We start from the raw sequence: 107,747 nt of genomic DNA on the forward strand, positions 1-107,747 counted from the left end.
GCCGCTCTGATCAGCGTGGGGGCGGACAACGGCTACGGCCACCCCGCCCCGTCGACCCTGACCGCGCTGCACCGGCTCGGCATGCGCGCCTACCGGACGGACCTGTCGGGAGACCTCGCGGTGGTGGTCCGCGAGGGGGCTCTGGCGGTCGTCGCCAGGGGGCGCGCGGCCCCGTTGGCGGGCGGCTTGTGGCGCCCGGCCGGGATGGGCGGGGCCGGTGCGGGTCGAGTCCCGGTCCTGGCCGGGCGGTGCGGGTCAGGCCTCGGTTCCGGCGGGACGGTGCGGGCCGGACGGTGCGGGCCGGGTCCTGCTTCCGGCCGGACGGTTCCGGCCGGAGGGTGCGGGCCGGATCCTGGTTCTGGCCGGGGCGTGGGCCGGATCCCGGTTCCGCCCGGGGAGCGCGGGTCAGCTCCCGGTTCTGGCCGGGCGGCGGAACTCGGTGTCCACGTCGGCGGCGTAGACCGACCGGCTGCAGCGCGCGCAACGGTACATGATCGGACCCTCGTCGAGGGACGTTCCGCAGCGGGGGCAGGCGTGGCGGCGAATAGTGGAGTTTGTCATGGTTCTCACCTCCTGTGTTGTTCCCAGGGTGCCTCGCGGCACCTGCATTCCGATTGCGAACGACTTGCCGGCGGCTCACCCGGCACCGGGACATGGCATGCTGCTCGTCATGGCGGCAACCGATCCGGCACCCGTGATCCTGATACTCGGCGACGAGGAACTCCTGGCCGACCGCGCGGTGAGCGAGGTGACCTCGGCGGTCAAGGCCGCCGATCCGACCGCCGAGGTGCACGATCTGCCCGGCTCGAAGATGGAGCTCGGAGAGCTCACCCGCATGACGTCGCCCTCACTGTTCGGCGACAGGTCCGTGGTGGTCGTCCGCTCGGCCCAGGACCTCGGCAAGGACGTCATCGCCGAGGTCGTCTCCTACGCGGCCCACCCGGTGGACGAGACCGTGCTGGTCCTCGTCCATCCGGGAGGCGTCAAGGGGAAGGCCCTGGTCGACGGGGTCAAGAAGGCCGGAGCCCAGGTGGTCTCCGTCACCAAGGTGACCAAACCGGCCGAGCGCCTGGCGTTCGTCAAGGCGGAGCTGAAGCGGGCCGGACGCACCATCGGGGCCGACGCCGCCGCCGCGCTCCTCGACGCCGTGGGCAACGACCTGCGCGAGCTGGCCGCCGCGTGCAACCAGCTCGCCTTCGACACCCCCGGCAAGACGATCGACGAGGCCGCCGTCGCGCGCTACCACCGGGGCAGGGCCGAGGTCAGCGGGTTCACCGTGGCCGACTCGGCCGTCGAGGGACGGCTGGGCGACGCCCTGGAGCAGCTGCGCTGGGCGCTCTCGACCGGTACGGCGCCGGTCCTGCTGGTGAGCGCGCTCGCCGGAGGCCTGCGCTCGCTGGCCAAGGTGGGAGGCGCGCCCCGCAACCTCCGGGGCGGCCAGCTCGCCAGCCATCTCGGCATGCCGCCCTGGAAGATCGACCGGGTCCAGCGGCAGCTGAACGGCTGGGGCCCCGAGGGTCTCGCCCGCGCGATCCAGGCCGCCGCCACCGCCGACGCGCAGGTGAAGGGCGGCGGAGCCGACCCCGCGTACGCGCTGGAGCACATGGTCCAGACCGTGGTCGCCAGCCGCACGGGGCGTTAGGTGTTTCGGGGAGAGACGGCCTGAGCCACAGGGCGGGACATGGGGGGCACCGGGAAGAGGCGCCTGAAACGCAAGAACGCCGCATCCCCGAAGGGTGCGGCGTTCGCGAAACGTGGAGCTACTTGGCGACCGACAGGGCGGCGGCGCGCTGGGCGATCGCCGACTTGCGGTTGGCGGCCTGGTTCTTGTGAATCACGCCCTTGCTGGCAGCCTTGTCCAGCTGGCGGGAGGCGGCGCGCTGCAGCGCGGCGGCCTCTTCGACGTTACCCTGGTCGGCGGCCTCGCGGAACTTGCGGATGGCCGTCTTCAGGGAAGACTTGACAGCCTTGTTACGCAGCCGGGCCTTCTCGTTCTGCCGGTTGCGCTTGATCTGGGACTTGATGTTCGCCACGAAGAAGCCTCGGTGAATGTCGTTGGATGGGGCGCGCGGGCAGAGAGGGCGCGCCACACGCAGTTGACTAGGCTACCAACTGCCATGGTCGACACTCAAATCGACAGGCCAGGCAGAAGGATGCCTGATCAGTTTAGCGTGTGGTCGTGGTGGCTCGGACCGTAATCCTCACGGCTTGAACCAGAACTTCTCGTACTCCGCCCAGTCCTCCTTGGTGGCGGCGAAGTCGACGTAGAGCGCCAGGCCGAACCGTTCACGCGGTTTGCCGTACGAGGTCAACGCCAGCCGGGCGCCCCTGGCCGCCTTCTCGACGCTCTCGGCCGCGTCGGCCCAGGAGACGTCGTGGTCGTGATAGGCCGGGGCGCCGATCAGCACCGTCTTCTCCTCGGGGACGAGCTCCAGCGCCAGCGAGCTCTGCCGTACGACGTAGCCGCCGTAGACGGAGGGGAAGGGGAGGTAGGAGTCGTAGGTCATGATCGCCACCTGGTCGGTGAGCTTCGCCACCTGGCGGAAGTAGTCGGGTGACCAGTACTTGTCGTGGCCGATGGCGGCGCGCGCGGCCGGGCGGACGAGCGGGAACGGCTCGATCTGCGGGGTCGAGGTGGACAGCAGGCCGTCGCCCACGATCGCGCGGGTCCGGGTCAGCAGGTCGAGGAAGTCGGTGTCGCCGTCGCCGATCGGCTCGAAGTTGTAGTGGACGCCGTCGAAGCCGAGCGCCGTGATCGCGCGGGCGCCGTCCAGCACGCGCTGCCTGGAGGCCGCGTCGTCGAGGTCCAGGACGCCGTCGACCTTCTGGCCGAGCCAGGCCGACACCCTGACCTTGGGGAGTTCCTCGCGCCACCACTTCAGGAAGTCGGCCGCCTTCGGATATTTGGCGACAGGTAGTGTCCCGTCCGGGTCGAACGGGCCAGAATGGACGTACACGTCCTTGATCCCGGTCTTTCGCAGCCGGGCGGCGAGGGTGCGCACGTCGTCGGCCGTCTTGCGGCCATCGACCCACGCGTGGCCCAGCCACAGGGCGTCGTGGCCGGTCGTCTTCGCCCATGGGGCGGGTGTCCCGGTAAACTGCAGGGTGAGGGTGGCCACGGCCACCCCTGGAAGCGCGAGGAGCAGGGCCGCCACCATAGCGAGGAACCGCAGGCCGCGCCGTGCTCTGGTCCGGGCAATCACCCGGACATGTCACCATGGAAGACGGCTGGCATGCCAGCCGTATGATCGTCATCAATCTGTTGAAACGGACCCCGGTGCGCATTCAGCCTGGCCAGACCGACCCCGCTGTGCTCCGCAACTTCTGCATCATCGCGCATATCGACCATGGCAAGTCGACGCTCGCCGACCGCATGCTGCAGATCACCGGAGTGGTCGACGACCGTTCCATGCGCGCCCAGTATCTCGACCGGATGGACATCGAGCGCGAGCGCGGCATCACGATCAAGTCGCAGGCGGTCAGGCTGCCGTGGCAGGTCGGCGACACCGACTACGTCCTCAACATGATCGACACCCCCGGGCACGTCGACTTCACCTACGAGGTCTCCCGGTCGCTCCAGGCGTGTGAGGGCGCGATCCTGCTGGTCGACGCCGCGCAGGGCATCGAGGCGCAGACCCTGGCCAACCTCTACCTGGCCATGAACAACGACATGACGATCATCCCGGTGCTCAACAAGATCGACCTGCCGGCCGCCCAGCCGGAGAAGTACGCCGCGGAGATCGCCCACCTCATCGGCTGCGAGCCCGAGGACGTGCTGAGGGTCTCCGGCAAGACCGGCATCGGCGTCCGCGAGCTGCTGGACCACGTGGTGGCGAACGTCCCGGCCCCGGTCGGCGACGCCGACGCGCCCGCCCGCGCGCTGATCTTCGACTCGGTGTACGACACCTACCGCGGCGTGATCACGTACGTCCGGGTGATGGACGGTCACCTGGGCAAGCGCGAGCGCATCCTGATGATGTCCACCACCGCGGCCCACGAGACGCTGGAGATCGGCGTCATCTCGCCCGAGCCGAAGATCGCCGACAAGGGGCTCGGCGTCGGCGAGGTGGGCTACCTGATCACCGGCGTGAAGGACGTCCGCCAGTCGCGGGTCGGCGACACGGTGACCTCCGTGACGCGTCCGGCACTCAAGGCGCTCAGCGGCTACGAGCACCCCAAGCCCATGGTCTTCTCCGGCCTGTATCCGATCGACGGTGACGACTACCCCGACCTTCGCGAGGCCCTGGACAAGCTCCAGCTCAACGACGCGGCCCTGGACTACGAGCCGGAGACCTCCGCGGCCCTGGGCTTCGGATTCCGCTGCGGCTTCCTCGGCCTGCTCCACATGGAGATCGTCCGCGAGCGGCTGGAGCGTGAGTTCAACCTCTCGCTCATCTCCACCGCGCCCAACGTGGTCTACCGGGTGATCATGGAGGACGGCAAGGAGGTCGTCGTCACCAACCCCTCGGAGTTCCCCACCGGCAAGGTGGAGAAGGTCTTCGAGCCGATGGTCAAGACGACCGTGCTCGTCCCCTCGGAGTTCATCGGCGCCATCATGGAGCTCTGCCAGAACCGCCGGGGCAACCTGCAGGGCATGGACTACCTGTCCGAGGACCGCGTCGAGATCCGCTACACCATGCCGCTCGGCGAGATCATCTTCGACTTCTTCGACCAGCTCAAGTCCCGTACGCGCGGCTACGCCTCGCTGGACTACGAGCCCTCGGGCGAGCAGGAGTCGGACCTGGTGAAGGTCGACATCCTGCTCCAGGGCGAGGCCGTGGACGCCTTCAGCGCCATCGTCCACCGGGAGAAGTCGTACGCCTACGGGGTCGAGATGGCCAAGAAGCTGCGCGAGCTCATTCCCAGGCAGCAGTTCGAGGTGCCGATCCAGGCGGCCATCGGTGCCCGGGTCATCGCCCGGGAGAACATCCGCGCCATCCGCAAGGACGTCCTCGCCAAGTGCTACGGCGGCGACATCTCCCGCAAGCGCAAGCTGCTGGAGAAGCAGAAGGAGGGCAAGAAGCGGATGAAGATGGTCGGCCGCGTCGAGGTTCCCCAGGAGGCGTTCGTCGCCGCGCTGTCCACCGAGTCCTCCACGGACAAGGCCAAGAAGTAGGCACTCCCCCAGGCGCGCCCGGGTCCGCCCCGCGACCGGCCCGGCCCACCCCGCGCCGTCCCCGCACCGGCTCGGCCAGGGGTGAAGGGCGCCGGGGGAAGAACGTGCGGGCGAGGCCGCTGGTGACCCGGATCCTGCGGCCTCGCCCGGTATGAGGGGGTCGCTCAGCGCAGGACGCTGTAGAGCGCCGAGGTGAGCGACGCCTTGGTGTCGTCCTGGTCGATGGACCACATCATCGAGCCGCCGAGGTCCTTCAGACGGATGTAGGCCGCCTTCTGGAGCAGCGAGGCCGGGTCGTCGTAGGACCAGAACTCGTTGCCGTCGTAGAGCCACACGGACCCGGTCAGCAGGTCGCGGTAGCGCTTGCCCGGCTTGTTCACGAGGATCTTGTAGTCCTCGCTTCCCGCGGCGAAGGTGCCGGGAGCGGGGCCGGTGGCGGTGCCGTACAGGCCGTTCCTCCCGCCGGTGACGCCGGTCCAGCCCTGGCCGTACGCCGGTACGCCCACCACGATCTTCTTGGCGGGTGCGCCGCGCGTCAGGTAGTCGCGGACGGTCTGGTCCACGCTGTACTTCACCGGGTGGGGGTCGCGCCGGTCGTTGAACAGGTTGCCGTTGTGGCCGGTGACGGTCTCCCACGAGCCGTGCAGGTCATAGCCCTGAACGGTGGCGAAGGTGAGCTGCCTGAAGACGTCGCGGACCTCGAAGCCCGCGTCGATCTTCGCGGCGGCGGCGGGCAGGAAGGCGGTCAGCTCGGTGCGCCGGTCGAACTCGTTCATCTGGCGGCGGAGCTCGGTGACGAACAGGGTGAAGTTCCGCTTGTCCTCGGGACGGATGATGTTGCCGTCGGCCCCGGAGGAACCGGGCCACTCCCAGTCGAGGTCGATGCCGTCGAACACGCCCGCCCCGGTACCGGCGGCGGTGCCGGGCAGGTTGCCCTTGAGCCACAGGTCGATGCAGGAGGAGGCGAGCTTGGCACGGCCCTCGGGGGTCAGCACCGCGTCGGAGAAGTACTTCGAACCGGTCCAGCCGCCGAGGGAGATCAGCGCCTTGAGGCCGGGGTGCTTGGCCTTGAGCTTCTTCAGCTGGTTCAGGTTGCCGTTCAGCGCCTGGCCCTCGGTGTCGGCGACGCCGTCCACGCTCTGTTCGGCGGGCACCGGGCGCTGCCAGTCGGCCCACGGGTCGGGGGAGTAGCAGTCGCCCCCGGCGTTGACGAAGCCGAAGGCGTAGTTGATGTGGGTCAGCTTGGCGGCGGCGCCGCTGGTCTCCATGTCCTTGACGTGGTAGTTGCGACCGTAGACGCCCCACTGGATGAAGTAGGCGACCCGCTTGTAGCGGTCACCGTGCTCCCGGGGGGTCTGGGCCTGGGCCGCGGCCGGCACGGCCACGGCCGCGAGACCCGCGGCGAGGGCTGCCGCGAGCATTTTACGGAGGAGTCTCTGCACGGGCTTCTCCACTGCTTGAAATAAGTAACTTATAGGAAACTTTCCTTTAAGTTTTCCCGGATCGTAGACCTGCGGGATCTGGCCGTCAACGGCCAACGGCGTTTTGACCGGTGGACGGCGGGATGCTTCGGCTAACTTGGTAAGGCATGGAGCAGCAGGCGTTCTGCAACCGATGTGGCACCCCTGTGCGCGGGCTGTCGCGATGCCCCGGGTGCGGGGCGTCGACGGGGGGCCGGCCTCCGCTGGATCAGTCCTCGCCGGCCCGGTTTCCACCGGCTCAGCCCTCGCGGGACGTTCCCGCGGGCGGGGCCCGGGTCCCGCCGGAGGAGTGGCGGCAGGACCCCGCCGACTGGCAGCAGCATCTCCCCCCGGACCAGCGGCCCCGGCAACCCCCGGCGGGGGACCGGGCTCCGGCACCGCCGCCGGGCCGAGGCCGGGACCGGCCGCCCCGCGAGGATCGCAAGGTCTGGCCACTGGTCGCGACGGCCACGGTCCTCGCGATGTCGCTGGCCACCGCGGGGTCCTTCTGGCTCACCCCGCGAGGCGGCGAAACGTCCGTGGCGGGCGGCATCCGGACGGCGACGACCGGCGACCGGGCGGAGGCCGAGGCCGAGACACCCCCGGCGGGGCGCGCCCCCCAGGGGCCCCAGGACGCCGAGACCCAGGCCAGGGTCCTCGACGCCCTGCTCGCCGACAGCGGCGGCTCCAGATCGGGCCTCGGCTCGGCCCTCGACCAGCTGCGCTCCTGCGAGGGCACCGCCACCGGGCTCGCCACGCTCCAGCGGATCACCGCGGCCCGCCGCGAGCAGGTGATCCAGGTCGACGCGCTGGGCACCGGCGAGCTCGACGGCGGCGACGCGGTCAAGGCGCGCCTCACCAGGGCCCTGACCGCCTCGTTCAACGCCGACGAGGCGTTCCTCGCCTGGGCGACCCGCCAGGAGGCCGGGTGCAGCCGCGCCTGGAGCCGCGACGACGACTACCGGCGCGGTCTCGCCTTCTCCGGCGAGGCGACCACCGCCAAACGGGGCTTTCTGAAGCTGTGGAACCCCCTCGCCCGGCGGTACGGCCTGCCGGTGCGGGACGAGCACGAGATCTGACGCCCGGGAGTGCCGCTTCGGCGTCCCCGAGCACCGGATCCTCGGCGTACCGGGCATCGCGGAGGAGGCGGCAGACTTGGGGCGTGCCATCCACACTTCCCGACGGGGACCCCGCGCCCGCCTCGGGCGAGCTCCCGGAGAGCGCGCTCGCCGGGCTCGGCGAGCGCCCCTTCGGCTTCTACGTCCACGTCCCCTTCTGCGTGACCCGGTGTGGTTACTGCGACTTCAACACCTACACGGCGTCCGAGCTCGGTCCCGGCGCGTCGCAGAAGGACTACGCGGACACCGCCGTCGACGAGGTGCGACGGGCGCGGGCCAACCTCGGCGCCGCGCACCTCCCCGTCGAGACCGTGTTCTTCGGCGGGGGAACCCCCACCCTGCTCCCCGCCGGCGACCTTGTACGGATCCTGCGGGCGATCGAGGAGGAGTTCGGGCTCGCCCCCGGCGCCGAGGTGAGCACCGAGGCCAACCCCGAGTCGGTGGATCCCGCCTACCTGGCGGAGTTGCGCGCGGGCGGGTTCAACCGGATGAGCTTCGGGATGCAGAGCGCCCGCGAGCACGTGCTCCAGGTGCTGGACCGCCGCCACACCCCCGGCCGCCCCGCGCGGGCCGTACGGGAGGCGAGGGAGGCGGGGTTCGACCACGTCAACCTCGACCTGATCTACAGCACGCCCGGGGAGAGCGACGACGACTGGCGCGCGTCGCTGGCCGCGGCGATCGAGGCGGGCCCCGACCACGTCTCCGCGTACTCGCTGATCGTCGAGGACGGGACGAGGCTGGCCGCCAGGATCAGGCGCGGCGAGCTCCCGATGCCCGACGACGACGTGGCCGCCGACCGTTACCTGATCGCCGACGCCATGCTGGCCGAGGCGGGGTTCGAGTGGTACGAGGTGTCCAACTGGGCGACCTCGGAGGCCGGGCGCTGCCGGCACAACCTGCTGTACTGGACCGGCGGCGACTGGTGGGGCGTCGGCCCCGGGGCGCACAGCCACGTCGGCGGCACCCGCTGGTGGAACGTCAAGCACCCCGCCGCCTACGCCCAGCGCCTGGCCGCGGGCACCTCGCCCGCGCACGCGCGCGAGGTGCTGGGCCCTCAGGACCGGGCGGTGGAACGGCTGATGCTGGAGCTGCGGCTCGCCCGGGGCTTCCCGCTCCGGGAGCTGGAACGCCCCCCGGTGGTCGCCCGCGCGCTGGCCGACGGCCTGCTGGAGGTGGAGCCGTTCAAGGCGGGCCGCGCGGTGCTCACCCTGCGCGGCCGCCTGCTGGCCGACGCCCTGGTCCGCGACCTCACCTGAGGCTCCACCCCGGGCCCGGACAGGTCAGCTGACGAAGCGGATGTTCATCGGATAGCGGTACCTCTCTCCCCGGTTGGCCGCCACCGCGGCGACGATCGCCATGACGATCGACGCGACCCACAGGAAGAACATCAGCACGAAACCGATGAGCACGAACGCCAGGATCCAGGAGACGAAGTAGACGATCAGCACTGTGAGCTGGAAGTTGAGCGCCTCGGCGGCCTGGTCGCGCACGTAGGGCGACTCGTCCTTCTTCGCCAGATAGAGCACCAGCGGCCCGACGAAGGAGGTCAGCAGGCCCAGCAGGTGGGCGAGCATCGACATGGTGGCGTCGTCGCTGCCGGGCCGCGGTCCGTACGTGCCCGGCGGAGCCTGGTAGCCGTATCCCTGTGCCGCGCCGTACGCGCCGTACTGGGAGTATCCGGGCTGGTGGCCGCCCGTGGGGCCGCTCTGGTAACCGCCCGCGTCGTACGGTGAGGCGGGCGGCGGGTAGCCCCCGTACCTCGGGTCCGGCTGCCCGTATTCCTGACTCGGCTGCCCGTAGCCCTGGCCGGGTTGCCCGTACCCCTGACCGGGTTGCCCGTACCCCTGGTCAGGCACTCCGTAGCCCTGGCCGGGAGGCGGGGCACCCTGGCCCGGCCACGTGTGGCCGGGCGGGGGATCGCCGATGCGCCGCGTCCGGTCGTCGCCCGGCGGGTCCTCGGGGTTCTCGCTCATGTCCCCTCCTGATGGGTTGACGGCCCTGACGGGTCAGACGGGCTGGCCGTCCTCGCCGGGAACCGTCACGAAGTCGATCAGCTCCTCGACGGGGCCGAGGAGCTCGGGCTCTAGATCGGCATATGTCGTGACCGATCCGAGAATGTGGCGCCATGCGGCGCCGGGCTCCACGTTCCAGCCCAGCGCGGCGATGACGCCCTCCTTCCAGGGCACGCCGCGCGGCACCGAGGGCCAGGAGGGGATCTTGAGCACGTGCGGCCTGACCGCCTGCCAGACGTCCACGAACGGATGCCCGACGATCAGCACGTGCGGTGAGGAGACCTGCGCGGCGATCCGGCTCTCCTTGGAACCGGGGACCAGGTGGTCGACGAGCACGCCCAGCCGCCGCCCCGGCCCCGGGCCGAACTCCTCGACGATCGAGGGCAGGTGGTCGACCCCCTCCAGGTACTCCACGACCACGCCCTCGACCCGCAGGTCGTGCCCCCAGACCTTCTCCACGAGCGCGGCGTCGTGCACGCCCTCCACGTAGATCCGGCTCTCCTTGGCGACCTGGGCCCGCAGGCCCTCCACCGCGATGGAACCCGACGCGCTCCGCCGGGGACCGCGCGGTGCCGCGGCGGGCCGTACGAGCGTCACCACCTTGCCCTCCAGAAGGAACGCGGCCGGCTCCAGCGGGAACACCCGCCGGCGCCCGAAGCGGTCCTCCAGGGTGACGGCCTCCTTGTCGCAGGCCACCACGGCGCCGCAGAAGCCGCCGTCGGCGTCCTCGACGACCAGGTCGAGCTCCGCGGGCACCTGGGGGATCGTCCCCCTGCGCGGGCGCCGCCAGTCTCCCGCCAGAACGTCACGCTCGTACATCACCGACCGCCCACCCTCTCTCGCCGGGGATCAGGTGGGACGCTAGCAAACACCACCGTCACCTGCCGTAGGGTCCCGGCTGTCCCCACTGCCCCACCGGCACCGCGGCGGCCCGGCGCTTGCGGGCGTTGCCGCGCTTCACCAGTACGACGATCGTCACGACGATGGCGAGCAGGATCCCGACGCCGGGGATCACGAACAGGGCGACCACCCCGCCCACCAGCGATTCGGCGGCGAGCTCCTTGCCCACGCCGAACCTGGTGCCCTCGGCGGGATCGGCGGAGCACTGGACCTGGTAGTCACCCGCCTGGTCCACGCCGACCCGCAGGCCCATCTCCCAGGTGACCCCGTCGGACCCCGCGACGGTCTGCTGGAGGTCCGGCTTCTGCAGCCTGGGGGTGCCCGTGCCGCCCTTCAGCGTGCACTCGAACCGGGTGGGCCCGCCCGTGGCGACGTAGATCGCAGGCTTGTCCGCCGGGTCGATCGTGACCGTCTTGGCCTCGCCGGGAGCGAAGGTCTGCGTCGGGGCCGCGTCGGTGACCGCGCCGACGAGGCCGCCGGCGAAGCCGCCGATGCCGACGATGACGCTGACCAGGGCGAGCAGCCAGACCCCGACGATCCACCCGATGCCGGGCTTGATCTTCCCGGCGGGGGGCGGCGGTCCCTGCGGGGCGCCGTAACCGGGAGGCGCGTAACCGTACGAGGGAGGCTGCTGGCCGTACTGCTGCTGGCCATACGGCTGCTGGGGGCCGCCGTGACCGGGGCCGCGGGAGGCGTCACCCGGATAAGAACCGAAATCGTTGGACATGACCGAATTCTGATGGGTGCCGCTTGGATCGCGATAGCAGTTGACTTGACAACGGCTTGCCGTCATCATCCGCAGCTCTTGCTTATCGCGCCTTCCGCACCGGGGCCGTACACTTGGCACTCGGGAACACAGAGTGCCAAACCTCGTGTTTCCCTCTGAACGCAGGCAGGGAGGTGACCACGTTGGTCGACGACCGCAAGCTCGCCGTGCTCCGCGCCATCGTCGAGGACTACGTGTCCACCAACGAGCCGGTGGGTTCGAAAGCCCTCGCGGACCGGCACAACCTGGGGGTGTCCCCGGCGACGATCCGCAACGACATGGCGGTGCTGGAGGAGCAGGGCTACATCGCCCAGCCCCACACCAGCGCCGGCCGGGTGCCCACCGACAAGGGCTACCGGCTCTTCGTCGACCGCCTCTCGCAGGTGAAACCCCTGTCGAGCGCGGAACGCAAGGCCATCGAGAGCTTCCTCGCGGGCGCGGTGGACATCGACGACGTCGTCATGAGGACGGTGCGGCTGCTGGCCCAGCTCACCCGGCAGGTCGCCGTGGTGCAGTACCCGACGCTGACCCACTCGACGGTCAGGCACGTCGAGCTGGTGCCGCTGAGCGAGCGCCGGCTGATGTTCGTGCTCATCACCAACACCGGCAGGGTCGAGCAGCGCGTGATCGAGCTGCCCCACGTCGTCGACGAGCAGCGCGTGGCCCATCTGCGCGCGATGCTCAACGCCTCCCTCGACGGGTGCGGGCTCACCAGCGTCCCCGACAAGGTCGCCGACCTGCCGGAGCGGCTGCCCGCGGAAGACCGGCCGCTCGCTGCCACTATCCTGTCAGTGCTGCTGGAGTCCCTGGTGGACCGGCACGATGAGAAGATCGTTTTTGCCGGAGCCGCCAACCTCGCGGGAGCCGACTTCACCGTCGGGCTCCGCGACGTGCTGGAGGCTCTGGAAGAGCAGGTCGTGCTCATGCGACTGCTCGGTGAGACCTCCGACCTTTCGGCGCTGACCGTGCGGATCGGCTCGGAGAACCCCTACACCGGACTCCAGGGCACGTCCATCGTCGCCGCCGGATACGGTTCTGGGGACAAGCAACTGGCCCGGCTCGGTGTGCTGGGCCCGACGCGAATGGACTACCCGGTCACGATGGGCGCGGTGCGCGCGGTGGCACGCTACGTCAGCCAGATCCTGGCTGCATCATAAGAGGTCAACGAAAAGTGGCTAAGAGCGACTACTACGGCACCCTCGGGGTGCGCCGCGACGCCAGTGCGGAAGAGATCAAGAAGGCGTACCGACGCCTGGCGCGCGAGCTGCATCCCGACGTCAACCCCGACCCCGAGACCCAGGAACGCTTCAAGGAGATCACGCAGGCCTACGAGGTCCTGTCCGACTCCAGCAAGCGGCAGATGTACGACATGGGCGGCGACCCGTTCGCCTCGGGCGGCGGCGCGGGGGCCGGGGGCTTCGGCGCAGGCTTCCCGTTCAGCGACATCATGGACGCCTTCTTCGGCGCGGCCGGTGGCGGCGGCCGGGGTCCCCGCTCCCGTGCCCGACGCGGGCGCAACGCCACCATCCGGGTCGAGCTCGACCTGCGCGAGTCGGGCTTCGGCACGACCCGCGAGCTGGTCGTCGACACCGCCGTGGTCTGCGAGGTCTGCACGGGCTCCGGCGCGGCCGCCGGCACCCACCCCGACACCTGTGACATGTGTCACGGCCGGGGTGAGGTCTCCCAGGTCACCCGGTCCTTCCTCGGCCAGGTCATGACCTCCCGCCCCTGCCCCCAGTGCGGCGGCTTCGGGTCGATCATCCGCAACCCCTGCCAGGAGTGCTCCGGCGACGGCCGGGTCCGCACCCGGCGGACCATCAAGGTCCGCATCCCGGCCGGGGTCGAGGACGGCACCCACATCCAGCTCGCCGGCGAGGGCGAGATCGGCCCGGGGGGAGGCCCGCCCGGCGACCTGTTCCTGGAGATCGTCGAGCGTCCCCACGAGATCTTCGAGAGGCGCGGCGACGACCTGCACTGCACCGTGCAGATCCCGATGACCGCGGCCGCGCTCGGCACCATCCTGACCATGGAGACGCTCGACGGCGCCGAGGACCTCGACATCCGTCCCGGCACGCAGTCGGGGCAGACGATCCCGCTCTACGGGCGGGGCGTGCAGCGCCTGAACGAGACGGGCCGCGGCGACCTGCTGATCCACGTGAACGTGGAGACCCCCTCCCGCCTCGACGCCGAGCAGGAGGAGCTGCTGAAGGAGCTCGCCAGGCTCCGCGGCGAGGAGCGCCCGCCGGGCAAGTTCGCCCCCGGGCAGCAGAGCTTCTTCTCCCGCCTGCGGGACGCCTTCAATGGCCGCTGACCCGGCCCGAGCCCGGTCACCTCGCGGCCTGGCCCGACCGCGGCCGGGGCGTCCCGCCCAGGCCGTCCCGGGGGTGTGTCACCCGGGCCGGGCCGGCTCCGACGGCCCATGACCGTCCCGGTCTTCCTGGCCGACCCCGCCGACCTGGCCAGGCCGGCGTTCGTCTTCGGCGGTCCCGAGGGGCGCCACGCGGCGGCCGTACGGCGGCTGCGGGCGGGGGAGCGGCTCGACCTGACCGACGGGGCGGGTTCCGTCGCCGAGTGCGTGGTGACCGAGGCGGGCAGGGACTCGCTCCGGGTCGAGGTGCTGCGCCGCCACGACGTGCCCGTGCCGTCACCGCGCCTGGTCGTGGTCCAGGGCCTGCCCAAGGGCGACCGGGGCGAGCTGGCCGTGGAGATGATGACCGAGGCGGGGGTCGACGTGATCGTCCCCTGGGCCGCGGCCAGGTGCGTCACCCAGTGGAAGGGCGAGCGGGCGGCCAAGGCGCTGGCCCGCTGGCGGTCCACGGCACGCGAGGCGGGCAAGCAGTCGCGCCGTTTCCACCTGCCGGAGGTGACGGAGCTCGCGTCCACCGCGAAGGTCGCCGGCCTGCTGTCGGCGGCGGCGCTGGGCGTGGTGCTGCACGAGGAGGCCGCCGCCCCGCTGTCCGGCCTGCCCCTTCCCGCCGGTGGTGACATCGTCGTGGTGGTCGGCCCCGAGGGCGGGGTCTCGGGCGAGGAGATCGCCGCGTTCCTTGAGGCCAAGGCGGTGCCGGCGCTGCTCGGGCCGACGGTGCTGCGTACCTCGACCGCCGGGGTCGTCGCGGCGGCGGTGCTCCAGACGCGCAGCGGCCGCTGGTGACATCCCGCCGGTGCGCGGCGGGTCACCCCTCGGCGGTCGCCGGTCCCGGCGAATCCGTGTCGTGAGGCCCCGGGAAGCGTGAGGCCACCGGGGAGTGTCCGTGAGGCCCCCGGAGACCCGCCCCCGCGAGTGGGTGACGAGGAGAGGACCGGTCAGGGCTCGCCGTGACCGGTCACCGCGCTAACTCTGGGTGGGGACGGGAGCCGGGGTGCTCGCCTCCGTCGGCATGGGGGGCGAGGCGTCGCCCGACGGCGCGCACTCGTCGGGCGAGCACGGGCTCTCCGAGGGAGCCGGCCTCGTCTTCGTCGGCGTCGGTGTCGCCTCGATCTCCTCGCACCTCCTGAAGACCCCGCTGGGCTCGACGGTGGGGCTGTCGAGGGGGATGGGGCAGGTGGGGGTCGGCGTCGGCGTCGGCCGGGGAGCCGTCGTCGCCGGGTCGGGCCTGGAGGTCGGCCGCGTGCTGGGCGCCGCGCTCCTGGACGGTGCGGGCCTCGGCGAGAGCATGGTGGCGCCGGGATCCGACCTGCTGGCGGCCGGAAGCGGGGCGTGGACGGACGGCGGCTGCGAGGAGGGCGCCGGGGGACGCGAGGTGGCGGACCCGTCGACGGGAGGGGTCGACGCGGTGAAGTTGACCCATTCGGTTCTCACCTGGCGGCCCACCTCTTCGCGGAACTGGGGAACCACCATGACGACGGCCGCCGCGACGAGGATCGCGCTGGCGACGGAGGCTCCGGCGCGCCACCACACCAGCCGGCGGATCCCGCGCCGCTCGATGCGGCCGCGGATCACCTCCAGCCCGTCCGGGGAGGGAACGACCGAGTTCGCCTCCGCGCTGAGCGCGCGGCGAAGCAGCTCGCCGTACTCATCCGGGGAGTCGGTCATGACAGTTGCTCCAGTGAGGTTCGTAGGGCGGCCATGCCGCGAGCCGTATGGCTCTTGACCGCGCCTTTGCTGATGCCCATCGCATGGGCGATCTGCGCCTCGGACAGGTCTCCGTAGTAGCGCAGCACCAGGGCCTCCCGCTGGCGTGCGGGCAGCCCGCGGAGCGCCTCGATGACGGCGGAACGCTCGAACTCGCCGATCGCCCCGTTCTCGGCGCTCGGCGCGTCGGGCATGCCCTTGGGCGCGTACTTCTCGACGACCGCCCGATGCCGAAGCACCGAACGTGATCGGTTGACGACCGACTGTCGCAGGTAGGCCAGTGCCTTGTCGGTGTCGCGCAGTCGGCGCCAGGCGCCATGGATGGCGACGAACGCGTCCTGCACGACCTCCTCCGCGGTTGCCATGTCGCGGACGAGTAAGACGGCGAGACGGACAAGAGACCGATAGTGCGCGCTGTAGAGCGCGGTAACGGCCATGTCGGCATCCCATCCGACGGGCACCGCCCCGAGCGACCTGTCGGCCACGAGGGTCTCGGTGGTCACATCAGTGGGACGCTTGGCCTTCCCAGAGGGTTTACGCTCTTCCGGTTCATTAGGGGGCATGACCCAGTCGTGTCCTCGCCAGGCGGCCATATATTGCTGCGCGCAAAGGGCTGTCGTGGTTGAAGTTTTGCACACCCACCATATCTGGGCGGATCTTTGTTTGCGGACGGGAACCATCACCGATTCGCAACGTCCTCGACGGTATGGTGCCTGTCATGGTGAGCGAAGCCGACTGCCTGTTCTGCAGGATCGTGGCCAAGGAGATTCCCGCGGAGATCGTCTACGAGACCGATCGCACGCTGGCCTTCCGCGACGTCGATCCCCAGGCGCCGACCCACGTGCTGGTGATCCCCAAGGGCCACTACCGGGACGCGGCCGCCCTGGCCGCCGCCGACCACGGCCTGGCCGACGAGGTGATCAAGGCCGCGCACGAGGTCGCCCTGCGCGAGGGGGTCGCAGAGTCGGGCTACCGGCTGGTGTTCAACACCGGGCCCGGGGCCGGCCAGACCGTCTTCCACGTGCACGGACACGTGCTCGGCGGGCGCGGCCTGCGGTGGCCGCCCGGCTGAAAACCGGTAGGCGCGATCCTGGCGATCGCGGCTAGCATGGCGGTGAAGTTCCGCGCCTATATCTGGAGGCGAACAGGCCGTCAGGCCCGCTCATGTCCGAGACAAACGATTCCAGCAGAACGCCGCCGCGGTCCCGGGGTGCCAGCCGGACCCAGGCGAAGGTGGTTATTCCGGACGATCAGTCGATGGTCAGCCTGCTGGGCTCGCGCGACGAGCTGTTGCGCGTCATCGAGGGCGCCTTCCGCGCCGACATCCACGTCCGGGGCAACGAGATCACCGTCACCGGCAGCCCCGAGGAGAGCAGCACCGTGGTGCGGCTCTTCGAGGAGATGTCCGAACTCGTCCGCGGGGGCGCGCAGCTCACGGCCGACGCGGTCGAGCGCAGCATCGCCATGCTGCGGATGACCTCCGACCGGCCCGCCGAGGTCCTCTCCCTGGACATCATCTCCTCGCGGGGCCGGACCATCCGCCCGAAGACCGTGAACCAGAAGCGTTACGTCGACGCGATCGACAAGTTCACCGTCGTCTTCGGCATCGGACCGGCCGGCACGGGCAAGACCTATCTCGCCATGGCGAAGGCGGTGAAGGCCCTCCAGGAGAAGAAGGTCAACAGGATCATCCTCACCCGCCCCGCGGTCGAGGCGGGCGAGCGGCTGGGATTCCTGCCCGGCACGCTCTACGAGAAGATCGACCCCTACCTGCGTCCGCTCTACGACGCGCTGCACGACATGCTCGACCCCGACTCGATCCCCAGGCTGATGGCCGCGGGCACGATCGAGGTCGCCCCCCTGGCCTACATGCGCGGCCGTACGCTCAACGACGCCTACATCATCCTGGACGAGGCGCAGAACACCTCGCCGGAGCAGATGAAGATGTTCCTGACGCGGCTGGGCTTCAATTCGAAGATCGTTGTCACCGGTGACGTCACCCAGGTCGACCTGCCGAACGGCACCCAGAGCGGCCTCAGGGTCGTCCAGGACATCCTCGACGGCATCTCCGACATCCACTTCAGTCGCCTGACCAGTGCCGACGTGGTGCGGCATAAGCTGGTGGGAGACATCGTGGACGCATACGGGCGCTACGACGAGACGCAGCGCCAGAGCAGCGCGGTGGAGCAGATCAAGGGCGTGGTCAAGCAGCGCCCCCGGGGGAGATCATGAGAGTGGACGGGCCGGCGGCCGGTCGAGAAGCGGTGGGCGAGCGATGAGCACGGAGCGGCTCCGGCGCGGGAAGCGGATCGGGTCGCGTGGCACGAACCGGTCGCGCGGCGGGCGGGGAGCGGGGAACGGCCGATGAGCGTCGAGGTCAACAACGAGTCCGGCGTCGAGATCGACGAGGGGCTCATCGTCTCCCTGGCGGGGCACGTGCTGGAGCGGATGGGCATCAACCCGCTCGCCGAGCTGTCGATCCTGGTCGTCGACGAAGAGGCCATGTCGGTGCTGCACGAGCAGTGGATGGGTGAGCCGGGCCCCACGGACGTGCTCGCCTTCCCGATGGACGAGCTGCGTCCCGGTCCCGGCGCGGGTGCCAGGCAGGAGGGCGACGCGCCCACCGACCCGGCGCTCCTCGGCGACGTGGTGCTCTGCCCGCAGGTGGCCGCCAAGCAGGGGGCCGAGGCCGGGCACGGCACCGAGGCCGAGCTGGAGCTGCTGTGCACGCACGGCATCCTCCACCTGCTCGGCTACGACCACGCCGAGCCCGAGGAGCACAAGGAGATGTTCGGCCTGCAGGGCGAGCTTCTGGAATCGTGGCGGGAGGTGCGCCCCCAGCGGTGAACTTCGCCAACGGGTGGTTGTTCTCGGCCGTCGTCCTCGTCGTGGTCGGCGGGTTGATCGCCAGCGCGGAGACGGCCCTGACCCGCATCTCAAGGGTTCGCGCGGAGGAGTTCGTCCGCGACGGCCGCCGGGGCGCGGAGCGCCTGCAGGCCATCGTCGCCGACCCGCCGCGTTACCTGAACCTGCTGCTCCTGCTCCGGTTGAGCTGCGAGCTGGTCGCCACGGTGATCGCCACGCTGCTGTTCATCGACTGGCTCGGTGACCAGGGCTGGGCCTACACCGCCGCGGCGGCCGTCATGATCGTCGTCAGCTACGTGATCGTCGGGGTCTCTCCGCGCACGCTGGGCCGCCAGCACGCGGAGCCGATCGCGCTCGCCAGCGCGCCCCTGGTCTACGGCCTGACCCGGATCTTCGGGCCCCTGCCCAAGCTGCTCATCCTGCTCGGCAACGCGGTGACGCCCGGCAAGGGCTTCCGCGAGGGGCCCTTCACCTCCGAGGCCGAGCTGCGCGACCTGGTCGACCTGGCCGAGGAGCGCAGGGTCATCGAGCCCGACGAGCGGGAGATGATCCACTCGGTCTTCGAGCTCGGCGACACCCTGGTCCGCGAGGTCATGGTGCCCCGCACCGACATGGTGTTCATCGAGCGCGGCAAGACGCTGAACCAGGCCCTGTCGCTCGCCCTGCGCAGCGGTTTCTCGCGGATCCCCGTGGTCGGCGAGAACGAGGACGACGTCATCGGCATCGCCTATCTCAAGGACATCGCGCGCCGGGTGCAGGACACCGGCGACGAGGGACGCGCCGAGCCGGTGGAGTCCCTCATGCGCCCGGCCACCTACGTGCCGGAGAGCAAGCCGATCGACCAGCTGCTCCGCGAGATGCAGGCCCGCCAGATCCACCAGGCCATCGTCATCGACGAGTACGGCGGCACGGCCGGCCTGGTCACCATCGAGGACATCCTGGAGGAGATCGTCGGTGAGATCGCCGACGAGTACGACCAGGAGGCGCCCAGGGTGGAGCCGCTGGAGGGCGGCGCGGTCCGGGTGACCGCCAGGCTCCCGGTCGGCGACCTGGAGGACCTGTTCGGCATCGAGCTGGAGGTCGACGACGTCGAGACCGTCGGCGGGCTGCTGGCGCACGCGCTGGGCCGGGTGCCGATCGCCGGTTCCCAGGCGGTGGTCGAGGGGCTCAGCCTGACGGCCGAGAGCCTCGCCGGTCGCCGCAACCGGATCGGTACGGTCCTCGTCACCAGGGCCGTTCCCGCCGAGCCCGACTCGGTCTCGGCCTCCGCCGACCAGTGAGGGCTCCCGGGCCGCCGCGGTGGCCCGGGGAGCGCCCGGGACGGGCGGATCCGGGTCGGCCGACCCGGTGGGTGGATCCGGTGGGCCGATCCGTTCCCAAGCCGTCCGCAAGCCTCCTGCAAGCGGGGCGCGCGATGCTTCTCTCACGGCACCCGGTCGCGCGGGGGCCGGTGGAGAAGGTCCCGGCGCCCGGAGGGGTTCGCGGTGCGGGGGATCGGCTTCAGGGGGAGACAGAGTCACGCAGGGCTCCGAGGCTGTTCTGCGTCACTCGCTCAAGGGTGTTCTCGACCGTGAAATGCGGTTGAGGGCACCCTTGGGCGTTTATTGAATGATTGCCGCTTTTGCCGACGGGGAAGAAAGCGAGTCGGTGGGGACGGGACGCCTCGCCCATGACGTCGGGGGAATGCTCATGGCACGGGGAACGAATTTTGTCGTTTTTGCGGTGCTATGTGGGCTTTTATCGGGCATTTCGGCCGGGTGTGGCGGTGAGGCGGGGCCCCACGACGCCACGGACCGCGCCGCGGAGCTGAACCGGCTGCGGGGGGTGCTCAGCGAGGCGCGGGACCTGCCGGACGGGTTCTCGGCCCGCCCGCGCAACGGCTGGCGCGCCCCCTTCCGGGCCGTCGACGAGGACTGCAGGCTCGTCCTCGACGCCGCCGGAGGCAGGCCGCCGCAGCGGGCGCTGGGAGCGCGGGCCGCCGTGACCTATCAGGGTGACGGGGTCGGGGAACTGGCCGGGTTCGGTCTCGCCTCCTACGGCGGTGACGACGCGGCGCTCCACTTCGGCGAGCTCGCCGAGGCGCTGGGCGGCTGCCCGGTCGCGCGGGCCCCCGCCGCCGGGCGCGGCACCGCCTTCAGGGTCTCCGATCTGGACCTGGGCCCGGTCGGTGAGGGGGTGCAGGCCAGGCGGCTGAACGGCAGGCTGAACGGATACCCGTACGAGATCCACCTGGTGTTCGCCCTCAGCGGCCACACCCTGATCTCGCTGGTGCACGCCGGGGTCAGGGACGTCGACGCCGCGCGTACCGGGCAGCTCGCCCGCCTGCTGGTCGGCGAGGTCGGCGCGTGAGAGGTCACCGTCCGGGCTGTGGGAGGCCACCGTCCGGCGAAGGGGTCACCCTCTGGGAGGTCACCGTCCGGGTGAGCCCCGTCCGGGTGAGCACCGCCTGGGGGAGGTCGCCGGGGTGCCGCTGTTCCAAGGGGATCTCCGCCTGGGCGAGGCCGGGTCGCCGTGGGGGCCGGGAGCTGAATACCCTTGTGCCGTGAGTGACGCGACCCTCGATCCCGAGGACAAGAAGATCATCGTGCTGGCCCGTTCCGCCCGTGCCCGCAACGGTGCCGCCGAAGGGGCCGCCGTGCGGGACGAGACCGGCCGGACCTACTCGGCGACCAATGTGGCACTGCCGTCTCTGACCTTGTCGGCGCTCCAGGTCGCCGTGGCGATGGCCGTGTCCAGCGGAGCGGAGTCGCTGGAGGCCGCCGCGCTGGTCACGGCGGGTGATGGTCCCTCCGACGCCGACACTTCGGCGGTCCGCGATCTGGGCGGCGAGACCGTGCTCGTGGCCGGTCCCGACGGGACACCGCGTCAGAGCTGAGCCCGGCATCGGCGACAATGGTTGACGTGAGTTCCTCAGCTGCTGATTTCCATGCCGGTTTCGCCTGCTTCGTCGGCCGGCCCAACGTCGGCAAGTCCACGCTGATGAACGCGTTGGTCGGCACGAAGGTGGCGATCACCTCTTCCAAGCCCCAGACGACCCGCCGGGCCATCCGTGGCATCGTGCACCGCCCCGACTCCCAGCTCGTCATCGTCGACACGCCGGGTCTGCACCGGCCGCGCACGCTCCTGGGCGAGCGGCTGGACAGCCTGGTGCTCTCCACCCTCACCGAGGTCGACGTGATCGGCTTCTGCGTGCCCGCCAACGAGCCCATCGGCAAGGGTGACCGGTTCATCGCGGAGAAGCTCGCGGGCATCAAGAAGACCCCGGTGGTCGCCGTGGTGACCAAGTGCGACCTGGCGACCCGCGAGCAGATCGCCGCGCAGCTGCTCGCGATCTCCCAGCTCGCCGACTTCGACGACATCGTCCCGGTCTCCGCGCAGTCGGGCGAGCAGCTCGACGTGCTGGCCGACGTGCTGGTCCAGCGACTCCCGGAGAGCCCGCCGCTGTACGAGGGGGGACAGCTCACCGACGAGCCCGAGCAGGTGCTGGTGGGCGAGCTGATCCGCGAGGCGGCCCTGGAGGGCGTGCGCGACGAGCTGCCGCACTCGATCGCGGTCGTCGTCGACGAGATGATGCCGAGAGAGGGCCGCGACGACCTCCTCGACATCTACGCGCACATGTTCGTCGAGCGCCCGTCCCAGAAGGCCATCGTGATCGGGCACAAGGGTTCCCGGCTCAAGGACGTCGGCAGCCGCGCCCGCCAGCAGATCGAGGCGCTCCTCGGCACCCGCGTCTACCTCGACCTGCGCATCAGCGTCGCCAAGGACTGGCAGCGCGACCCCAAGCAGCTCCGCCGCCTGGGCTTCTACGACTGACGGCCCGGCCGCTCCCTCAAGGACGGTTCCGCGACCGAGAGTCCGGCTCCACCCCTTCAAGGGCGGTTCCGTCACCAGGAGTCCGGCCCCGCGCCGTCAAGGGTGGTCGCCTCCTCGCCGTGCCGGAGCCGCCGCCGCAGTTCGACGGCGTCCCGGCCGAGTGCGGAGACCAGGGTGCCGGGGCCGGCCAGGGGGAGGACGGCCCAGCCGTCCCCGACCACCGTCTCCGGTGCCCGTCCGGTGACCAGGGTGCTGCCCACGCAGCGGGCGTCGCCGTAGACGGCGGAGCTGCCGTCGATCTCCGGGTCGCCCACCACGAACTCCTGGCGGAGCAGCGGCATCCCGCCGAGGACGGCGTCGAAGCGCGAGTGGCAGCGTCCCGGCCGCTCGCCGTACCGGCCGAAGACGATCTCCTCGCGCCAGAACACCCGCGCGTCCTCCGCCAGGTCCAGCCGGACGACCGCGCGGTGCAGGCAGCCCGCCGCGAGCACCGTCGGCTCCGGCGCGAACCGCAGCGAGGCGCCCGCGCCGACCCTGGCCGTGATCGTCATCACCGACTCGGCCCCCGTGGAGCCGGGCAGCACCAGCGTGCTCGCGACCGACCGCACCTCCAGCGAGGTTCCCGGCGCCACCTCGATGTCGAGGGCCAGGTCGTCGCCGCCCAGCGGACCCGCCGCGGTGGACACCAGGTGCACCCGGCCCGGCGCGGTCGCCCGCACCGTGAGCGGCGGGCCCGAACGCATCGTGGCGAGGACGGTCCGGCCGCCGGGGTCCCGGCGGGTGCCGATCGCCGCCCGCGCCCTCATCGACCGCCGCCCGGCCGGCCCCGGCTCCGGCCGTACGGACCGTGCGGGTGTGGGGACGTCGTCGTGGACGGGTGCGGGCGCGCGGGCGGGGGCGGGAACCGGGGCGGAGTCGGTGACGGGCATGGGGTCAGGCGTTGGAGTGCTCGTGGGCCCAGGACTCGACCAGTCCGGTGACCCATTCGGAGACCGCGTGCGCGCTCGGATCCTCCCTGATCGAGGTGAACAGCACGGGCCTGCCCTCCCGCACGGCCGCCGCGTCGCGCGACATGACCGTGAGGTCCGCGCCGACCATCGGGGCCAGGTCGGTCTTGTTGACCACGAGCAGGTCGGCAGTCGTCACGCCCGGGCCGCCCTTGCGCGGGACCTTGTCGCCGCCCGACACGTCCAGCACGAAGATCTGCCGGTCGGCCAGGCCCCTGCTGAAGGTCGCGGTGAGATTGTCCCCGCCGCTCTCCACGATCACCAGGTCGAGCGGGCCGAACCGCTCCTCCAGGGTCTCCACCGCGTCGAGGTTGGCCGCGATGTCGTCGCGGATGGCGGTGTGCGGGCAGCACCCGGTCTGCACGGCGACGATCCGCTCCGGGTCGAGCACGCCCGCCCTGCGCAGGAAGTCGGCGTCCTCGGTGGTGTAGATGTCGTTGGTCACCACGCCCAGGCGCATCGAGGGGCCGAGTGTCCGGCACAGGGCCGCGGTCAGCGCGGTCTTGCCGCTGCCGACGGGCCCTCCGATGCCCAGGCGCAGTGCTCGTCCGTGAGGGTCGGCGGCGTGATGGTGGTCGTCGTGGTTGGCGCCCATGGGGGTCACCGTCCTTCCAGGTGGTCGTCAGGAGACGAAAAGCCTCAGATCTGCGCGGATGTGCTGTTCGGCGAGCAGGTCGAGCGCGGGGGCGGCGTGCGCGGGAAGTGACTCCCAGGAATCCCAGGACTCCTGTGAATTCCAGGACTCCTGGGAGTCCCGCGACCGCGGGGCCTCCCCGGCGGGGACGGTGGCCGCGACCCGTTCCAGGGCCGGGGCGAGATCGGCGAGCAGGCGGTGGACGGCGACCGGGTCGAGGCCCAGCAGCCGCACCGCCGCCGTGGCGGGTCCGGTGACGGAGGTGTAGGCCGCCGCGAGGGCGGCCTCGGCGGGCGAGCACCCCGCCACGGCCGCCACCGCGCCGAGCGCCAGCGGGTGGTGGACGCCCTGGGACACGGCCCCGGCCAGGGCGTCGAGCACGGGGGAGGGCCAGATCCTCCGCGAGGTACGCAGCAGCAGCCTGCCCTGCGTGCGGCTCGCCTCCCGCTGGGCGGGAGAGGAGATCCTGGCATCGGCCTCCGCGTCCAGCCGTACCCACCCGGAACGGCCCGTCTCCGGATGGGGGAACGAGCCGTTCGAGGGAGCGGAACCGTGCGCGGGAGCGGGAGCGGGGGCGACGCCGTTCGTCCGCGCGGGGACCTCCGCCGGCGGGCCGTCCGCCGGGGGCGGAGGGCTCGCGGAGAGGTGGGCCGCGCCGAGCTCGCAGGCCGCGGCGGCGAGGGCGGCCGTCACCAGGCCCGCGGTGGCCAGGCGGCCCCGCAGGAAGGCGGCGAGGCCGGGAAGGTCGTGGATCGCGCCGATCCTGACCGCCTCCTCGGCGCCCCCGGAGTGGCCGTGACCCCCGGCGGGCAGCCGGGAGTCGGCCAGGAGCAGCAACGCGGCGTTCATGCGCTACGGGGTCTCCTTTCGGCTGGACGAGACCGGCTCGACGGGGCCGGCCGGACGAGACGGCGTGGCGGTCGATCAGGAGCCGGTCAGAACAGGAAGTAGCGCTGGGTCATGGGCAGGGTCTCGGCGGGGGCGGGTTCGATCACCTCGCCGTCGACGCTGACGGCGAAGGTGTCGGGGTGGACCTCGATCCTGGGCATGGCGTCGTTGAGCGGCATGCTCTCCTTGCCCCTGCGCCGGACGTCGGCCACCGGCAGCAGGCGCCTGCGCACGGCCAGGCGGTCGGCGAGGCCGTCCTCGAGCGCGAGGGGGGCGACGAAGTGGGCCGACGTGGCGGCGGCGGTGACCGGGGCGGCGCCGAACATCGGGCGCGGCATGACCGGCTGCGGGGTCGGGATGGACGCGTTGGCGTCGCCCATCTGGGCGTACGCGATGACACCGCCCTTGACCACCAGGTCCGGCTTGACGCCGAAGAAGGCCGGGTCCCACAGGACCAGGTCGGCCAGCTTGCCGGTCTCCACCGAGCCGACCTCGCCGTCCAGGCCGTGGGCCGTCGCCGGGCAGATCGTGTACTTGGCGACGTAGCGCCGGGCGCGGAGGTTGTCGGCCGGGCCGTCGCCGGGCAGCGCGCCGCGGCGGCGCTTCATCACGTGCGCGGTCTGCCAGGTACGGATGATCGTCTCGCCCACCCGGCCCATCGCCTGGGAGTCCGATCCGATCATCGAGATCGCGCCCATGTCGTGCAGGATGTCCTCGGCCGCCATCGTGGACGGCCGGATCCGTGACTCGGCGAACGCCAGGTCCTCGGGGATGGACGGGTTGAGGTGGTGGCAGACCATCAGCATGTCGAGGTGCTCGTCGAGCGTGTTGACGGTGTGCGGGCGGGTCGGGTTGGTCGAGGACGGCAGGATGTTGCCGTAGGAGGCGACCCGGATGATGTCCGGCGCGTGGCCGCCGCCCGCTCCCTCGGTGTGGTACGCGTGGATCATCCGGTCGCCGATCGCCGCCAGCGTCGACTCCACGAACCCGGCCTCGTTGAGGGTGTCGGTGTGGATGGTGACCTGGGTACCGGTGGCGTCGGCGACCGACAGGCAGGCGTCGATGGCGGCCGGGGTGGTGCCCCAGTCCTCGTGCAGCTTGAAACCCGAGGCCCCGGCGCGGAGCTGTTCGAGCAGACCCTCGTGGCTGACCGTGTTGCCCTTGCCGAGCAGCGCGACGTTGATCGGGTAGGAGTCGAGCGACTCCAGCATCCGGGCGAGATACCAGGTGCCGGTGACGGTGGTGGCCTTGGTGCCCTCGGCGGGCCCGGTGCCGCCGCCCACGACGGTGGTCACCCCGGCGGCGAGGGCCTCGTCGAGGATCTGCGGGCAGATCAGGTGGACGTGGGAGTCGATCGCGCCGGCGGTCAGGATCTTCCCGTTGCCCGCGAGGATCTCGGTCGAGGGGCCGATGACCAGGTCCGGGTGGACGCCGTCCATGGTGTCGGGGTTTCCCGCCTTGCCGATCGCGACGATGCGGCCTTCCCTGATCCCGATGTCGGCCTTGACCACGCCCCAGTGGTCGAGGATCACCGCGCCGGTGATCACCAGGTCGGGCGAGCCCTCGGCCCTGGTGGTCCTGGCCTGGCCCATCGACTCCCTGATGACCTTGCCGCCGCCGAAGACGGCCTCGTCGCCCGCCCCCGACGGGCCCATCGAGAGGTCCTCGGTGACCTCGATGAGCAGGTCGGTGTCGGCCAGCCTGATCCGGTCGCCGGTGGTGGGGCCGTAGAGCGCGGCGTAGCGGGACCGTTCAATGAACACTGGGGCTCCCGTCGAGAGGTCCGGCCCACTCCGGGCGGAGACCGGGGACGATCCGCAGCCCGCCGATCGGTACGAGGGTCACGTCGCGCTCCACGCCGGGCTCGAAGCGCACCGCCGTGCCGGCCGGGACGTCGAGCCGGGTGCCCCAGGCCGCCTGGCGGTCGAACTCCAGACCCGGGTTGCACGCGGCGAAGTGGTAGTGCGAGCCGACCTGGATCGGCCGGTCGGCGGTGTTGACGACGCGGACGGTGACGCGCTCGCGGCCCGGGTTGAGCGGGATGGGCGCGTCGCCGTACTGGATCTCACCGGGTGTCATCGGCGTTCACCGTTCCTGGGTGCGGCAGGGCGTGTCGCGGATCGCCCGCGTGCGCGGGGCGGCTGGTTCTCACGGGATCGGCCGGGGCTCACGGGATGGGCTGGTGGACGGTGACGAGCTTGGTGCCGTCGGGAAAGGTGGCCTCGATCTGGACCGACGACAACATCTCCGGCACCCCGTCCATGACGTCGTCGCGGGACAGCACCTTGCGGCCCGCGTCCATCAGCTCGGCGACGGTGCGCCCGTCCCTGGCGCCCTCCATGAGGAAGGACGCGATGATCGCGGTGGCCTCGGGGTGGTTGAGCCGGAGGCCCCGTGACCTGCGGTCGCGGGCGACACCGGCGGCGACGTGGATGAGCAGGCGTTCCTGCTCGTGTGGTGTGAGCCGCATTCCCGGACCATAGGAACCGACGGTTTCCATGATGTTGCGCGTCGATGTCGTGCCGGTTTCCAGGTGCCGCGAGTGGTGCGAACGGGGAAGAAGCGCTCCTCGACGCGTTCTTTCCTGCGGGTATGCCGCCGCATTTTGAAGCAGATATCACGAAATTTGGTGATATGTCGGGATAAAAAATGGCGTGGTGTCCGCGCTGCCGCGTCCTGTCACGGCGGTGAAATCCCGGTAAAGCGCAATTACGCGAGTCGTGACAGTGAAGAAAGTCCAGAGTACCCAGGTCAAGGGTGGTTCGGTCGGACAGTGCCGCAAAAAATTAACACAGCAAAATCAGTCGTCCGCAGGCTCCGGCCCGACGAATGATCCGTAGTTCGGCCGCGTGTAGATCAGCCCATCCGCGCGCAGACCCGCGGTGACCTTCCGCGCCGTGGTGTACGCGATCCCGAACTCTTCGACGATGCCGCGCTCGGAGATGAGATGCCCGGCCTTGTACTCGCCGCCTTCGATGCGCGCCCGGATGACCCGCGCGACCTGCTCCCACCTGGCGAGGTCAGCCCGCCATTCGTTGATCATGGTCGGCAGCGTAAAGCCGTGCGCGGCCGGACCTCTCTCCGCGTAGGCATGCACCGCAGTGCACTGCTGTATAGAGCGGGGTATAGCGGCTGTGGTTCAATCAGGGCACGGGGCGGGCCGGTCGCAGATCCACCTGCTCACCTACCGGTCCGCCCCCACAGACCTTGACACCCCCCATAAATGCAGAAGGCCCGGCCAGCGCGCCAACGCCGACCGGGGTCCTTCCTTGCAGCTCAGACATCCAAATTCGACTTGGAGCTGAACCATGCTGAACCCTACGGGCGTAGCCCTGCCCGCGCCACTCCTGGCCCGGAAGCCCGCACGCCGCTCGAAAGCCGTGAAACTCGCCGCCGCCGCCCAGGCCGCCGCCGACGTCCGCGCCTACGACACCAACCCCGACGTCATCGCCTACCGCATCGAACGCCTCCGCGCCCGCGTCGACCGCCTCATCTGGACCGGGCTCATCCTCGGCCTGCTCTTCACCATGGCCACCGTCCAGGCGTTCGCCGCCCAGGGCAAGGCGATGTTCTCCATCGAGTGGTGGATCGCCTGGATGCTCGACCCCATGGTGTCGCTCGTCCTCGTCGGCGTGCTCCTCGGCGAGCAGGTCATTGCCCGCCACGGCATCGTGGCCGGCGTCTGGGTGCGCCGGACGAAGTGGATGGCGCTCGCTCTCACGTACGCGATGAACACGTGGCAGGCGTGGGCCGCCCTCGAACCGGCCGCCATCCTGCTGCACTCCGTGCCGCCCATGATGGTGTTCGGAGCAGCCGAGGCCGTCACCACGCTGCGCCTGCAGATCACCGAAGCCGTACGGAAGGCGTACGGCGAGGCCGTCCGTACGGAGCCCGCACCCGTACGGGCCGAGGTCGCTCCGGCGCCCGTACGGAGGGCGTACGTGTTCCGTACAAGCCCGGCCGCCCCCGCTGTACGGACGTTCCGCCGCGCTTTCGCCTTCACCGCGGCTCCCCGTACGGAGCAGCCGCGTACGGTCCAGCTGCGCCGCGCCTTCACCTTCCGTACGGGCCCGTACGTCGCCCCCGTACGGACGATCCGCCGCGCCTTCACCTTCCAGCCCGAAGCCCGCCCAGAGCCCGCACCGGCCCGTACAGAGACGCCGCTGCCCGCGCTCGCCGACAAGGACACCTTCGTCCGTACGATCACCCGAGAGATCCTCGCCGCCGCCGACCGCGGAGACTCCTGGGGCCCGGACTACGCGGCCCTCATGGACCGTACGGGCCGCTCCAAGAGCTGGTGCGAGAAGGCCGTACGGGCAGCCCGTACGAGCATCTTCCGTACGGAGGCGACCGTATGAGCCGCCCCGAACCCAGCGTCTGGGCCGGGATCCGAGCCGTCGCCCACCTCCTCCTCACCGCCGTCGACGACTTCCTCGCCGCCGCCGTTGGCGCCCGGCCCATCCGCTACGACGCCCACGACTTCGCCCAGGTGATCGGCGACGCCTACCGCACCGGCCGCAACCACATCCACGAAGGCGACGTCATCGAGGGAGACGAGCTGTGACCGCCGACCGTCCGGGCCGCGCCCGCATCCCCGAGCTGTCCAACATCCCCTGGGGCGGACCGAAAGCGATCACCGCGTACGCGCAAGTCGGGCGGGCGCTGTGCCGCGACCTCGGCGAGGAGTTCACCCTGGGGTCCGACGAGCTGTACGCGGTTCTCATCCGCAGCTTCAAGGGCAACCCGGTGCTCGCCCTTCTCGGTGCCCCCGACGTTCGGCTGCGCGCCCGCCGCGTGGTGCGCAGGTTGAAGCGGGCCGCCGAGCTGGAGCGTGCGGCCGGGGTAGAGCTGGTGAAGTTCCACGCCCAGTTCCGCAAAGAGTTCGTCGACGTGTTGCCGCAGGCGAAGCCGGAGAAGCGCTCGGAATTCCGCTGGGATGACGTCTGATGGCCGGCCGAGCGAGCACGAAGGAGCTCGCCACCGTTGAGCACGAGTCGAGCATGGCGAAGGTCGCGGCGAAGGAGGTGTCGAAGCTCGTCGTCCTGGGCGGCCCCTGGGTCGCCGGGGGGCTCACCTTCGGCGTCGGCTGCGCGTTCCACGTCATCCTCGACAGCGACCAGCCCGACATCATCGCCTGGACCGTGTTCCTCCTCGCCGTCGCCGTCCTCGTGCTCACCGCGGTCACCTACGGGCAGTCGCACGCCCGCGGCGTGTGGGGCCGCACCCACACCACGCTGACGATGCTGCTGTCCGGGCTATGGGTGACAGCCGCCACCATCAACGGGCCGACCACCGTGGTGACTGGCCGGCTGATGCTCATCGGCGGCTTCACCCTCGCGTTGAGCTGGAACATCCGCTCCGTCATCAGGTTGAAGGGCGTGGACGTCGCCGCGGTGGCCGCCGACCCGCTCAGCGCGCTGTTCGGCCAGGGCGCGGAGCGGGCGGGGATGGCGATCGAGGCCAGGACCACGAAGGCGAGCGACCACAAGGTGGAGGGCGCGGTTCAGCTGGAGCAGGGCAAGCAGACGGCGGAAGACCTGCAGCGGAAGGTGCCCTACATCGAGTCGGGGATCGGCTTGCCCCCGGGGTCGATCACCGCGTCGATCGACCCGGACGACGCGTCGAAGGCGCACATCACCATCAGCGACCCGCGGGTGATGAAGCACCCGATCCCGTGGCCGGGGCCGTCCCGGCCGGGCAAGTCGGTCGCGGACCCGTTCCGGCTGGGACGCTGGCAGGACCTCGACGAGGTCGGCTACGTCATCGTCGGCCATCACCTGCAGATGATGGGGCAGACCGGCTCAGGCAAGGGCTTCGGCGGGGCGTGGAACTTCCTGGCCGAGTTCGTCTCCCGGGTCGACGGCGCCGTATTCGCTGGCGACATCACCAAGGGCGACCAGACGCTCGGCCCGTTGCGGGAATCCCTGCACCGCTTCGAGACCACCATCGGCGGCGTCAAGGCGATGCTGGCCGAGCTACAGAAGCAGGTGAAGCCCCGCACCGAGTACCTCGCGAGCAAGAACCTGGCGAAGTGGAAGCCCGGATGCGGCCTCACCTACTGGCTGGTCTGGTTGGAAGAGTTCCCCGACATCTTCGACGCCCTGACCGACAAGGAGCAGGAAGCCTTCCTCAGCATGTTGAAGGCGATCCGGTCGGCAGGCGGCACGATCGTCATGAGCCTCCAGCGCTCGGACTACACGCAGATGCCGACGTTGGCGCGCGGTCAGCTGGCCAAGATGTGCTTCGGCGTCGACTCGGCCGCCGACGCAGCGTTCGGGTTGTCGGAGCGGCAGCAGGACGCGGGCGCCCGCCCAGAGCTGTGGACGAACACCCAGCCCGGAATGGCCTACCTCGACGCGCCCAGCATCCCGGAGGGGCGGATCGCGATGCCGATGCGCACCTACGCGTGGGGCATCGACGCGGCCGGCCAGTTCGACGACGAGCGTGCCAACGCAGCGATGCGCGCACACGCTGCTGCCTTCCCGGCCGCGGCGAAGCAGGTGGACGAGGTCACCGCCTCCCTGTCCCGACTCGTCCACTCGCCCACATCCGCGCAGGTGGCAGCGACAGCGGTGGTGGACCATTCGCAGGTCGATCGAGAGGTGCTCGTCCAGGACGGCGAAGACGATGATGATGAGGTGAAGAGCGTGGTGAGCGAGTACCAGACCATCGACGACCCCGACCCCGAGGTGCAGGCCGGGCTCGACGACCCGATCCGCGACGACCCGGACGACCCGGAGTGGGAGTTCGCTCCGCCCCCGGTGGAGATGACGGCTGCGGAGCGCGGAGCGGCCCTCCTGGCGCATCTGCAGGGGCTGTGGGATGGCGGGGCCCGGGACTTCGCCACCCGCGACTTGAGGCCGTTGTGGGAATCGACGGACATGACCCGGCAATGGGCTCAGAAGCAGCTGAAGAAGCTCATTGAGGCGGACGTGCTCGGCTACGACGACGGCGAGCAGCGCTACCTGATGGAGGCCCGGCCGGACGTCGGATAGGAGGCGTGGCACCCTCGCGGAGGGGAGGGGGTGCCACGTGTGAGGGGGTTACAGGTCAGAAGGGGTGCCACAGTCCGTGGCACCCCTTCGTGGCACCCGGGGTGGCACTGGTCGTAGCACCCCGTGGCGGCAAGATCAACTTTTTCTGAGCGCTCCCCCCGCGCGCAGCCGTACGAGGGCCCGGACATGAAGCGGCGGCCCCTGACCTACCCCCTCCAGAGGAATCAGGAGCCGCCGCCGTTCCGTCCCGACCTCCCGGACAGAGGCCTACCGCCCGGAAAGTCTGCGCCAGGACGGAAGATCAGTGACGTCTGCGGAACTCGCCGCGGATGTCCCGGAAGTAGTGGTCAAGCCGACTGTGGAAGTCAGCCCAGTACGCCATCTTGTCCTCGTCCCAGCCGAACTCGTCGAGCGCCTCCTGCCGCTGCCGCGCCAGCTCCTCGGGATCCGCGCCGTTTCTCAGCGCGGCAGCGTGCATGCGCTCCAGATCCTCGGGGGTCACAGCGCCGCCCCCCGCCGCGCCCGCCCGGACTCTTCGATGGCGACGAGCTGCTCGCACAAGCCGGACGGCGTCGCCGAGTGCAGCGTGCGCGGGCAGTCGCACCCGGGCAGGCGGCACGGGCTGGTCGCATACCAGGTGCCGGCGTCGGACTGCCAGATACGCCACGGCGGGAACGCGCGGGCGATGCTCAAGCCGAGTGCGGCGATCTGGTCATCGGTCAGCTGGAGCGCTGACGGGGTGGTGCCGCTGGTCGTAGCATCTGTCATGGGTCGGACCTCCGCGTCCGATCAAGAGCCCGCCCGACGTTCACAGCGTCGTGGCGGGCTCGTCACGTTGAGCCACCGTCATGCACCACAGTACGCTGCCCTCCACAGCTGTGTATAGCAGTGTGCAGCAGCAGACAGCACCCCACATATATCTGCAGCTCAGAGCACGTTTACGCTGGACTCCATGACAGAGATCCCGCCGTTCGAGGTGCGATCCGCCCAGTACGTCTACGTCGCATTCGCCGACCACATCACGCTGCGCATCCGACTCGGCGACCTCCTCCCAGGCGAACGCCTCCCGGGGGAACGGGATCTCGCCGCCGAGTACGAGATCGCATTCGGCACAGTGCGCCGCGGCATCGACCTGCTGCGCGAGCGCGGCCTGGTCGTCACCTTGGCGGCGAAGGGCACCTACGTCGTCGACCCGGTGCCGCCCGAAGAGGGCTGAACGCAAAAAGAAGCCCCCGCCCACCTCCCGGAGGAGGCGAGCGGGGGTTGCTTCGTTCCTTGGCCAGCCTACAGGCCGTGCAGCGGCCGGTCACCGTGGACAGCCTGCGAGGTGCCGTCCCGGTAGACGGGCACCTTCGTCGAGCCGAGCAGCACGCCGACGATCGGCCACTTCCTCTGCAGGGTGCTGACGACGACCTGGTAGAGGGTGATGGCCGCGCCGCCGATGGCGAGGATCAGCCCGGTCGCCTGCTCAGGGTCCAGGTTGTACCCCTTGGTGGCCAGCCACGCGATCAGGGAGCCGACAGCGGCCGGGACCGCGGTCCGAACCCACGACAGGATGAGGTCATACATGGTGTTGCCTCCGGAGAGGTCAGGGCCGCCACGACGGCGGCCGAGATAAGGGGGGTTACTTGACGCCCGCATGCCAGGTCTTCGGGCCGACGATCCCGTCGTCGAGTAGTCCTTTGGCCCGCTGGAACGCCCGGGTCGCCGTCCGGGTCCGACTGCCGAAGTAGCCGTCGATGACCGTCTTGTCGTCGCCACGGCGCAGTGCGGCCTGCCAGGTGCGGACATCCTGGCCGTGCATGAGCGGCACGTTCGCCTGGTAGCGGAGCAGCCGGCCGGGCCACGGAACCGGCCCGTCCTCAACCCGGTCCGCGAGCAGCCGGGCCCGGCGCACGATCTCCGCCTTCTGCAAGATGATCGCGCTGCCGGGGCACATCGAGTGGCCGCCCCAGGCCCGGCCGCCCATCGCGTGGTGGCCGAGGCCGCGCCCATCCGGGTCCGAGGTGACCTGCAACGGCACCCCGTGCTCCCGATGAGCCCAGGCGAGGACCTGTGCGCACCGGTTCAGCTGGGCGTCGGTCAGCGAGTCGCCGCCCTTGCCCTCGTTCTCGATGCTGATCCACCTCGAGTTGCCTTGCCCCTGGGTCCAGGCCTTGTCCTTGGTGTCGACCCACTGCACGAGCTCGTTCGTCTTCCCCGTGCCGAAGTGGCTCGACGCCTGAGCTCGCGGGTTGCGGAACCATCCGTCGGTCCCGACCAGCGTCCCGGCCATGATGTGCAGCACCACGCCGCGCACCTCGACCTGCCCGCCGCGCGTGAAGTTGATGGGGATGGGCTTCCAGACGGCCCCGGGCATTCTTGCCATGTCACGCCTCCCTGCGCTGCTTGCGCCACGCCTGCACGATCTTCACGAGCCGATGTCCGAGCACCCACGCGATCGCTGCGAAGACGCCCACCCGGATCCACGGCCAGGACCCGGGTTCCGGCGGCCCGATCCACACGCCCAGGGCGATCACCCGCCCCGCCCACAGCCCCAGCGCGGCCCCGATGACGAGCTGGTACGAGAACAGGTGGCGGCCGAGGGAGCTCGCCCACCAGGGGAAGCACGCCCCATACAGGGCCGCGGAACTAATGCCGAACACCGCGCTCATGATGATCAAGATGTTGCCGATCAGCTGAGTCACGCCGGATCACCCCCTTCTCGCCTCAGCGCGTTCTCGAACATCTCCCTGAACCCGTTGCGCTCCCTGTGAGCCCGCAGACGCGAGGTCACCTCGTGCACCTCCGGCCATCGCTCGCAGACCTCCTGCAAGCGCTCCTCGCTGGACTCCTGGGCCTCGCGGGCCTCGGCGAGCGCCTCCTGCACCTCCGGAGGGGGCGGCGGCGGTGGGTCCGGGCGTCGTCTACGGAGCCAGCGCATCGCGCCCCCCTCGGCGTCCAAGTGCCCGCAGAACCTGATCCGTCGTCCTCGCGTACTCGAGGAGCTCGCCGAGCTGCTCGTTCTGCTGGCGCCGGGCTTCCTCCGCGGCCTGCCACGCGGCCTTGTACGCATCGGCCTCCGTCGACTTTTCGGTGATGCGCTGCTCCAGCACCTTCACCAGAGACTCCTGCGAGGGTCTCGGGATCAGCCCTCCCCTGAAGACCATGCCGACGCCCCACAGGATGATGGCCAGGGCCAGGGTGAGCGCGGACCCCTGCACCCAGGGGATCGCAGCGAGCTCCATCAGCCGCCTCTCTCGGCGACCGGCTGCCGTGACGGATGACGGATGTGACACGTGGCTCCGTATGAGCTCCCCGCCTGCGCGCGCGTGACGTTATATAGCAGGCACTGCGGGAAAAACTGTCACCCGTCACAAGGCCGGTCGGTAGGTGTGTTATCCCAGCTCAAGAGCCGGTTGGGGTGATGACGGATGTGTCATCAGGGGTGGAGGGGTGCCGTCCGTGCGCGCTTCCCTCGGAGCGCATCCAGCCCGCCGCGCACGGACGGCACGATCAGGGGGTCAGGTGTTGATGACCGGGGCGCCACGCAGCGAGGCCAGCAGCGCCCCATGCGACACGAACAGCGTGTCGATCGAGTTGATGCACTGATCCAGGTGCGCCTTGTTGTACGTGGCCGGCGCCAGCGCGAGGTTGTTCGTCGCGTTCGGCACCGACACGCCGATGCCTGGCATCTGCTTGATCACACCGCCCGACGTCCGCACCCGGAAGTCACCGCTGCTGGCGTAGACCAGCGCGCCGCCGACCGGAGTATCTGGGGTGCCGGAGTTGGGCAGGAAGAACGCTCCGCTCGCCTTCGTGACGGGTGCGCCGGCCTGGGTACGCACCAGCGCCTCCAACGCCTCGATCCTCCGCTCCAAGCTCTTGATGATGCGGTTCTGGTCGACGGGAAACGGGTCCAGCACGCTCATGGTGCCTCCGATGCCTGCTCGGTGATCAGCTTCAACCTGTCTTTGCCTCCGCTGCCGCGCTCGGCCGGGGTCAGCTCCCACCCGACCAGGCGCTGCCTCAAGTTGAAGCTGGAGGCGCCGTCGGCGGTGATCGGGTACCGCGGGTTGTTCAACTTGTAGCGGATGGAGTCGCCGAGCCCGTTCGGGTCGAACGTGCTGGCCTTGCCGATGACCACGTCCGCGCTGAACACCGGCGGAGCACCGGCCGCCCTCGCCGCCCAGCGGGCCGCGTACGCGTCGAGGTCGCCCTGGTCGATGGAGTCGGTGGGGTGCTGAACGCGCCGGTCAACGATCGGGTGCCCGGCGGCGATGTGCGGGGTCTCCACCAGGGCGGACCGGGCCGGGGTTGAGGTTTCAGTGGCGTCGGCCTGCTCGGGGGTGCCGCCCCACGCTCCCCACCGGGTGCCGCCACGCAGCGAGGACCGCTCCTCGCGCCAGGTGGTGATGTCGCCGCCCTCGGCCGCTTCAACGAACACGTGCTCCACGTCGCGGCTAATGATCGGCTCTCCGTGTTCCCACGAGCGGATCAGTGCGCCGTCGACGACGCGCGGGTTCACCACGTACTCGAAACCGCCCGCCTGGCGGGCGTAGTCGGCGAGGATCTGTCCGTAGGTGACGTGCGGTCCAGGGGCGGCGATGAGAGGCCGCACCGGCTCCGACACCCCAGCCATGAGTCCGAGGCCGGCGTTGCTGCCGGGGGTGGACTGCATGTGCTGGATCAGCGCGCGGGCGTTGGACAGTTGGTCGTCGCCGAAGGAGATGTCCTCCTCCAACGCGACGTGCAGCAGGTACCCGTCCAGCGTGGAGGCCTGCAGATCCATGTACAGCTCGCCGCGCTCGTCCTTGACGGTGACGGTGGTGTGCAGCCAGTGCAGCCCCCATAGGGCGCCGCCGCGCCAGGTGTGGATGACCAGCCGCCCCTCGCCGGAGGTCAGATCGTTCGGGTCTCTGGGGAGAATCTCGTTGATGCGGTTGGCGCGGTTGCGGTTGGCCAGCGACAGGCGGCCCTTCCACGTGCCCGGCTCGCCGATGCGCCGGTCCAGCACCACCCCGGACGGGTAGATGTCGCCCCGATACTCGCCGGTCAGCATGTCGTGGACGGTGTAGCGCATCCACGACACACCCTTGCCCGGGGTGCTCGCCGGGAAGGTGGGCGGGGTGGGCGGCGGGCCGCTGGAACCGCCGGCCGCGCTCTTGACGAGGATCGTGAACGCGTGCGCCGTCGAGGTCGACATCGCCGGCGACGGCGCCATGTCCACCGCGGGCAGCGGCGTCGACGACAGGTAAGGCCGCACCGCCAGCGTCGAGGTGGTGAAGGAGCGGGACTGCACGTCAAGGCCGTCGTACCCGTCATGCTGCGCCCAGGTGACGCTGCTACCGGACGCGGCGCCTGCGCTGTAGCGGATTTCCAGGCCGGACGCACTCGGGGGTACAGCCGCGGGCGCGGTGGTGCCGGCCGCGGACACGATGAGGATGCCGGTCGGGTCCGCTCCGCGCAGGGCCAGGATGGTGGTCACCACGTCGGGATTGACCCCGCCCTGGGTGACCGTGTAGGTGTCCGGCTCCGAACCGGTCACCGTTTTCCGCCAGATGGCCGACCCGGACCAGACGGGGCCTTGCAGGGACGCGTCCTGCTGCCAGGATCCGCTGCCGCCGGAGATGGCGAACGAGCCCACACCGCCGTTGCCGTCCGCGGACTGGAACGCGATCAGGATGTCGCCCACCTCGACGGCGCCGCGCTCGGCGGATCCGGAGTTGCCGTCGAAGGGGGTGGCGGCGACGGACCGGACGGAAGCGACCACGAATCACCTCACAGGTAGGCGTGCGACCACAGGACGACCGCCGCGGGGGCGTCGCCGGTCGTGGTCTCGTAGGTGATGGAGGAGGCGCCACGGCCGAGCACGAAGTCCGGAACCCCGATGCTGGCCCCGGTGAGGTAGCGCATCTGGGAGACGCCGTCGACTTCGGCTGACTCGCGTTTCACGTCGATGATCAGTGTCTGGCCGGCCTCGATCTCGATGTCGAACTCGACGACCTTGACGTCTTCGGTGCCGTCAGCGAGGGTGCGGGCGATCTCCAGCAGCGGCCCAACCGCCGGGCCCTCACAGCGGATGAGCGGCTTCGTGCTGGTGTTGCCCGCGTGCCACACCTGCACGGTGGAGCCGTCAGCGATCGTCGCCGAGTTGAGCTGGCGTTTGTACAGGCGCGGATCGGAGCATTCGACCTGCAGCACGGCTTTGGCGTGGCCGAGCCGGTAGTTCTTGTTGATCGGCGCGGTCCGGCGGGTGACTGCGCCTCGAGCCACGTAGATCTCATCCAGGATCTGCATCGCAAAGTCGAGTTCTTCGTCGGCCTCAGCGATCGGCGTGTTGTCGCGGAAGGTTTCCATGACCTCGCGCATCTGGGCGCGCGGGGACCGCACTTTGAAGGATGCGGTGATGATGCGCGGCTGGCTGAGCTTGCGGCCCGACATGGCGCCGTGACTGGACGGGTTGAGGACGTTGCCGACGTCGACCGCGGGCAGGTCGATGTCGGCGCCGATCAGCTCCTCCAGCCGGTACGGGGTGCCGCTCCCCAGTCGGAAGCCGTTGAGGCTGAGCTGCCCGGGTCCGGTGAGGTCGTCGCCGGGGTTGATGGGGACGCTGACGACCGGGTCCGGCACGTCCCACACCATGGCCACCGTGGGCAGCTGCACCGTCTGGCTGGCCTGCACCGTCGGTGCGGGCACCGTCAGCGCCAGGGCGACCGCGGGCAGATTCACGGTGACCGCGCCGCCCGCGATGACCGTCGGCGCGGGCACCGCCATCGTCATTGCGACCACGGGCAGGTCCACCGTGGCGTGGATCGGTGCCCGCGGCGGCGCGATCATCGCCGCACGAGCCGGGAAGCCGCGGCCGAGACGAGCCATCTGTCACCTCACCTCACCATCGGGACGCGCGGTGCACAGCGGTCATAGCAGTCAGCGCCGGGCGGGCCCTCGGGTCCACCGCGGGCCCGATCGGCCCCTCATCGCTCACCGCGAAGTCGTCGAAATAGGACAGGCCGGTGGTACCGCTGAGCCGAGTCAGCTCCTGCGTGTTGGACGTGCCGGACATGGTCGTGGCGGTGCTCGCGGTCGCGGTGGGGGTGGAGGAGTCCGCGTCGTTGAACAGCCACACCTCGGCACCGCTGCTGGTGGAAAACCGGGCTTCGATGCGCACCCATTGGTTGAGGGCGATCGCACCAGACACGTTGACGGTGGCGGCGCCGCACTTCAGGTCCAGGTTTCCATCGGCCTTGGTGTTGATGCCGCCCTGGTAGCTACCGGTGGCGTCTGCGCTGTCCCATAGCCGTATCAGCCCTTCGGCGACATGATTGGGCAGCCACGCGTATACCCGCAGCCAGAACGTGGTCGCCGCCAACTCGTAGCCGATCATGGTGAACGAGCTGGCGGGGAACCGGGCCGACAGCCCTGGAGAGTGGGCTTGGGTGGCGGAGAACACCGGAGCACCGCTGACATGGCCGAGCGCGTTCCCGGACAGGCCGCCGGAGTTGCCGGTGGTGATCGTGACGCCGTCGGTACCGCCGTTGAAGTTGTTGGCCAGGACCGTCACGGTTACTGGCCTTCGCGCCAGCGCATCGTCGCCGTCGCCCCTACCGTCGCGGCCGCCGTGCACACCACCGCGATCCGGCCGGCCGCGTCCACGACGACCTCGTCGCCGAGGGGCACCTGGTAGATCACGCCTGCCTGGGGGTGGATCTCGATCGCCGCCACCACATCGCCCGCGGTTGGCTCTGCCGTCCACGCTCCGGCGGGTCCTTGCTGCAGGGTGGACAGCGCGGTCGGGGAGGCCGATTCGAGTTTGTTGGGCCCCCAGTTGGTCGCCAGGGCGGCGCCGCCGGTACCGGCCGACGTTTGCCGCTCGACGGTCACGAGGACCGGCTGCGCTGTCGAGGAGGTGCCGCGGAAGCTGATCGTCACTTCGTACAGGCCGTTGCGCTGGGCGCCGGCGAGCAGCTGCAGGATCGTTTTCTTGGCGGTGCCGGTCGCGATGTTCGCGGCACCCGCGAAGTACTTCGCCACGCCGTGCTCCTTACGGGATGTAGTCGGCCGTCATCAGGCCGAGCGGGTTGACGGCCAGGCGCAAGGTGCCGTCCGAGGTGCTGACGGGGACGAGGAAGTCCATGCCGAGGATCAGCGGGTCACCGGACAGCGGATCGGCGTAGAAGTCGGCGCCGCGCACGTCCGCCAGGGTGGAGGAGGGAAACTCGATGTCGTTGCTGTCCCAGGTGGCGATCCCGGCCGCGTGCGACAGGACGGTGCCGGTGACGACCTTCCCGCCCGCGGTGTATCCCGCCCCGACGACCTCGCCGGTGGTGATGTAGACCGGGGTGGTCGCGCTGTAGTTCGGCGTCGGCCGCGAGTCGGTGTACAGCGCGAGCTTGTTGGTGTCCAGGTCCAGGTTCAGCCCGGACTGGGCGGTGCCGAGCGCGTCGACGACGACCGTCTGCCCGTAGATTCCGCTGCCGCTCCACGCCATGTCAGCCCCCCGCCTTACGTGCTCGGACCTGCATCCGTGTGGCGGGCAGATCCACCGTGGCGTCGCCCGAACGCTCCCGCCGCCCGTTGCCACCGCCGGAGGGAGCGGGGGCGCCGAGCGCGGCCAGCGCCGCCCGGGTGGGAGCGACGAGCTCCTCCATAGCCGCAACGTCGTCCTGGTAGGCCTGCAACTTCGCCTTGTCCTCGTCGGACAGACGGCCCCGCCTGGTCAGCTCGGCGATCTCCCCGGTGCGGCGGACGATGCGCTCCTCAGCGCGCAGCCACCGCCGGGTTTCGGTAACCGCGCGCCCGGCCTCGGCGAGCTCCTCGCGTGCGGCGAGGAGCTGCGCCTCGTCGCCGTCGTCGGCCGCGGCGCGTAGGGCGTCCTGCGCGGCGGCGTGCCGCTCCTGTAGGGCCGCGCACGAGCTGCGCAGCTCGGCGTCCTGGGAGGCGCGGCGGGCCGCTGCTCGGCTACTCATCACCGGATCACCTGCGCCCGGGTCTGGAGGCGCAGGTGCGGCAGGAATACGGTCGCGTCCTGGCCGTGGCGCCGCATCCGGGTCACGTGGCCGGCGATGTCCTTGATGAGCTTGATGCGTTCGCCGGTGACGGGGTGCCGGTACTCGCGCACCTGGGGGCGGATGCGGTAGGACCAGCCGCGCGGCCGGGCCTGGACTGACCGGAGCCGGTCCAGGTCGGCCGGGCCGTAACCCTGAATGGGCATGGGGAACCACCTCTCTGTGAATGGGGGTCAGGCGCGGGCGGTGTATTCGAAGCCGAACTGGGCGCCGACCTTGGGGATGTCGACGGGGTCGCGGACCACGGTGTCGTACATGTTGACCGTGACGCCGCCCGGGGCTGAGCCGCCGCCGAAGCCGCCGCCGCCGTCCATTGCCACGCCTGGACTGTCCGTGATGCTGGTCCCGCCGATCAGGTTGACCTTCTGCTGCGCGGCCTTCTGCTTCTTCATGGCGGCGGTGATCGCGGCGTCGATGGCCGCCCGGGAGTCTCCGAACCCTTCCTCGGCCGCCGCCTTGGCGTTCTTCATGACCGTCTTCACCGCGGTCACCGCCAGAGCGCCCTTGGCGAGCACGCCGTTGATCCAGCCCTGGATGGTGTTCTCGCCGATGAGGTGGAAGACCTTCGACGGGGAGTGCTCGTCCAGCAGGTTCCGCACCCCATCGACAGCGCCCTTCACCACGGATTTCGCCGCGTCGACCGCCGCTCCCGCCATGTTTTTGATGCCGTTCACGAAGCCCAAAATCATGTCTTTTCCGGCCTGGAGCAGCCACGTGCCCGCGCCAGAGAAAACAGCTTTCGTCTTTTCGGGAATTGCTTTTACGTCAGCGATCAGGCTGGTTATCTTTTCGGATACGCTTTTCTTGAGATTTTCCCAAACCGCAACCGCATCATTCTTCAAGCTCGTCCATGCTTCGGACGCTACTCTTTTAATGGTTCCTAGAGCGCCGGTTAGAATATCCTCTATTAATTTCCAGAGGGAATCCCAAATTTGACGCAGACCCTCTTTGAGGAGAGTAAAATCGCCGGTCATTACGCCCTTGGCGGTTTTGACCAGTCCGGAGACGACGCCCCAAAAAGCATTCCAGATAGAAAGGAAAGTGGAGACTAGGCCGGTGACGGTAGCAATGACGTCTTGGCCGTACTTATCCCACAATTCTTTCAGGACGGTGAGGACATCGGAGACGACGGTTTTCGCGGATTCGAAACCCTCACTGAGCTTCGTCTTCCACTCTTCGATGGTGGCGCTGTTGGCTGCGACCCACTCCTGGACGTCGGCGACCACGCCGTCCCAGATGAGGCCTACCTGCTCCTTCCAGCCCTGCAGCGTCTCCAACGCCCCCGACATGGAGAAGCCTTCAGCGGCCTTCTCCAGGGCCGGGATGACCGTGCCGCCGAGGAAGTTGACGACGCCCTCGGTCATGCCGCGCTTCCACACTTCGATCTTGTTCGTCGCAGTGTCGTGCAGCGTGTCCCCGGCACTCTTCGCGGCCCCGGCCAGCGTGCCCAGCGAGGTCGCGGCCGTAGCCGGATTCAACGCGAAAAGCGCATCCTGCAAATCCTCGGCCTTGGTGCCGAAAAGGCCAACCGCGATCGCGTCCTGCTCGACCGGATCCTTGACCTCTTTCAGGCGCTGGATGACGTCGCCGAGCGCCGCCTTCGCCCCAGGGCCGCCCTTCGCGAAGACCTGAAACATTTTGTTGGCGTCGAGACCGATGCCTTCAAAAGCGGTCTTGCTGGTTTCCGAGCCATCCTTAGCGCGGATCGCGAATTCCTTTAGAGCGTCGGCGACCGTGTCCGAGTCGCGCGCACCCGCCTTAAGACCCTGCGACATGAGGCCGAGAGCATCCCCGGCGGAAAGGCCAAGCTCCCGGAACTGGGTCGAGTATTCGTTGAAGGTGTCGAGCAAGTCTTCGCTTTTGTTGACGCCGTCCTGAGCGCCCTTGATGATGACGTCGAACGCGGCCTCGGCGTTCGGTGCGAGGTTGTTCTTGAGGATGTTGCCGACGGCGGCGGTGACGCGGTTGACGTCCTCGTCGAGGATCGTGGCCGCGTTCAGCGCGTGCTTGGACAGCGCCCCCAGCGACTCCTCGGACGCGCCGCGCACCCCGTCGACGTTCTGGATCAGCGACTTGATGCTGTCGGTGACGTCGCCCAGGCCCTCGCCGTACCCCTGCGAGTAGACCTCGCCGGCGACGCGGCCGAGTCGCCCCATCTCCTCTTCGCTGGCGCCGATCTGGGCGAACAGCTTGGCTCTGGCCGCCTCCCCGTCCAGCGCGCTGTTCAGCCCGGACATCAGGGCTGCGCCGATCGCCGCGCCGGCCGCGAGCGCGAGCCCGGCCGCGCCCGCCTTCAGACCGCCGACGAGGTTGGTGGCGACCCCGGACAGCCGGGACTGCCCGGAGGCTTCGACCCCGTCGCCCAGGCCGCGGCCGACGTCGTCCCCGGTTTCCCGGGCGACCTCTCGGGCCCCGTTGAGGCCGGTGCGGAGGCCGTCGGTGAGCTGGTCTCCGGCGCGCTGCCCGGAGGCCTGAGCGTCGTCGTCGAGACTCGCGAACGCTTCATCAATGGAGGCGTCGAGCTCCCGGGCGAAGGCCTCCGCCTCGGCCTCCATCTCGCGGAGGCTCGCGTCGAGTTCAGCTTCGAGCCGGTCGAGGTCGGCGATCGCGCTGGTGGGGTCGAGGCCGTCGGCGATGGCCTGCTCGACCTGGGCGAGACTCCGGGTGACGGTGCCTTCCACGCTGGCCATGACCTGCGTGGTGGCGCCCTGAAGCCCGGACATGGCCTTCTCGGCCGCGTCCACCCCAGAGTCGAAACCCTTGTCTTCGAGGTCGATGATGCCGTGGAGCTCACCGAGGGACAGGGACACGGGAGGCACCTCCCGCTCTCAGGTCACAGGGTGTGGATGAAGCTCCGGGCGTCCTCGCCGGTCAGCTCGATGGGCTCGTTCGCGACGACGCGGCGCCACAACGACATCTCGGGAGACATCCCGTTGACGAGGACGCAGAAGCGCCGCCAGGTCATGCCGTCGTTGACCGCCGGGACGATGTCGATCTGGTGGATGCTCTGGAAGTCCGCTTCGAGGAGCGCCCAGTAGCGGACGAGGTTGCGTCCCCAGTGGCCGAGGCCGTTTTCGCCCCCGTCTTCGGGGGCTCCGCTTCCCCCTGCTCGTCCTCCTGGGGGGTGGCCGGGGCGTTGTAGGCGTTCATGCAGTAGTCGACGAGGTCGCGCAGCTGCGTGTCCATGCCGAGGCCGTCGGCGAGGATCTGCTGGTAGGGGGCCGCGCCGAACATGGTTTCCAGGATCTCCTCGAGGAAGCCGAAGGCCTTCGCCCCGTCTTGCTCCTTGCGTGCCTTCCGCTCCCGGAAGAGCAGGATCATCACCTTCGCGGGCCGCTCGGGAGGCAGCGTGTAGATCTTGCCGAGGACACGGACGCGCTTTGGCTTCAGGGTGGCCCAGGCGGCGTCGAAGTCGTGGTCGAGGTCGAGGTCTTCGACGTCGTCGTACTCGTCGGTGGGGGAGGGGGTGTTGGTCATGGTCAGGCCACCTCGTCCGTGGTGGTCGGCCCGGACTTGGTGATGGTCGCGGACCACGCCGACTTGTCGTTGGTCGCGCCGCCCTGCTCGCCCAAGCTGAAGGTGCACGTCCAGATGCGCCACTCGGTGTCCACGCGGTGCCGGAACCGGATCCTGCCCAGGCTGTCGTAGCCGACCTTGTCCTCGCCCGCCATTTCTTCCACGCGGGCCCGGCCGGGCGGGGTGGCGCCCGTCGAGTGGTCCTTCTTCAGCATGCCCTCGAGCTCGAGGGTCGCGCCGCGCTGCATGATCTCCTGCTCGTAGGCGCCGTTGCTGTCGTAGTCGGTGGTGTCGACGACCTCCTCGTTTTCCCCGAGGTTCACCGTGACGTTGGCCAGGTTCTCGATGGCGAGGAAGGTGTCAGGGGTGTTGCTCTCGACTTCCACGACGAAGTCGCGGGCGTTGATTTTCCGCTGCATGATCACGTGCTCCTGTTCGTGCTGGTCCGGCTGACCTCGCAGCGGACGTTGACGGTGAACTCCGGCCTGTTGTTCTGGTCGAGGCCGATGAAGATGGGGCCCGACTGGATGCCCACCATGAGCTGCAGCCAGGTGCCACCGGGCAGGTCGAGGGTGCCGAGGCCGTGCACCCGGTCGTACACGCGCTCCGCCAGCTCCTCGGCGACGCTGACGTCGGCGGCCGGGCCTCGGATGCGCCACTGAATGGACGGTTCGTCGTAGTCGTCGGCCAGACTGCTCTCCGGGCCGCCGTACCGGGCGACCACCAAGCAGGAGTCCGGCGAGGTCGGCATCTTCGTGCGGAAAATGCTGCCCGGGTAGGTGCCCAGGCCGAGTTCCGCCGCGAGCAGAGCGAGCTCTTCGAGGAGGGTCACCGGAGCTCCCGGCGGATCTCGGCGGCGATGATCTCCTGAATCGTGGCCGCCTCGGTCTGCATGGGCTGTTCCAGGTACTTGGCCTGGCGGCCCTCGTCGTGCCGGTTCGTCAGGTCTTCGTGCTGGCGGACCGCGTACGGCGTATCGAAGCTCACCGCGGCCTGCATCGCCCCCTCATCCACGGAGGCGACACCAGAGCGCTCCAGGGTGCCCTCCTCATGCGGCACGAGGTCGCGGGAGGCCTGAAGCAGGTACTCGGCCGCCTTCCGGAGCCCTCGGACCGCACCCTTCTTCTGCGCGGCCTTGAGCGCCTGGGCGTTCGACTTGAAGGTGGCCCGCTGCGGCATCCCAGCCTCCCTACTGCAGTACGACCTCGAGGTGGTCAGGGACCGGGAGGCCTCCACCGTCCCGCCGGGACGAGGTGAGCGCCGTGGTGACCCGGCCATTGACGGTGACGCGGCTCCCCACCGGGCACACCGTGTCCAGCGGCGCGTAGACGGTCGTGCCGGACACCACCTCGGCGCCGGTCGGGCCGCGGACGAGCTGCGGCTTGTCGTCGACGAAGCACCTGACCACGGTCTCGTCGCCGTACTCCGGGCCGACCGGCCCCTCACCCTCGAAGGGCTCGACGATGACGGTGTGGACGAGCAGCCAGTTCGGGATGGCGCCCATCAGCAGTACGTCCTCGGGGCCTGCCCGGTGAGCCCGGCCTGCTGCAGGATCAGCGCCGCCTGCGGGGCGAGCCGCGACGCCGACGCACCGCCACCGCCGGCCGCTCCGGAGCCGGAGGTTCGGCCGCCCAGGGTGACAGAGCCGATGGACACGTTGCTGTAGACCGGAGCCGCCCCCGTCCCGTCCTCCGTCCCGTCCGTGATCCACGCGGCGACCTGCTCGCATGTGGCGTCCCGCAGCGCGGTGGTCACGGCCGAGTCGGTCGGCAGACCGCCGTCGTCGACCGCGTACTGGGCGGTCATGGTGGCCTGGGTGACGAGCCGGGACGCTCGCGCGAGCAGCAGCTGCGCGTTGGCCGGGACCACGGCCACGTACGGTTCCAGGTCGTCGGTGGTGGCGTGCGCCATCCCCGCCTCCTCCCTGCTGTGGTTGGTGACGCGGGCAGGCGGGCGACCCCCCTCCAGTGCCGCCTACCTGCCCGCGCGTATAGGGGTGGTCAGTCCAGGACTGCCACGGTCACAGCCGACGGCGTCGTCCCCGTGTAGTTGATCCACACCGATCCGTCGGCCTGCCGGAACTCCGGCCCGAACGGCCCGAACAGGCGATGCGCGCCCGCCGGGACCGAACCGCTGCCGTCGGCGATGGCCCGATTGCCGCGGCCCACCGTCCCTGGGGTGGGGAACGTCACGGTGAGAGCGGCGTCGTCCCCGTTGAGGATCCACACTCGCCGGTGCGCAGCCCAGGGGAAGCTGTTGCCGTCGGTGAGTTCGGCCACGGTGTCGACGGCGAGTAGGTCGATCCCGTCTTCGGAGGAGGGGACGGGGGTGAGGGCGGTGCGCGCCATCAGCCCTGCTCCTCGTCGTCGCGGCCGTACTCGTCGATCAGGTCGGCCTTCGTCATGCCCTCGGCCTCACCCCGGTCCGCACCCTGCGATACGGCCCAGTCGACCCAGGCGGCCTTGTTCGCCGACTGCGCCGGCCGAGACACCTCAGCCACCACCGTGGCGGGCTCCCCGTCGACCAGGACCCGCTCGGCGACCTCGGTCTCCCGGGCCTGCTGCTCGTCCGGGTCGTCCGACACGGGGCCGGGGACGATCGGCGCGGGCGGGGCCGCGTGGACCCCGGGGGCGACGACGGCCGGGCCGTGCGGGTCGGCCTGGCCGGCGTTGGTCGGCGGTAGGAAGTCGCGTGGCTGGGGGTCGACGGCGGCGTCGCGCAGCCGGGTGCCGGCCTGGACGCGTTCGACGTCGCGCGAGTCGATGACCTCGGCAGGGTCGGCCTGGTCGGCGGTGTGGCCGTCGACGTCGTATCCGGCGCCCTGGCAGTAGGAGATGACGGCGGGGTTGTCGGTTTCGGCGACGCCGTCGCGGAAACCGACGTCGCCGATCCGGCCGTTGTACTGCGTGTTGGGGGCGGTGATCTTCGCCATGGTCAGACCTCCTACGCGCTCTTGAGGTTGCGCAGGACGGCCGCGGCCTTCGTGGCCTTGAGGACCGGGGCGACCGGGCCCAGCTCGACCTCGCCCGTCTTCACAGCGCCGCTCCGGGTGAAGTCGGGCAGCCAGGTCTGGACGAGGGGAGCGCCCGCCATGGACACCCCGTGGAAGCCGTCCAGGCCGAACCTCACGGCGTAGAGGTCGCCCAGGTTGGTGATGGTGCCGCCCGCGCCGCCCGCGTCGGTGTCCCGGGAGACCAGGCCAATCACTTCGTCGTTGGATCCGGCCTTCGCGCCCAGGTTCACCAGAGGGATGCCGTTGTAGCTGGTGATCGGACGGCCGAAGCTGTCGGTGGTCTTGTCAATCTGCTCCGCGTAGGCGGCCACGTACTTCAGCAGGGCGAGCGTCTTGCGGTTGCCGAAGATCGCGTCGGGCGGGCCGTCCATCAGGGCGAGCCAGGAGTCGATGTGCGCCATCACCGCGAGCGCTTCGGCCTTGGTGTCGACCGAGGTCAGGTCGACGTAGCCGAGGGTGACGCCATTGGACAGGGGCAGGTACTCCGTGCTCGTGCCGGTGAGGATCTTGTTGAGGCCGTCGAAACCGTCGGCGTCCACCGCGCTGTCACCGTTGATGACCTCGGAGGAGAAGAACGCGTTCGACGCCTTGATCTTCTGCGACATCTGCAGGGCCGTCTCGGCGCCGGCCGCCATCCGGTTCAGGACGCGGTCGATCTGGAAGGACCCGCCGAGGGGCTTGAGGTCGACGGTGTAGCGCTGCTTCGTCACCTCGGACGGCGTGTACTCCGAGTTGATGGCGCGGTAGTCGGCGGTCGGCTGGGTGATGAGCCGCTGGTAGCCGTACGTCAGGGTGGCGCCGTTGCCGGCCCCGGAAACGACGTCGTCGAACGTCATCCGGTCGAGCAGGAAGGAGCTCTTCTGGAACTCGTCGATGACCTGCAGATCGACGTCGTCGGTGGTGAGCAGCTTCGCCTGGGCGAGCGAAACAGGCATGAGGTCCTACTTTCGGATGGTCAGCCGCTGCTCTTGTTGAGCTTCGCGGTGATTGCGTCGGTCAGGGTGGCGGCCCGTCCTGTGACCCCGGGCCTGCCGGGGGGTTCGGTGCCGCCGCGCGTGGCCGGCGCCTGGCCGTCCGTGCGTGCGTACTGCGGGTTGTCCTCGACCGCCTTCTTGATGGCGTCGCGCAGCTTGGCGTCGAAGCCGTCGGCGGTCGGGTCGAGCTTGTTGAGCTGCGCGACGAACGCGCGGCTGTCGGTGAGCTTGTCCGCGTCCGCGCCCACCTTGGCGGCGGCCTTGTACACGGCCAGCTCGGTGGTGAGCGCCTTGTTCTGGCCGGACAGGTCGCCGATCTGCTGGGCGAGCTGCGCCGGGTCGGTCGGGGTGTCGTCCTTCACCAGGCCGATGGCCTTGCCGATCTGCTGGGCGAGGTCCTGCCTCGCCTGCTCGGCGGCCTTGGCCTTGGCGGTGGTTCGGCCGCTGGCAGCCTCGGCGCGGGTATCGCGGATGAGCTTCTGCGCCCAGTCGGGCAGTGAAGCGACGTCGCCCTCACTGCCGGTCTGCTGGGTGTCCTGCCCGGTGGGCTCGGTGGCCGGAGGCGTCGCGCCTTGACCGTCCTGCTGCCCGCCGGTGTCCTGCCCGCCGCCGTCTCCTTCGCCGGACCCGCCAGCGATGACGTAGAAGGGCTGGCCGTTCTTGCGGTGGCCGAGGAGCGCACCAGGCGCGGTCGGCAGGGAGTTCAGCACGTTGCCCTCCTGGGGCGTGGGAGTTGCGGCTGGCGCCAGGCCAGCTTTTCGGGCATCCATCCCAGGTGATCCAGGATGGAACGTCATAGGTGGGGCGTATGGTGCGCGGATGCGCCCTCAGCAGCCCCCGAAGAAGCAGAACCCGCGGCTCGTCGGCTTGGCCGTGCTCGCCGTCGCCGTCGTGGCCCTGGTCGGCATGGCCGCCTTGTTCGGTGGGGAGCCGGAGCGGGCGGCGCAGGTGACGACCGTGCTGCCGACGCCGAACTCATCACCCGCGCCGGTGAGCGGGGTGCCGAAACCAGACGCTCAGCAGACCATGAAGCTGCTGCTCGGGTTACGGCGGATCGACTCGGCGCTGGACTATGAACGCTCGATCGACAGGGCGCGGAACAGCTGTTCGGACCTCCTGGCCGGTGAGGACCGGGCGGCGGTCATCAGGAAGACGCAGCAGCGGTTCGATGGGGCCGCCCGCATCGACATCAGGGAGGCTCGGACGATCGTGAAGCTGATTGAGGACGGCGGCTGGTGCCGCTAGACCAGGCGCTGCTGGACGGGCGGCTGCAGATCCGTGACCGGACCGCCCTTGGGGCCGCCCGCGCGGGGAATGTTGCCGGCCCCGATCTGCTCCCGGTACGGCAGGCGCTTCAACTTCGGATGCGCGCCCAGGTGCGCGCGGAGAGCGGCCTGCGCGGCCCGCACCTTCGCGCCCGCAGCCTTCTTCGCTTCCAGGGTGAGCGCTCCCTCGGCCTGCTCCTTCGCCGCGCGGATCTGACGCTCCAGGGCGCGCTGTCGCTGCCGGGCCGTGTCGCCCTCGGGATCCTCCGTGGACTTCTTCAACCTCGTGATCCCGGGCAAGAAGATACTCGCGGAGTGTCGGCAGTTCGGGTGAAACAAGCCCTTGGCGCGGGCCTGGTCCAACGTCATGAGCACGTCCACGGTGACCATCTCGCCGTCCCGGGTACCGTGCTCTATCTGGATGCGGCCGACCGGCCCCTGATTCCTGCGCAGAACCTTGGATTCGAACGGCCTGCACCGTTTGCACTCCTGGACGTTGTCAGAGATGTACACCAGGTCGATGCCGACGCTCGCGAGCCGGTCCATCTGGCCGGTCACCATGGCGCGCTGGGCGTTGGTGCGGCCGATCATCTCCGCGTAGCTCGACAGGCGCCACTGACGGCCGCGCGAGTCCGTGAACGACGTGATGCCGCGATCCATGAGCCGCTGCCACGCCGCCTGTGACGCTTGTCGTCGAGTTGCCGTACCAGTTGCGATCCGGGCCGCAGTGGCTGCTTGCACGGATCGATACGCGTCGACCGGGGCTCGGAGCAGGTTGCCGTCGACGCGGCCGAGGTCGCGGTGCAGCGCCTGAGCAAGGCGTTCGATGACGGCGGTGTTCGGCACCTGCTCTGTTGCGGCCCGCGCGGCTTGGCCGATGCCGGACTTCGGAAACCACTTCTCGGGCAGGTCGGTGAGCGCGCTGCCGTGTCCGGCCTTGTACGCCTTGGCGATCGCTTCCCGTACGGCGCCCGCGCGCGCAGCTTGCAGGCTCGCCAGGAGGACCTGGGCGGAGCGCTGCAGGCGGCGGATCGCGTCGAGCTTCGTCTCGGCGACCGGGTGTGGCAGGTCCTTCTTGAGCTCGGCGGCGATCGTCTTGACCAAGGACATCTCAACGTCTCGGTACAGGTCGGCGACGCTCGCGGCTACCCGATCGAGGAGGTCTTGGTCGTCGGCCATCCCGACCTCCTCGGCGCGCTACTCCTCAGGCGGCGTCTGACCGGGTGGGCCGTCCGCTTTCTCGCCTTCAGGGCCAGTCATCTCCTCGGGCAGCGCCAACGGGTCCATTACGGTGGCCGGCTGGTCGTCCTTGATGCGCTGCACCTCGTCGGCCACCTGGTCCTCGTCCCAGTCCGGGTGAGCCATCCTGACTTTCGTCTCCGTGCTGATCGCTGCGGCGTCGGAGAGCATTTGGATGGTGCGGGCGACGCTCTCGGCGTCCTGGCTCACCGCGCTGCCGAACTCGATGGCTGGGACGAGGGGCTGCGCCTGGCTCCAGCCGAGCGCCTTGTCGAGGGCCAGCATCGCTTCCGTGATCCGCTTCAAGGCGGGGATCCAGTACTGGCCCTTCCGATCCCGGGTGATCATCGACCTGCGCTCGCGGGCCGTCACCTCGGTCGCGGTGGCCGCGGCTTCCCCGGCCAACCCGAAGGTCTGCGCGGAGTAGCCGGCGGACCGGACGGCCTGCTCGATGATGCTCGTCATGGTCTGCTGGTGCTCGACCACCCGGATGCTGAACTGGTTGAGCGTGATCCCGCCGCTCTGGCTGGGATCCATGTTGAGCTGCTCCCACACCTCGCGGTCGCTGTCCCACGCTGCGCCCTGGCCGGGCCCCAAGTTGGTGAGGTAGCCGGAGGGCACGATGAGGCGGGCCTTGGCGAGCCGGATGTCGCGCATCCAGCTCGTCCAGGTGGCGTCCAACGCGTCGAACAGGTCGAAGCAGGGTGAGGCGTAGTCGGAGCGGCCGAAGGGCAGGCCGCGGTGCTTCCTGTTGGGTCTCATATTGGGAACGTGCGTGGCCGTCAGCATCGAAATGCCGGTCGTCTGGCGGCCGTCGACGGGCAGGTCCCGGGTCTCCGGGCGCTCGGAGAGCGGCACCGTGGCGCCGAGGTGCGTGCTGGTGCCCTGGAACACGGCGTAGCTGATGGTGCCAGGCTCGTGGTGCTCCAGGAGGCGCACAACCTGCTCGCCGCTGCGCTCCAGCTCCCGCCAGAACGTCACCTCGACCAGGCGGCCCCAGCGGAACACCGGGATCGCGGCGTCGCCGTGCTCGACGGCCAGGATCGGCCGCTTCGCCACCTCGGGGTCCCAGGCCAGTTTCAGGTAGACGTCGCCGATGCCCGCGCACACCTCGGCCGCTTCGAGGAGGCGCATGTGAACGCCGCCCTCGTCGAGGATCTCGTCGAGGCGGTCCTGTGTCGCCACGTGGTCGACGGTGAAGGTGGGCGGCTCGCTGAACATGAGGTCCGCGCTGGTGGCGGCGATGTCCCCGGGGAGCGGGATGTGCAGGCGGGTCTCGTGCCGGGTCAGGTCGCGGGAGGCGGCCCAGAGGTACTGGATGTATTCCTGGCGGTCGCGCTTGCGGACGAGCCGGGTGCTGTAGAGGTCGGCGAGGCGGATTTTGTCGCCGGCGTACCAGGCGTCGTTCTCGTCGTAGTCGGTGTAGATGTCGACGAGTTGGGCGGGCGGCCAGGCGGTGTTCGGAGCAGGGAGCGGCATGGCGGGAAGCTCCCTTCAGCGGTTCCAGATGGCGTCGTTCGCGGCGCGCACGGCTCGGAGGAGTTTGCGTCGTCGCTTCTTGCTGGCGGCGGCCCAGTGGTCGCACAGTTCGTCGACGGCGTGGAGGAGGGCGCGCATCTCGGGGGGTAGTTCGGCAAGGAGCACAGCGCGCTCCCCTCGAATCTGGTTACCGGCTGGTAACCGTACAGAATCCACGATCTGTTGGGTATAGCCAACGCTGCGACCTGCGCAAATAAGAATCGGCGTTTCAATGTCCGATTCGTGCGCCAGGAAATTGACTCAATGTCTGATTCTCTGCATGGTCATGCACTCGTCATGCAGCCAAGCGGAGCGCCGGACGAACGAACGGCCGCCACAACCACGCCGACGAATGGACCCCGTACCGCAGCGCGTCACACGAGTGGTCGTCGACCTTGACGGGCTTGTCCTCACCCTTCTCGGCCGCCTTGTCGTCCCACGAGTACCCGGGCAGCTCGGCCAGCAGGCCGGTGCACGAGGAGTGGATGCGGAGCTGATCCGCGCCCAGCAGCGTGGACACCGTGCGGATCCCGTCCAGCACGCTGTTGTCGGCCGCGGACACGTTGGGCACCTGGTCGCGCCAGAGCTGCGTCATGAACGACGCCGCCGACGGGTCGACGTAGATGCGCTCCGGAGCGATGCCGAGCGCCCGGCCTTCCTCGCCCGGCCGGCGGATCCCAGCCATCCACGCGCGCAACCGCTCGGAGTACTCGCCGTCCGTGAGCTGGCGTCGCGCGGTGCGGGAGTCGTGCCGGTACTCGGCGACGACGTGCAGGCGTCGGTCCTCGCCGAGGCCGATCGCGAGGCCGCTGAACGGGTTGACGGTCCCGTAGTCGACGCCGAGGGAGAGCCAGCGGTCGATGGCGGGCAGCTGGTCGAGCACGTGGCGGGTCTCGTCGAACATGTCGAAGATGGCGCCTTGGGCGAGGCACCACTCTCCGAGGATGAAGCGGCGGTACCAGAGGCCGACGTACTGGGCCTTGAGGCGGTCCACGTAGCTGGCTTCGAGGCTGGGGTTGTCATCGAGGGTGAAGTGCCACGAGCGGACGCCGACATCGGCGCCGCGCAGCAGGAAGTCGCGCCTGAGCCAGTGGCCGGGGCCGTCCGGGTTCGTGGTCGCCAGCAGCTTCGCCCCGGGGACGCGGAGCCGGGACAGGAGCATCATCCAGAACGACTGCGGGATGAGAGTCGCCTCGTCGACGTACGCCAGGGCGATCGTCGCGCCTCGGATGCGGCCCTCGGCGCGGACGTCGGAGGCGCCGATGAGGTGAACGGTGCGGCCGAGGATCGTCGCCGTCGTCGAGCCGGTCGTGTGATGCACCTGCCCGGCGAGGAAGCCAAACAGGTGACCGGCCTGCAGCGGGTCGATGATGTTGCGCTCGATGGTCTGCAGGGTGCGGCCGATGATGACGACCAGGCCGTGATCCGGGGCGCGCAGGATCGCGATCAGGAGCGCGAACAAACTGGCGATGGTCTTCCCACTCGAGACGGCGCCGGCCCACAGCGCGATCTGCGGAGTGGTCTGCGCGTCGGTGATGCTGCGGATCTGCTTCGGCGACAGGATCCGGGTCACGGCGTCAAGCATCGTCGCCCGCGGGGAGCTGGTCGGCGACCACCTGGAGCGCGTCGGCGAGAGCGCCGAGGACCGACTTGGCGTGCTCGGCGCCGTTGTCGCTGTCCATCTTGATCAGCTTGTCGTGCTTATCGATCGCGATACCCAGCGCGGTGTACGCCTCCCGGGCCTCCCGCAGCGGAGGCAGGTCCAGGACGACGAGCTCCGGCCCCTCAGGACCGCGCTCGTAATACCGGTACCGCGACCAGGCCCGCTCCCGGAGCCGGTCGACGTCGCCCAGCAGCACCTCGGCGATCTCGGCGCGTCGGGCTTTCATGTCGATCGTGCGCGCACGCGTAGCTTTTTCGGTCTGTGCGCGCGAGAACGCGTCTACGACGTGCTCGTCTTTTGCGATCTTGCGGACGGTGGCGTCGCTGACTTCGTGGTCGCGGGCGATGCCTCGGCAGGAGTTTCCGCCAGCCTTGATGGCGGAAAGGATTGCGGCGCGCTTGGTGTCAGGGATGGGTGCGGGCACACGCGCTCACCCCCTGTACCGTGACGCGAATGGTGGAGAAGACCGGCCGGGCGGCCTACCTGCAGATTGTCGACGAGCTTCGTGCCCAGATCCGCAGCGGTTCGTTGCCGCCCGGGGCGGCGTTGCCGTCGATCGCCCGCCTGTGCGAGCAGTTCGACGTGTCGGCGAGCGTGGTGAAGGCCGCGATCAGCGTGCTGCGCACTGAGGGTGTGGTGATCGGCCAGCAGGGCAAGGGCGTGTTCGTCCACCAGGTGCCCGCGGACGATGGGCCGGCCGACGAGGTCGCGGAGCAGCTGGCGGCGCTCCGCCGGGAGCTGGCCGAGGTTCGGGGGCGGCTCGCCGCTCTGGAGGCCGCGGTGCTGCCGGAGAAATGACGAAGGCCCCGCACGGTGGCGGGGCTCGTCTCATCCGGTCAGGCTGCTCTTGGAAGGCTCGCGATGAAGGCGACCAGGTCGGGCTTGATCGTGAACCACTCGCCGATGGTGCGCAGGTGGGCGAACGCGGTGTGGCATCGGCGCTCGTCGAGCATCGTGCCGGGCACGATGGCCAGCACCTCGTCATGCGGGATGTTGCGCAGCCTGACCGGCGGGTTGGCTGACCACCCGATCTTGACGCGGTCGGAGAACCGCACGAAGTAGACGAAGCCCTGCGTGGTCAGCGAGGCGGCGCCATGCGTCTGGCCGGGCTGGGCTTCCTGCTCGATCGGTTCGGGCACTTCGGCGGCCATGTGCTCGGCGTTCACGAGGACGTGGGCGAAGGCGATCCGGAGGTGTTCGACGCACAGGGGGACGGGGGTGTCTTCGTCGATCGGGGCCTGGCAGGCGTTCGCGCAGCAGAGCCGGTCGAGCTGGTCGTGCGCATGGTGGTTGCCCTTGAAAATGGGCAGTGAGATACCGTTGTTCATGTTCATTCCTCACACCAGGAATGGCAGAGCCCCGGGGCGTTGGCGCGCCTTCGGGGCTCATCTGTCTGGAGACATACGTCTCCTAAGGCACGAAGTTTTCCACAGGCATCTGACCTGCGTCAACACAGCGTCGATCTTTCCTCATCGAGCCAGGTCAGGGCCGCCATTCCTGGCGGTAGTCGGGGTGGTCGTCGTACGGCAGGGCGAGACAGCGGAGCGTGTATTGTCCGCCGAGGTCGGCCGAGCGTGACCAGCGGCCCAGGATGTGCCGTTTGGCCTCGACCTCGCGAAGCGCCCGGTCCGGATCGAAGCGAAAGCCATATCGGTGCTTGGCCCGCTGCGCGTCCGTCACACGCTCCCGGAACGGGCGGACGTGGTTCTTCGTGGGGTTGTTGTGGTACTGGTCCACCTGGATGAGGCGGGCCCGCTGCCAGTCCTGGGCGATCTGCTCGTCCTCGTCGAGGCGGGCACGGAGGAACTCGACCAGCTCGCTCATGATGCGATCCTTCCACGCTGCTCGGCAGCCCGCTTCTCGTCGGCGGCCTGGACCCGTTGCGCCAGCCACGTCCACTGCGTGATCGGCCACACCGGCTGCCCACCCCACCACGTCCCGACCTCCCGCGCCGGGGGTTCGCACACCCCGTGGCACACGATGGCCACCTGCCCGCCTGGGAGGGCCTGTACGCGCCACACACCGGTCTGCGAGCACCAGGGGCAGGTGACTGCCAGGGTCTGCCCGTCGTAGACCATGCAGAGGCTCTCAGCGATCTGCTGCTGCATGCGGCGCACGACCGGCTCGGCCCATTCGGCCAGCTCGTCGGAGCCTTCGGAGATGCGGGCCGCGGCGTACCGGAGGTAGGGGCGGGCGTCCAGGTCCCCGGGCCTGGGCGGGGCGAGGATGGGGCAGAGGCGGACGGGGCCGAGTTCGGCGGCGAGGTCGTCGGCGCGCACGAGGAGGTCGAGCACGACCGACAGGATGGCGACGTCGACGGGGGCCGGCGACTCCCCGGCCGACAGCGCGGTGCGTTCGAAGCGCTCGGCGCGGGCCTGGGCGTCTCGCTCCTCCCGGGCGTCGGCGCTGATCTGGGGTTGCCGCCAGGGGCGGGCGGTGCCGGGGATCCTGGCCTCGATGAGGTCCGGCCAGTACTCGATGCACCACTCCAGGTCGGCGCGGACCTCAGAAAGGGACGTCATCGTTTTCGGCCTCCGTGAGGATGTCGGGCACCTGGGCGGGTGTACTAGGCAGCGGCGGGGTCCCGCATTTATGTGCGGCGTGAACCGGATATTTACGCGCCTTATTAATGTGCCATTCGTAGCGCAGCTCCAATTCTTTTTTCTGTGCGCCGCCAATCAGGTCGTACGTCATGCGGCCTTGGATGAGGGCGAGTGCTTCGCCGAATTCATCGATGGGGGCGATGTCGACACGGGCGGGGAGGGCGGCTCGTTCGTCGTCGAGGCCTCGGAGGACCGGCTGTTGGCACCCTGCGCAGAGGCTGATGCCGGCGGCGCGGAGGTTGCCGCCGGTGCGGGCGAGAAGCCAGGCGGGGATCACAGAGTCGCCTCGGCGGGGGTGGGGGTGTTGGGGCACATGGGGTGGTGGGTTTGTTCGGGGGCGAGGATCACCATCTCTTGGCCGCACGCCTGGCATGTTCCAAGATCGCCATATTTAGATCTTGAGTGCGCGGGGTCGGGCTCTGGCGCGGCGAGTAGTGCGCCGGTGCGCGCCTCCCCCGTAGGGGGGCGCACCGGCGCACTCACCGCCGCTGCGCTGGCGCACTCCGGCGCACTCGGCGCACTAACGTTGTGACCTGGGGTTTCAGTGCGCCGAGCGTCCGGCGCAGTCGTTGACGATATATCGTTAAAAACCTCTATTGACGCGATCATGGTCGGCGCACTCGGCGCACCCACTTGAGCTGCGGAAACGTTATTTACAAGATCGCTGAAGTCGTCCCTTTTCAAGATCGGCGGCGCACTCCTGGCGACCTTCGAAGCGTCCAGCACGTAGTACCGGTGGCCGCCGCCGGGCCCCGGCGCGGTCCGCAGAACCCCTTCGTTCGCTCCCCGCTTGAGCGCCTTGCGGAGATCCTCACGGCCGTGCTCGGACTCCTTCAGGGCGCGCTCAACATCCCGGCCCGTCGCCCCCGGGGTGAGGGTCAGATACTCCACGATGGCCTCCAGGACGCGGTCGGTCTTGGTGTCGCGCCGCGACCCCCCGGACAGCTCCAAGCGCCTCGAGGTCGCGTCGTAGGACAGGAGGGATTCGGGGACGTCGACATCCCGGCCGTACGCTGAGAAATAGCGGGGCGCGGCAGGATCCATTTCCCCGTCTTCGCTCTTTTCGCGAACGAGACGCCATTCCACGTCGGGCCAGTCGCGGAGCCGGGACGCGCCTCGAGACCGCTCCCCGCTGTGCCCCATATGGTGCACAACAATGGCCTCAGAAACCCCGGCTTCTTTCAGCATTTCGTCGAATGCGACGAGGAATCGCCCGGCTTCTTTGTCTTCGGAGAGGCCGAGGGCGTCGAGGATCGGGGCGAGGCAGTCGAGCACGACGACCGCGGCCCCGGCCGCCCGGAGGTCGGCGGCCCACTCGGAGCGGACCGCCGGGTCGAGGATGTCGAAGGACGACAGGCGGCCGCGCAGGGAGACGACGGCGGCCGCGGGCAGGTTTTCGATGCCTTGGTCGCGCAGCCACCGGCGGACCATGCGCTCGTCGAGCTCGTCGTCGAGCAGCACGACGCGGCCCGCGAAGGGCTGGACGGCGAACTGGCCGAGGAACGGCACCGAGTCGACGAGGGACCGCATGATGTTGCCGACCATCGTGGTCTTGCCCGCTTTGAACTGGGCGGCCAGGATCGCGCGGCCGCCGACCGGCCAGAGGCCGTCGACGCGGTACTGGGCGGGCTCGTCCGGGACGGCGAGGAACTCGTCCAGCGGCGTGATGGCGGGCCGCCCCTGGATGCCGACACGGGCACGGCGGGCCCGACGGGCGGCCTCCTCCCGGATCTTCAGCTTGCGGAGCTCGTGCTCGACTTCCCGCTCGAACGCGTTGGCGGCCGCCTGTTCCGCGGTCACCGGCTCGGGCGCGGTCTGCTCGGCGCCGGGGAGGTGGTGGACGGTGGCCAACGCTCCGTCAACGCCGAAAGGGGGCGGCCCCTGGGTGCCGGGCGCCGGCGGGGCGATGAGCGCGTACAGCTCTGCGGCGTCGTCCCGTTCCGGGAGCGGCCCGCCGTAGCCTTGGGCGCGCAGCGCAGATGTGGCGCGGCTGAAGTCGTTGCCGTGCTCGAGGAGCGTGTACGCGGCGAACTTGCTGTACGGGGTCTCCGTCTCAAACTCGGTCGAGGAGCTGAACACGTAGAGGTTGTCGCCGTCGTTGGTGCCGGTGGTCGCCGAGATGCCGATGCTCTTGCCGGGGCGGGTCCAGCCGAGTGCCTGCCCGAAGTTGCGGGTGTGGCGCCACCCGTGCGGCTCGAGGATCTCCCGCCAGGAGGCCTTGAGGTTGTAGTCGTCGCCAGGGCGCAGAACGCCGTCGCTGTGGTCCGCGGTTCGGTTTCCGCCCGGGGCGGGCGCCGGCGGGGCCGGGGCGGCGGCCGCGGGCATGCTGTCGAGCATGGTGGCGATCGCGTGCAGCGCGTCCCGCTCGTCTTCGGACACCGCGGCGATCGTCTGGACGCTGCCGCGGGCGAGCACCCACGGGGCGCCGGTGGGGTGGGTGCGTCCGGCCGAGGGCGCGGCCACGGTGAATCCGCCTTCGCCGCGCGTCTCCACCAGGACCCGGCTGAAGACCTTATGGGGCTTGCGGGTGAGGATCTCCCGCTCGTCGTCGGTCAGCTCGTCCTCGCGCGCGGGGCGCTGGGCGAGCTTGGTGTTGCGGTGCACCTGGCCGTCGACGCGCAGCAGGATGTGGATGCCGCCGGACGGGGTCATCTCCAGGTATCCGGCGGTGATGCGGTCCCACAGTTCCGCCAGGCCGTGCTCGGCGAGCAGGGTCGCGTACCGGGCCAGGTATCCCTCGGCGACGGCGCGGCCCTCGAGCTCGAGCAGCTCCAGGTTGCCGCTGATGGCGCCGCACACGTAGCCGAACCCGTCGTAGCGGCCAGATCCGAACCACGCGTCGAGCTGCTCGAGGGTGGGCCGGGCGGTTTCGTAGGCCTTCCAGGCGGGGCTGTCGGGCCAGGGCTGCTTGAGGCCGTTCGTGCTGGCGGGGATGACGCACAGGCCTGCGGTGTGCGCGGTGTGGGCGGCGTCGAGGAGGGGGCGGGGTGTGGTCACGCGACACCGTCCGCAACCCACTGGGCGATCTGCTCTCCGGTGGGCTCAATCCAGTACGTGGTCCCGTGAGGGCAGGTATATGGGTCCGTCGTGTATGGGCCGATCACCAGCGGGCGAACCGTGGAGACCGTGATTTCCACGCCCATGCCAGCCATACGGGTTTTTAGCTCGCTGGGGCAGGTCTGGTGATCGGCCTTGGTCTTCTTGCTCGTTCGGCCACCTCGACCGCTGCGCATATGTGGCCCCTCTCGGTGGTGCTGTGCTGGTGGTGCTGCGTGCCCGTCCCGGGACTCGGACCCGGGTGTCTGCCGGTGGGGCTGGAAGCGGCTGAAGCCCCCCGCGCTGGGCCGCTTCCATCGGCGCGCGCGGGGGGCTCGATCAGGGGGTCAGGAAGCGTGCGGGTCGTAGTAGCCGCTGTCGAAGTCGTCGCGGTGGCAAGCGGTCGCCTCGGCCTCCACCCTGTCGTCGAGGGCGAAGTTGTCGGCCGGGTCGATGGGGTCGCCGCGCTCGGCGAACTCGTCGCGGGTTTCCTCGTCGAGAACTTCCTTGGGGACGGGGTTGCCGTCGGCGTCGAGGGGCCACGGGGCTCCGGGGGCGATGTCGCTCATAGGGGCGAACCTTCCTTTGTAAAGAGAGGGGAGGGGGTGGCCGCCCGGCCTGCTGCTTCCCCACAGCGGACCGGGCGGCCGGTTCAGGGGATCAGGAAGACGTGCCGAGGATCTGGGCGCGCTGGTCGGGGGTGAGCTTGGCGAACGCGGCGACCTGCTCGGGGGTGAGGTTGCTGCCGGGCGGCGGCGTCCACGCAGCCGCCGGGGCCGGGGCGGTCTGGGCGGCGTTGTATGCCGCCTGCACCGGGTTGGGCATCGCGGCGATCTCCGGGGCCGCCGCCTGGGCCAGCGCGCTCGGCTGGCCCGCCGGGGCGCCCCCGTTCAGGAACTCGGCCGACGCCGCGACCGACGGCGGCGCGTACACCGCGGTGTACAGCTTCGGCGCCGAGAACGCCCCCCGCGGCTTCTCCCCGTCCGCCACGTACGTGATCGTCAGCGTGCCGCCCACCTCGAGGCCGCGCGCCCCGGAGGTGCGGACGGCCTGGCGGACCGCGTCCTGCAGCTTGGCCTTGATGTAGAACTTGCGGCGGCCGTCGTCGTCGGCGATCTCGGGGTCGCGCTGCTCGGTCTGGACGGTGACGACCAGCTGCATGCGGGGGCGGCCGTCGTCCCAGAACTTCGGCGACCCGTCCTTCGGGTCGGTCTGCTGCACCACCTCGGGCTGCGCGCAGATGGTCCCGGAGACGGTGGTGCCGAAGAAGGGGAACTTCGCGGACGGGATGCCGCCGCCCATGAGGAAGTCGTTGGGGTCGTACTGCTGCGGGGAGGTCATGGTCATGGGGTCTGTGCTCCTTGGATCGGTTGTTACTGGGCGATGAGGTCGTGCAGGGAGTCCGAGGCGCTGCTGAGCGCCTCGGGGTCGCCGGGGCAGCCCTCGGCGAGATCAGTGGCCCCCGGCCGGAACCAGGGGCAGGACCGGCACCAGGACTCGCGGCGCCGGAGCAGGGGGAACGCCGCCGGGCCGAGCGCCGCGACGAGCTTCGCGATGCCGTCCGCCCGGGACAGAGCGGCCTCGACGACAGCCGGGTCGTACGGTTCGGACCACAGGTGGCGCTGCTTCCACTCCTGGTCCCTGGGAAGGAAGTAGATGGCGACGTCGGTGACCGGGAAGCCGCGGGCGGCCCATCCGGCCCCGTACAGGTGGGCCTGGATCCGGTACTGGTCGCCCGGCCCGTTGGCCTTGTACTTGCGGAGGGTTGAGCCGCCGGGGATCTTCCAGTCCCACACGACCCCGTCCACGTACAAATCGGCGTTGCCGCTGATGTCGTCGCCGTTGACCTGGCCGACGGTGACGCGCTCCTCGACCGCGTACCGCACCTGGCCGTGCTCGGCCCACCCGGGCAGCGAGTAGTTCGCCATGGTCAGCAGCTCCTGCAGCCCGGTGTGGACGTTGGTGCCGATCCACGCTTTCCAGGACAGGGGCTGGTCGGTGTTGCACGCCGGGTGGCCGGCGGTTTTGTAGCCGAGGCGCAGGTCGCAGGGGATGCCGAGCTCGCTGGGGCCGATCGCGGTCTGGAGGGTGCGGGGTGCGTTGTTGATGTGCGCCTCGATCAGCTGGTCGAGCTCGGCGGCGAGGGCGGCGATGCGCGGCGGAACCGTCACCAGTCACCGGCCAGGAGGGCGGCCATCTGGTCGAGCGCCGACTCCTCGGTCTGCCACTCGGTCGCGGCCCGCCGCACGATGAGGTGCGCGTCAACCGGACGGCCGAACGCTTCCTGGGCGCGCACCATCTCGGCGACCCGGGCCACCGCCCACTCCCGGTCGCCCGGGGTCTCGTGGTGGACGAGGGTGACGGTTTCGGTGCGGCCGTCGGCCCACCGGTGCGTGTAGCGGGCGGCGAACTCCAGTCCGCCGGGGGGAGAAGTGGTCATTGCTCCTTGGCTCCTTGGCTCGAAAGGGTGCGCGTTCAGGCGCTGGGCGGAACCGCGCTCCCCTGACCCCTGATGACAGGGGAGGGCGGCTCGGGCTCAACGTCAGACCGCGATGGCGATTTCCAGCGGCGCGACGTGGCGCAGGTAGTGGCAGTCCTTGCCGTCGTCGGTGCGCACGACGAGCGCGGGCGCGTAGCCGTACCCGGGGTCCTCGTAGGTGCCGGTGACGGTGCCGGTCTGGCCGCTGACCGTGTTGCGGATGCGCGCGTCTCGCTGGATCTGGACACTGGCGGGCAGCTCGGAGAGGGCCCGCCAGAACGCGTTGCTGGTGGGCTGCGTGGTGACGGCGGCCCGGTCCAGGAGCGGGGTGAGGAGGTGGGCGCGCTTCTCCAACTCGGCCCGGTACCGGCGGTCGTCGTCGTTCTCGCCGTACAGGGCGCCCACCAGCTCGGCGACCCCGGTCTCCCGGGCGAGCTCGGCCGAGGTCATGTTGTCGAGGGCGGCGATGTCGGCGGTGTCGGCGGTGAGCTTCTCGGTGCTGTACAGGTGGGCGTGGGCGGCCGCGAACCGGGTTTTCGCGGCGGCGTCCATGCCCTGGGCCTCGGCGACGGTGTCGACGTAGCCCGGCTCACTGGGGTGCATGAAGCCGAGGCGGCCGGTGGCGCGGGCCTCGGTCACGGTGCCGCGGTGGCGGAGCTGGCGGACGAACTTCCCGTCGCGGTCGAAGACGTTGACGATCTGGAGGCCGTGGCCGTCCTGGGTGATCTCGGCGGGGATGGTGGTCATGAGGGGCTCCAAGGATCCGGGGGGTGCACCGTCTCGCACCGCGACGGTTTGTTCTTGCACCATGAACACTATCTCATGGTGCATCATGGTGCAAGACGGTGCACGGGTGGACGTGGAAACTCCAGCTCAGACCGGGATGTCGTGCCTCATGTTGGCGACCTGCAGCGTCTGCAGCCGGGCCGCGAGAGCGTCGGCCCGCTCCCGTTCCCGGCGCACCTCGGCGCGCTCTTTCGCGTCCGCTGGCACCGCAGGGAGGGGCCGCGTCTCCTCCAGGGCGAGGGCCCGCCACACGCCGTCGCGTTCCCGCTCGGCCTGGGCCAGGTCCACGAGGAGCTGGTCGCGTTGACCGGTCAGGGACGCGCACTCCTCCCGCACCTCCCGGATCTCCTCGCGGAGCAGGTCGAACTCGCGGCTCAACGAGGCGGTGGTGCGAAACCAGTCGAGGATGCTCACGGCTGCTCCTGAAGTTCGATGCGGGCGCCCGGCTCGCCGAGCACGCGGGTGATGAAATCGGCGACCCCGTGGCAGGTGTCCCACGTATCGACGGTGACCCGGGCCCCGGCCCGCCGCGTGACCGTGATCGTCGCGCTGCGAGGTTGCGGGCCCGGGGTGGGGAAACCCCCACCAGCGACGGGCAGGCCGCCGGCGGGGGTCGTGGTGCTGGCGTTCATCAGGCGGGCGCTCCGCCCTCAGGCTGGTTGGTCATTGCTTCCTTCCATCGGGGGTTTCGAGAGGTACGAGGGCCAGGCGCAGCCCGAACACGCGGGCGTACGCCTCCACCTGGGAGAGCTTGGGGTCGCGCTTGCCGGACTCCCACAGCGCGACACTGGGCTGGCTGATGTGGACGGCTCTGGCGAGCGCGGCCTGGGATCGGTGACAGCCGAGCCGAATCCGGGTAAGCGCGGCGACGATCGGGTGCGGCCGGCGGGTCATCCGGTGGCCGCCAGCTCCTGCTCGACCGGGACAAGGGCGAGCTCGTAGCCGAGCGCCTCCAGGTACGGCTGCAGCGTCGACAGCCTCACCCCGCGGCGCCGCGTCTGGCTCTCGAAGGCGGTCACGCTGCCGGGCGTGTGGTAGATCCGGGCACCCACGGCGGCCGTGGACAGGCCAGCACGGCGCCGGAGCTCACCCAGGCGCGGGAGAGCGTCGACCACGTCGCAGACGACGATCTGCCCGCACCGCATGACGAACCGGTGGTCGAGGAGGCGGGCGTAGGCGGCAATGTGGTGGACGCGTGGGTTGCACTTGCCGATCTCCCAGCGGCTGACCGCGTTCGCACCGAAGCCGAGCCGATCGGCGACCTGCTCTTGGAACAGGCCACGGTCTTCGCGGAGTTCTTTGAGCTGCTCGGGGATGGTGAGGATCAACATGACTCCTCCTCGGCGGGGGCGAGGTCGAGGGTGCAGCCGAGCGGCTTCACGTACTTCTCCAGGCTGTGGAGCCACGACTCGGCCGTGGTGTGCGTCTCGGCCATGCCGATCGTGTGGCGGCTCACGTACATGCGGGCCGCGAGCTGCGTCTGCGTCAGCCCGGCCCGCCTGCGGAGGACACCCAGGTTGGGCAGCACGTCGAGCACGTTGACGACGTGGTCGCCGCGGCGTACGACGATCCGCTGTCCGAGCAGGTCGGCGTACGCGGCCACGGCGGCGATCCTCGGGCTGCGGAGACCGTTCTCCCACCGGTAGACGGTGGCGGGGTTGACGCCGAGGGTTCGGGCGACGCCGCGCTGCGGCAGGTCCTGGTCTTCGCGGAGCTGGGCGAGACGTTCGGTGATGGTGATGGTCTTCACGGGGTCACCGCCAGGGGTGCGAGTTCGATGACGAGCAGGGACAGCTGGCCGCCGCGCACGACGGCGCCGAGGCGCATGTCGGGGCCGATGAGGTGCGTGTCGTCGTCGTCCGGGAGGACCCCGTAGTCGACGCAGCCGTCGATGAGCGCCTTGAAGCTGGGGTAGAGGTTGCCGACGTCGCGGCGGCGGCGGTCCGGCGGCCGGTAGCAGCCGTAGATGTGCGCCCGACCCAGCGCGGGCACCTGGGCATCCTCGGCGGCCTGGCGGCCGGCGGCGCGGAGGGCCGCGGTGAGGCGGGCCCGGGGCGCGTGGTGGAGCCGCTGATTCGCGTTCAACAGCCGCATCCCGGCGGGCAGGGTGAGGGTCCAGGAGCGGGGGGCGGGGCCCGCCGCCGCCCCGGGGAAGGGGGCGGCGACGGGGAGCTGGTGGGCGGTCACGAGCCGCCCCGCAGGATGACGTGGGCGACCGCCAGGGCCTGGGTGAGGTCGCGGCGGTGTCGGGGGGCACGATGCTCGTTCATGTCGGCCTGGCGCGCGGACTCCTCCATCAGCTCGGCGAGCGGCTCGGCCAGGCCCGGGTGGACCAGAGCCATCCAGGCAGCGTTTTCGCCGCCCATCGGCTCGCAGACCACGTTGTCCATGCCGAACGGGCTCACCGTGCCGTCGTTCTCAACGATCGGGGCGACGAGGCGATCCCCGTCATCCATGGACATCCAAGGGCCGGGCGTCGCGTTCCCGGCCGTCTCCCGCAGCTTGGCCGCGGCGGCGCGGAGCTCCTCGACGGGCGTCACCGGCTCACCTCCTGCTGGGTTCGGCTGACGCCCCAGAAGATGAGGCCGGCCACCGTGGATCCGAGGAGCCACAGGACGATGAGTGCCGCCCACCCGGCCGGGTGCTCCGGCCACACGGTGGCGCGGTCGACGACGGTGAACCACGTGCTGGCGAGGACGGCGACCCCGGAGCAGGTGCCGGCGGTGAGGGCGTGGATCCAGCGGCGGCTCATGGCGGCCATGACGGTGAGGGACGCGGCGGCGATCGCGATGAGCGCGGTGAGGATGGCGGCCCCGATCACGACCCACCCCGCTTCACGCGCCGTGCCGCGCCCATGTAGAAGCCGATCAGGAGGCTGCTCAGGACCAGGTAGGCCACGTCCGATGGGTCGAACGGCCGGACGATCAGGTCGTGGATGGACACGGCCATCACCATGAGGCTCACTGCGCAGCCGATCACGCAACCGATGTAGACGGCGGTCTTCATCAGGGCTGTCCTCCCGGCTGATCGGTGCTCGCCGCGGGCGGGGCGTACGGCTCGAAGTGGCCGCGCACCTTCTCCTGCGCACGGCCCATGAGCTCGTCGAAGGGGATGGCCTGGGTTCCGGCGGCGGCCGTGACGCACGGCCCGTCCAGGCTGTGCGTCACGCCGCCGACCCCGGGCAGGCCGCACGCGCACCAGCCCGGCCCCTGGTCGTTCGGCACCGCGTCGACCGGCTCGACGACCGGCTCGGCCGGAGGCTGGCCGGGGTTGGTCTCCGCGTAGGACAGGAGGTTCGACCATTCGGCGACGGAGGCGCGCGCGGCCTCGGTTTCCCGCTCCAGGGTGATGACCTGCTCTTGGGCGAACCGGAGCTCTTCGGTGATGCGGGAGATGGTGGACGAGGAAAACGTCATGACGCCTCCAGGGCGGGGGTGATGTGGATGACGGCCCGGTGGGGGAGCCGGTGGTAGGTGACGGGAGCGCCGCCGTCGACCTCGCGGGCGAGCAGCTGTACCGCGGCGCATGTGGGGTTGCTGCAGGGGATGGGCGGGGTGAGGATCTTGACGGCGGGCGGCAGGCCGGGCTCGGGGATGGTCCAGGGGTCGGGCGCGTCCGGGATGCGGGCCAGGACTCCGGGGAGCAGGTCGGCGAACGTCACACCGCACCGCCCTCGGAGGCAGGGGCCTCGCCGCGGATGAGGAGAGTCAGCGGGCCGTAATCCCTGGCGAGGCCATCCCAGCTGTACTCCAGGGTGCCGTGGCGCAGGCCCCCCTTGCCGCTGGCGTCGAAGACGTCCCACACGTCTCCGTCGCGGTCCTTCCACACGTCGCCCACGCGCAGCTCAGGGGCGGCCGGGTTCTGCTCGGGAACCGGGGGGCGCTCGGGCTCGGGAGCGGGCGACGCCGGGTAGACGCGAGTCAGGGGGCCGTGTGTGGCGTTGACGTTCTGCCAGACGCGCTCCGTCCCGGCCGCGCCCCGAAGAACCACCTGCCCAGACCTGTCCTTGCTGGCGAACCGCTCCACGCCGTCGCGGTCCCGCCAGATCTCCCCGGGCTGCGGCTCCCCCTGCGCAGGGACCAGGCGCTCCGCGGCGACGACGTAGTCAAGCGGCACCGTCACGTCGTACAACCCGGCGCCCGTGGAGACGGCGATCGTGAGTTCCGCCGTGCGGCCGGGCTGGTCGTCCGGCTCACGGTCGTACTCGATGACGCCGTCGACGGTGATGCGGATGCGCTCGCCGCGCTTGTACTGTTCAGGCATGGCCTGACTCCCTTTGCTTGTTTCGCGATGGGTGTGAGGGGTTGGTGCCTACCGGGCTCCCGGCCGGTGACACGGCCGGGGCCCGGGACCTACACGGCGCGCTGAAACCGCTGCAGCCGCTCCTGCTCCTGGACCGCCCGCTCGGCCGCCTTCTTCGCGACGCCCCGGGCACGGATTTCCTGCATGTGCGCGCGGCGAGCGTTCACCGCAGCCGCCGGAATGTCCTGGGGCCGGACGACGCCCTCCTTACGGATTCGCGCCTCCCAGTACTCCAGCGACGTCGGCGACGCGGCGCGCGCGGCCGCGGTCCGCTCGCTGCGGTTGGGCGTCATGGCCCAGGACTTGTTGACGGCGATGCGGCGCTGCGCGGACACGCGCGGGTCGGCCGCCATCAGCGCCGGCCCTTCTTGCGCTCGGTGGCCTGCTTCTTCAGCAGCGCCTTCACGGAAGCCTCGTCGATGAGGACGCGCCCCTGCGGGTAGGCCTCGCTCTTTGTAGCTTTCAGCCGGCCGTCCTGGCGCATCCGAAAAATGGTGTTTCTGTGAACGCCCAACCGCTCGCTCGCCTGTTCGATACTCAACGACATATGCCTCACCTCGTGGTGCGCTGTGGTGCATCTTGCACCACGAACGTATCTCACGGTGCAAGACGGTGCAAGGTGGTGCGTACCCAAACAGCCATAGTGATGCACCGTGTCAAGACGATTCGCGGTGCATCGTGGTTCAATACGGTGCATGAGCGAGGGACAGTCAGGCGCGCCCGCAGTGGGGCTGTGGCGGCGCATTACGCAGGAGTTAGCGGTGCGAGACTGGGACATCGGTGATCTTGCCGAGCGGTCCGGAGTGCACCGAAACACGATCAGCCGACTGAAGAAACAGCCGACACCACCTCTGACCAAAACTGTCAATGCCTTGGCGCTGACGCTGAACATCCCGATCCGGGAAGCGTTCGAGCTCGCAGGCCTAGAGGCTCCCGTTGAGACAACGACGGAGTCAGTCTTGGAGGGGTATTTGGCCTCCCTGCTGGAGCGCGTTCCGGCTGGCCGCCGAGCCCACCTGGAGCGGATGCGTGCCGACGAGAGAGATCGGCTGGAGCGTTTGAGGCAGCAGGCTCGGGAGGATTACGAGCGGCAGATAGGGCGGATCGCGGAGCTCGCCCGGGTGGAGGTGGAGGCCGGGGAGGGATAGATCATTTTCCGCCTACTCGAATACGCCGCCCGGTAGCGGTGACGCTACGTAACGTCAATTGTGCACGGTGAGTAATACCGCCGAAAAAGCGCCCTTAATGTCTGGATGACCGTTGCATGCAGCGTTCCAATGATGCAAGGTTGAACGATTCGCAGCACGTTAGGACCTATCTCGACCCCCGGGGAGGGCTCACCGGTGCGCCTGCTCAAACCCACAATTTATGCCCTGTGGACGATTAACGTTGTGTATGGAATTGCCCATTCCTTGTGGCCGGAAATCGGGGACTATGACGTCGCCCAGCGACTGACCCTGGCCGCAACCGTCGCTCTTACGATGCTCCAACTCCAGCGCAACTGCCGCAGCCGCAGCCGCAGCCGCAGCGGCAGCGGCAGCGGTGAATACCGCGTCGGTTACTGGCACGGCCGCGCCGACAGCAGAAGCGACTAGAGCCCCCCAGCCCCGCTCACGAGTGGATGCGTGAACGCGGCCAAGACACCCCGCCGGGCCTGCGACAGGTGAACGCAGACCCGCAGCGGGGATCTTGCACGTCAGGGCTCAGAAACGGTCCCCCAGGCCCAGGCGCGCGTGCTCTTCCCGCGCTCTCTGATCAGCCAGATCCGCACTGTAGTGATGCAACATGGCCTCGCTCTTCCAGCCGGCCACCGACATCGCCCCCCGCGCGCTGCCCCCGGCCGCCAAGAACTCATGGGCGAAGCGTGCCCGGAACCGGTGCGGCCGCAACCCCACCACCCCGGCCTGTGCGCCGCGGCGCTTCATCATCTTCCGGATCCCCTCAGGCGTCAGGTGCGCGCTGGCCCGGCCACGCTGCCCCAGCCAGAGGAATGGCGAGTCCTTCAACGGGTGACTTTGCCGGACCCGAAGGTACCGATCCAGCGCCGCCGCGGTCTTGTCGCCGAACGGGACGGTGTGCTCGTCGCCTCCCTTCAACTGGATGAGCAGCGTCCGCTTCTTCAGGTCGAGGTCGGCCAGCAGTGCCCCGGAGGTGCCGCTGACGCGGGCCCCGCAGTCGTTGAACAGCCGGAACAGCGCCAGGTCCCGGCGTTCGGGGAAGTCCGGCCCCTTGCACACGTCGAAGACGGCCTGGACTTCTTCGTCGGTCAGGTACTTCGTTCTCTTCGAGTGCTTCTTCGGCCGGTCGGCTTTGAGTACGGGGGAGGAGCTGGTGCGTTCGCCGCCCTGCTCCGGGTCGACCAGCCAGGCGAAGAACACGCTCAGGTTCGCGTGGTGGCACGCCGCGCTGCTGGCGGTGGTCCGCTCCTGCTCGTGGACGAGGAACGCCCGGATGTGCTCCGGCTCGACACGCTCGGCGTCGGTCGGCATTCCCTCCTTGGCGAGGAATGCGACGAGTTGGCGGGCGCTGCGCAGGTAGGCGCGTTTCGTCTCGTCGGCCTTGTTGGCCGAGCGCAGGGCCAGAAGCCAGGAGTCGATGAGCGGCTCCAGCTCGGCGCCCGGGGGAGTGGTCGAGGTGGGCCGCTTCTTCTTGCGGCGAGGTTGGCCGGCGGGCCGGGGAGCGAAGGCGATGATGTCGGCGTCGGGCATGAGGGACCTCCCATTGACGCGTTTTGCGTTACCGGTGGAGGCGCCGATTATCAGCACTGACGACAGTGTTCACGGGTGTCTGACCAGCTCAGACGTATATATCAGCAGGTCAGAGCGTCAATGATGTCTTCGGTTAGTTCCCGGTAAAGCGCAATTAACAATCACGAACTAGGCGGGAAACCTCACTCAGTCACCTTGACGGCAGATAGATCGGTGCGGGGGCCGTACCGGCAAGGAGGAAAGTCATTGAGGAACACAGCATGGCGCTCCGGAGTCGTCGTCGCGGCGCTGGCCACGGCGCTGGCCGCCTGCGGAGGCGAAGCCCCCTCGGGCACGAACGCGGCCTCCGCCGGCGGTGAGGACGGCATCAAGGTCGGCATCCTGCACTCGCTCAGCGGCACCATGGCCATCAGCGAGGTGACCGTCCGGGACTCGGAACTGCTCGCCATCGAGGAGATCAACGCCGCCGGAGGCGTGCTCGGCAAGAAGCTGATCCCCGTCGTGGAGGACGGCGCGTCCGACTGGCCCACCTTCGCGGAGAAGGCCACCAAGCTCATCCGCCAGGACAAGGTCGCCACCACCTTCGGCGGGTGGACCTCCGCCAGCCGCAAGGCGATGCTGCCGGTGTTCGAGCGGAGCAAGGCCCTGCTGTGGTACCCGGTCCAGTACGAGGGCCTGGAGAGCTCGCCGTACATCTTCTACACCGGCGCCACCACCAACCAGCAGATCATCCCCGGCCTCGACTACCTCAAGGAACAGGGCAAGAAGAAGATCTTCCTGGTCGGCAGCGACTACGTCTTCCCGCGGACCGCCAACAAGATCATCAAGGCGTACGCGGCGGCGAACGGGATGGAGATCCTCGGCGAGGAGTACACCCCCCTCGGCCACACCGAGTACAGCACGCTGACCAACAAGGTCGTCCAGGCCAAGCCGGACGCCGTCTTCAACACCCTCAACGGCGACAGCAACGTCGCCTTCTTCAAGCAGCTCAACAGCGCCGGGGTCACCGCCGAGCAGATGCCCGTCCTGTCGGTGAGCGTCGCCGAGGAGGAGGTCAAGGGCATCGGCGTCGACAACATCGCCGGACACCCCGTCGCCTGGAACTACTACCAGACCACCGAGAACCCGGCCAACGAGAAGTTCGTCGCCGCGTTCAAGGCCAAGTACGGCGCCGACAAGGTGACCTCCGACCCGATGGAGGCCGGATACAACGCCGTCTACCTCTGGGCCGAGGCCGCCAAGAAAGCCGGGTCCGTCGAGGTCGAGGCCGTCAGGAAGGCCGCCGGAGGCATCGCCCTGGAGCGTCCCGAGGGCCTGGTCACCATCGACGGCGAGAACCAGCACATGTACAAGACGGCCAGGATCGGGGTGATCCAGCCCGACGGCCTCATCAAGGAGGTCTGGAACTCCGGCGAGCCGATCAAACCCGACCCCTACCTCAAGGGTTACCCCTGGGCGAGCGGCCTGGCCAACGGCTGATCCCCTCTCAGACCGGCTCCGGGCCGGGCCGTGACCAGATCACGGGCAGCACCGTGACGCATCCACAATGCGGCACGGCCCGCCCCGGAGCCAAACACTCGTAGGAAGGGGACCTTCGGTGGAGGCGTTTCTCAACCAGCTCCCGATCGGCCTGTCCATCGGCGCCGTACTGCTTCTCATCGCCCTCGGCCTGACGTTCACGTTCGGCCAGATGGGCGTGATCAACATGGCCCACGGCGAGTTCATCATGGCGGGCGCGTACACCGCCTACCTGCTCCAGGACCTCACCGGCCGGATGGCCGTGATCGTCGCCCTGCCCGTCGCCTTCCTGGTCGCCGGGCTGATGGGGCTCATCCTGGAACGGACCGCGATCCGGCACTTCTACGGCCGCCCGCTCGACACCCTGCTGCTCACCTGGGGCGTCAGCCTCGTGCTGCAGCAGCTCGCCCGCGACCTGTTCGGCGCGCCCAACGTGCAGGTCCAGGCGCCCACCTGGCTGCAAGGCGGCATCGCGTCACTGCCGTACAACCGGCTGTTCATCTTCGCCCTCGCCGTCGCCACCGTCGTCGGCGTCTGGGCCTACATGAACCGCACCGGCCAGGGCCGCCGGATGCAGGCGGTGATGCAGAACCGGCAGCTCGCCGCGGTCAGCGGCATCAACACCGCCCACGTCGACCAGCGCACCTTCTTCATCGGCTCGGGCCTGGCCGGGGTCGCCGGGGTGGCCCTCACCCTCATCGGCCCCGTCGGACCCGCCCTCGGCACCTACTACATCGTCGACGCCTTCCTGGTGGTCGTCGCCGGAGGGCTCGGCCAGCTGCGCGGCGCCGTCATCGCCGCCGCGGGACTCGGCCTGCTCAACTCCTACGCCGAGTTCTGGAGCGACGCCAGCCTGGCGAAGGTCATCGTGTTCGCCGCGATCATCGCCTTCCTCCAGTTCCGGCCGCAGGGCCTGTTCGTACTCCGATCGAGGGCGCTCACATGAATCTCGCACGCCTCAGAGGGCCCGGGGTCTTCGCGGTGGTGGCCGTGCTGGCCCTGGTGGTCGCACCACTGCTGCTGGAGCCCTTCCGCCTCGGCCTGCTGGCCAAGTATCTCTGCTTCGCGATCATCGCCCTGGGCATCGGCCTGGCCTGGGGGCAGGGCGGCATGCTCGTCCTGGGCCAGGGCGTGTTCTTCGGACTCGGCGGCTACGCGATGGCCATGCACCTGAAACTGGTGGACGCCCAGGGCGACCTGCCCGACTTCATGGTGTGGAGCGGGGTCGAGCAGCTGCCCGCCCTGTGGAAACCGTTCGCCAACCCGGTGTTCGCGCTGGCCATGGTCGTCGTCGGGCCGATGCTGATCGCCACGGTGCTGGGCCTGCTGGTGTTCAGGCAGCGGGTGCGCGGCGCCTACTTCGCGATCCTCACCCAGGCGCTCGCCGCCGCGTTCGTCATCCTGCTCGTCGGCCAGCAGGGCCTGACCGGCGGCACCAACGGCCTGACCAACTTCTACGACCTGTTCGGCCAGGACCTGGCGGCCGACTCGACCCAGCGCGGGCTGTACTTCACGGTCGCGATCGTCACCGGGCTGCTCTACCTCGGCGCCCGCCAGCTGGTCAAGAGCCGCTTCGGGCGGCTGCTCGTCGCCATCAGGGACGGCGAGGACCGCGTCAGGTTCCTCGGCTACGACCCGGCCAGGGTCAAGACCGTCACCTTCGCGCTCTCCGCGGGCATGGCCGGGCTCGCGGGGGCCCTGTTCGTGCCCGTGGTCGGCATCATCTCGCCCGCGCTGCTGGGTGTGGTCCCCTCCCTCGAACTCGTCGTCGCGGTCGCGGTGGGCGGCAGGTTCGCGCTGGCCGGGGCGATCCTCGGCGCGGTCGTGATGGGGTACGCCAAGACGTCCTTCAGCGAGCAGTTCGCCGACGGCTGGCTCTACCTGCAGGGCGCGCTGTTCATCCTCGTCATGACCCTGGCCCCCAAGGGGATCCTCGGTGTGGCGGCGTCGGCGCGCGACGCCTGGGCGCGCAGGTCGGGGCGCCGTACGGACCCCGAACCGCCGCCCGCGGACGCTCCCGGTACGAGAGTGATGGAGGAGGTCGGATGAGCCCGATGATCGAGGTACGCGGGTTGTCGGTGGTCTTCGACGGCTTCCGCGCCATCGACGGCATCGACCTGACGGTCGAGAAGGGGGAGCTGCGATTCCTGATCGGCCCCAACGGGGCCGGGAAGACCACGCTCATCGACGTCATCACCGGCCTGACCCGCCCGACCACCGGCGAGGTCGTCTTCGACGGGCGCAGCCTGGTCGGCCTGCGAGAGCACAGGATCGTCCGGCTCGGCGTCGGGCGGACCTTCCAGACCTCGGTGGTCTTCGAGGAGCTCACCGTCCTGGAGAACCTCGACCTGGCCGCGTCCTTCCGCCGCCCGCTCTGGTCGCTGGCCCGGCGCAGGCGAGGCGTCTCCGACGCCGTCGCCGAGGCCCTGGAGACCACCGGCCTGAGGGAGCTGGCCGACCGGCCCGCGGGGGTGCTCTCCCACGGGCAGCGGCAGTGGCTGGAGATCGGCATGCTGCTCACCCAGCGCCCCAAATTGCTCCTGCTGGACGAGCCGGTGGCCGGTATGTCCAAGGACGAGCGGGAGCGCACCGGCGAGCTCCTGACGTCCGTGGCGAACGACCACACGGTGATCGTGATCGAACATGACATGGAGTTCCTGCGCAGGTACGCCTCGCAGGTCACCGTCCTGCACGAGGGCAAGGTGCTGATCGAGGGATCGGTGGACCAGGTCCGCGACGACCCGCGCGTGCAGGAGGTCTACATCGGAAGGAAGCGCAGCGATGCTGTCGGTACGGGAACTTGACGCGGGGTACGGCAGGGCCCGGGTGCTGTTCGGGGTCTCCCTGGAGGTGGAGCCCGGGCAGCTGATGTGCGTGATGGGCCGCAACGGGGTGGGCAAGACCACCCTGCTCAACACCGTGATGGGAGTGCTGCCCGCCACCTCGGGGTCGGTCACCTTCGAGGGACGCGACGTGACGCGCCTGCCGCCTCACGAGCGGGTCCGGCTCGGCATGGCGTACGTCCCCCAGGGGCACGAGACCTTCCCCCAGCTCAGCGTGCTCGGCAACCTCCAGGTCACGCTGGAGGCCGCCAAGGGGCCGCAGGAGGCGCTGGAGGAGGCCCTGGAGACCTTCCCGCGGCTGAAGCCGCTGCTCAAGCGGCGCGCCGGGTTCCTGTCCGGCGGGCAGCAACAGCAGCTCGCCATCGCCCGCGCCCTGGTCACCCGTCCCAAGCTGCTCATCCTCGACGAGCCCACCGAGGGCATCCAGCCGTCGATCATCATCGAGATCGAGGAGGCGATCGAGCGGCTGCACGCCACCGGCCTGTCGCTCCTGCTGGTCGAGCAGTATCTGGACCTGGCGCTCCGCCTCGCCGACCGCTTCCTCATTCTCGACGCCGGGCACGTCGTCCACTCGGGGGAGGCCGAGGAACTGCGCGGGGAGGGAATTCACCGCCTTCTCGCCGTCTGACCGCTAAAGCTCTGAATCGGATTTTTCAGAGCAAGAAGGCTGCGTTTGATCACTTCTTGATGAAGAGGCTCCCGCCACGAGCGATGACGACATAGCCTGCCCAGAAAAGCGGAGTCCGGGGGTGTCATGGCGAAGGAACCTGCGGACGGGGAAGAGCGGCCGGAGCGGGTGTCCCTCCCTCCGGAGCCCTCCGAGTCTCCCGCGAAGCGGGGCCGGTCTCCTGGCGGGAAGAGCGGCTCTTCCCGCCAGGAGACCGGGGGCCCGGCCGGTGACGAGCGCGAGGCAGGGCCCGGCCGCGCGGCCGGTGAGCCGGCCGGTGACGCTCCCGGCCGGCGAATCGGCGGGGAGACGGGGGAGACGCCCCTCGACGAGCGCCGGGACCGGGCCGCGGGCGAGCGTGACCGGCGGCCGGGCGACGAGCGTGACCGGCGGCCCGATGACCGCTACGAGCACGACCGCTACGAGCCCGACCGGCGGGACGGCGACCGGTACGGGCGTGGGCGGCGCTCCTCAGGAGCGTACGAGCGCGACCGCTGGGACGACGACCGCTACGAGCCCGACCGGCGGCCCGATGGCCGGTATGACCGTGACCGCTGGGACGACGACGACCGGTACGACCGCGACTCGCGGTCCGAGGACGCGGACGCCGAGGGCCCCCGCTCAGGGCCGCCGACCGGCCCGCCCGGACCGTCCGGACCGCCCCGCCGTCACCGGTTCCGCCGCTTCCGGCTGGCCGCCTGGATCGCGCTGGCCCTCGCCGCGGTCGTGGTCGGGGTGTCCGTCGTGTGGGTGAGCGGGCCTCCCACCGAGGCCGAGTTACGGGAGAAGGCGGGGCTCCTCAACAAGGACAGGCTGCTGATCGGCGTGAAGGAGGACACCCCGGGCATCGCCCTGCGGAAGCCGGGCGAGACCGGTTTCACCGGCTTCGACATCGACATCGCCTACATGATCGCGGCGGATCTGGGCTTCCGGCCCGACCAGGTCGACTTCCTGTCCATCGAGACCGAGGACAGGGCGCGCATGCAGGCCCGCGACACGGACGGCGCGTTCGTCAAGGTCGACCTCGTGGTGGCGACCTTCAGCGTGACGCCGGAACGCAGGGCCGATCCCTCCGTCGGCTTCTCGACGCCCTACCTCTACACCGAGCAGTCGGTGGTGACCAGGGCCGACTACCCCGACGACAACGTCGCCTCCCTGGGGCAGCTCGAGGGCAAGAGGGTCTGCTCGCTCGGCACCTCGACCTCCCTGGTCGAGCTGAAAAAGGCGATCAAGGTCGACCCCATCGCCGAGCTCCTGATCAGCAAGTGCGTGGACCGTCTCGCGGACGGCCTCGCGGCCAACAGGGCGGCCGACGCGGTGACCACCGACGCGGCCCTGCTGGCCGGGTTCGTCGCGGAACCGGGAAGGAAGCTGCGCCACCACGACATCGCGCTGGAGAAGACGGAGATGTGGGCGGTGAACGCGGGTTCCAACGGCGCGCTGCGCACCCTGGTCGACCTCGCGCTCTACCGCTCCTACGCCGATCCGGACAACAAGATGTGGGAGGGGGCGTACGAGAAACACATCCGGCCGTTGCTGGCGGCCAACCCGGGGGTGGACGTGGCGCAGGCACGGCAGCCGTGCGCGCTTCCCCCGGACGTACGCCGCTGGCCGTGGGAGCGAACCCTCCCCGTCCAGGATTGTCCCTCCGCCCCTTGAAACCCGACGCGCGGGTGAGGGACGCGCCGAGGAACCAGGAGTGGTTCCTCACGCTGCTGCCGGTGTTCCCGATCGTCCTGCTGGTGATGCGGCTGTGGTACGCCAGCAAGCAGGACACCCAGACGCTGCTCCTGCTCGTGCAGACCATCAGCCCGCTGGGCCTGCTGAGCGCGGTCCTGCTGACCACGGTGTGGGTGCTGCCCGTCGTCGTGGTCGGCGGCAGGCTTCTCGGCACCCTTCACTGGATCAGCACGGGCCGCTCCTCGTGGCTGGTGCACAGCGCTCAGCGGCTGCCCGGCTGGGTGGTGGTCCTCGCCGTCGCGATGGGCGTGTGTACCTGGCAGCTGCGCTTCCTGCCGACGCTGGCGATGCTGTCACTGGCTCTGCTCGGGCTCACCGTGCGTGAACGGTTCCCGGACCACGAGGAGCTGCGGACCACGTTCTGCTACGCGCTTCCGGTGATCGCCGCCGTGCTGTCGTACGTCCTGCTGTGGCCGGCCATCGTCTCCGCGTTCGCCGCGCGGGACGTGGCGACCGCGATCCTCCTGACCCTTCCCCCGGTGTTCGCGGCGCTGCTGACCGGTCCGGTGCCCGAGGCGCCGGCCAGGGTGCTGACCCACGGCATCGCGATCGCGATGGCGGTGTTCACACCGTTCCTGGTCGGCGTGGTCGTGATGAGGGCGCCGATCCTCCCGCTGATCGCCATGCAGATCACCCTGGAGAAACCGACCGAGGAGAGGTCCGCGGAGGTGGTGGTGGGCTACATGGTCGCCAGCGACGACCAGATGACCACCGTCCTCAAGCGTGACGGTGTCGTGGAGTTCATCCAGAACGACCGGCTGCAGTCGAAGGTGCTCTGCCCCGACCCCGGTGAGGTGCCCCGGACGTGGGTGAACCTGCACGGCTGGTACGTCGAGCACAGCGTGATCTCCTGGCTCGCCCCGGTCTCGCAGCGGACTCCCGCCGACTCGCGCTGTGAGGGTCGCCCGGCCGGGGAAACCGGCCCGGCCCCACCGAACTCGAGCTCGTCTCCGAGCCCGTCGCCGTCCCCGGGGTCGTCGTCCCCGAGCTCGGGCTCGGGCTCGGATGAGTCTCGGGGTCCGGCCGGGCCTTCGAGCCCCGCCGAGCCTCCGCCCCCGGCCGGATCGCGCGGCGGGTGAGTCCCGGCGGACCGTGCGGCGGGCGTGCGGGAGCGGCGTGGGGGCGGCACGGGGGTAGCACGGAGGTCAGCCCGCAGGGCGGGCGACGGCTTCCCGGAGGGGGCTTCCGGGACCGGCGATCACTGAAGGTAGTCTTCGACCTCGTCGATCGGGCGGGGGGCCGCCGAGTTGGGGTCCTCACCGAACTCGCGGCGCGCCCGGCGCTGCCTGAGCAGGTCCCATGCCTGGTCGAGGGCCTCCTCCAGGTGCTGGATCCGGTTGTTCTCCTCGTGCGAGGAGATCGAGTGCGAGCCCAGCTTCGCCCGGAGCTCCTGCTCCTCGGCGATCAACTCGTGGATATGGGCGAGGATGTCGCCGTCCCTCATGTCCGTTCCCCCTGTCAGAGTTTTTCTGGACTGTATCCGATCGGCGGGTCACCGCACCGTCGGAGGCCGACCCCGCGACGGCGGCCCTTCCGCGGGTGAGACGCCGGAGATCTCCGGGCCCCGCCAGGTGAGCGAAGATCTTCGAGTCCCGCCATGTGAGACCGGGGCCCGGGCATCCTGAGACGTCTGCTAACGTGCTAGGCATGCTGCGCGGCCTGCTTCTTAGCTGCCGCGACGAGGGCCTGTAGAGGCCGGCTCCCTCGTCGCGGAGCGAGCCATGCGCGTCGGCCACGATTGTTTTCCCAGTCGAGGAGCCTTGCATGTATCCGCAGCAGCAGCCCAGTCCCATGCCGTTCAAGCGCTATGAGTCCTTCGCGCCGATCCAGCTGGCCGACCGCACCTGGCCCGGGAAGGTCATCGACCGGGCCCCCCGGTGGTGCGCCGTCGACCTGCGTGACGGCAACCAGGCGCTGATCGACCCCATGGACGCCCACCGCAAGCTCCAGATGTTCGAGCTGCTGGTGAAGATGGGCTACAAGGAGATCGAGGTGGGCTTTCCCGCCGCCTCCCAGACCGACTTCGACTTCGTACGGCAGATCATCGAAGAGGGCCTGATCCCCGACGACGTGGTGATCCAGGTCCTGACCCAGTCCAGGGCCGAGCTGATCGAGCGGACCTTCGAGTCGGTGCGCGGGGCCAAGCAGGCGATCATCCACCTGTACAACTCCACCTCCACCCTCCAGCGCCGGGTCGTCTTCGGCCAGGACCGCGAGGGCATCACCGCGATCGCGGTCGAGGGCGCCAAGCTCTGCAAGAAGCTGGCCGCCGGGATGGACGACACGGAGATCTACTTCCAGTACTCCCCGGAGTCCTTCACCGGTACCGAGCTGGAGTACGCGGTGGAGGTCTGCGACGCCGTCAACGACGTCTGGCAGCCCACCCCCGACCGCAAGGTCATCCTCAACCTGCCCGCCACCGTCGAGATGGCCACGCCCAACGTCTACGCCGACCAGATCGAGTGGATGCACCGCAATCTGGCCTACCGCGACTCGATCGTGCTGTCCCTGCACCCCCACAACGACCGCGGCACCGCCGTCGCCGCCGCCGAACTGGGCTACATGGCCGGGGCCGACCGGATCGAGGGCTGCCTGTTCGGCAACGGCGAGCGCACCGGCAACGTCTGCCTGGTCACGCTGGGCATGAACATGTTCTCGCAGGGCGTCGACCCGGAGGTCGACATCTCCGACATCGACGAGATCCGCCGGGTCACCGAGTACTGCACCCAGTTGCCCGTCCACCCGCGCCACCCGTGGGGCGGCGAGCTCGTCTACACCGCCTTCTCCGGCTCCCACCAGGACGCCATCAAGAAGGGCTTCGAGCACCTGGAGCGCGACGCGGCCGCCGCGGGCGTCCCGGTCGAGGAGTTCGCCTGGGCGGTCCCGTACCTGCCGATCGACCCCAAGGACATCGGCCGCACGTACGAGGCGGTCATCCGGGTCAACAGCCAGTCCGGCAAGGGCGGGGTCGCCTACATCATGAAGGCCGACCACCACCTGGACCTGCCGCGGCGCCTGCAGATCGAGTTCTCCCGCGCCGTCCAGACCCACACCGACACCATCGGTGGCGAGGTGAACGCCACCCAGATGTGGGAGGTCTTCACCGACGAGTACCTGCCCAACCCGACGAGCCCGTGGGGCCGCCTGGGCCTGCTGGCCCACCGGACCACCTCCAGGGGTGACGGGCAGGACGCCATCAGCGCCGACCTGCGCCTCGACGGGGAGATCCGCGAGGTCGAGGGAGTCGGCAACGGTCCCATCTCCGCCTTCTGCGACGCCCTGGCCCGGGTCGGGGTCCAGGTACGCGTCCTCGACTACGCCGAGCACGCCATGAGCGCGGGGACCGACGCCAAGGCCGCCTCCTACATCGAGTGCGAGATCGCCGGCCGGACCCTGTGGGGTGTCGGCATCGACTCCAACACCACCACCGCCTCGCTCAAGGCCGTCATCTCCGCGGTCAACCGCGCCGGCCGCTAGCGGAGCGGACGGGGCGGCACGGCTCCCACGTACGGCCGCGCCGGCCGCGCGCCTCTCGCCCGGCACCGTCCGCGTCGCCCCGCACCCCGTACCACCCACTCCCTCCCGCACAGTCCCCGCCTCGCCCGGCACGATCTGCCGTACGAGGTCCGACGGCCGCCCACAAGGCGTCCACGTCGCTCACCCGACCGCGCCCACCGCGAGATCCGTCCGGGCGCGGTCGAGTCGTTTCCGCTCGCCCCGGGGCACGAGGACGCATCGGTGGAGCCGTCGTGGCCTCGCGGATTCCGGGTCGGTACCGCGAAACCGGCTTTTCCGGGTATGGATCGGCGCCGCGGACGGGCTCGCGGATCCCTCTCCATCCGGGCCGTCCGGCAGGTTTCCCGCCTGCCGAATTCATGGCATTCCATGGCGAGTCGCTGCGAGACATCCCAACATCATCGACATAGCCTCTTTGCAGCTCAGGGTGTAACTCGCTCCCCCCAAACTGACCGAACGCGACATATTCGGCTGTTTATGGAATCTGTATTTATCGGGGGAACTCATGCGATGTATCCTCGGCCTGGCCACCGCCGGGCTCGTCATCCTCAGCGGTACCGCCGCCGCGGACGCGCAGCCGGCGCACTACGAACCCGGCCCGCCCGTGGCTCAGCCGACCGTTGATCCGCCCCCGTGGCCGCCCCGGCCGCCCCACCCCCTGCCGCCCCGCCCGAACCCGGGGCCTCCCATCCCCGACCCGCCGTGGGTCCGGCCGACCCCGCCCCGGCCGACCCCGCCGCGTCCGCCGTGGGGGCAGCCGATCCCGCCCCGCCCGCCCGTCGTGACCCCGCCGTGGGGCCCGACGATCGACGGCCCGTACCCCAAGCGCCTCACGTTGACCGTCTCGCGAATGGGCAGGACGCGGACCGTCCGGCTCGCGTGCGCGCCGATGTACGGCATGCACCCTCGCGGACCGGAGGCGTGCGCGCTGCTGAGCCGGGTGCAGGGCAACCCCACCTACCTCAGGCTGCCGTGGGCGGCCTGCCCGCGATATCACGATCCCGTCACCGTGTCCGCGACCGGCACCTGGAACGGCCGTTTCGTCCAGTACCGGCGAACCTTCAGCAACCAGTGCGAGCTGCGCGCCGCGACCGGGGCGATCTTCTCCTTCTAGGACCCGTCCTGTGGAACGCGCCGGGAACACATGTCCCGGACCCGCTCGGTGTCCGGGGGGCGGCAGGCGCCGCAGGGACCGGAGAGACCGGAGAGACCGGGGGATCGAAGCGGGCCCGTCGTCGGACGGCGGGCGGAGTGGCCGACGGCCCGCTCGCCGGCGGATGGCCGCCGGTTTCCGTGAAAGGGGCTCGTACGGCGGCGGGGACGTCCCCGCCGCCGTACGAGCCCCTCCGGGCTCCGGGCGGGGGCCGCTCACCTCACGAGCCGTAAAATGGAGGGAAGTCCCAGGTCGGCGGCCTCGCGTCACGAGCCGGCGACGCCCACGGCCAGGAGCGGATCCGCGGTAGGACGGGGTGAGACGGCGATGGGCAAGCAGCCTTCGGGAACCGTGCTTTCTTCTGCTCAGCGGGCGGCCATGCGGGATCTTCTGACCGCGGACCGCGAGAGGACGGTGGTCCAGATCACGGCGTTGACGCGCGACTGGGACGACCTCGTCGATTCGTCGACGCTGGTGGCCAACGACGACGAGCACGACCCGGAGGGGGCGACGATCGCCTTCGAGCGGTCCCATCTCCAGGCCCTGCTCGACAGAGCAAGGGATCATCTCGCCGCCCTCGACGAGATGGTCGAGCGACTCCAGCAGGGCACCTACGGCGTGTGCGACGACTGCGGGCGGCCCATCGCCCTGGAGCGCCTGAAGGCCCGCCCGGTCGCCCGGACCTGCATCGAGTGCGCCGGACGCGGGCGGTGACGACGCTTGAGAGGCCCTGAGCGAGCCGGGGCCCGCCACCCGCGCCGAGTGCGCCGGACCGGGCGGTGACGACTCGCGGCGGATGTAACGAAATTCCTGAACTACCCTGGGTGCGGCGATGCCCGCCGTCGCGCTTCGGATGATCACCGGCCATGAGCCGTGCCCCGCCCGGCCGCGACCCGTGCCCCCCACGGTCACCCGGTGAGCCCGTGTCCCACACGATCACCCGCGTGTGGCGCGCATCCGCCGCGTACGGCCTGGCGTGAGGCGTAGAGAGGGCACATCGTGACCGGAGAACCGCAGAACTGGGCGGGCAACATCACCTACGGCGCCGCGCGGTTCCACCGCCCCGGCGGCATCGAGGAGCTCCAGGAACTGGTCGCCGGCAGCGGCGCCGTCCGGCCACTCGGCACCCGCCACTCCTTCAACGAGATCGCCGACCGTCCCGGTGGGGACCTCGTCTCGCTGGAGGGCCTGCCCGCCGATTTCGAGCTCGACCCGGTACGGGGCACGGTCACGGTGGGTGGCGGGGTGCGCTACGGCGAGCTGAGCCGGTGGCTGTACGACCGGGGCCACGCACTGCCCAATCTCGGCTCCCTGCCGCACATCTCGGTCGCCGGCGCCTGCGCCACGGCCACGCACGGCTCCGGCGTCGCCAACGGCAACCTGGCCACCGCCGTCTCCGGCCTCGAACTGGTCACCGCGGACGGTGAGATCACCGTCCTCAGCCGGGAGAAGGACGGCGACCGCTTCGCCGGGGCGGTCGTCGCCCTCGGTGCGCTGGGCATCGTCACCAGGGTCGTCCTCGACGTCGTCCCGGCCTTCGAGGTGCGGCAGTACGTCTACGAGAACCTGCCCTGGGCGCGGATGGAGGAGCACTTCGAGGAGATCCTCTCGGCCGCGTACAGCGTGGGCCTGTTCACCGGCTGGACCGGTTCCGGGATCGACCAGGTGTGGGTGAAGCGCCGCGACGGCGACCCCGGCCCGTGGGAGCCGGAGCCGATCTGGCTGGACGCCACGGCGGCCACGGCCGACCGGCACCCGCTGCCGGGGATGTCCGCCGTCAACTGCACCGCGCAGATGGGCGTGCCCGGTCCCTGGTACGACCGGCTGCCGCACTTCCGCCTGGACTTCACGCCGAGCAGCGGGGAGGAACTCCAGTCGGAGTATCTGTTGCCGCGCCGCCACGCCCTCGCCGCGCTCCGCGCGCTGGACGCGGTCAGGGACGTCGTCGCCCCGGTCCTGCAGATCTCGGAGATCCGCACCGTCGCGGCGGACGACCTGTGGCTGAGCACCTCCTACCGCGAGGACGTCGTCGCGGTCCACTTCACCTGGAAGAAGGACTGGCCCGCGGTGAGCCGGGTGATCGCCGTGGTCGAGGAGGCGCTGGAGCCCTTCGAGGCCCGCCCGCACTGGGGCAAGCTCTTCCTGATGGGGCCCGAGCGCCTGAACTCCCTGTACGACCGGCTTCCGGACTTCCGGCGGCTGGCCGCCGAGCTCGACCCCACGGGTAAGTTCCGCAACCCGTTCCTCGACGCCCGGGTTTTCGGGGGGAGTCCCGTTTCCTGACCGTTCGCAGCCTCAACCTTGATCTGTACATCAGTAGATGAGCGGATCGCATGAGTAGATCCGGGTAGTTAACCCCCATCACAGCGGTAACAGCGCGATGTTAACCATAAAGGTCGCGAATCCGACACTTGTGACGAGGGGGAGACGCATGGAACGCAATACGGTCGTGCGCGCGATGCACGATGTGGGGCTGGCCGCCTGGTTCGGGGGCTCGTTGATGGGCGCGATCGGCCTCAACGGCGCTGCCAACGTGGTCAGTGACAGAAGCGAGCGCCTGCGGGTGGCGAACGTGGGATGGGGGCGCTGGAGGCCGGTCAACGCCGTGGGCATCGGCGCCTTCCTCATCGGCTCGGCCGGCCTGCTGGCGGCCAACAAGCAGCGCGTGGCGCATCAGCGGGGAGTGGGGGCGAGCACCGCGGCCAAGGCCGCGCTGACCGCCGCCGCGCTGGCCGCGACCGCCTACACCGGGGTGCTCGGGGCCAAGCTCGCGGACGCGGGCGACGTGCCCGTGGAGGGCGCGGTGAAGCCGGAAAAGGAGACACCGGAAGAGGTCGCCAAGGCGCAGCAGCAGTTGCGCGTCATGCAGTGGGTCATTCCGGCCGTCACCGGGATGATCGTTGTTCTCACCTCCCTGCACGGGGAGCAGCAGCGGCCGGGCCAGATCCTCCGGGGAGCCATGCGCAAGAAGTTCTCCCGGTAGGAGGCTTCAGGCCGGTCACACGGTCTCGCGGAGATCGTCGTACGCCCGCGGAGCGCCGCCGTCGGCACCTCGGCCGCGCGGGCGGCGTCAGACGACCTCCGGTCACGTCGGCGACGTAGCGGCGCGCCTCTTCCACCTGTGAGAACGGGCGGAAGAGGCGCGCCGCCCTGTTCGCCGGGCGGGAGCGCGGAGGGGACGGCCTCAGGCTTTGGACATCAGGCCGCGGCTGATGGCCTCCTCGCGGAGGCGTTTCAGCGGCAGCGCGGCGCCGTCGCGCTCGATGCGCCAGACGTCCCGCCCGGCGCACGCCCTGGTCCCGGCGACCGCGGCTCCGGCGGCCGACAGGGAATGGTAGGCCTGGCCCGTCGCCGCCACCCTGATCGTCCCGCCCTCCTCGACCGTGGCGAAGTGCATCTCGCCCCTGACCGTGCGGAAGATCTTGGCGTTCGGCGCTATCAGGCCGCATTTGATGAGGTCGACGACCTCGACGCCGTAGTGGCGGCGGGACCCGGACTGCTCGGGGGCGGGGGGCGGGAGGACGATCACCGGCATGCGGAAGCCGAGCCTGGCCGGGTTCCAGATCTCCTCGCAGAGGAGCCGGTAGAGGTTCTGCCGCCGTTCGATCTCCCGTACGCCGAACTCCGGGCAGGGCTGGAACGCCCGGTCCAGGCCCGAGTCCCTGAGGTAGTGGGTGAACGGGGTGTTGCGCAGGCGGCTCTTGGGGTGCAGGGAGGCCGCGAGCCGGTTCTCCGCGTAGTAGTGCTCGAGCTTCCGCTCGTAGGGGTCGTCGCGGAAGCTCGCGTTGACGGACCTGGGCAGGAGCAGCAGGGCACCGAGGCGGTTGCGCCGGATGTAGAACTCCGCCGTGGTCCTGACCTCGGCCCTGTGTCGCTCGAAGCGGTTGGCCCAGACGTGCTCGATCTCGTACTCGCGCGGTCCCCGCAGGAACGCGTACTCGTGGTTTCCCCCCTCGCACTCGCGCTGGACATGGGCGGTCATCCGGGAGAGCAGGTAGCGGACCAGGCGGCGGTTGTTGGCCCGGAGCCCGAAGGAGGCCAGCTCGCGGAAGTCGTGTTCGAGCAGGGAGGTCTCCCGGCCGAGGACCGTGGCGACGTCGTCGGTGGTCCGGCACATCCGCAGGAGGGGGATCAGCCGGTGGACGATCTCGTCGAGGTCGCGGCGCTGCACGGGGAGGTTGTTGACGGACCTGCGCACGTAGACGAGGTCGAGGAACGACGCGACCATCGAGCACTTGCGGGTGAACACCTCGTCGGAGTCCTCGGGCGAGACGACGGAGAGCAGCAGCGTGAACTGGCCGTCGATGCCGTTGTGACCGTTGAAGTAGACGCCGGCCAGGGAGGGGGTGAACTCCCGGCAGGCGCGGAGCAGCTCGCAGTAGCGCTTCGACACGTTCGTGAGCCTCTGCACGAACGCCTGCGCCTCGGCCACGCGGCCGAGGCCGAGCTGGACGTCGTTGCGCAGGATCCACTCGTGGACGGCCCGCCCGATCCCGGCGGCGTCCGTGGACCCCTCGCCGAGATCCGCGTACTGCGCGAGGAGGAACGAGCGGACGTACGCGCTGGGCGTGTTGGCCTCGGGGGAGTCGGTCTCGGAGGTGGTGAGGCGGGCGAGCATGTCGGCCCAGGCCCCGCCGAGGTCCTCGCGCGCCTTCACGTCGACCCGCCGGAAGAGATGGCCCTTCAGCAGGTCCACGTGGCTCAGCCGGAGCCCCCGGTCGTTCATCGACACGAAGATCTCGCGGCCGTTCTCCTGGTCGAGGGCCCGGATGCCGACCAGGCAGACGCGGTCGAGCAGCCAGTGGACGAAGGGCACCAGGGCCTCGCCGCGCAGCACCTCGGGGAACTCCCCGTCGATCTCCCTGCTCCGGTCGTGCAGGGGTTTCCACTGGCTGAGGAAGCGCTGGCCGAGGTCGTCGATCAGCGTGCCGACCTCGTGGCGGGTCCAGGTGTACTCCCGCTGGTAGTAGTCCAGCGCGAAGGAATTCCGCTCGAACAGCGTGCGGACCGTCACGCCTTCGCCGTGAATAGGACTTTCCACCATGAAGTCGGGGGTGCCTTTCGTCCATCGAGAAAACGGCTCATTCGAGAGCCTTTCACCTCGTTTATCACTCCAGACAGGTGGACGTTACTCATCGCGGCCGAGTCGTGACGTATCAGGCAGGTAGCCCGAGGGTGCGGGCCTGGCAGCGCATGGCGTGGTCGAAGGCCGCCGCGAGGTCGAGGATCGCGTTGTTGAACTGGCCGAACAGCTCGAAGTTGAGCCAGCCGAACAGGCCGGTCCAGGCGATCAGGCCGCGGACGATCACGTCGTCGGGGACGTCGGGTATCAGCTCGCGCACCCGCGCGGCATCCTCGTGGAAGGACGGCGGGACGGGCGGCTGGGTGGTGTCGGGCGGGTTCAGCGCTCCGGCGCGGTGGGCGTCGGAGACGATCCGGCCGTAGACGACGGTGTCGCGGACCGCGGCGGGGACGGTGTCCTGCGGTGCCCGGTAGCCGGGTACGGGTGAGCCGTACAACAGGGCGTACTCGTGCGGATGGGCCAGGGCCCAGTCCCGTACGGCGTGGCAGACCGCCATCCACCTGCCCCGGTGGTCCTCGGGCGGTACGGCCGCGTCGGCGTTCTCCACGGCCTCGCCGACGGCGTTGTAGCCGTCGATGATCAGGGCCGTGAGCAGGTCGTCCCTGGACGGGAAGTAGCGGTAGATCGCCGACGAGGCCATGCCCATCTCGCGGGCGACCGCGCGCAGGGACAGGCCGCTCGCGCCGTCGACGGCCAGCTGCCGCCGGGCGACGTCTGTGATCTCGCGGGTCAGCTCGGCTCTGACCCTCTCGCGTGCGGTGAGGCTCGAACTCATGCCGTGACCATATCAGAGCACCGAGAACAAAAGAGAGCACTGCTCTTGACGAGCAGTGCTCTTTATCGAGAGCATTGCTCTCAGAACGGAACGGGCGCAAAGGCACATCAGTGATCAGTGAAGGAAGAAGAGGAATCATGGCCAAGCACGTCATCGCGGGAGCCGGTCAGGTCGGCTCCGAGGTCGCCCGGCAGCTGGCCGGGCAGGGGCACGAGGTCGTCCTCGTCAGCCGCTCGGGCTCGGGTCCCGACCTGCCGGGCATCCGCAGGGTCGCCGCCGACGTGAGCGACCGCGAGAAGCTGACCGCCCTGACCGGGGGCGCCGCCGTCCTCTACAACTGCGTCAACCCGCGCTACCACGAGTGGGCGCGCGACTGGCCGCCGCTCGCCGCGTCACTGCTGGGAGCCGCCGAGACCACCGGTGCGGGGTACGTCATCCTCGGCAACCTCTACGTCTACGCGGCTCCCGACCGGCCGATGAGGGAGGGCGACCCGCTGAACCCGCCCAGCGCCAAGGGTGCGATCCGGGTCAAGGTGTGGCGGGATGCCCTGGCCGCGCACGAGGCGGGCCGGGTCAGGGCGACCGAGGTGCGCGGATCCGACTACTTCGGCCCCGGCTGCCTCGACCAGTCGCACCTCGGGGAGAGGTTCGTCCCCGCACTGCTGGCCGGCAAGACCGTCCGCTTCGCCGGCGACCCCGCCCAGCCGCACAGCTGGACCTACGTGCCCGACGTCGCGCGGACCCTGGTCGCGGCGGGCGAGGGCGACCGTGCCTGGGGCCGCGCGTGGCACGTCCCGACGAACGAGCCGATGTCGGTGCGCGAGGTCGCCGAGCGCCTGTGCGCGCTCGCCGGAGTCCCCGACCCGGGGGTCAAGGCCATGCCCCACTGGTTGCTGCGCGCCGCCGGGCTCTTCTCGCCGATGCTCGGGGAACTGGAGGAGTTGCGCTACCAGTTCGTCCGCCCCTTCGTCCTCGACTCCGGCGAGTCCCAGGCCGCCCTCGACCTGGCGCCGACCCCGATGGACGAGGCGCTGGCCGCGACGCTCGCCTGGTGGCGCGACCGCTTGGCCGTGGCGGCGTAGCGGAGGACGTCCCACGTCGTACGCGGGGGACCGCGGCGCACCCCCGCCGGGCGGGACCGGCGGCACGCCGCCCCTGCCGGAGCGGGGCCGCACCCGCCCGAACGGGGAGGCCGGGGCCGCACCCGCCGGGGCGGGGCCGGGGACACGCCGTACGCTTTGAGCATGAAGATCGCTGTCATCGGCCTCGGGGACATCGCGGAGAAGGCGTACCTGCCGGTCCTCGGCGCGACCCCCGGACTCGACCTCCACCTGTGCACCCGTGACCGCGCCACGCTCGACCGCCTCGGCGACGCCTACCGGGTCGAGCGCCGTTTCTCCTCGGTGGAGGAGGTGCTCGGAGCGGGAATCGAGGCGGCCTTCGTGCACGTCGCGACGGCCGCGCACGTGAAGGTCGTCGAGCCGCTGCTGCGAGCGGGCGTGCACGTCTACCTGGACAAGCCGATCGCCTACACCCTCGCCGAGTCCGAGCGCCTGGTGCGGCTGGCACGCGAGAGCGAACGGTCGCTGCTCGTCGGCTTCAACCGCCGCAGGGCGCCGTCCTACGCGGCGCTGCGCGACCTTCCCCGCGACCTGGTGGTGATGCAGAAGCACCGCGCGCGCCACCCCGCCGACCCGCGGACCGTCGTCTACGACGACTTCGTCCACGTCGTGGACACCCTCAGGTTCCTGGTGCCCGGCGAGGTCGAGCACACAGGCATCCGTACCCGGGTCAGGAACGGGCTGCTGGAGTACGTGACGCTGGAGCTGTCCGGGGACGGCTTCACCGCCTTCGGGATCATGAACAGGATGAGCGGTACGGCCGAGGAGACCGTGGAGGTCATGGGAGGCGGTGCCAAGCGCCGCGTGGTCAACCTGGCCGACGTGACCGACTATGCCGGCGCCGAGACTCACACCAGGCGAGGCGACTGGACTCCGGTCTCCCGGCAGCGGGGCATCGAGCGGGTCTGCCTGGAGTTTCTCGACGCGGTCCGCTCCGGCACCGTCCTCGACGCCGGCGACGCCCTGGCCACCCACGCGATCTGCGAGGACATCGTCACCGCCGCGACCTGACCGTCCGCGTCGCGCGCCCCGGTGGCACGACGCGGACGGCCGGCTCGCCGGGTTCCCGGCGGGACGTCCCCGGTCAGCGTTCGGCCAGGTATCTCCGGCCGAGGGCGCGCAGGCGATCGTGGGCCGACTCGTAGGCGTCCGGACGGCCGAGGACGGACTTGGGAAGCTTGGCGACCATCGTGTAGTTGGTGTCGCAGACGTTGCCGACCGGGGCCTCGCCGATCTGGCTGACCAGCTGGTAGGCGTCCAGCGGGTCCAGGCCGGTGAGCTCGGAGGCCCAGGTGACCAGGTCGTGCTGGCTGATCCGGTAGGCGTCCTCCAGCGGGCGGGCCGAGCCGGTGGACATCAGGTGGGCGTCGTCCTCCAGGCGGGGCCACGGGGTGCTCACCCCCTTGATCAGCTCCACGGCGACGACGGTGTTCATCGCCGCCTCGACGGCGGTGCCGCACACCTCGCCGTGCCCCTGCCTGGCGTGCCCGTCGCCGATCGCGAAGAGCCCGCCCTCGACGTTGACGCCGAGATAGACGGTCACCCCGGCGCGCAGCTCGGGGGTGTCCATGTTGCCCCCGTGGGCGTCCGGGGTGATCGTCATGCGGGCCTCGGACGCGGCGGGCGCGACGCCGACCGTGCCGTGCATCGGGTCGAGCGGCAGCTCGACCGTGAAGTCGCTCCTGCGGGCGTGGTAGCGGACCACGCCCGCGGCCGTGTCGATGTCGTAGCGCCACACCAGCTCCTCCAGGGGAGGGGTGAGCATCGCGGTGGTGTGGGTGCCCGTCAGCGCGCCGAAGTGCGGGAACGTGGCCGACACGGCCCAGTCCCTGGCGGGTTCGATGGAGACGAAGTGCAGCGCGAGCGTGTCGCCGGGCTCGGCCCCCTCCACGTGGAAGGGTCCGGTGACGGGGTTGAGGTAGGGGAACTCGCAGACCCGTGAGGGCAGGTCGTCGACCGAGGTCACCAGGCCGCCGAAGCAGTCCTCGGTGTACGTCTCGACGATCGAGCCGGGGGCGACCCTGGCCACCGCGGGCCGGCCGCCGAAGGTGTAGCTGAGGTCCTCGGGCGCGGGGCGGTAGGAGAAGACGTTCATCGCGCGCCCTCCAGGGGGAGCGGCACGGAACCGCGTCCCGCGACGGGAAGGGCGGAGGGGGCGCGGAAGGAGCCGAGCCCCTCGCCGACCTCCAGGAAGATCTCGAACACGGTTCTGCCCTCGCATGTTGTGGGTGGGTGGGACGGGGGGCGTGGGCTCTCAGGGCTTGCCGACCGTGCCGGGTGCCGCGGCACGGCCGGGTGCCTCCGGGGCGTCGACGAGCCCGGCCAGCGTGGGCCGGCGGCCTGTGGCGTAGGAGACGCCGAGTACCACCAGGCCGACGCAGAACCAGACGATGCCGAGCGTCTGGGCCGCGATGCTGGCGTTGATCACGACGTAGAGCAGGATCGCGAAGCCGAGCACCGGGACGACGAGGTGCCGCCACAGGTCGCGGCTGCCCCGGCGCACGACGTAGTGGACGACCACCGACACGTGCAGCGCGAGGAAGGCGGTCATCGCCCCGAAGTTGACCAGCCCGCTGATCAGCGTGATGCCGTCGTCGCGGGTGGTCAGGTAGAGACCGACGATCAGGGAGACCGCGGCCACCACGAGGGTGGCGTTGACGGGCACCCGGTGCGTGGGGTGGATCCTGGCCAGGAAGGAGGGGAGCTGGCGGTCGCGGGCCATCGCGAACAGCAGCCGGGAGGTGGCGGCCTGGGCGACCAGGGAGTTGGCGAAGCCCCAGGCGACGGCGGTGGCGACCGCGGTCAGCACACTGAGCCAGTGGCCCCCGGCGAACGCGGCCATGTCGTAGAAGGCGGTGCCCGCGGGGTCGCCCTTGGCCAGCAGGTCGGACCGGTCGGGGGTGAGCAGCGCGGCCACCCAGGTCTGCGCGATGAACAGCACCCCGGCCAGGCCCAGCGCCGCGACCATGGACCTGCCGAGCCGCCGCGAGTCCTCGCGGCTCTCCTCGGCCATCATCGAGATGCCGTCGAAGCCGAGGAAGGACAGGACCGCGATCGAGACCGCGCCGAAGACGAGCGACCAGGAGAAGGTCGAGGAGTCGAACAGCGGGCTGAGCGCGCCCGCCTGGGCCTTGCCCTGAGCCAGGGCGACCACCCCGACGACCATGAAGATCGCCAGCACGATGAGCTCACCGATCAGCATGATCTTCGTGATGCGCGCGGTCATCTGGATGCCCGTGTAGTTCACGACCGTGTTGAGCACCACGAACACGATCAGCCAGCCCCAGACGGGGATGGCGGGCACGAAGGAGGCCATCGCCGCGCTCGCGATGAGATAGAGCAGGGCGGGCACCAGCACGTAGTCGAGCAGGATCACCCACCCGGCCAGGAAACCGACGGGCGCGGCGATGCCGCGGCCCGCGTAGGTGTAGACCGATCCGGCCATCGGGAACGCGCGGGCCATCTGCGCGTACGAGAGCGCGGTGAAGGCCATCGCGACCATGCCGATGGCGTACGCGAGGGCGACCATGCCACCCGAGGCCTGGAAGACGCCGCCGAAGATGCCGAACGGCGCGATCGGGACCATGAAGATCAGGCCGTAGACGAGCAGGTCGGTGAAGCTCAGTGACCTGCGGAGTTCCTGTCGGTAGCCGAATTGCTCCAGTGAGGGCTCGGTTGTCATGTACGGCTCCTTGAAGTGGCTGCAGCCGTACCCTAGAACTTTTGCTTGCAAAGGAAAAGTTTTCAGTCGGAAGTTTTTGTCCGACCTCGACCCGCCGCGCACCTAGCGGACGATGTCGAAGTCCAGCCCGTCGGCCCGGCCGATGTGGGCCTGCCGCCGTACCCCGCGTCCGCGCAGGGTCAGCCGCCCCCGCGCGGTGACGATGGAGGTGCCGTCGGCGATCGCGTCCACCTCGGGCACGGCGAGCGTCCCGGCGCGCGAGCCGAGCGCGGCGAGCATCAGCACCGCCTCGTAGCAGCCCTGCCCGTGCCCGTTGAGCAGCGGCGCGGTCGAGCCGAACCTGCGGGCGTAGCGCTCGCCGAGGCTCAGGCTGTCGTCGGTGCCCAGGCTCGCGAAGTACCCCATCGCCCCGTACAGCTCGCCGGTGGCGTCGCCGCCGATGCCGAGCAGGCCGTGCTCCTCCAGCGCGCCGCAGAGCCGCGGCCAGGACAGCCCGGCCGCCGCGAAGGCCCGGTTGAAGGCGACCAGGTCGCTGCCCACCAGGCTGAGCAGCACCGCGTCGGGGCGGGCGGCCACCAGTCTCTCCAGGGCCGAGGAGAAGTCGCGGGTGCCGTACGGCACCAGGAGCTCGCCGACGACCCCGGCGTCCCGTGCGGCGAGGTGGCGGCGGGCCGCCCCGTGGACCAGGCGCGGCCAGACGTAGTCGTTGCCGAGCAGGAACCACCTGCGCGCCCGGCGGCGGTCGATCAGCCAGTCGAGGCCGGGCCGCAGCTGGCGGGCGGGGGTCTCGCCCAGGAAGTAGACCCCCGGCGCGTGACCGCCCCCCTCGTACGGCGGCGCGTAGACGAACGGCACCCCGCCGGCCAGCGCCCGCACCACCTCGATCCTGACGTCGCTGCCGTGGGTGCCGACCACGGCGTCGATCGCGCCGCAGCGCGCGAGCCCCGCCACCTCGGCGGCCACCTGCGCCGCCGGACGGCCGCCGTCGACCAGGACCAGCTCCACCGGCCTGCCGAGCATCCCGCCCGCGAGGTTCACCTCGTCGGCGGCGAGGATCGCGCAGTTGATCGCGCACGGCCCCACCAGGCCGAGCACGCCGGAGATCGGCACGACCAGCCCGACGCGCAGCGCGTCCCCCGGGAGCAGCCGGGCTTCCAGGGGTTCTATGACGGGTGTGATGGCTTCTGCCACACAGACGAGTATCCTCCGGAATGGATGGGTACGGCAGTCCCGTCACTCGGACGGGACACGGATCGTGACGCAGACGGGAGCTCCATGTGGTGACGACCGGGCTGGGATCCTCGCTCGCCTACCTCCTCAGCAGGGCCGAGCGCAGTGTCAACCGGGGACTCGCCGCGGCGGTGACCGCCCAGGACGTCTCCGTCGAGCAGTGGCGCATCCTGCGCGCCCTCGCCGACGGCCGGGGGCACTCGATGGGAGACCTGGCCGAGGCCGTGCTGATGCCGCACCCGACGCTGACCAAGGCCATCGACCGGCTCATCGACCGTTCCCTCGTCTATCGGGGTCACGACCCGGGCGACCGCCGGAAGGTCGCCGTCTTCCTCGCCGACCGCGGGTCCGAGCTGCTGGCCCGGGTCGAGGGCGGGGTGGCCGAGCACCATCGGCTGATCGAGGCGGTCTACGGCACCGAGCGCACCGAGCGGCTCATGCGGGATCTGGAGGGGCTGGTCACCGCCCTGGACGATGCTCCGGCGGTCCCTTCGCCGGCGGTCCCGGAGCGCGCCCCCGGCGGCCCCGGCCGCTCGTGACGCGTCCCGGCCGGCGGCGTCGGAGCCCGTGCGCGCTCTGACCCGCGGGGACCGCGCCGCGCCCCGGTCCACGGCTTCGTCAGGCCCCATGACACGCCCCCTCACGACTTCAGGAGTGCAGCCCGCGTGCCCGGTGGGCCTCGGCGACACGGCCGGCACCGATCACGACTTCAGGAGTGCAGCCCGCGTGCCCGGTGGGCCTCGGCGACACGGCCGGCACCGATCACGACTTCAGGAGTGCAGCCCGCGTGCCCGGTGGGCCTCGGCGACACGGCCGGCACCGATCACGACTTCAGGAGTGCAGCCCGCGTGCCCGGTGGGCCTCGGCGACACGGCCGGCACCGATCACGACTTCAGGAGTGCAGCCCGCGTGCCCGGTGGGCCTCGGCGACACGGCCGACACCGATCACATGGGCCGCCTGGCGCAGGGTGATCCCGTGCTCGGCGGCGACCGTCGCGGTCGTGTCGAACGCGTCCTCCACGATGCCGCGGAGCCTCGCGTCGACCTCGCGCGCGCTCCACGAGCGCGCCTGCATGTCCTGCAGCCACTCCAGGTAGGAGACGATCACGCCGCCCGCGTTGGCCAGGATGTCGGGGACCACGGTGACGCCCGCCTCGGCGAGGACGCGGTCCGCCCCGGGCGTGGTGGGGGAGCTGGCGCCCTCCACGACCAGACCGGCCCTGATCCGGGTGGCGTTCTCCTCGGTGATCGCCCCTTCCATCGCGGCGGGGACGAGCACGTCCACGTCGAGCTCCAGCAGTTCCTCCCGCGACAGCGCGTCCGCCCGGTGGTAGCCGCGTACGCCGCCGGTCTCCTCCGACCACGCCCGCAGGTCGTCGACGTCCAGGCCGGAGCGGTCGATCACGGCCCCGGTGCGGTCGGAGACGGCGACCACGAGGCAGCCCGCGTCGGCGAGGTAGCGCGCGGCCGGGGCGCCGACCTTGCCGAAGCCCTGGATCGCGACGGTGCGGCCCTCGGGGGAGCCGTCCAGGGCCCTGAGCGCGGCGATCCGCACGCCGCGAGAGGTGGCCCCGGTCCGGTCGGGCGCGCCGCCGGGGGTCACGGGACCGCCGATCGTCACGCCGGGCACCGGGTAGCCCGCGTTCACCGAGTAGGTGTCCATGATCCAGGCCATCGTCCGCTCGTCGGTCCCGACGTCGGGGGTCGGGACGTCCCTCTCGGGACCGATGATCGGCAGGACCTCGTTGACGTAGCGCCGGGTGACCCGTTCCAGCTCGCGGGCGCTCAGCGAGGCGGGGTCCACCGAGACACCGCCCTTGGCGCCCCCGTAGGGGATGCCGGCCAGCGCGCACTTCCACGTCATGCCCATGGCCAGGGCGGTGACCTCGTGAACGTCGGTGCGGGGGTGGAAGCGGATGCCGCCCTTCGCCGGGCCCCGGGTAGTGTTGTGCTGAACCCGGAAACCCTGCACGACGTCCATCCGGCCGTCCTCGCGGCGGACCGGGACCGAGACGGCGAGCGAGCGGCGGGGGGTGGCGAGCATGGCGCGCAGGCTGTCGTCCAGCTCCAGCCGGTCGGCCGCCTGGTCGAGCCGGAACAGCGCGGAGTCGAGGGCCTGCCGGCCCGGACTGACGGGAGCGGTGGCGGCCGGCGTCGTCGACGGCACCGTGAGCGTTGTCAAGGCAAACCTCCGTACGGTGAGCGGAGCGCCCTTGCTCCACTCGGGGCACATGGTCACGATCAGAGTAGGTGCGGTTTTTTGCCCGCAGGGACGGGCCGTGTTTCGTTCTGATGACTGATCACCGGGCCTGTTCGCGAGCACGCGACCAGGAGGTGCGTTGTTATCCGCCGGTCCTCTTGGGCAATCTGGGGGTAACGCGCAGATTCGGCAGTCTCCGGTCAAGGATTCTTGCCGTTGTGCAGTGGCTGAGGGGATGAACGTGCCGGAACTTGTGGTCGGACCGATGCTGCGTTACGTCGACGAGACGAGCGCGTCGGTATGGGTGGAGACGAGCGAGCCGTGTGAGGTGACGGTCGAGGTCGGCGGCGTGCGTTCGGAGGCCAGGACGTTCACCGTCCACGGCCACCACTACGCGATCGTCGACGTGGAGAGCGGCGGGACCTACGAGGTGCGCCTGGGCGGGGAGACCGTGTGGCCGCTGCCCGACCAGCCGCCGAGCCGCATCCGCCTGCTCGGCCCGGACGGCCCGAACCGCGTCATGTTCGGCTCCTGCCGGACCAGCGTGCCGCACGACCTCGTGTACACGATCTCCCACGGGGTGGACGTGCTGCGCGCGTACGGCGGCACCCTGCCGGACGCGCCCGACGAGCGCTGGCCCGACCTGCTGCTGCTCCTCGGCGACCAGGTCTACGCCGACGAGCCGTCCGCCGAGATGCTGGAGTTCATCGCGAGCCGCAGGGACACCGACCCGAAGAAGGAGATCGCCGACTTCGAGGAGTACGCCGAGCTGTACCGCCTGGCGTGGACCGACCCGGAGATCCGCTGGCTCCTCTCCACCGTGCCCACCGCGATGATCTTCGACGACCACGACCTGCGCGACGACTTCAACACCTCCATCTCCTGGCGCAAGGCGATGGAGGACGTCCCCTGGTGGCGGCACCGGGTGGTGTCCGGGATCGGCGCCTACTGGGTCTACCAGCACCTGGGCAACATGTCGCCGGCGGAACGCGCCTCCGACGAGGTGCTCAGCAAGGTGTGCGCGGCCGAGGGGGACGGCGCCGAGGTCCTCGACGTCTTCGCCGAGCACGCCTACGACGTTCCCTCCGACAGCCGGTGGAGCTACGCCCGCGACCTCGGCGACACCCGCCTGATCATGCTCGACTCCCGCTGCTCCCGCCAGCTCGACCCCAGGGACCGGCGCATGATCGACCCGGTGGAGTGGGAGTGGCTCACCGAGCAGCTCCGCAGGGACGGCGCGAAGCGCTTCGTGATCGGCTCCTCGGTGCCGTTCCTGCTCCCGGCGGGCATCCACCACATCCAGAACTGGAACGAGGCCCTGGCCCAGGGCGCCTGGGGCAAGACCGTGGCCCGCTGGTCGGAGACCCTGCGCCAGGCCGTCGACCTGGAGCACTGGGCGGCCTTCCGCCGCTCGTTCGAGGACCTGTCCAAGCTGCTGATGGGGCTGGGGAAGCCGGTGATCATGCTCTCCGGCGACGTGCACTACTCCTACGTGGCCAAGGCCCGCGGGCTCCCCATCTACCAGCTGGTCTGTTCCCCGATCCGCAACCCGCTGAGCCGCACCCTCCGCCTGGCCAACATCGTCGCCCAGTTCGGCATCGCCAGCCTGATCGGCCGCTCGCTCTCCCGCGCGGCCAGGATCCCCAAGCCGCCGTTCAAGTGGCGGATCACCAACGGCCCGTGGTTCTCCAACGCGGTGGCGATCCTCTCCCTGGGCACCGTCCCCACGTCGGTGCGCTGGGACACCGCCACGGGCACCGAGGTCTCGGAGATCACCGTCGTGGAGCTGGAGGACTCACCCGTCCGCTAGAGGCCCCGGGATTCCGGTGCGGCGCGTCCCCTCCGGGACGCGGGCCGCACCGGAGGGGTCACCGCGCGAGTTCCGCCAGGACCGCGCCGAGCTGGTCGACCGCCCACACGAGGTCCTCCTCGGAGACGACGATCGGCGGGGCGAGCCGGATGGTCGAGCCGTGGGTGTCCTTGGCCAGGACGCCGTGGGCCATGAGCGCCTTGGAGACCTCCCGCCCGCTCGCCAGCGACGGGTCGATGTCGACCCCCGCCCACAGACCGCGCCCGCGCACGGTGATCACACCGTGGCCGATCAGCGCGCGCAGCCTCTCGTGCATGACCTCGCCGAGTTCCCTGGCCCGCGCCTGGTACTCGCCGGTGCCGAGCAGCTCGATGACCGCGTTGGCGACCGCGCAGGCGAGCGGGTTGCCGCCGAAGGTCGAGCCGTGCTGCCCCGGCCTGATCACGCCGAGCACGTCCTCGTTCGCGGTGATCGCCGAGACCGGGACGACACCGCCGCCCAGGGCCTTGCCCAGCACGTAGATGTCGGGGACGACGTCCTCGTGGTCGCAGGCGAAGGTCTCGCCGGTGCGGCCGAGCCCCGACTGGATCTCGTCGGCGATCATCAGGATGTTCTCCGCGGTGCACAACTCGCGGACCTGGGTGAGGTAGCCGTCCGGCGGCACCAGCACCCCCGCCTCGCCCTGGATGGGCTCCAGCAGCACCGCGACCGTGTTGGCGTCGACGGCCTCGCGGATCGCCTCGACGGAGCCGTACTTCACGATCCTGAAACCGGGGGTGTACGGGCCGAAGCCGCCGCGGGCGTCGGGGTCGGTGGAGAAGCCGACGATCGTGGTGGTCCGGCCGTGGAAGTTGTCCTCCATCACGATGATGTTGGCCTGCTCGGCGGCCACGCCCTTGACCTCGTAGCCCCACTTGCGGGCCACCTTGATCGCGGTCTCCACGGCCTCGGCGCCGGTGTTCATCGGCAGGACCATGTCCTTGCCGGTGAGGTCGCCCAGCCCGGCGGCGAAGGTGGCGAACTGGTCGTGGAAGAAGGCGCGGCTGGTCAGGGTGAGCCGCGACAGCTGCTCCTGCGCCGCTGCGATGATCTTCGGGTTGCCGTGTCCGAAGTTCAGTGAGGAGTAGCCGGACAGGCAGTCGAGGAACCGCCTGCCCTCCACGTCGACGACCCAGGCGCCCTGCGCCTCGCGGATCACGACGGGCAGGGGATGGTAGTTGTGCGCGCTGCGGCGCTCGCTCAGCTCGATGAAGTCGTCGGTGCCGGTCATCCGATGTCCCGCCCCTCCCTGGTTCGCCTGGTCCGTGCCCGTCATGCCGCGCGCCGTCCCCGGATCTCCAGCGTGCAGCACTTGGGGCCGCCGCCCGCCTTGCGAAGCTCCGACAGATCCACCGGGATGACCTCGAAGCCGCGGCGCTTGAGTTCGAGCTGCAGGTCGGCGGCCTCGGCGTTGATGACCACGTTGACGCCGTCGCTGACGGCGTTGAGGCCCAGTACGGCCGCGTCGTCCTCGCTCGCGATGACGGCGTCGGGGAAGAGGGCGCGGAGCACCTCCTGGCTCCCCGGCGAGAAAGCCCCTGGGAAGTATGCCACGTTATGTCCGTTTAGCGGGAAGAGTGCGGTGTCCAGGTGGTAGAACCGGGGGTCCACCAGCTGCAGCGTCACCACCGGGCGGCCGAGGAACTCCTGGGCCTCCTTGTGCGCGGTGATGTCGGTGCGGAACCCGGTCCCGGCCAGCACCAGGTGGTCGAGCGTGAGGAAGTCGCCCTCGCCCTCGTTGGTGAAGGCCGCGTCGTGGACCCGCTCGTAGCCGTTGTCGACGAACCACTTCAGGTACGCGGGCCCCTCGGCCGCGCGCTGCGGGTGGGTGAACCGCGCGCCGTACACGCGGCCGTCCACGACCAGCGCGCCGTTGGCGGCGAAGACCATGTCCGGCAGGCCCTCCACCGGGTCGATGAGGCTGACGCGGTGCCCGAGCTCCTCGTAGGCGCTCCTGAGGGTCTCCCACTGCCTGATCGCCACCTCGCGGTCGGCGCCGGACTCGGGATGCATCCACGGGTTGATCGCGTACTCGACCGCGAAATGGTCGGGCCGACACATGAGGTAGTGCCTCGTCATGGATAACCCCGCAGGTAAAGGTCGTGGTGACAGCCGCCGTCACGGTCTCGACGGCGGTGCCATCAGCCTAGGAACAGCGTTCTCGCAGGCCAAGGGGCCGCTTTTGCGCGCTGACGCGGGTTTCTTGCGTGCTTCAGGCTAGAAACGTCGATTCGTTGTGCGGGGCGATGAACGGCTCGCTGCGCGAGGTGACCAGGGGGGCCTCGATCAGGCGGGAGAGCACGATGGAGCTCTTGGTCCGCACCACGAACGGCTCCGAGGCGATGCGCTCGATCACCCTCTCCACGTGCCGCACGTCGGTGGCCCTGATGTGCAGCAGCGCGTCGGCCTCGCCGGTGATGGTGCACGCCGAGACGACCTCGGGATGGCGGCCGACGGCCACCCCGATCTCCGACGGCGAGGTCTTGCCCGCGCAGAACAGCTCCACGTAGGCCTCGGTGGTCCAGCCGAGCGCCGCGGGCTCCACCCGGGCGGTGAACCCGGTGATGGCGCCGGTCTCGCGCAGCCGGTCCACCCGGCGTTTCACCGCCGACGCCGACAGGCCCACCCGCTGCCCGATCTCCGCGTACGTGGCGCGGGCGTCCTCGATGAGCGCCCCGATGATGTCGCGATCCAGCCTGTCCAGTTCCACGCAGACCTGTATACCGCCTGGGTCGGCGCGGGTTCGCGATGGGCGGCGTGGCGTGCGGCCCGGACACGCGAATGCCGCCGGACAGATGATCTGTCCGGCGGCATGAGCCGTTCGCGAGGTCTCGGGTCAGGTCTGGTCGGCCTCGCCGGTGGCCTGCTCCTGGGCCTCCTCGGGGGAGGTCTCCAGGTCGTCGCTCGCCTGGGCTGCGTTCGCCGTCTGCTTGTCCAGGCCGACCCAGCTCGTCACGCTCTCGACCGCGAACAGCACGCCGAGGTAGAGCGTGAGCGCGGCCAGCACCCACGTCAGCACGCCCAGCGCGGCGCCGGCGCCGACCAGCAGCAGCCGGAGTTCCCAGCCCAGCCCGGCCTGGAACACCCAGGGGGCCGGCCAGATGCTCTGCCGCGTCCGGTACACCGTGTCGTAGGTGTGGTAGCCGATCACGTAGATCAGCACGTACAGCAGCCACTTGGGCGCGTCGGCCGCCAGGCCGATCAGGATGATCGTGAGGAACTCGGCCGCCCGGATCAGCGGCGGCGTCAGCCAGTCGAGCTTGCCGAGGTGGTCGCGGGCCGCGGTGGGCAGCACCAGGACGATCATGACCAGCACCGGGACGAGCAGCATCGGCCCGTTCACCAGCATCCCGGTCACGGCCATCGCGATGATCGCCAGCAGCGCGGCGAGCGAGGCGGGCACCGGGGGCAGACCCGGACCGACCTTGTCGCGCAGCAGCGTGACCAGCGGGCCGTCGTCGCGGTAGGCGAGCAGCCGGGCGGTCTGCACGCGCAGCCGCTCCTCGTACGGATCCGGAGCGGGGATGGTCTGCGGCTGGGTGATCATGCGAGAGACCTCATCAGGCGTCCGGTGAGCGAGTAGGCGGCCCCGATGCCGCCCCAGATGATCAGTGTCAGGAAGGTGATCCTGGCGTCGAACAGGGCGCTGACGATCGCGATGGCGGCGAAGCGCTCCCCGATGGGGAACACGATCATCTTGCGGGCCCAGTGCACGGCCCGGTACCTGCCGGCCCTGCCCCACATCTTCAGCAGGCTGCGGATCCCGCTGGTCGTGGCGTTCTTGCGCTGCTCCAGAGCCTGGCGCAGGCCGGTGTCGGCGCTGACCGACAGCGCCACCGAGGGCAGCGGCGACGGGGGCTTGCGCCGGTTCGCCGCGCCGTAGGAGAAGTCGAGGAGGTGCTTGATGGACTGCACGCCGAGCGCGATCAGCGCCAGCGTCCAGACGTCGCCCACGCCGGAGACCGCCGCGCCGACCGCCAGGCCCGCGAAGACCACGTACTCCTTGAACCGGTCGAACGTGGCGTCCAGCCACGCCCCCAGCACGCCGAACTTGCGGGCGTACCGCGCGACCTGGCCGTCCACGCAGTCGAAGACGAACGCGAAGTAGATCAGCACGCCGCCCGCGACCATCCCGGCCCGCTCTCCGGTGGCGAAGCACAGCGCCGCCGCCACGCCCAGCGCGATCGAGATCAGCGTGACCTGGTTGGGGGTGAGCCCCCGCCTGGCGGCCCAGCGGGCGATGAACCGGGAGTAGGTGCTGACGAAGTACGTGGTGAAGAAGCCGTCGGCGCCCTTCACCGCGTTGTTCAGCCGCGCCTTGTCCTCGTTGAACGTGGACATCTCGGCGAGCGCCTCGGCGGCCTGCTCGGGAGAGGACACCCGGCGGAAGAACAGGTCGCGGCGACCGCGGATGCCAACGGATACGCCCTTGCGCACCAGGCCCAGGACCAGCAGCTGGACCAGGTCGTCGTCGGGACCCAGCAGGTGGGCCATGTCGGCCAGCTCGCGGGCGGCCTCGGCGAGGACGGGCGCGTGCTTGTGGTGCAGGTGCAGCGGGCCGAGCAGGACCGAGTTGGGCCGGGTCACCCCGTGGAAGGCCGAGCCCACCGAGATGACCCGGGACTTGCGGGCGCGCACCCGGACGGGCAGGCCCTCCAGCCTCCGGTCGCCGATCTCCGGCAGAGCCTCGTCGATCGGGACGTCGGGGACGATGACGTCGCCGTTCTCGTCCTCCTCCCGCGGCTCCTTGGTGATCAGCGCGAGGGCTCCGCGCTTCGACTTGGTGATCTGGTAGATCAGCTCGTCGTGGATCAGCGAGTTGGTCGGCAGGAAGAGCAGGTTCTCGGTGGCGCCCTCGACCGCGTCGGCCACGGCGCGCAGGTCGCCGGCCAGGTCGGAGGTCTCGACCAGGCTGCCGGGGAAGCCCCGGTGGGCGGCGGCGTCGCCCGAGCGGACGATCGTCACCGGCTGGGGGTCGAGGGAGGCGAGCTGGCCGTGCAGCTTGCCGATCACCGTGGGGCAGCCGGGAAGCGCGGGCAGGGTCAACGCGGCGGGCGTCGCCTGGCCGGGAGCGGCATCGGGGCCGGGCGATGAGCCCAGCAGGACCACGCGGGGCATGGCACCCTTTCGTGCGGAGACGGGTGTTGAGGCGGTGTAACCGGGGGCGGCATTTCGCCAGAGGCCAAAGTTTAGTGAGTTTTGGGTGAACAACACGCACCGGTGATCTATCCGTGTCGTTTGATCATGGTTCCACCTCTGCCAAGTGGACGGCCCCACTACACTGTGCGGGTGAGTCTGTACCGTGACGACGGCATCGTGCTGCGCACCCACAAGCTGGGCGAGGCCGACCGCATCGTCACCGTCCTGACCCGGCGGATGGGCAAGATCCGGGCCGTCGCCAAGGGGGTCCGGCGGACAACATCACGATTTGGGGGCAGGCTCGAGCCGTTCACCCACGTCGACCTCCAGCTCCACACCGGCCGCACGCTCGACATGATCACCCAGGCCGAGACCATCCGGCCGTACGGCGAGTCGCTCGTCTCCGACTACCCGCGCTACACGGCGGGCACCGCGATGCTGGAGACCGCCGACCGCCTGGTCATGGGGGAGAAGGAGCCCGCGCTGCGCCAGTTCCTGCTGCTCGTCGGCGGCCTGCGCACGCTCGGTTCAGGTGACCACGAGGCCAGGCTCGTCCTGGACGCCTACTTCCTGCGCTCCCTCGCCGTCGCCGGGTACGCCCCCGCCCTGGAGGCCTGCGCCCGGTGCAAGGCCGTCTCGGTACGGGCCTTCGCCATCGTGGCCGGGGGCGTGGTGTGCGGGACCTGCCGCCCCGCGGGCGCGGCGGTGCCCGAGGGGGAGACCCTCGCCCTGATGGTGGCGCTGCTCAAGGGCGACTGGCTCACCGCGGACGCCTCCGTCGCCCGGCACCGCGCCGAGTGCAGCGGCCTGGTCGCGGCCTACCTCCAGTGGCATCTCGAACACGGCATACGCTCTCTTCGACACGTAGAAAGGGAGCTCGCCACGTGAACGTCCGCCCACCCGTCCCGCATCCCTCCGGCGCCACCCCGCCCCCGATCCCGCGCGACCTCGTGCCCCGGCACGTGGCGATCGTGATGGACGGCAACGGGAGGTGGGCCAAGCAGCGCGGCCTGCCCCGCACCGAGGGGCACAAGGCGGGCGAGGCGTCGCTCTTCGACGTGATCGAGGGCGCGATCGAGCTCGGCATCCCCTACCTGTCGGCCTACGCCTTCTCCACGGAGAACTGGAAGCGCTCCCCCGACGAGGTCCGCTTCCTGATGGGTTTCAACCGCGACGTCATCCGCCGCCGCAGGGACCAGCTCCACGCGATGGGCGTGCGGGTCCGCTGGGCGGGCCGCCCCGGCCGGCTGTGGAGGAGCGTCATCCAGGAGCTGCGCGACGCCGAGGAGATGACCGAGGGCAACTCCACGCTCACCCTGCAGTTCTGCGTCAACTACGGCGGCCGCGCCGAGATCGTGGACGCCGCCCTGCGCCTGGCGCAGGACATCGCCGACGGGCGGGTGAAGCCGGGCCGGGTGAAGGAGGAGACCTTCGCCCGGTACCTGGACGAGCCGCAGATCCCCGACGTCGACCTGTTCGTGCGGTCCTCCGGCGAGCAGCGCATCTCCAACTTCCTGATCTGGCAGACGGCGTACGCCGAGATGGTCTTCCTCAACCGTCTCTGGCCCGACTTCGACCGCCGCGATCTGTGGGAGGCCTGCGAGACGTACGCCAAGCGCGACAGGAGATACGGGGGAGCGGTGCCGAACGCGGTCCCGTCCGCGCGGGACGCCTCGGGCGGCCCGGGTGCCGCAGCGGAATAATGTTATGTTCCGGGTGACGCAGACCCGCTGAGAGGTGCCCCCGGATGACTGTCAGGATCGAACGCGACGGGCCCGTCACCACCGTCGTGCTCTCCAGGCCCGAGGTCCGCAACGCCGTCGACGGCCCCACGGCGCGGGCGCTCGCCGACGCCTTCCGCGACTTCGACGCCGACCCCGGCGCGGCGGTGGCCGTGCTGTGGGGCGAGGGGGGCACGTTCTGCGCGGGAGCCGACCTCAAGGCCGTCGCCGAGGGCCGCGCCAACCGGGTGGACCCCGAGGGCGACGGGCCGATGGGGCCCACCCGGATGCGGCTCGGCAAGCCCGTGATCGCGGCCGTCGCCGGGCACGCGGTCGCCGGAGGGCTGGAGCTGGCCCTCTGGTGCGACCTGCGGGTGGCCGAGGAGGACGCGGTGTTCGGGGTCTTCTGCCGCCGCTGGGGCGTCCCGCTGGTCGACGGAGGCACCGTCCGGCTGCCGCGGCTGGTCGGGACGGGACGGGCGATGGACATGATCCTCACCGGCCGTCCGGTGGCCGCCGCGGAGGCCCTCGGCATGGGGCTGGTCGACCGGGTGGTGCCGGCCGGCACCTCGCGTGCCGCCGCCGAGAACCTGGCCGCCTCCATCGCGCGCTTTCCCCAGGAGTGCATGCGCGGCGACCGCATGTCGGTGCTGGAGCAGGAGGGGCTGCCCGAGCGGGAGGCCATGGCGGGGGAGCTGCGCCACGGCCTGAACGCCCTGCCCGGCGCGGTGGCCGGTGCGTCCCGCTTCGCCGCCGGAGCCGGCCGCCACGGCGACTTCGGCGCTCCGTGACCCGCGGTTCCCGGGCGGGGGCCGGGTTCGCGCCCCTCCGCGTCGCCTCGGCTCAGGCCTTGACCTCGCGCGGACGGCCGGTCTCCACCTCGTGGACGAAGCCGCGCACCGAGTCACGTCACAACCTACCCGCATTACCTACTCGGTCAACAGGTATCAGTGGAGGGCGACGTCAGGCCCGGCGCCGGGCGCGGTAGGCGGCGACGTGCATCCGGTTCCCGCAGGTGCGGCTGTCGCAGTAGACCCGCGAGCGGTTGCGTGACTCGTCCACGAAGACGTGGTCGCAGTCGGGTGCCGAGCAGGTGCGCAGGCGCTCCCACTCGCCCTCGACGAGCAGGTGGGCCAGGGCGACCCCGATGTCGGCCGCGAGGTGCTCGTGGAGCGAGGCGTCCGGCGCGAAGTAGTGGACGTGCAGGGGGTGGCCGTCGTGCTCCGCCAGGCGCGGGGTGATGCGGGTCCCGCTCAGCAGGGTGTTCAGCCGGATGACCGCGGTGGGCTGGTCCGGGGCGGTGAAGACCTTGTGGAAGGCCTCGCGCAGCGCGCGCACCTGGGTCAGGTCGGCGGCGTCCAGCTCGCCGATCCCGCTGACCTCCCAGCGCGCCACGAAGTCGCCGAGTTTCCTCAGGTCGGTCAGGGTGTCCTCGCCTCCGGTGGAAGGGGAGGTGTTGACCAGGTCGACCGCGGTGGCGAGTGAGTGCACCATGTCATGTCCGAATGGCATGTTGACTCCTGTAGGAGGCGATTGCAACGTGGAGGCGCGTACGGCGGCTCGCCGTGTCGGAAGCGTATCTCTCCCGTGGACCTCCGGCGCCCCCTCCCGGGCACCCGTCACCGTGGCGCGGCCCGTGCGACGAGGCTTTCCGTGAAGCATGTCCTGGTGAGCCGTGATGTTGTACGCCGCGTCCTGAAAACAGTCTCCTCGTACAGTGTGCTCCGTCGCGCCCGGGTGTCCGCTCGGGCGCGGTCAGGCGCGGCTCGGTGTGCGGAGCGGTTTGGCGGCGGTGGCGCAGGAGGCGCAGGTTCCGAAGATCTCCACCGTGTGGGTGATCTCGGTGAAGCCGTGCTCGGAACCGACGGTCTCGGCCCAGCGCTCCACCGCGGGCCCGGCCACCTCCACCGTGCGGCCGCACCTGCGGCAGACCAGGTGATGGTGGTGGTCGCCGCTGGCGCACGCCCGGTAGACCGACTCGCCGTCGTCGGTGCGCAGCACGTCGACGTGACCGGTGTCGGCGAGCGCCTGGAGCGCCCGGTAGACGGTGGTCAGTCCGATCTTGGCGCCTTCCGCGCGCATCTCCGCGTAGACGTCCTGCGCGCTGCGGAACCCCTCGCTCTGGCGGAGGATCGCGTGGACGGCGTCACGCCTGTTGCTCATGGGCTGGACTCCTGAGGTCGGCTTCGACGTACGAATCTACCGAGCCCGAGGGCGAGGACGAACCCCGCGAGAGCGACGATGACGATGATCGCGCCCGGCGGGACCTCGATGTAGAAGGAGGAGGTCAGGCCACCGACCGTGGAGATCATCCCGAACAACATGGAAAGGAACATCGTGCTCACGAACCCCCGGGTGAGCTGCTGGCTGGTCGCCACCGGTACCACCATCAACGCGCTCACCAGAAGCAATCCTACGACGCGCATGGCGATGACCACGGTCAGCGCGGCGGTCACGGCGATCAGCAGGCTGAGGAAGCGGACCGGCAGGCCGCTGGCCTTGGCGACCTCCTCGTCCTGGCACAGTACATAGAGTTCCCGCCCGAAGACGGTCACCACGCCGAGCACCGCCACCGCCAGCAGGCCGATCACCCACACGTCCTCGACGGCGACGCTGCTGATCGAGCCGAACAGGTAGGACATCAGCGTGGCGTTGCTCCCCCCGGGAGCCAGCGAGATGAGCAGCACACCTCCGGCGATGCCGCCGTAGAACAGCAGGGCGAGCGCCACGTCCCCGCTGGTCCTGCCGCGCTCGCGGACCAGTTCGATGGCCACGGCGCCCAGTATCGAGACCACCACGGCCGTCAGCACCGGGGCCGTTCCGGTCAGGAAGCCCAGGGCCACGCCGGTCAGCGCGACATGCCCGATGCCGTCGCCCAGCAGGGCCAGGCGGCGCTGGACCATGAACGTGCCGATGGCGGGGGCGGCCAGGCCGACCAGGAGAGCGGCGATCAGCGCCCGCTGCATGAAGTCGAACTGCAGAAGCTCGATCACGAGGCGGGCCTCCAGTCGAGCGGGCTCACGGGCTCCTCCTCGGCGTGCGGGTGCACATGGTCGTGGCCGGGCAGCGCGTGTGTGCCGACCGCCTGGGGTGGCGGGCCGTCGTGACACACGTACCCGTCCCGCAGGACCACCGCCCGGGTGATCAGGGGCTCCAGCGGGCCGAGCTCGTGCGCGACCAGCAGGACCGTCTTGCCCTGCGCGACGAGCGTGGACAGGGTCTCCGCGAGGAGCAGCTGGCTCTCGGAGTCGACGCCCGCCGTGGGCTCGTCCATGACGAAGGTGTCGGGCTCTCCGGCGAGGGCGCGGGCGATCAGCACCCGCTGCTGCTGCCCGCCGGACAGCGCCTGCACCGGATCGGAGGCGCGGTGGGCCAGCCCGACGGCCGCCAGGGCCCTGCCGGTCGCCTCACGGTCGGCCGCGCCGGTCGGGCGCAGCCGGCGCTGCCTCGCGATCCTGCCGGAGGCGACGACCTCGCGGATCGTGGTCGGCACACCCCCGCCCACCGAGAGCCGCTGGGGTACGTAGCCGATCCGCCACCATTCGCGGAACCGGGCGGGCGGCCTGCCGTACAGGAGGGTCTCGCCGCCGGAGAGGGGGATGAGGCCGAGCAGGGCGCGGATGAGGGTGGACTTTCCCGATCCGTTCGCGCCGAGCACCGCCACCGCCTCACCGGGCTCGACGGACAGGTCGATCCCGCGAAGCACCGGACGGCG

At 70.3% G+C, this 107,747-nt stretch carries 131 protein-coding genes (1 of these 131 only partly in view); 42 read left to right on the plus strand and 89 right to left on the minus strand.

The genetic code is table 11. From position 1 onward, the window contains the following. Window positions 1-405 precede the first annotated feature (405 nt). Window positions 406-561: a hypothetical protein gene (locus ACVCAG_RS08325; RefSeq protein WP_440083111.1), complete on the minus strand. Its 156-nt coding sequence runs from the start codon at window positions 559-561 to the stop codon at window positions 406-408. Window positions 562-670: 109 nt separating this feature from the next. On the opposite strand from ACVCAG_RS08325, the gene holA reads away from it, so the two are divergent. Further along, window positions 671-1,642, plus strand: coding sequence for a DNA polymerase III subunit delta (gene holA / locus ACVCAG_RS08330; protein ID WP_440083112.1), 972 nt, complete (start codon window positions 671-673; stop codon window positions 1,640-1,642). A 118-nt stretch (window positions 1,643-1,760) separates the two neighbouring features. Here the strand turns inward: holA and rpsT are convergent, their stop codons facing one another. Further along, window positions 1,761-2,033 (minus strand): 30S ribosomal protein S20, encoded by a 273-nt coding sequence (gene rpsT, locus ACVCAG_RS08335; protein WP_440070123.1) that lies wholly within the window; start codon window positions 2,031-2,033, stop codon window positions 1,761-1,763. 168 nt (window positions 2,034-2,201) lie between these two features. Continuing rightward, window positions 2,202-3,203 carry a hypothetical protein gene (locus ACVCAG_RS08340; RefSeq protein WP_440083113.1) on the minus strand — a complete coding sequence of 334 codons (1,002 nt, stop codon included), beginning with the start codon at window positions 3,201-3,203 and terminating at the stop codon, window positions 2,202-2,204. Between the two features lie 41 nt (window positions 3,204-3,244). Between ACVCAG_RS08340 and lepA the strand changes: the two genes are divergently transcribed. Further along, complete coding sequence (gene lepA / locus ACVCAG_RS08345) at window positions 3,245-5,116, plus strand: translation elongation factor 4 (RefSeq protein WP_440083114.1); 1,872 nt, start codon at window positions 3,245-3,247, stop codon at window positions 5,114-5,116. A gap of 164 nt (window positions 5,117-5,280) precedes the next feature. Here the strand turns inward: lepA and ACVCAG_RS08350 are convergent, their stop codons facing one another. Beyond that, window positions 5,281-6,558, minus strand: coding sequence for a glycosyl hydrolase family 18 protein (locus tag ACVCAG_RS08350; protein WP_440083115.1), 1,278 nt, complete (start codon window positions 6,556-6,558; stop codon window positions 5,281-5,283). A gap of 500 nt (window positions 6,559-7,058) precedes the next feature. On the opposite strand from ACVCAG_RS08350, the gene ACVCAG_RS08355 reads away from it, so the two are divergent. Then, a complete protein-coding gene (locus ACVCAG_RS08355) occupies window positions 7,059-7,655 on the plus strand; it encodes a hypothetical protein (protein ID WP_440083116.1) in 597 nt (198 codons plus the stop codon). A gap of 83 nt (window positions 7,656-7,738) precedes the next feature. Further along, complete coding sequence (gene hemW, locus ACVCAG_RS08360) at window positions 7,739-8,950, plus strand: radical SAM family heme chaperone HemW (protein WP_440083117.1); 1,212 nt, start codon at window positions 7,739-7,741, stop codon at window positions 8,948-8,950. A gap of 24 nt (window positions 8,951-8,974) precedes the next feature. Here the strand turns inward: hemW and ACVCAG_RS08365 are convergent, their stop codons facing one another. The 3 genes from ACVCAG_RS08365 to ACVCAG_RS08375 are packed head-to-tail and all read right to left on the minus strand — an operon-like array spanning window position 8,975 to window position 11,333. Continuing rightward, a complete protein-coding gene (locus ACVCAG_RS08365) occupies window positions 8,975-9,667 on the minus strand; it encodes a DUF4870 domain-containing protein (protein ID WP_440083118.1) in 693 nt (230 codons plus the stop codon). Window positions 9,668-9,700: 33 nt separating this feature from the next. Continuing rightward, a complete protein-coding gene (locus tag ACVCAG_RS08370) occupies window positions 9,701-10,525 on the minus strand; it encodes a DUF3097 domain-containing protein (RefSeq protein WP_440083119.1) in 825 nt (274 codons plus the stop codon). A gap of 58 nt (window positions 10,526-10,583) precedes the next feature. Continuing rightward, complete coding sequence (locus tag ACVCAG_RS08375; RefSeq protein ID WP_440083120.1) at window positions 10,584-11,333, minus strand: hypothetical protein; 750 nt, start codon at window positions 11,331-11,333, stop codon at window positions 10,584-10,586. A gap of 182 nt (window positions 11,334-11,515) precedes the next feature. On the opposite strand from ACVCAG_RS08375, the gene hrcA reads away from it, so the two are divergent. The 3 genes from hrcA (at window position 11,516) to ACVCAG_RS08390 (ending at window position 14,523) form a co-directional block, all read left to right on the plus strand. Beyond that, window positions 11,516-12,529, plus strand: a complete 1,014-nt coding sequence (gene hrcA, locus ACVCAG_RS08380) for a heat-inducible transcriptional repressor HrcA (protein ID WP_440083180.1) — start codon at window positions 11,516-11,518, stop codon at window positions 12,527-12,529. Between the two features lie 14 nt (window positions 12,530-12,543). Then, on the plus strand, window positions 12,544-13,683 hold the full coding sequence (dnaJ, locus tag ACVCAG_RS08385; protein WP_440083121.1) for a molecular chaperone DnaJ: 1,140 nt from the start codon (window positions 12,544-12,546) through the stop codon (window positions 13,681-13,683). 108 nt (window positions 13,684-13,791) lie between these two features. After that, window positions 13,792-14,523 (plus strand): 16S rRNA (uracil(1498)-N(3))-methyltransferase, encoded by a 732-nt coding sequence (locus tag ACVCAG_RS08390; protein WP_440083122.1) that lies wholly within the window; start codon window positions 13,792-13,794, stop codon window positions 14,521-14,523. Between the two features lie 180 nt (window positions 14,524-14,703). On the opposite strand, the gene ACVCAG_RS08395 is transcribed toward ACVCAG_RS08390, so the two are convergent. Beyond that, window positions 14,704-15,405 carry a hypothetical protein gene (locus tag ACVCAG_RS08395; protein WP_440083123.1) on the minus strand — a complete coding sequence of 234 codons (702 nt, stop codon included), beginning with the start codon at window positions 15,403-15,405 and terminating at the stop codon, window positions 14,704-14,706. Then, the gene (locus ACVCAG_RS08400) at window positions 15,402-15,881 is read right to left on the minus strand and encodes a SigE family RNA polymerase sigma factor (protein ID WP_043655278.1); all 480 of its coding nucleotides are present in this window, start codon (window positions 15,879-15,881) and stop codon (window positions 15,402-15,404) included. The genes ACVCAG_RS08395 and ACVCAG_RS08400 overlap by 4 nt, the downstream gene beginning before the upstream one ends. A gap of 284 nt (window positions 15,882-16,165) precedes the next feature. Between ACVCAG_RS08400 and ACVCAG_RS08405 the strand changes: the two genes are divergently transcribed. The 7 genes from ACVCAG_RS08405 (at window position 16,166) to era (ending at window position 22,122) form a co-directional block, all read left to right on the plus strand. Continuing rightward, complete coding sequence (locus tag ACVCAG_RS08405) at window positions 16,166-16,516, plus strand: histidine triad nucleotide-binding protein (RefSeq protein WP_440083181.1); 351 nt, start codon at window positions 16,166-16,168, stop codon at window positions 16,514-16,516. Between the two features lie 92 nt (window positions 16,517-16,608). After that, window positions 16,609-17,676, plus strand: coding sequence for a PhoH family protein (locus ACVCAG_RS08410; protein WP_440083124.1), 1,068 nt, complete (start codon window positions 16,609-16,611; stop codon window positions 17,674-17,676). 132 nt (window positions 17,677-17,808) lie between these two features. Then, entirely contained in the window at window positions 17,809-18,291 is a 483-nt protein-coding gene (ybeY, locus tag ACVCAG_RS08415) for an rRNA maturation RNase YbeY (protein WP_344742683.1), read from the plus strand. Next, window positions 18,288-19,589, plus strand: a complete 1,302-nt coding sequence (locus ACVCAG_RS08420) for a CNNM domain-containing protein (protein WP_440083125.1) — start codon at window positions 18,288-18,290, stop codon at window positions 19,587-19,589. The genes ybeY and ACVCAG_RS08420 overlap by 4 nt, the downstream gene beginning before the upstream one ends. A 544-nt stretch (window positions 19,590-20,133) precedes the next feature. Further along, window positions 20,134-20,658 (plus strand): hypothetical protein, encoded by a 525-nt coding sequence (locus tag ACVCAG_RS08425; protein WP_440083126.1) that lies wholly within the window; start codon window positions 20,134-20,136, stop codon window positions 20,656-20,658. A 193-nt stretch (window positions 20,659-20,851) separates the two neighbouring features. Then, window positions 20,852-21,184, plus strand: coding sequence for a cytidine deaminase (locus ACVCAG_RS08430; protein ID WP_440070110.1), 333 nt, complete (start codon window positions 20,852-20,854; stop codon window positions 21,182-21,184). 17 nt (window positions 21,185-21,201) lie between these two features. Further along, on the plus strand, window positions 21,202-22,122 hold the full coding sequence (gene era / locus ACVCAG_RS08435; protein ID WP_440083127.1) for a GTPase Era: 921 nt from the start codon (window positions 21,202-21,204) through the stop codon (window positions 22,120-22,122). Window positions 22,123-22,193: 71 nt separating this feature from the next. On the opposite strand, the gene ACVCAG_RS08440 is transcribed toward era, so the two are convergent. The 7 genes from ACVCAG_RS08440 to ACVCAG_RS08470 form a co-directional block, all read right to left on the minus strand. Next, window positions 22,194-23,051 carry an urease accessory protein UreD gene (locus ACVCAG_RS08440; protein WP_447189642.1) on the minus strand — a complete coding sequence of 286 codons (858 nt, stop codon included), beginning with the start codon at window positions 23,049-23,051 and terminating at the stop codon, window positions 22,194-22,196. Window positions 23,052-23,055: 4 nt separating this feature from the next. Further along, a complete protein-coding gene (gene ureG, locus ACVCAG_RS08445) occupies window positions 23,056-23,724 on the minus strand; it encodes an urease accessory protein UreG (RefSeq protein WP_440070107.1) in 669 nt (222 codons plus the stop codon). 27 nt (window positions 23,725-23,751) lie between these two features. Next, a complete protein-coding gene (locus ACVCAG_RS08450) occupies window positions 23,752-24,612 on the minus strand; it encodes an urease accessory protein UreF (RefSeq protein ID WP_447189643.1) in 861 nt (286 codons plus the stop codon). Between the two features lie 86 nt (window positions 24,613-24,698). After that, window positions 24,699-26,414, minus strand: coding sequence for an urease subunit alpha (locus tag ACVCAG_RS08455; protein ID WP_447189644.1), 1,716 nt, complete (start codon window positions 26,412-26,414; stop codon window positions 24,699-24,701). Continuing rightward, window positions 26,404-26,730 carry an urease subunit beta gene (locus tag ACVCAG_RS08460; protein WP_435287046.1) on the minus strand — a complete coding sequence of 109 codons (327 nt, stop codon included), beginning with the start codon at window positions 26,728-26,730 and terminating at the stop codon, window positions 26,404-26,406. Before ACVCAG_RS08460 ends, ACVCAG_RS08455 begins: the two co-directional genes overlap by 11 nt. Before the next feature lie 88 nt (window positions 26,731-26,818). Beyond that, window positions 26,819-27,121 carry an urease subunit gamma gene (locus ACVCAG_RS08465; protein WP_362677318.1) on the minus strand — a complete coding sequence of 101 codons (303 nt, stop codon included), beginning with the start codon at window positions 27,119-27,121 and terminating at the stop codon, window positions 26,819-26,821. A 330-nt stretch (window positions 27,122-27,451) separates the two neighbouring features. Beyond that, window positions 27,452-27,748 (minus strand): winged helix-turn-helix domain-containing protein, encoded by a 297-nt coding sequence (locus ACVCAG_RS08470; protein ID WP_447189645.1) that lies wholly within the window; start codon window positions 27,746-27,748, stop codon window positions 27,452-27,454. 211 nt (window positions 27,749-27,959) lie between these two features. On the opposite strand from ACVCAG_RS08470, the gene ACVCAG_RS08475 reads away from it, so the two are divergent. Genes ACVCAG_RS08475 through ACVCAG_RS08490 form a run of 4 tightly spaced genes read left to right on the plus strand, consistent with a single transcriptional unit; the run spans window position 27,960 to window position 31,646 of the window. After that, window positions 27,960-29,009 carry a hypothetical protein gene (locus ACVCAG_RS08475; protein WP_447189646.1) on the plus strand — a complete coding sequence of 350 codons (1,050 nt, stop codon included), beginning with the start codon at window positions 27,960-27,962 and terminating at the stop codon, window positions 29,007-29,009. Next, entirely contained in the window at window positions 29,006-29,215 is a 210-nt protein-coding gene (locus ACVCAG_RS08480) for a hypothetical protein (RefSeq protein ID WP_447189647.1), read from the plus strand. The genes ACVCAG_RS08475 and ACVCAG_RS08480 overlap by 4 nt, the downstream gene beginning before the upstream one ends. Next, entirely contained in the window at window positions 29,212-29,598 is a 387-nt protein-coding gene (locus ACVCAG_RS08485) for a hypothetical protein (RefSeq protein WP_447189648.1), read from the plus strand. The genes ACVCAG_RS08480 and ACVCAG_RS08485 overlap by 4 nt, the downstream gene beginning before the upstream one ends. After that, window positions 29,598-31,646 carry a hypothetical protein gene (locus tag ACVCAG_RS08490; protein WP_447189649.1) on the plus strand — a complete coding sequence of 683 codons (2,049 nt, stop codon included), beginning with the start codon at window positions 29,598-29,600 and terminating at the stop codon, window positions 31,644-31,646. The genes ACVCAG_RS08485 and ACVCAG_RS08490 overlap by 1 nt, the downstream gene beginning before the upstream one ends. Before the next feature lie 301 nt (window positions 31,647-31,947). Here the strand turns inward: ACVCAG_RS08490 and ACVCAG_RS08495 are convergent, their stop codons facing one another. Together ACVCAG_RS08495 and ACVCAG_RS08500 are read right to left on the minus strand one after the other, a co-directional pair. After that, a complete protein-coding gene (locus ACVCAG_RS08495) occupies window positions 31,948-32,148 on the minus strand; it encodes a hypothetical protein (protein ID WP_447189650.1) in 201 nt (66 codons plus the stop codon). Continuing rightward, window positions 32,145-32,414: a hypothetical protein gene (locus ACVCAG_RS08500; protein ID WP_447189651.1), complete on the minus strand. Its 270-nt coding sequence runs from the start codon at window positions 32,412-32,414 to the stop codon at window positions 32,145-32,147. Before ACVCAG_RS08500 ends, ACVCAG_RS08495 begins: the two co-directional genes overlap by 4 nt. A gap of 184 nt (window positions 32,415-32,598) precedes the next feature. Between ACVCAG_RS08500 and ACVCAG_RS08505 the strand changes: the two genes are divergently transcribed. Then, a complete protein-coding gene (locus ACVCAG_RS08505) occupies window positions 32,599-32,862 on the plus strand; it encodes a winged helix-turn-helix domain-containing protein (protein WP_447189652.1) in 264 nt (87 codons plus the stop codon). A gap of 68 nt (window positions 32,863-32,930) precedes the next feature. Here the strand turns inward: ACVCAG_RS08505 and ACVCAG_RS08510 are convergent, their stop codons facing one another. From ACVCAG_RS08510 to ACVCAG_RS08630, 25 genes are all read right to left on the minus strand, one after another. After that, the gene (locus tag ACVCAG_RS08510) at window positions 32,931-33,215 is read right to left on the minus strand and encodes a hypothetical protein (protein ID WP_447189653.1); all 285 of its coding nucleotides are present in this window, start codon (window positions 33,213-33,215) and stop codon (window positions 32,931-32,933) included. A gap of 55 nt (window positions 33,216-33,270) precedes the next feature. Then, on the minus strand, window positions 33,271-34,014 hold the full coding sequence (locus tag ACVCAG_RS08515) for a peptidoglycan recognition protein family protein (RefSeq protein ID WP_447189654.1): 744 nt from the start codon (window positions 34,012-34,014) through the stop codon (window positions 33,271-33,273). Between the two features lies 1 nt (window position 34,015). Beyond that, the gene (locus ACVCAG_RS08520) at window positions 34,016-34,333 is read right to left on the minus strand and encodes a putative phage holin (protein ID WP_447189655.1); all 318 of its coding nucleotides are present in this window, start codon (window positions 34,331-34,333) and stop codon (window positions 34,016-34,018) included. Next, window positions 34,330-34,569 carry a DUF7620 family protein gene (locus ACVCAG_RS08525; RefSeq protein ID WP_447189656.1) on the minus strand — a complete coding sequence of 80 codons (240 nt, stop codon included), beginning with the start codon at window positions 34,567-34,569 and terminating at the stop codon, window positions 34,330-34,332. Before ACVCAG_RS08525 ends, ACVCAG_RS08520 begins: the two co-directional genes overlap by 4 nt. Next, complete coding sequence (locus ACVCAG_RS08530) at window positions 34,553-34,873, minus strand: hypothetical protein (RefSeq protein ID WP_447189657.1); 321 nt, start codon at window positions 34,871-34,873, stop codon at window positions 34,553-34,555. The genes ACVCAG_RS08525 and ACVCAG_RS08530 overlap by 17 nt, the downstream gene beginning before the upstream one ends. A 276-nt stretch (window positions 34,874-35,149) precedes the next feature. After that, window positions 35,150-35,557: a hypothetical protein gene (locus tag ACVCAG_RS08535; protein ID WP_447189658.1), complete on the minus strand. Its 408-nt coding sequence runs from the start codon at window positions 35,555-35,557 to the stop codon at window positions 35,150-35,152. After that, a complete protein-coding gene (locus ACVCAG_RS08540) occupies window positions 35,554-37,398 on the minus strand; it encodes a hypothetical protein (RefSeq protein ID WP_447189659.1) in 1,845 nt (614 codons plus the stop codon). Before ACVCAG_RS08540 ends, ACVCAG_RS08535 begins: the two co-directional genes overlap by 4 nt. Window positions 37,399-37,406: 8 nt before the next feature. Further along, the gene (locus tag ACVCAG_RS08545) at window positions 37,407-38,429 is read right to left on the minus strand and encodes a hypothetical protein (RefSeq protein WP_447189660.1); all 1,023 of its coding nucleotides are present in this window, start codon (window positions 38,427-38,429) and stop codon (window positions 37,407-37,409) included. A gap of 88 nt (window positions 38,430-38,517) precedes the next feature. Then, window positions 38,518-39,189: a hypothetical protein gene (locus ACVCAG_RS08550; RefSeq protein WP_447189661.1), complete on the minus strand. Its 672-nt coding sequence runs from the start codon at window positions 39,187-39,189 to the stop codon at window positions 38,518-38,520. Between the two features lie 2 nt (window positions 39,190-39,191). After that, window positions 39,192-39,659: a hypothetical protein gene (locus ACVCAG_RS08555; RefSeq protein ID WP_447189662.1), complete on the minus strand. Its 468-nt coding sequence runs from the start codon at window positions 39,657-39,659 to the stop codon at window positions 39,192-39,194. A gap of 10 nt (window positions 39,660-39,669) precedes the next feature. Next, window positions 39,670-40,116, minus strand: coding sequence for a hypothetical protein (locus tag ACVCAG_RS08560; protein WP_447189663.1), 447 nt, complete (start codon window positions 40,114-40,116; stop codon window positions 39,670-39,672). Between the two features lies 1 nt (window position 40,117). Further along, window positions 40,118-40,594 (minus strand): hypothetical protein, encoded by a 477-nt coding sequence (locus tag ACVCAG_RS08565; protein ID WP_447189664.1) that lies wholly within the window; start codon window positions 40,592-40,594, stop codon window positions 40,118-40,120. After that, entirely contained in the window at window positions 40,594-40,839 is a 246-nt protein-coding gene (locus tag ACVCAG_RS08570) for a hypothetical protein (RefSeq protein WP_447189665.1), read from the minus strand. Before ACVCAG_RS08570 ends, ACVCAG_RS08565 begins: the two co-directional genes overlap by 1 nt. A gap of 27 nt (window positions 40,840-40,866) precedes the next feature. Continuing rightward, the gene (locus tag ACVCAG_RS08575; protein ID WP_447189666.1) at window positions 40,867-43,503 is read right to left on the minus strand and encodes a phage tail tape measure protein; all 2,637 of its coding nucleotides are present in this window, start codon (window positions 43,501-43,503) and stop codon (window positions 40,867-40,869) included. 23 nt (window positions 43,504-43,526) lie between these two features. Continuing rightward, window positions 43,527-43,658: a hypothetical protein gene (locus ACVCAG_RS08580; protein ID WP_447189667.1), complete on the minus strand. Its 132-nt coding sequence runs from the start codon at window positions 43,656-43,658 to the stop codon at window positions 43,527-43,529. Next, window positions 43,655-44,170 carry a hypothetical protein gene (locus ACVCAG_RS08585; RefSeq protein ID WP_447189668.1) on the minus strand — a complete coding sequence of 172 codons (516 nt, stop codon included), beginning with the start codon at window positions 44,168-44,170 and terminating at the stop codon, window positions 43,655-43,657. Before ACVCAG_RS08585 ends, ACVCAG_RS08580 begins: the two co-directional genes overlap by 4 nt. A 2-nt stretch (window positions 44,171-44,172) precedes the next feature. Continuing rightward, window positions 44,173-44,628 (minus strand): phage tail tube protein, encoded by a 456-nt coding sequence (locus ACVCAG_RS08590; protein WP_447189669.1) that lies wholly within the window; start codon window positions 44,626-44,628, stop codon window positions 44,173-44,175. Between the two features lie 2 nt (window positions 44,629-44,630). Beyond that, complete coding sequence (locus ACVCAG_RS08595) at window positions 44,631-45,041, minus strand: minor capsid protein (protein ID WP_447189670.1); 411 nt, start codon at window positions 45,039-45,041, stop codon at window positions 44,631-44,633. Continuing rightward, window positions 45,038-45,388 carry a hypothetical protein gene (locus ACVCAG_RS08600; protein ID WP_447189671.1) on the minus strand — a complete coding sequence of 117 codons (351 nt, stop codon included), beginning with the start codon at window positions 45,386-45,388 and terminating at the stop codon, window positions 45,038-45,040. Before ACVCAG_RS08600 ends, ACVCAG_RS08595 begins: the two co-directional genes overlap by 4 nt. Before the next feature lie 10 nt (window positions 45,389-45,398). Continuing rightward, window positions 45,399-45,713 (minus strand): hypothetical protein, encoded by a 315-nt coding sequence (locus tag ACVCAG_RS08605; RefSeq protein WP_447189672.1) that lies wholly within the window; start codon window positions 45,711-45,713, stop codon window positions 45,399-45,401. After that, window positions 45,713-46,120 carry a hypothetical protein gene (locus ACVCAG_RS08610; protein WP_447189673.1) on the minus strand — a complete coding sequence of 136 codons (408 nt, stop codon included), beginning with the start codon at window positions 46,118-46,120 and terminating at the stop codon, window positions 45,713-45,715. Before ACVCAG_RS08610 ends, ACVCAG_RS08605 begins: the two co-directional genes overlap by 1 nt. An 89-nt stretch (window positions 46,121-46,209) precedes the next feature. Next, a complete protein-coding gene (locus ACVCAG_RS08615; protein ID WP_447189674.1) occupies window positions 46,210-46,557 on the minus strand; it encodes a hypothetical protein in 348 nt (115 codons plus the stop codon). Continuing rightward, complete coding sequence (locus tag ACVCAG_RS08620; RefSeq protein WP_447189675.1) at window positions 46,557-47,141, minus strand: hypothetical protein; 585 nt, start codon at window positions 47,139-47,141, stop codon at window positions 46,557-46,559. Before ACVCAG_RS08620 ends, ACVCAG_RS08615 begins: the two co-directional genes overlap by 1 nt. A gap of 11 nt (window positions 47,142-47,152) precedes the next feature. Then, complete coding sequence (locus tag ACVCAG_RS08625) at window positions 47,153-48,157, minus strand: major capsid protein (protein ID WP_447189676.1); 1,005 nt, start codon at window positions 48,155-48,157, stop codon at window positions 47,153-47,155. Between the two features lie 20 nt (window positions 48,158-48,177). Further along, window positions 48,178-48,906: a hypothetical protein gene (locus ACVCAG_RS08630; RefSeq protein WP_447189677.1), complete on the minus strand. Its 729-nt coding sequence runs from the start codon at window positions 48,904-48,906 to the stop codon at window positions 48,178-48,180. A 109-nt stretch (window positions 48,907-49,015) separates the two neighbouring features. Between ACVCAG_RS08630 and ACVCAG_RS08635 the strand changes: the two genes are divergently transcribed. After that, on the plus strand, window positions 49,016-49,441 hold the full coding sequence (locus tag ACVCAG_RS08635) for a hypothetical protein (RefSeq protein WP_447189678.1): 426 nt from the start codon (window positions 49,016-49,018) through the stop codon (window positions 49,439-49,441). On the opposite strand, the gene ACVCAG_RS08640 is transcribed toward ACVCAG_RS08635, so the two are convergent. The 5 genes from ACVCAG_RS08640 to ACVCAG_RS08660 all read right to left on the minus strand — a co-directional run bounded on the left by ACVCAG_RS08640 (window position 49,438) and on the right by ACVCAG_RS08660 (window position 54,305). Further along, a complete protein-coding gene (locus ACVCAG_RS08640; protein WP_447189679.1) occupies window positions 49,438-50,640 on the minus strand; it encodes a phage minor capsid protein in 1,203 nt (400 codons plus the stop codon). The genes ACVCAG_RS08635 and ACVCAG_RS08640 overlap by 4 nt on opposite strands. 18 nt (window positions 50,641-50,658) lie before the next feature. Beyond that, on the minus strand, window positions 50,659-52,179 hold the full coding sequence (locus tag ACVCAG_RS08645) for a phage portal protein (RefSeq protein ID WP_447189680.1): 1,521 nt from the start codon (window positions 52,177-52,179) through the stop codon (window positions 50,659-50,661). 15 nt (window positions 52,180-52,194) lie between these two features. Next, the gene (locus ACVCAG_RS08650; RefSeq protein ID WP_447189681.1) at window positions 52,195-52,344 is read right to left on the minus strand and encodes a hypothetical protein; all 150 of its coding nucleotides are present in this window, start codon (window positions 52,342-52,344) and stop codon (window positions 52,195-52,197) included. A 169-nt stretch (window positions 52,345-52,513) separates the two neighbouring features. Beyond that, window positions 52,514-53,791, minus strand: a complete 1,278-nt coding sequence (locus ACVCAG_RS08655; RefSeq protein ID WP_447189682.1) for a PBSX family phage terminase large subunit — start codon at window positions 53,789-53,791, stop codon at window positions 52,514-52,516. 4 nt (window positions 53,792-53,795) lie between these two features. Next, entirely contained in the window at window positions 53,796-54,305 is a 510-nt protein-coding gene (locus ACVCAG_RS08660) for a hypothetical protein (RefSeq protein WP_447189683.1), read from the minus strand. Between the two features lie 29 nt (window positions 54,306-54,334). Between ACVCAG_RS08660 and ACVCAG_RS08665 the strand changes: the two genes are divergently transcribed. Continuing rightward, window positions 54,335-54,679 carry a winged helix-turn-helix domain-containing protein gene (locus ACVCAG_RS08665; protein ID WP_447189684.1) on the plus strand — a complete coding sequence of 115 codons (345 nt, stop codon included), beginning with the start codon at window positions 54,335-54,337 and terminating at the stop codon, window positions 54,677-54,679. A gap of 38 nt (window positions 54,680-54,717) precedes the next feature. Here ACVCAG_RS08665 and ACVCAG_RS08670 read toward each other — a convergent pair whose 3' ends face one another. The 24 genes from ACVCAG_RS08670 to ACVCAG_RS08785 all read right to left on the minus strand — a co-directional run bounded on the left by ACVCAG_RS08670 (window position 54,718) and on the right by ACVCAG_RS08785 (window position 67,634). Beyond that, window positions 54,718-55,209: a GIY-YIG nuclease family protein gene (locus ACVCAG_RS08670; RefSeq protein WP_447189685.1), complete on the minus strand. Its 492-nt coding sequence runs from the start codon at window positions 55,207-55,209 to the stop codon at window positions 54,718-54,720. Between the two features lie 154 nt (window positions 55,210-55,363). Beyond that, on the minus strand, window positions 55,364-55,705 hold the full coding sequence (locus ACVCAG_RS08675) for a DUF6221 family protein (RefSeq protein ID WP_447189686.1): 342 nt from the start codon (window positions 55,703-55,705) through the stop codon (window positions 55,364-55,366). Continuing rightward, window positions 55,702-56,403, minus strand: a complete 702-nt coding sequence (locus ACVCAG_RS08680; RefSeq protein ID WP_447189687.1) for a hypothetical protein — start codon at window positions 56,401-56,403, stop codon at window positions 55,702-55,704. The genes ACVCAG_RS08675 and ACVCAG_RS08680 overlap by 4 nt, the downstream gene beginning before the upstream one ends. Next, window positions 56,387-56,761, minus strand: coding sequence for a hypothetical protein (locus tag ACVCAG_RS08685; protein WP_447189688.1), 375 nt, complete (start codon window positions 56,759-56,761; stop codon window positions 56,387-56,389). The genes ACVCAG_RS08680 and ACVCAG_RS08685 overlap by 17 nt, the downstream gene beginning before the upstream one ends. Further along, window positions 56,758-59,481 (minus strand): AAA family ATPase, encoded by a 2,724-nt coding sequence (locus ACVCAG_RS08690; protein WP_447189689.1) that lies wholly within the window; start codon window positions 59,479-59,481, stop codon window positions 56,758-56,760. The genes ACVCAG_RS08685 and ACVCAG_RS08690 overlap by 4 nt, the downstream gene beginning before the upstream one ends. 386 nt (window positions 59,482-59,867) lie before the next feature. Then, window positions 59,868-60,089 (minus strand): hypothetical protein, encoded by a 222-nt coding sequence (locus ACVCAG_RS08695; protein ID WP_447189690.1) that lies wholly within the window; start codon window positions 60,087-60,089, stop codon window positions 59,868-59,870. 91 nt (window positions 60,090-60,180) lie between these two features. After that, window positions 60,181-60,867 carry a hypothetical protein gene (locus ACVCAG_RS08700; RefSeq protein ID WP_447189691.1) on the minus strand — a complete coding sequence of 229 codons (687 nt, stop codon included), beginning with the start codon at window positions 60,865-60,867 and terminating at the stop codon, window positions 60,181-60,183. A 26-nt stretch (window positions 60,868-60,893) separates the two neighbouring features. Further along, window positions 60,894-61,691, minus strand: coding sequence for a hypothetical protein (locus ACVCAG_RS08705; RefSeq protein WP_447189692.1), 798 nt, complete (start codon window positions 61,689-61,691; stop codon window positions 60,894-60,896). Then, on the minus strand, window positions 61,688-61,960 hold the full coding sequence (locus ACVCAG_RS08710) for a hypothetical protein (protein ID WP_447189693.1): 273 nt from the start codon (window positions 61,958-61,960) through the stop codon (window positions 61,688-61,690). The genes ACVCAG_RS08705 and ACVCAG_RS08710 overlap by 4 nt, the downstream gene beginning before the upstream one ends. A gap of 102 nt (window positions 61,961-62,062) precedes the next feature. After that, the gene (locus ACVCAG_RS08715; protein WP_447189694.1) at window positions 62,063-62,746 is read right to left on the minus strand and encodes a hypothetical protein; all 684 of its coding nucleotides are present in this window, start codon (window positions 62,744-62,746) and stop codon (window positions 62,063-62,065) included. A 126-nt stretch (window positions 62,747-62,872) separates the two neighbouring features. Beyond that, on the minus strand, window positions 62,873-63,199 hold the full coding sequence (locus tag ACVCAG_RS08720) for a hypothetical protein (RefSeq protein ID WP_447189695.1): 327 nt from the start codon (window positions 63,197-63,199) through the stop codon (window positions 62,873-62,875). Continuing rightward, window positions 63,196-63,417, minus strand: a complete 222-nt coding sequence (locus ACVCAG_RS08725; RefSeq protein ID WP_447189696.1) for a hypothetical protein — start codon at window positions 63,415-63,417, stop codon at window positions 63,196-63,198. Before ACVCAG_RS08725 ends, ACVCAG_RS08720 begins: the two co-directional genes overlap by 4 nt. Before the next feature lie 31 nt (window positions 63,418-63,448). Then, on the minus strand, window positions 63,449-63,679 hold the full coding sequence (locus ACVCAG_RS08730; protein ID WP_447189697.1) for a helix-turn-helix transcriptional regulator: 231 nt from the start codon (window positions 63,677-63,679) through the stop codon (window positions 63,449-63,451). Further along, window positions 63,676-64,116, minus strand: a complete 441-nt coding sequence (locus ACVCAG_RS08735; protein WP_447189698.1) for a helix-turn-helix domain-containing protein — start codon at window positions 64,114-64,116, stop codon at window positions 63,676-63,678. The genes ACVCAG_RS08730 and ACVCAG_RS08735 overlap by 4 nt, the downstream gene beginning before the upstream one ends. Continuing rightward, window positions 64,110-64,535, minus strand: coding sequence for a helix-turn-helix domain-containing protein (locus ACVCAG_RS08740; RefSeq protein WP_447189699.1), 426 nt, complete (start codon window positions 64,533-64,535; stop codon window positions 64,110-64,112). Before ACVCAG_RS08740 ends, ACVCAG_RS08735 begins: the two co-directional genes overlap by 7 nt. Further along, a complete protein-coding gene (locus ACVCAG_RS08745) occupies window positions 64,532-64,972 on the minus strand; it encodes a hypothetical protein (RefSeq protein ID WP_447189700.1) in 441 nt (146 codons plus the stop codon). The genes ACVCAG_RS08740 and ACVCAG_RS08745 overlap by 4 nt, the downstream gene beginning before the upstream one ends. Then, window positions 64,969-65,325: a hypothetical protein gene (locus tag ACVCAG_RS08750; protein ID WP_447189701.1), complete on the minus strand. Its 357-nt coding sequence runs from the start codon at window positions 65,323-65,325 to the stop codon at window positions 64,969-64,971. The genes ACVCAG_RS08745 and ACVCAG_RS08750 overlap by 4 nt, the downstream gene beginning before the upstream one ends. Continuing rightward, window positions 65,322-65,606, minus strand: coding sequence for a hypothetical protein (locus tag ACVCAG_RS08755; protein WP_447189702.1), 285 nt, complete (start codon window positions 65,604-65,606; stop codon window positions 65,322-65,324). Before ACVCAG_RS08755 ends, ACVCAG_RS08750 begins: the two co-directional genes overlap by 4 nt. Then, window positions 65,603-65,791 (minus strand): hypothetical protein, encoded by a 189-nt coding sequence (locus tag ACVCAG_RS08760; protein ID WP_447189703.1) that lies wholly within the window; start codon window positions 65,789-65,791, stop codon window positions 65,603-65,605. Before ACVCAG_RS08760 ends, ACVCAG_RS08755 begins: the two co-directional genes overlap by 4 nt. Continuing rightward, entirely contained in the window at window positions 65,791-66,201 is a 411-nt protein-coding gene (locus ACVCAG_RS08765; protein ID WP_447189704.1) for a hypothetical protein, read from the minus strand. Before ACVCAG_RS08765 ends, ACVCAG_RS08760 begins: the two co-directional genes overlap by 1 nt. Then, entirely contained in the window at window positions 66,198-66,446 is a 249-nt protein-coding gene (locus ACVCAG_RS08770) for a hypothetical protein (RefSeq protein ID WP_447189705.1), read from the minus strand. The genes ACVCAG_RS08765 and ACVCAG_RS08770 overlap by 4 nt, the downstream gene beginning before the upstream one ends. Then, window positions 66,443-67,048, minus strand: a complete 606-nt coding sequence (locus tag ACVCAG_RS08775) for a hypothetical protein (RefSeq protein WP_447189706.1) — start codon at window positions 67,046-67,048, stop codon at window positions 66,443-66,445. The genes ACVCAG_RS08770 and ACVCAG_RS08775 overlap by 4 nt, the downstream gene beginning before the upstream one ends. Before the next feature lie 89 nt (window positions 67,049-67,137). After that, a complete protein-coding gene (locus ACVCAG_RS08780) occupies window positions 67,138-67,440 on the minus strand; it encodes a hypothetical protein (RefSeq protein ID WP_447189707.1) in 303 nt (100 codons plus the stop codon). Then, window positions 67,440-67,634 carry a helix-turn-helix domain-containing protein gene (locus ACVCAG_RS08785; protein WP_447189708.1) on the minus strand — a complete coding sequence of 65 codons (195 nt, stop codon included), beginning with the start codon at window positions 67,632-67,634 and terminating at the stop codon, window positions 67,440-67,442. The genes ACVCAG_RS08780 and ACVCAG_RS08785 overlap by 1 nt, the downstream gene beginning before the upstream one ends. Before the next feature lie 148 nt (window positions 67,635-67,782). Between ACVCAG_RS08785 and ACVCAG_RS08790 the strand changes: the two genes are divergently transcribed. Beyond that, window positions 67,783-68,235 (plus strand): helix-turn-helix domain-containing protein, encoded by a 453-nt coding sequence (locus ACVCAG_RS08790; RefSeq protein WP_447189709.1) that lies wholly within the window; start codon window positions 67,783-67,785, stop codon window positions 68,233-68,235. Window positions 68,236-68,430: 195 nt separating this feature from the next. Next, the gene (locus ACVCAG_RS08795; RefSeq protein ID WP_447189710.1) at window positions 68,431-68,682 is read left to right on the plus strand and encodes a hypothetical protein; all 252 of its coding nucleotides are present in this window, start codon (window positions 68,431-68,433) and stop codon (window positions 68,680-68,682) included. A 108-nt stretch (window positions 68,683-68,790) separates the two neighbouring features. Here the strand turns inward: ACVCAG_RS08795 and ACVCAG_RS08800 are convergent, their stop codons facing one another. Further along, window positions 68,791-69,795 carry a tyrosine-type recombinase/integrase gene (locus ACVCAG_RS08800; protein ID WP_447189711.1) on the minus strand — a complete coding sequence of 335 codons (1,005 nt, stop codon included), beginning with the start codon at window positions 69,793-69,795 and terminating at the stop codon, window positions 68,791-68,793. A 246-nt stretch (window positions 69,796-70,041) separates the two neighbouring features. Between ACVCAG_RS08800 and urtA the strand changes: the two genes are divergently transcribed. The 7 genes from urtA (at window position 70,042) to ACVCAG_RS08835 (ending at window position 77,642) form a co-directional block, all read left to right on the plus strand. After that, window positions 70,042-71,274, plus strand: a complete 1,233-nt coding sequence (gene urtA / locus ACVCAG_RS08805; protein WP_440083131.1) for an urea ABC transporter substrate-binding protein — start codon at window positions 70,042-70,044, stop codon at window positions 71,272-71,274. Window positions 71,275-71,392: 118 nt separating this feature from the next. After that, window positions 71,393-72,259 carry an urea ABC transporter permease subunit UrtB gene (urtB, locus tag ACVCAG_RS08810; RefSeq protein WP_362677314.1) on the plus strand — a complete coding sequence of 289 codons (867 nt, stop codon included), beginning with the start codon at window positions 71,393-71,395 and terminating at the stop codon, window positions 72,257-72,259. After that, a complete protein-coding gene (gene urtC / locus ACVCAG_RS08815; RefSeq protein ID WP_440083132.1) occupies window positions 72,256-73,362 on the plus strand; it encodes an urea ABC transporter permease subunit UrtC in 1,107 nt (368 codons plus the stop codon). Before urtB ends, urtC begins: the two co-directional genes overlap by 4 nt. Beyond that, entirely contained in the window at window positions 73,359-74,117 is a 759-nt protein-coding gene (gene urtD, locus ACVCAG_RS08820) for an urea ABC transporter ATP-binding protein UrtD (protein WP_440083133.1), read from the plus strand. The genes urtC and urtD overlap by 4 nt, the downstream gene beginning before the upstream one ends. Beyond that, window positions 74,095-74,784, plus strand: coding sequence for an urea ABC transporter ATP-binding subunit UrtE (gene urtE / locus ACVCAG_RS08825; protein WP_440070101.1), 690 nt, complete (start codon window positions 74,095-74,097; stop codon window positions 74,782-74,784). The genes urtD and urtE overlap by 23 nt, the downstream gene beginning before the upstream one ends. A gap of 126 nt (window positions 74,785-74,910) precedes the next feature. After that, window positions 74,911-76,482 carry a transporter substrate-binding domain-containing protein gene (locus ACVCAG_RS08830; protein ID WP_440083134.1) on the plus strand — a complete coding sequence of 524 codons (1,572 nt, stop codon included), beginning with the start codon at window positions 74,911-74,913 and terminating at the stop codon, window positions 76,480-76,482. Then, window positions 76,479-77,642 carry a hypothetical protein gene (locus tag ACVCAG_RS08835; RefSeq protein WP_440083135.1) on the plus strand — a complete coding sequence of 388 codons (1,164 nt, stop codon included), beginning with the start codon at window positions 76,479-76,481 and terminating at the stop codon, window positions 77,640-77,642. The genes ACVCAG_RS08830 and ACVCAG_RS08835 overlap by 4 nt, the downstream gene beginning before the upstream one ends. A 119-nt stretch (window positions 77,643-77,761) precedes the next feature. On the opposite strand, the gene ACVCAG_RS08840 is transcribed toward ACVCAG_RS08835, so the two are convergent. After that, window positions 77,762-78,007, minus strand: coding sequence for a DUF2630 family protein (locus tag ACVCAG_RS08840; protein WP_440083136.1), 246 nt, complete (start codon window positions 78,005-78,007; stop codon window positions 77,762-77,764). A gap of 320 nt (window positions 78,008-78,327) precedes the next feature. On the opposite strand from ACVCAG_RS08840, the gene leuA reads away from it, so the two are divergent. The 5 genes from leuA (at window position 78,328) to ACVCAG_RS08865 (ending at window position 84,215) form a co-directional block, all read left to right on the plus strand. After that, window positions 78,328-80,040 (plus strand): 2-isopropylmalate synthase, encoded by a 1,713-nt coding sequence (gene leuA / locus ACVCAG_RS08845; protein ID WP_440083137.1) that lies wholly within the window; start codon window positions 78,328-78,330, stop codon window positions 80,038-80,040. Window positions 80,041-80,584: 544 nt separating this feature from the next. Continuing rightward, window positions 80,585-81,193, plus strand: a complete 609-nt coding sequence (locus ACVCAG_RS08850) for an SSI family serine proteinase inhibitor (protein WP_440083138.1) — start codon at window positions 80,585-80,587, stop codon at window positions 81,191-81,193. 366 nt (window positions 81,194-81,559) lie between these two features. Further along, window positions 81,560-81,946: a TraR/DksA C4-type zinc finger protein gene (locus ACVCAG_RS08855; protein WP_440083139.1), complete on the plus strand. Its 387-nt coding sequence runs from the start codon at window positions 81,560-81,562 to the stop codon at window positions 81,944-81,946. 285 nt (window positions 81,947-82,231) lie between these two features. Continuing rightward, on the plus strand, window positions 82,232-83,515 hold the full coding sequence (locus tag ACVCAG_RS08860; RefSeq protein ID WP_440083140.1) for a D-arabinono-1,4-lactone oxidase: 1,284 nt from the start codon (window positions 82,232-82,234) through the stop codon (window positions 83,513-83,515). 148 nt (window positions 83,516-83,663) lie between these two features. Then, complete coding sequence (locus tag ACVCAG_RS08865) at window positions 83,664-84,215, plus strand: hypothetical protein (protein WP_440083141.1); 552 nt, start codon at window positions 83,664-83,666, stop codon at window positions 84,213-84,215. Window positions 84,216-84,416: 201 nt separating this feature from the next. Here ACVCAG_RS08865 and ACVCAG_RS08870 read toward each other — a convergent pair whose 3' ends face one another. Further along, on the minus strand, window positions 84,417-86,246 hold the full coding sequence (locus ACVCAG_RS08870; RefSeq protein ID WP_440083142.1) for a restriction system modified-DNA reader domain-containing protein: 1,830 nt from the start codon (window positions 86,244-86,246) through the stop codon (window positions 84,417-84,419). A gap of 142 nt (window positions 86,247-86,388) precedes the next feature. Then, window positions 86,389-87,090, minus strand: a complete 702-nt coding sequence (locus tag ACVCAG_RS08875; protein WP_440083143.1) for a WHG domain-containing protein — start codon at window positions 87,088-87,090, stop codon at window positions 86,389-86,391. Window positions 87,091-87,227: 137 nt separating this feature from the next. On the opposite strand from ACVCAG_RS08875, the gene ACVCAG_RS08880 reads away from it, so the two are divergent. Beyond that, window positions 87,228-88,172: an NAD-dependent epimerase/dehydratase family protein gene (locus ACVCAG_RS08880; RefSeq protein ID WP_440083144.1), complete on the plus strand. Its 945-nt coding sequence runs from the start codon at window positions 87,228-87,230 to the stop codon at window positions 88,170-88,172. Between the two features lie 162 nt (window positions 88,173-88,334). After that, a complete protein-coding gene (locus ACVCAG_RS08885) occupies window positions 88,335-89,222 on the plus strand; it encodes a Gfo/Idh/MocA family oxidoreductase (RefSeq protein ID WP_440083145.1) in 888 nt (295 codons plus the stop codon). Between the two features lie 73 nt (window positions 89,223-89,295). Here the strand turns inward: ACVCAG_RS08885 and ACVCAG_RS08890 are convergent, their stop codons facing one another. From ACVCAG_RS08890 to ACVCAG_RS08900, 3 genes are all read right to left on the minus strand, one after another. Continuing rightward, window positions 89,296-90,306 carry an acetamidase/formamidase family protein gene (locus ACVCAG_RS08890; RefSeq protein ID WP_447189712.1) on the minus strand — a complete coding sequence of 337 codons (1,011 nt, stop codon included), beginning with the start codon at window positions 90,304-90,306 and terminating at the stop codon, window positions 89,296-89,298. Window positions 90,307-90,465: 159 nt separating this feature from the next. Then, entirely contained in the window at window positions 90,466-91,893 is a 1,428-nt protein-coding gene (locus tag ACVCAG_RS08895; protein WP_440083147.1) for an amino acid permease, read from the minus strand. 102 nt (window positions 91,894-91,995) lie between these two features. Then, complete coding sequence (locus tag ACVCAG_RS08900; RefSeq protein ID WP_440083148.1) at window positions 91,996-93,084, minus strand: substrate-binding domain-containing protein; 1,089 nt, start codon at window positions 93,082-93,084, stop codon at window positions 91,996-91,998. Between the two features lie 86 nt (window positions 93,085-93,170). Between ACVCAG_RS08900 and ACVCAG_RS08905 the strand changes: the two genes are divergently transcribed. Beyond that, complete coding sequence (locus ACVCAG_RS08905; RefSeq protein ID WP_440070083.1) at window positions 93,171-93,662, plus strand: MarR family transcriptional regulator; 492 nt, start codon at window positions 93,171-93,173, stop codon at window positions 93,660-93,662. Window positions 93,663-94,015: 353 nt separating this feature from the next. On the opposite strand, the gene ACVCAG_RS08910 is transcribed toward ACVCAG_RS08905, so the two are convergent. Further along, window positions 94,016-95,305, minus strand: a complete 1,290-nt coding sequence (locus ACVCAG_RS08910) for a Glu/Leu/Phe/Val dehydrogenase dimerization domain-containing protein (protein ID WP_440083149.1) — start codon at window positions 95,303-95,305, stop codon at window positions 94,016-94,018. Window positions 95,306-95,564: 259 nt separating this feature from the next. Between ACVCAG_RS08910 and ACVCAG_RS08915 the strand changes: the two genes are divergently transcribed. Then, the gene (locus tag ACVCAG_RS08915; RefSeq protein WP_440083150.1) at window positions 95,565-97,133 is read left to right on the plus strand and encodes a DUF7800 domain-containing protein; all 1,569 of its coding nucleotides are present in this window, start codon (window positions 95,565-95,567) and stop codon (window positions 97,131-97,133) included. 58 nt (window positions 97,134-97,191) lie between these two features. Here ACVCAG_RS08915 and rocD read toward each other — a convergent pair whose 3' ends face one another. The 5 genes from rocD to ACVCAG_RS08940 form a co-directional block, all read right to left on the minus strand. After that, window positions 97,192-98,403 carry an ornithine--oxo-acid transaminase gene (gene rocD / locus ACVCAG_RS08920; protein WP_440083182.1) on the minus strand — a complete coding sequence of 404 codons (1,212 nt, stop codon included), beginning with the start codon at window positions 98,401-98,403 and terminating at the stop codon, window positions 97,192-97,194. A gap of 41 nt (window positions 98,404-98,444) precedes the next feature. Beyond that, complete coding sequence (ddaH, locus tag ACVCAG_RS08925; RefSeq protein WP_440083151.1) at window positions 98,445-99,251, minus strand: dimethylargininase; 807 nt, start codon at window positions 99,249-99,251, stop codon at window positions 98,445-98,447. Between the two features lie 133 nt (window positions 99,252-99,384). Continuing rightward, window positions 99,385-99,882, minus strand: a complete 498-nt coding sequence (locus tag ACVCAG_RS08930) for an AsnC family transcriptional regulator (protein WP_440083152.1) — start codon at window positions 99,880-99,882, stop codon at window positions 99,385-99,387. Window positions 99,883-100,008: 126 nt separating this feature from the next. Next, window positions 100,009-100,719: a DUF5941 domain-containing protein gene (locus ACVCAG_RS08935; RefSeq protein WP_440083153.1), complete on the minus strand. Its 711-nt coding sequence runs from the start codon at window positions 100,717-100,719 to the stop codon at window positions 100,009-100,011. After that, window positions 100,716-102,290, minus strand: coding sequence for a CDP-alcohol phosphatidyltransferase family protein (locus ACVCAG_RS08940; RefSeq protein ID WP_440083154.1), 1,575 nt, complete (start codon window positions 102,288-102,290; stop codon window positions 100,716-100,718). The genes ACVCAG_RS08935 and ACVCAG_RS08940 overlap by 4 nt, the downstream gene beginning before the upstream one ends. 171 nt (window positions 102,291-102,461) lie before the next feature. Between ACVCAG_RS08940 and recO the strand changes: the two genes are divergently transcribed. Genes recO through ACVCAG_RS08955 form a run of 3 tightly spaced genes read left to right on the plus strand, consistent with a single transcriptional unit; the run spans window position 102,462 to window position 104,823 of the window. Then, window positions 102,462-103,199: a DNA repair protein RecO gene (gene recO / locus ACVCAG_RS08945; protein ID WP_440083155.1), complete on the plus strand. Its 738-nt coding sequence runs from the start codon at window positions 102,462-102,464 to the stop codon at window positions 103,197-103,199. Next, window positions 103,196-104,014 (plus strand): isoprenyl transferase, encoded by an 819-nt coding sequence (locus ACVCAG_RS08950; RefSeq protein WP_440070075.1) that lies wholly within the window; start codon window positions 103,196-103,198, stop codon window positions 104,012-104,014. Before recO ends, ACVCAG_RS08950 begins: the two co-directional genes overlap by 4 nt. Window positions 104,015-104,058: 44 nt before the next feature. Further along, the gene (locus ACVCAG_RS08955; RefSeq protein WP_440083156.1) at window positions 104,059-104,823 is read left to right on the plus strand and encodes a crotonase/enoyl-CoA hydratase family protein; all 765 of its coding nucleotides are present in this window, start codon (window positions 104,059-104,061) and stop codon (window positions 104,821-104,823) included. A 172-nt stretch (window positions 104,824-104,995) separates the two neighbouring features. Here the strand turns inward: ACVCAG_RS08955 and ACVCAG_RS08960 are convergent, their stop codons facing one another. The 4 genes from ACVCAG_RS08960 to ACVCAG_RS08975 all read right to left on the minus strand — a co-directional run. After that, entirely contained in the window at window positions 104,996-105,544 is a 549-nt protein-coding gene (locus ACVCAG_RS08960) for a CGNR zinc finger domain-containing protein (RefSeq protein ID WP_344748104.1), read from the minus strand. A 243-nt stretch (window positions 105,545-105,787) separates the two neighbouring features. After that, window positions 105,788-106,195, minus strand: a complete 408-nt coding sequence (locus tag ACVCAG_RS08965; RefSeq protein ID WP_440083157.1) for a transcriptional repressor — start codon at window positions 106,193-106,195, stop codon at window positions 105,788-105,790. Beyond that, entirely contained in the window at window positions 106,192-107,025 is an 834-nt protein-coding gene (locus tag ACVCAG_RS08970) for an iron chelate uptake ABC transporter family permease subunit (RefSeq protein WP_440083158.1), read from the minus strand. Before ACVCAG_RS08970 ends, ACVCAG_RS08965 begins: the two co-directional genes overlap by 4 nt. Further along, window positions 107,022-107,747, minus strand: the 3' portion of a protein-coding gene (locus ACVCAG_RS08975; RefSeq protein WP_440070210.1) for an ATP-binding cassette domain-containing protein. The gene runs 27 nt beyond the window's last position; 726 of the gene's 753 nt are visible here — the last part of the coding sequence; its start codon lies beyond the right edge, outside the window — the gene reads right to left on this strand; its stop codon occupies window positions 107,022-107,024. Before ACVCAG_RS08975 ends, ACVCAG_RS08970 begins: the two co-directional genes overlap by 4 nt.

It is taken from the genome of Streptosporangium sp. G12, assembly GCF_052983175.1.

Bases quoted from the DNA above. Each gene is read 5' to 3' on its own strand.
- ACVCAG_RS08735 (WP_447189698.1), bottom strand. From the start codon at position 64,116: ATGTTGATCCTCACCATCCCCGAGCAGCTCAAAGAACTCCGCGAAGAC.
- ACVCAG_RS08645 (WP_447189680.1), bottom strand. From the start codon at position 52,179: ATGCCGCTCCCTGCTCCGAACACCGCCTGGCCGCCCGCCCAACTCGTC.
- ACVCAG_RS08890 (WP_447189712.1), bottom strand. From the start codon at position 90,306: ATGAACGTCTTCTCCTACCGCCCCGCGCCCGAGGACCTCAGCTACACC.
- ACVCAG_RS08370 (WP_440083119.1), bottom strand. From the start codon at position 10,525: ATGTACGAGCGTGACGTTCTGGCGGGAGACTGGCGGCGCCCGCGCAGG.
- ACVCAG_RS08505 (WP_447189652.1), top strand. From the start codon at position 32,599: ATGACAGAGATCCCGCCGTTCGAGGTGCGATCCGCCCAGTACGTCTAC.
- ACVCAG_RS08635 (WP_447189678.1), top strand. From the start codon at position 49,016: ATGCGCCCTCAGCAGCCCCCGAAGAAGCAGAACCCGCGGCTCGTCGGC.
- ACVCAG_RS08865 (WP_440083141.1), top strand. From the start codon at position 83,664: ATGGAACGCAATACGGTCGTGCGCGCGATGCACGATGTGGGGCTGGCC.
- ACVCAG_RS08935 (WP_440083153.1), bottom strand. From the start codon at position 100,719: ATGATCACCCAGCCGCAGACCATCCCCGCTCCGGATCCGTACGAGGAG.
- ACVCAG_RS08375 (WP_440083120.1), bottom strand. From the start codon at position 11,333: ATGTCCAACGATTTCGGTTCTTATCCGGGTGACGCCTCCCGCGGCCCC.
- ACVCAG_RS08565 (WP_447189664.1), bottom strand. From the start codon at position 40,594: ATGAGTAGCCGAGCAGCGGCCCGCCGCGCCTCCCAGGACGCCGAGCTG.
- ACVCAG_RS08830 (WP_440083134.1), top strand. From the start codon at position 74,911: ATGGCGAAGGAACCTGCGGACGGGGAAGAGCGGCCGGAGCGGGTGTCC.
- ACVCAG_RS08780 (WP_447189707.1), bottom strand. From the start codon at position 67,440: ATGGCGGCCGACCCGCGCGTGTCCGCGCAGCGCCGCATCGCCGTCAAC.
- ACVCAG_RS08670 (WP_447189685.1), bottom strand. From the start codon at position 55,209: ATGAACAACGGTATCTCACTGCCCATTTTCAAGGGCAACCACCATGCG.
- ACVCAG_RS08400 (WP_043655278.1), bottom strand. From the start codon at position 15,881: ATGGCCGTTACCGCGCTCTACAGCGCGCACTATCGGTCTCTTGTCCGT.
- ACVCAG_RS08625 (WP_447189676.1), bottom strand. From the start codon at position 48,157: ATGCCTGTTTCGCTCGCCCAGGCGAAGCTGCTCACCACCGACGACGTC.
- ACVCAG_RS08725 (WP_447189696.1), bottom strand. From the start codon at position 63,417: ATGAACGCCAGCACCACGACCCCCGCCGGCGGCCTGCCCGTCGCTGGT.
- ACVCAG_RS08700 (WP_447189691.1), bottom strand. From the start codon at position 60,867: ATGACCATGACCTCCCCGCAGCAGTACGACCCCAACGACTTCCTCATG.
- ACVCAG_RS08730 (WP_447189697.1), bottom strand. From the start codon at position 63,679: ATGACCCGCCGGCCGCACCCGATCGTCGCCGCGCTTACCCGGATTCGG.
- ACVCAG_RS08410 (WP_440083124.1), top strand. From the start codon at position 16,609: ATGTCCGAGACAAACGATTCCAGCAGAACGCCGCCGCGGTCCCGGGGT.
- ACVCAG_RS08585 (WP_447189668.1), bottom strand. From the start codon at position 44,170: ATGACCAACACCCCCTCCCCCACCGACGAGTACGACGACGTCGAAGAC.
- ACVCAG_RS08465 (WP_362677318.1), bottom strand. From the start codon at position 27,121: ATGCGGCTCACACCACACGAGCAGGAACGCCTGCTCATCCACGTCGCC.
- ACVCAG_RS08715 (WP_447189694.1), bottom strand. From the start codon at position 62,746: ATGACCACCATCCCCGCCGAGATCACCCAGGACGGCCACGGCCTCCAG.
- ACVCAG_RS08665 (WP_447189684.1), top strand. From the start codon at position 54,335: ATGGTGGAGAAGACCGGCCGGGCGGCCTACCTGCAGATTGTCGACGAG.
- ACVCAG_RS08620 (WP_447189675.1), bottom strand. From the start codon at position 47,141: ATGGCGAAGATCACCGCCCCCAACACGCAGTACAACGGCCGGATCGGC.
- ACVCAG_RS08515 (WP_447189654.1), bottom strand. From the start codon at position 34,014: ATGGCAAGAATGCCCGGGGCCGTCTGGAAGCCCATCCCCATCAACTTC.
- ACVCAG_RS08895 (WP_440083147.1), bottom strand. From the start codon at position 91,893: ATGACAACCGAGCCCTCACTGGAGCAATTCGGCTACCGACAGGAACTC.
- urtD (WP_440083133.1), top strand. From the start codon at position 73,359: ATGAGCCCGATGATCGAGGTACGCGGGTTGTCGGTGGTCTTCGACGGC.
- ACVCAG_RS08560 (WP_447189663.1), bottom strand. From the start codon at position 40,116: ATGGCGTGGAGCGGCAGCGGAATCTACGGGCAGACGGTCGTCGTCGAC.
- ACVCAG_RS08590 (WP_447189669.1), bottom strand. From the start codon at position 44,628: ATGCAGCGGAAAATCAACGCCCGCGACTTCGTCGTGGAAGTCGAGAGC.
- ACVCAG_RS08390 (WP_440083122.1), top strand. From the start codon at position 13,792: ATGACCGTCCCGGTCTTCCTGGCCGACCCCGCCGACCTGGCCAGGCCG.
- ACVCAG_RS08800 (WP_447189711.1), bottom strand. From the start codon at position 69,795: ATGCCCGACGCCGACATCATCGCCTTCGCTCCCCGGCCCGCCGGCCAA.
- ACVCAG_RS08395 (WP_440083123.1), bottom strand. From the start codon at position 15,405: ATGACCGACTCCCCGGATGAGTACGGCGAGCTGCTTCGCCGCGCGCTC.
- ACVCAG_RS08615 (WP_447189674.1), bottom strand. From the start codon at position 46,557: ATGGCGCGCACCGCCCTCACCCCCGTCCCCTCCTCCGAAGACGGGATC.
- ACVCAG_RS08880 (WP_440083144.1), top strand. From the start codon at position 87,228: ATGGCCAAGCACGTCATCGCGGGAGCCGGTCAGGTCGGCTCCGAGGTC.
- ACVCAG_RS08440 (WP_447189642.1), bottom strand. From the start codon at position 23,051: ATGCCCGTCACCGACTCCGCCCCGGTTCCCGCCCCCGCCCGCGCGCCC.
- ACVCAG_RS08695 (WP_447189690.1), bottom strand. From the start codon at position 60,089: ATGAGCGACATCGCCCCCGGAGCCCCGTGGCCCCTCGACGCCGACGGC.
- ACVCAG_RS08940 (WP_440083154.1), bottom strand. From the start codon at position 102,290: ATGCCCCGCGTGGTCCTGCTGGGCTCATCGCCCGGCCCCGATGCCGCT.
- ACVCAG_RS08525 (WP_447189656.1), bottom strand. From the start codon at position 34,569: ATGCGCTGGCTCCGTAGACGACGCCCGGACCCACCGCCGCCGCCCCCT.
- urtE (WP_440070101.1), top strand. From the start codon at position 74,095: ATGCTGTCGGTACGGGAACTTGACGCGGGGTACGGCAGGGCCCGGGTG.
- ACVCAG_RS08840 (WP_440083136.1), bottom strand. From the start codon at position 78,007: ATGAGGGACGGCGACATCCTCGCCCATATCCACGAGTTGATCGCCGAG.
- ACVCAG_RS08885 (WP_440083145.1), top strand. From the start codon at position 88,335: ATGAAGATCGCTGTCATCGGCCTCGGGGACATCGCGGAGAAGGCGTAC.
- ACVCAG_RS08580 (WP_447189667.1), bottom strand. From the start codon at position 43,658: ATGACCTGGCGGCGCTTCTGCGTCCTCGTCAACGGGATGTCTCCCGAG.
- ACVCAG_RS08325 (WP_440083111.1), bottom strand. From the start codon at position 561: ATGACAAACTCCACTATTCGCCGCCACGCCTGCCCCCGCTGCGGAACG.
- ACVCAG_RS08760 (WP_447189703.1), bottom strand. From the start codon at position 65,791: ATGAAGACCGCCGTCTACATCGGTTGCGTGATCGGCTGCGCAGTGAGC.
- ACVCAG_RS08765 (WP_447189704.1), bottom strand. From the start codon at position 66,201: ATGACGTTTTCCTCGTCCACCATCTCCCGCATCACCGAAGAGCTCCGG.
- holA (WP_440083112.1), top strand. From the start codon at position 671: ATGGCGGCAACCGATCCGGCACCCGTGATCCTGATACTCGGCGACGAG.
- ACVCAG_RS08640 (WP_447189679.1), bottom strand. From the start codon at position 50,640: ATGGCCGACGACCAAGACCTCCTCGATCGGGTAGCCGCGAGCGTCGCC.
- era (WP_440083127.1), top strand. From the start codon at position 21,202: ATGGTTGACGTGAGTTCCTCAGCTGCTGATTTCCATGCCGGTTTCGCC.
- ACVCAG_RS08680 (WP_447189687.1), bottom strand. From the start codon at position 56,403: ATGACGTCCCTTTCTGAGGTCCGCGCCGACCTGGAGTGGTGCATCGAG.
- ddaH (WP_440083151.1), bottom strand. From the start codon at position 99,251: ATGACGAGGCACTACCTCATGTGTCGGCCCGACCATTTCGCGGTCGAG.
- ACVCAG_RS08610 (WP_447189673.1), bottom strand. From the start codon at position 46,120: ATGGCGCACGCCACCACCGACGACCTGGAACCGTACGTGGCCGTGGTC.
- ACVCAG_RS08535 (WP_447189658.1), bottom strand. From the start codon at position 35,557: ATGAGCGTGCTGGACCCGTTTCCCGTCGACCAGAACCGCATCATCAAG.
- ACVCAG_RS08850 (WP_440083138.1), top strand. From the start codon at position 80,585: ATGCGATGTATCCTCGGCCTGGCCACCGCCGGGCTCGTCATCCTCAGC.
- ACVCAG_RS08450 (WP_447189643.1), bottom strand. From the start codon at position 24,612: ATGAACGCCGCGTTGCTGCTCCTGGCCGACTCCCGGCTGCCCGCCGGG.
- lepA (WP_440083114.1), top strand. From the start codon at position 3,245: ATGATCGTCATCAATCTGTTGAAACGGACCCCGGTGCGCATTCAGCCT.
- ACVCAG_RS08600 (WP_447189671.1), bottom strand. From the start codon at position 45,388: ATGCCGCAGCGGGCCACCTTCAAGTCGAACGCCCAGGCGCTCAAGGCC.
- rocD (WP_440083182.1), bottom strand. From the start codon at position 98,403: ATGACCGGCACCGACGACTTCATCGAGCTGAGCGAGCGCCGCAGCGCG.
- ACVCAG_RS08570 (WP_447189665.1), bottom strand. From the start codon at position 40,839: ATGCCCATTCAGGGTTACGGCCCGGCCGACCTGGACCGGCTCCGGTCA.
- ACVCAG_RS08530 (WP_447189657.1), bottom strand. From the start codon at position 34,873: ATGGAGCTCGCTGCGATCCCCTGGGTGCAGGGGTCCGCGCTCACCCTG.
- ACVCAG_RS08355 (WP_440083116.1), top strand. From the start codon at position 7,059: ATGTCGCTGGCCACCGCGGGGTCCTTCTGGCTCACCCCGCGAGGCGGC.
- ACVCAG_RS08500 (WP_447189651.1), bottom strand. From the start codon at position 32,414: ATGACAGATGCTACGACCAGCGGCACCACCCCGTCAGCGCTCCAGCTG.
- ACVCAG_RS08490 (WP_447189649.1), top strand. From the start codon at position 29,598: ATGGCCGGCCGAGCGAGCACGAAGGAGCTCGCCACCGTTGAGCACGAG.
- ACVCAG_RS08710 (WP_447189693.1), bottom strand. From the start codon at position 61,960: ATGACCACTTCTCCCCCCGGCGGACTGGAGTTCGCCGCCCGCTACACG.
- urtC (WP_440083132.1), top strand. From the start codon at position 72,256: ATGAATCTCGCACGCCTCAGAGGGCCCGGGGTCTTCGCGGTGGTGGCC.
- ACVCAG_RS08510 (WP_447189653.1), bottom strand. From the start codon at position 33,215: ATGTATGACCTCATCCTGTCGTGGGTTCGGACCGCGGTCCCGGCCGCT.
- ybeY (WP_344742683.1), top strand. From the start codon at position 17,809: ATGAGCGTCGAGGTCAACAACGAGTCCGGCGTCGAGATCGACGAGGGG.
- ACVCAG_RS08460 (WP_435287046.1), bottom strand. From the start codon at position 26,730: ATGACACCCGGTGAGATCCAGTACGGCGACGCGCCCATCCCGCTCAAC.
- ACVCAG_RS08475 (WP_447189646.1), top strand. From the start codon at position 27,960: ATGCTGAACCCTACGGGCGTAGCCCTGCCCGCGCCACTCCTGGCCCGG.
- ACVCAG_RS08875 (WP_440083143.1), bottom strand. From the start codon at position 87,090: ATGAGTTCGAGCCTCACCGCACGCGAGAGGGTCAGAGCCGAGCTGACC.
- ACVCAG_RS08955 (WP_440083156.1), top strand. From the start codon at position 104,059: ATGACTGTCAGGATCGAACGCGACGGGCCCGTCACCACCGTCGTGCTC.
- ACVCAG_RS08480 (WP_447189647.1), top strand. From the start codon at position 29,006: ATGAGCCGCCCCGAACCCAGCGTCTGGGCCGGGATCCGAGCCGTCGCC.
- ACVCAG_RS08675 (WP_447189686.1), bottom strand. From the start codon at position 55,705: ATGAGCGAGCTGGTCGAGTTCCTCCGTGCCCGCCTCGACGAGGACGAG.
- ACVCAG_RS08960 (WP_344748104.1), bottom strand. From the start codon at position 105,544: ATGCCATTCGGACATGACATGGTGCACTCACTCGCCACCGCGGTCGAC.
- ACVCAG_RS08365 (WP_440083118.1), bottom strand. From the start codon at position 9,667: ATGAGCGAGAACCCCGAGGACCCGCCGGGCGACGACCGGACGCGGCGC.
- ACVCAG_RS08855 (WP_440083139.1), top strand. From the start codon at position 81,560: ATGGGCAAGCAGCCTTCGGGAACCGTGCTTTCTTCTGCTCAGCGGGCG.
- ACVCAG_RS08790 (WP_447189709.1), top strand. From the start codon at position 67,783: ATGAGCGAGGGACAGTCAGGCGCGCCCGCAGTGGGGCTGTGGCGGCGC.
- ACVCAG_RS08775 (WP_447189706.1), bottom strand. From the start codon at position 67,048: ATGCCTGAACAGTACAAGCGCGGCGAGCGCATCCGCATCACCGTCGAC.
- ACVCAG_RS08605 (WP_447189672.1), bottom strand. From the start codon at position 45,713: ATGGGCGCCATCCCGAACTGGCTGCTCGTCCACACCGTCATCGTCGAG.
- ACVCAG_RS08785 (WP_447189708.1), bottom strand. From the start codon at position 67,634: ATGTCGTTGAGTATCGAACAGGCGAGCGAGCGGTTGGGCGTTCACAGA.
- ureG (WP_440070107.1), bottom strand. From the start codon at position 23,724: ATGGGCGCCAACCACGACGACCACCATCACGCCGCCGACCCTCACGGA.
- leuA (WP_440083137.1), top strand. From the start codon at position 78,328: ATGTATCCGCAGCAGCAGCCCAGTCCCATGCCGTTCAAGCGCTATGAG.
- ACVCAG_RS08965 (WP_440083157.1), bottom strand. From the start codon at position 106,195: ATGAGCAACAGGCGTGACGCCGTCCACGCGATCCTCCGCCAGAGCGAG.